The organism is Mesocryomonas lacus, from assembly GCF_055730135.2.
Genome location: NZ_JBUZWE020000004.1, coordinates 170,393 through 283,292, shown reverse-complemented (window position 1 = coordinate 283,292; position 112,900 = coordinate 170,393). Strand labels below are relative to the sequence as shown.

The following is a 112,900-nucleotide window of genomic DNA, read 5'->3' as shown; positions in this document are numbered from 1 at the left end:
TTCCCGGAAGGGCAGAGCTTCATCCTCTCACCTTCCGACACCTCAAAAGACGACCGGTCGCCCTCAGCATGCGTCAAGATTTCATCCGTCCCCGCCTCGTCCTCATCACCACCTTGCTGCCCGATGGCGAGGCGGGCGTGGCTGCGATGCGGGCCGCCCTCGCCGCAGGGGACGTTGCCTCTGTGATCGTCGATGCCGCCGGACGCGACGCCGACAGCTTCCAGCATTTCGCCGAGGGGCTCGTCGGCCTGATCCAGGACTTCGGCGCGGCCGCGATCATCGCCGACGACACCCGCTGCGCCGGCCGCGTCAAGGCGGATGGCCTGCACGTCTCGGGCGGCGATGCCGAGGAACTCGCCGAGACCGTCGAGCGCTTCGCGCCGCGGATGATCGTCGGCGCCTCCGGCTTCGAGGACCGGCACGACGCGCTGGAGGCCGGCGAGAAACTGCCGGACTATCTCTTCTACGGCCGCTTCGGGGGCGACACGGAAGAAGCGCCCGATCCGGAAGACCTCGACATGGCGCAGTGGTGGGCGGAGATCGTCGAGGTGCCTTGCATCGTCCTGGGCGGACGTGACGTCGAGACGCTTCCTGCCGCCATCGAGACGGGCGCCGAGTTCATCGCCTTGTCGGCGGCGGTGTTCAAGGAGCCGAGCGGCGCCGCCGCCATGGTCGAGCGCGCCAACGCCATCATCGACGCTGTCAGCGCCGACATCCTGGAGACTCTCGCGGTATGAAGCGGCTTTCCGGCATCGCTCTGGCGGTCCTGTCCCTGGCCTTGCTGGCCGATGTCGGTGGCGCCGTCGCGCAGCCGGCGCCGGGCAAGGCCGTGCCGTTGCCGACGCCATCACCGGAAGGCAGCACGCTGCCGGCCCCAACGACAGCTGCCGCAGCCGCCGATGCGGCCCTGGCGCCGTCGACCTCGCGCCCCTCCGAGGGTAGCATCCGCGCCTATGGCGCCTATCAGCGCGGCCTCTACCTCACCGCGCTCGCTTTGGCCGAGCCGCTTGCCAATCTCGGCGATCCCGCGGCCCAGACCTTGCTCGGCGAGATCTATTCCCGCGGCCTCGGCGTCAAGCGCGACGAGAAGGAGGCCGCCCGCTGGTACGAGGCGGCCGCCAAGGCCGGCAGTGCCGAGGGCCAGTTCCGCTACGCCTTGCTGCTGCTCGATGGAAAGAGCGTGCCGCAGGATCTCGCCAAGGCGCGTGACCTGATGAAGCTTGCGGCCGATGCCGGCATCCCGCTGGCGGCGTATAATTTCGGGCAGATGCTGATCCAGGCCTCGCCCACCGGCGGCTTTGCCGAGGCGCGTCCCTATTTCGAGATGTCGGCCAAGGCGGGCGTCGCCGACTCGCAATATGCGATGTCCCAGCTCTACGCCTATGGGCGCGGCATCGCGTCGCCCGATCTGCCGACGGCCCGCCGCTGGCTGCTGGCGGCCGCGACGAACGGCCATGATACAGCGCAGATCGAGCTCGGCATCTGGCTGATCAACGGCAAGGGCGGGCCGAGCAGCGCCGGCGACGGCGCACGGTGGCTGCGGCGCGCCGCCGGCCACGGCAATCCGATCGCCATGAACCGCATCGCCCATCTTTACAAGGACGGTATCGGCGTCGTCGCCGACAAGGCGGAGGCGGCCAAATGGTCCGTTCTCGCCAAGCGGGCGGATAACACCGACGCCGTCCTCGACGAGTTCTTCCGCAAGCTGGACGAGGCCTCGCAGCGGGCGGCCCTCGAGGCCGCCAACAAGTTCCGCGCGAGCTGACACGACCGGCGGGCAGCCATCGAGGCCGCGCGGACGGCCGATCGAGCGATTCGTCCGAGGCCCGGCCGGGCTTGAACGCCTCCCGTTTTTATGGTCTTGAGCCGGCTTAGCCCTGCTTGCGGCCCCCAATCGAGTTTTGACGATGAAGATCAACGGCAACGAAATCCGTCCCGGCGACGTGGTCGAGCATGCCGGCGGCCTGTGGGCTGCCGTTCGCACCGCGCATGTGAAGCCCGGCAAGGGCGGCGCCTTCAACCAGGTCGAGCTGAAGAACCTCATCGACGGCACCAAGCTGAACGAGCGCTTCCGCGCCGCCGAGACGGTGGAGCGTATCCGCCTCGAAATGAAGGATTTCACCTTCCTCTATGCCGAGGGCGACTCCCTGGTGTTCATGGACATCGAGAGCTACGAGCAGCTCGAACTGCAGAAGGATTTCGTCGGCGACCGCGCCGCCTTCCTGCAGGACGGCATGAAGGTCACGGTGAAGGTGCACGAGGAGCGGCCGATCGGCATCGCTCTCCCGGACCATGTGACGCTGCTGATCACCGAGGCCGATCCCGTGGTCAAGGGCCAGACGGCATCCTCGTCCTACAAGCCGGCGATCATGGAGAACGGCATCCGGGTGATGGTGCCGCCGTTCATCGATGCCGGCGAGCGCATTGTCGTCGACACCAACGAGATCACCTACGTGCGCCGCGCCGACTGATGCGCAGCTTGCGGCCGGGCGTTCGCCTGACCGTGTTTGTCGGAGGGGTTGGGTCCGCCTTGCTCCGATGGCCGCACCGACGGGGCGCTTGCCCCGTCATTATGCCCAAACTGCGGGGCGCTTGCTCCGTCTCTATGCCGAAATGATCGGGTGGTTTGCAGACGGCAGGCCGCCCATAACCGTTTGAAGGTACATCCATGGCCCGTTCGCCGCTCCTCAACGTGATGACGCAGACCGCGCTCAAGGCTGGCCGCTCGCTGACGCGCGACTTCGGCGAGGTGCAGAACCTGCAGGTCTCGATGAAGGGCCCGGCGGACTACGTCAGCAATGCCGACCGCAAGGCGGAGGAGATCGTCTTCCAGGAACTCGCCCGCGTTCGGCCGGACTGGGGCTTCCTGATGGAGGAGCGCGGGGCGATCGAGGGCAAGGACCCGCAGCACCGCTGGATCGTCGATCCGCTCGACGGCACCACCAACTTCCTGCACGGCATTCCGATGTGGGCGGTCTCGATCGCGCTCGAGCGTGACGGCGAGATCGTCGCCGGCGTCGTCTTCAACCCTGCGACCGACGAGCTGTATTCGGCCGAGAAGGGCGGCGGCGCCTTCCTCAACGACCGCCGCATCCGCGTTGCCGCGCGCAACAAGCTGAACGAGGCGGTGATCGGCACCGGCGCGCCCTTCCTCGGCAAGGGCGACCACGCGCGCTTCCTCTACGAGATCCGCCACATCATGGCCGAGACCTCGGGCATCCGCCGCATGGGCGCCGCCTCGCTCGACCTCGCCTATGTCGCCGCCGGGCGCTTCGACGGTTTCTGGGAGCGCAGCCTCGCGCCGTGGGACTGCGCGGCCGGGTCGATCCTCGTCCGCGAGGCCGGCGGTTTCATCAGCGGTCTCGATGGCGCGAAGTTCAACCACGTGCTCGGCGACATCGCGGCCGGCAACGAGACCATTCACCGGGCGCTCGTCGGCCAGCTGAAGCTTGCGGACACCGCCTATGGCAGCACCCGCAAGCCAAAGCCCGAGCCGACCCCCGAAGCCTGACGCGCATTGAGCGGCGCCTGAGACGTGGAGGGCAGTGGAGAGCCGCCGCCCTGGACCGTCAGGCGAATCTATCCTGAACGGCGGCGGCCGACCCTTCTGAAACTCCGCATCCGATCATCCGGAAGTCGTTCCGATTTTCCGGCCGATGCTGTAGCGTGCCCGCAAAGGCGCCAGGCGCCTCTCTGGAGTGTCGGAGCATCATGCAGGTCTTCAGTTCGCCGCCGGAAAATTCCACGCGGCCCGATGGTTTCGGCACCGACAGGCTCGCCAGCCCGATGGTCTTCCTTTGGTCGATGCTGGTCTTCCTGGCGCTGGTCGGCTTCGTCGCCGCCATCCTGTCGCGCCAGGTGCAGGCGGCCTTCGTCACCAATCCAGGCCTCAACGGGCTGATCGCCGGCGTCCTCGGCATCGGCATTCTGCTCGCGCTGATGCAGGTGATCCGGCTGGCGCGTGAAGTAAAGTGGGTGAACGCCTACCGCGACGGCTCGGCCGAGTTCGAGGACATGCGTGATCCCGTCCTCCTCGCGCCGATGCGGGCGCTGATCGGGCGTCGCCGCCAGATGGCGCTCTCCACCCAATCGATGCGCGCCGTGCTCGATTCGGTCGCCACCCGTCTCGACGAGACGCGCGACACCGCGCGCTACCTCATCGGCCTCCTCGTCTTCCTCGGCCTCCTCGGCACGTTCTGGGGTCTCCTCGGCACCATCGGCTCGATCGGCAACACCATCCAGACGCTCGACCCCTCCGGCGGCGACACCGCGAGCGTGCTCGACGCGCTGAAGGCGGGGCTTGCCGCACCACTGCAAGGCATGGGCACGGCGTTCTCCTCCTCGCTGTTCGGCCTGTCCGGATCGCTGGTGCTGGGTTTCCTCGACCTGCAGATCGGCCGGGCGCAGAACCGCTTCTATACCGAGTTCGAGAACTGGCTGTCGTCGATCACCGATGTCGGCTCCGACATCCTGATCCCGCCGGCGGGGCCGCTCGCCATTCCCGCGGCTGGCAGCGACGAGCTGCGCGTGCTCTCGGACAAGCTGAGCCGGCTGGTGCAGGACCAGTCGGCGAGCCCGCGCACCTCGGCGGCGATGGCAAGCCTTGCCGAGAGCATCCAGGGCCTCGTCCAGCACATGCGCTCGGAGCAGCAGATGCTGCGCGACTTCGTCGAGACCCAGGCCGGCGAGCAGCGCGAGCTGCGCGGCGTGCTCGACCGCCTGTCGAAGTCGATCGGAACCGGCCGGGACGGCCGTTAGCCATGGCGCTGTCCCGCCACCGTAAGACGCAGCGCACCGTCGACTACTGGCCGGGCTTCGTCGACGCGCTGTCGACGCTGCTCCTCGCCATCATGTTCTTGCTCTCGGTCTTCGTGCTGGCGCAATTCCTGCTCAGCCGCGAGATCTCCGGCCGCGACACGGTGCTCGACCGCCTGAACTCGCAGATCAACGAGCTGACCCAGCTGCTGTCGCTCGAGCGCACCACTGGCCAGGATTTTCAGGACCAGATCGCCAGCCTTCAGGCCTCGCTCCAGACGGCCGAAAGCGATCGTTCTCGCCTGCAGCAGGCGCTGGCCAGCGGCGGTGGCGCCGCAGCTTCCGCCAATGCGCGCGTCGAGGGCCTCGAGACCTCGCTCGGCGAGCAGCAGCAGATCTCCCAGCGCGCCCAGTCGCAGGTCGAGCTCCTGAACCAGCAGCTGGCGGCACTCCGTCAGCAGATCGGCGCGCTCGAAACCGCGCTCAACGCCTCAGAGAACCGCGACAAGGAGAGTCAGACCCGGATCGCCGATCTCGGCAGCCGGCTGAACGTCGCGCTCGCCCAGCGCGTCCAAGAGCTGTCGCGCTACCGGTCCGACTTCTTCGGCCGGTTGCGGGAAATCCTGTCGGACCGCGAGAACATCCGCATCGTCGGCGACCGCTTCGTCTTCCAGTCCGAGGTCCTGTTCCCGTCCGGTTCCGACGTGCTGCAACAGGCGGGCGAGGCGGAGATGCAGAAGCTGGCCGCGGCCGTCACCGAGCTGTCGCGCGAGATCCCGTCCGATATCAACTGGATCATCCGGGTCGACGGCCACACCGACAACATCCCGCTGTCCGGCAATGGCCGCTTCGCCGACAACTGGCAGCTCTCGACGTCGCGCGCCGCCGCCGTCGTGAAATACCTGATCAGCCAAGGCGCCCCCGCCGACCGCCTCGCCGCCGCCGGCTTCGGCGAGTTCCAGCCGCTCGACCCCGACAACACCCCCGAGGCCCGCAACCGCAACCGCCGCATCGAGCTGAAGCTGACGGAACGGTAGCGCCGGAAACCATATTTAAACTTGGCGTTCAGTTATCCCGGCTTTTTGCTCAGTCGACGTGCTTTTTGGTTGCAAGCGCATTGATGTGCCCGCCCGCGTAGTATCCGATGTCGTCATCATTCGGTATATCTGGCAGGTGTTCTCCATGGCCCGCGTTTCGCTCTCGACTGGCTGCGTGCTGGCCGTGCTGCTGACCTCCGTCCCGACAAAGGCGATGTCCATCGGCGACTTCGCCCTCGGCGTATTTCAGGAAATGGCCAAGTCGTCCGATGCCGAGCGTCCCCGCGCAAGGCAGGTTCGGGCGCAACGGGCCGAGACGCTCTGGCTGGTGATCGCAAGCCGCGAGAGCGCCTCCGAAGCGATCGATCTGGCGCAAGGATATGCCGATACGCTCGGGCCCTGTCTTGTCGTCCAGAGCCGCAACGGTCGCTATGCCGTGGTCGCGGGCACGCTGAACCGCGATCGGTCGAAGATCAACATCGCGACGTTGAAGGAGCTGCGGTTTATCCCCGCCGACTCCTTCCTGTCGGACGGCGCCAATCTGGATACTGTTGTCTGGTCGGCCTTCGAGGCCAATGCCAGCACCAACATCATGACGCAGCCGGTCCTTCGTCGTTCGGTCGGCACGCTGCAGAGGGCGATGGCGGCGCTCAATCTCTATCGGGGCCCGGTCGACGGTCTCGTCGGAATTTCGACGGTCGATGCCTTCGATGCCTACCGCGCGAAATACGGCGTCGTGGCCGAGGTGCTCGATCGCTACGCCCTGTCGTCCCTGGCGCAGGCCGCCGCGGACGGTTTTCCCAACGACAGTGAACGCCGATACGCGCAGAGCCTCGGCTTTGAAAACGCCACAGCCTACACCGAGGCGACCCAAGGCGGCTTCTCCTCGGCGGCCGTCTTCAACCAGGCGCGTTCCCTGGGTTTTCGAACCAATGGGGATTGGCAGGCGGCAAGGAACGGGGGTTTTCAGGACGGCGACGAGTTCATGCGCGCCAAGGCAGGAGGCTTCGAGAACGCGGTGTCCTACCGCCGAGGACAGGAGAAGGGGTTCGCGACCAGCCGTGAGATGGCTGACTATGAGGCATCCGGCTTTCAGGATGCCGATGCCTACAGGGCAGCCAAGCGCGCAGGATTTTCCAGCAAGAGCGCGTTCGATAAGGCGCAGGCCGAGGATCTGAAAGCTGCCCGGGGAGAGGCCACCATCCTCCTTGCCGATGCCGACGCATTTCTGCGGCTCAACCGGAATGCCGAGGGCATCCTGGCAATCGCCGCGGAGGCGGCGACGCTGAACGGATTGGTCGTCAGCGGGTCGGCCGACACGATACGCTCGTCGGCCCGACGTCTCGATGGGGCGCTGGGCGGCATACCGGGTTTCGGTGCCTTCAAGGAGGCGCGCGCAAAGGAGCGGGCGGACGACCGGCTGCGGCGCCTGGCAGGGCTGAGACGGGACCTTGACAAGATCAATGGCGATCTGACGGGATGGGTCGCCGTCAATCTGACGTCGCCGAAGACAAGCGAGATCGTCGCGGAGCTCACGCTCCTGACGGCGGCCCTGAAGAAGGACGATCCGGAAGACCTGGAAGAGGCCAAGCGCCGGGTCGTGGCATTGATCGAGCGCCAGGGCATTGCCGCGGGTCTGGAACAGGCAGCGTCCGAGAGTTCGGCCGTGGCCGTCCAGCCCAGCGCTGCTCCGCTCGCGAGCGTTACGCCGGCCAACGCGTTCCTGCTGCAGGGCAATCCCGATGACGTCGTCATCGCCTATAATTCCGGGACGCGTTCGCCTTCCATCACGCGGACCTTGCTCGGCAGCTATTCGTTTACGACCGGCAAGGCCTCCGTTTGCATGCTCGGCATTGACCGGAACCCGGCGCTTGGCCGTGCTCTCGCTCTCAATTTGGCGCGTTTCGGCGTCGTCGATGTGCGAATGGAGCCCGGAAATTGTGCCGCCAAGGATGTCGGCCGATCGGACCTTGTCCTGCTCCAACGCAAGCAATTTCTCGAAGCTGCGCCCGCAACGGCCATCGGCGTTCTTGATGCCGTAGAAAAGGGCGACCTCAGGGTCTTCGAGGAGTTGACCTATGACCAGTTGAAGACCGCGCAAGCTTCTGAAGCCAGCCTTGCGGCAAGGATCGCCGCAGATGTCGCGCAGGATGCGAGAAACGGTTTCGGCGCCTTGATCCCTGTCAACGGCGCCGGTCCCATCTGTGTTGTCCTCGGCGCCGAAGACGAAGCCCATACCGAAATGCTGAAGCGGCTTTCGGCATTCGCCCAAAGTGAATTCGGGCGCAGTCCGGCTGTCTCATTCGTTAGCCTGGATGACGCCTTCCAGTCCGTTCGCAAAGACCGCTGTACGATGGTCTATGCCGAACAGCCTTCACTGAAGCTGATGAGTGCAGCGCTTGAGAGGGACGGGCGAAGGGCTTCCTTCGCACCCCTCTGGTTCGAGACGAAGGACATCGAGGCCGCGACGGCCGCGTTGAAAGAGAAGCGCGACAGCGAGACCGCGGATGCGGAAGCCCGCCGATTGGCTGCGGCTGCAGAGCGCGAGCGGGCGGAGAAGAAGTCGGCAGAGGTGGCGGCGCAACGCCAGGTCATCGAGAGCGGGCTGCGCCGGCAGTACGCGGCAGAGGCCTCTGCGGTTCAGAACGCCCTGACGGCCGGCTTGAAGGCCGGGGTTTTGGGGCAGCCCTCGGTCGTGCTCGAGGGGCGTGAAAAGGAGCTTGCCGAGGAAGTCCGCACGCATTTCCCGGCCTTCACGACCTGGGCAGGGTCGCTGGCTGGCGATGCCTGGAAGCCCATCGGGATCGATACCAGCATCGTCGATTACGGCACTGTCGACTGGAAGCAGCGGCAACTCGAGGCGCTTGTCCTGCGGGCGGAGGTCCAGGTCGTCAGCGCGGAACGGGGTGAGTATCGCGAGCACTGCTTCCTGCTCGGTTGGATCTCAGACGACGAATTCCAGACCTACCGCGACCCCATCGAGACGGATTGCGACGGCCCGGACTCTTCCATTGCGGACTGGAAGACGGGGCATCATCTCCAGAGCCGCTGGGTAGCACCGTAGGTTGCGTGCCTGCCTGACGGGAAAACCGTCAGTCAGGACGGTCCTGCGACCACCTCCCCACCGCCCTTTCGAGCGTCTCCATGCGGCCGATTGACAGTCTTGGGGCGCAGTGAGAGCCTTCCCCCGCGTCAGACGAACAGCTGACGGGAACGACGCCGAAACGGCGCGGGGGAGGAAACAGATGATGTCGAGAAAGGACCTGCTGACACGGAAGGGGGCTCTGTCCGCTTCGGTGTTGGCCATGATGCTGGCAGCAGCCGCGCCGGCGGTGGCCAAGGACAATCTGCAGAAGCTGCAGGGAATGCAGTCGACGGGCACGTCGATGGCGTTCCAGACCGTCGAGCAGACCGGGGAATATGCCGACCAGATCCGCGAGAACCTGAAAGGAATCAAGCTTCCGGCGGGTTTCGAGATCGCGCTCTATGCGGTCGTTCCCGATGCCCGGCACATCGCCATCGGGCCGCAGGGCGTGGCGACCTTCGTGGGTACGCGCAAGCAGGACGTCTGGGTGTTGACCGATCGGGACAAGAACCGCGTCGCCGACGAGGTGAAGCGCTTCGCGCCGTCGATCGATTTCGCCATTCCGAACGGCGTCTGCTTCTCCAAGGACGGCTTCCTGTTCATCGCCGAGCAGAACCGGGTGATGGTCTTCCCGGCCGCCGAGTTCTTCTATGAAAGCCCGGATGTCGCGACCGGCGAAGTCGTGCCGGCGGGTGCGCTGATTCCCGAGAGCGAGGTGTCGTTCAACCATACCGCGCGCGTCTGCCGGATCGGGCCGGACAACAAGCTCTACGTCTCGCTGGGGCAGCCCCACAACGTACCGCCGGCCGACAAGCTCGATCTCTACCGCGAGAAGGGGATCGGCGGCATCATCCGGATGGACCGCGACGGCAAGAACCGCGAGGTCTTCGCCACCGGAATTCGCAATTCCGTCGGCATGCAGTTCAATCCGGCGAATGGCGACCTCTGGTTCACCGACAACCAGGTCGACGGCATGGGCGACGACATCCCGACCGGCGAGCTGAACCGCGCCACGAAGGCCGGCGAGAATTTCGGCTTTCCCTGGTACGGCGGCGGGTCGACCCGCACCGTCGAATACAAGGATTCTGAACCGCCGGCGGATGCGGTTATGCCGCAGCGGGACATGCAGGCGCATGCGGCCGACCTTGGAATGGACTTCTACGCCGGGAAGAGCTTTCCCGCGAAGTACCAAGGCGGAATTTTCTCGGCCCAGCACGGTTCGTGGAATCGCACCGAGCCGGTCGGCGCCCGCGTGATGTTTACGCCGGTTAACGCCGACGGGACCGCAGGTGAGACCGAGGTGTTCGCCGATGGCTGGCTGGCGTCTGACGGCACCTATACCGGCCGTCCCGTCGACGTCGAGGTCATGAAGGACGGCTCGCTGCTCGTCTCGGATGACCTTGCCGGTGCGGTCTACCGCATCTCGTACAAGAAATAGTAGGGCCGCTGCCGGTTGGCCTCGGCCAGCCGGCACGCCCACTCGCCGGGATATACTGCATGAAGAATTCATCGATATGGGCGATGTCGCTTGGCCTCGCCGCGCTTATCTGCAGCGGCACCGCCCAGGCCGCCGACAAGGCCGCGGGGCGTGAGTCGGCCGGCCTTTGCGCCACTTGCCACGGCAAGAACGGGCTGGCGACGGCGCCCGATGCGCCCAACCTTGCCGGCAACAGTGCCGTCTACATCGCCGAACAGTTGAAGGCCTATCGCTCCGGGGCCCGCCAGCATCCGCAGATGTCGATCATCGCCTCGGGCCTCAGCGATGCCGACATCGCCAATCTCGCGGCGTGGTTCTCCTCGATCAAGTTGACCGCCACCTTGCCGCCGTGACCGCGGCGCTGATGCCGTGACCGCGACGAGCCGAGCCTCTTATTCCGCGGCGCCCAGCAAGGCGCCGGTCTCGAACTGTAGCCGCGCCAGGCGGGCGTAGAGTCCGTTGCGGGCGATCAGGCTGGCATGCGTCCCTTCTTCGACGATGCGGCCGCCGTCGAGCACGAGGATGCGGTCGGCCTTGAGGACGGTCGCCAGCCGGTGCGCGATGACCAGCGTCGTGCGGCCCTCCATCAGCCGTTCCAGCGCGGTCTGCACCAGAACCTCGCTCTCCGCGTCGAGCGCCGAGGTCGCCTCGTCCAGGAGCAGGATCGGCGCGTCGCGCAGAATTGCCCGCGCGATGGCGATGCGCTGGCGCTGGCCGCCGGACAGCGTGATGCCGCGCTCACCGATTATCGTGTCGTAGCCTTCCGACATTTGGCCGATGAACTCCTCCGCCAGGGCATCGCGGGCGGCCGCGACGACGTCGGGGCGGGCGGCGGATGGCGTGCCGAAGGCGATGTTGTCGGCGACGGTCGCGGCGAAGACCGTGACATCCTGCGGGACGAGGGCGATGCGCCGGCGCAGTTCGGTGAGATCCGCCTTTCGGATGTCCACCCCGTCGACGAGGATGCGACCGAAAGCCGGATCGTAGTAGCGCTCCAGCAGCGAAAAGATCGTCGACTTGCCGGCGCCCGAGGGGCCGACGATCGCCACCGTCTCGCCGGGCCGGACCTCGAAGGAGAGGTCGTGCATCGTTGTCCGGTGGCTTTGCGTCGGATAGGCGAAGGAGACGCCCTCGAAGCGCACGCTGCCGATGGCGGGCGTGGGGAGCGCCAGCGGCGTTGCGGAGACGACGACGGCCGGCTCTTCCGCCAGAAGCTCGCTGAGACGCTCGGCGGCGCCTGCAGCCTGCGAGAGCTCGCCCCACACCTCCGACAGCGAGCCGAGGGCGCCGGCGGCGAACACCGAGTAGAGCAGGAACTGGCCAAGCGTGCCGCCGGACATCGTGCCGTCGATCACCCGCTGCGAGCCGACCCAGAGCACCGCGACGATCGACGCGAAGATCAGGAAGATGGCGAAAGCTGTGAGCAGCGCGCGCGCCACCACGGAGGCGCGTGCGGCCTCGAAGGCGCCATCGACGGCGCGGGCGAAGCGGCCGGCCGTCGCAGTCTCGCTGGTGAAGGCCTGGACAGTGCGCACGGCGCCGATCGCCTCACTCGCATAGGCGCTCGCCTCTGCCAGCGTATCCTGCGCGAGTCGCGACCGCCGGCGGACGGAGCGGCCGAAGGCGACGAGCGGAATGACGATGATCGGGATGGCGCCGATGACGATGGAGGAGAGGCTCGGGCTGGTGACCGCCATCATCGTCACGGCGCCGATGAAGAGGATGAGGTTGCGCAAAGCCACGGAGGCCGTGGCGCCGACGGCGGACTTGATCTGCGTTGTATCCGCCGTCAGGCGCGAGACGATCTCGCCGGACTGCGTGCGGTCGTAGAAGGCCGGCGAAAGTCGCATGACGTGGGCGAAGACGTCCTTGCGCAGATCCGTCACCACCTGCTCGCCGAGCGTAATGACGAAATAGTAGCGGCCGGCGCTGGCGACGGCGAGGACGCCGGCGAGCACCAGCAGCATCATGAAATAGGTGTCGATGAAGGCCGTGTCGGCGGTCGAGAAACCCTTATCGATGACCCGGCGCACGGCAACGGGCAGCGACAGCGTGGTGACGGCGGCCAGCGCCAGGAAGACGATGGCGCCGACGGCGCGGGCTTTCTGGCGCTTCAGATAGGGGGCAAGGCGGCCAAGGGGGCGAAGGCTCGCCCGTCGCTTCTTTTCGGCCGCTGCCTGCGTCACGTCAGTCAAATGCGCCTCCTGGCTTTACTCGTCCCGGGGAGTTGCCTATGCCCCAGCCTCATGAGCGGCCATCGGGCCCGTGGCAGAATCAAGCTGCGGACCAGTTGCGCTGCGATGCCGCAGCCCTTGTGCCACGTTGGGGGCTGATGTATATGCTCACCCTCTAATTTGAAAGCGACCGCGCCATTTTGCCCCGCACATTCGAGCCTCCGGGAATTCCTCCGAAGGCCGAAAACCGGATGCCGAGGGCGGAAGCGCAACAGGGAAAACCGATGAGAGAGAAGATTCATCCGAACTACCACGCCATCACGATCGTGATGACGAACGGTACGGAATACCAGACCCGCTCGACCTGGGGCAAAGAGGGCGACAAGATGAACCTCGACATCGACCCGACCAGCCACCCGGCCTGGACCGGCGGCAACCAGCAGCTGATGGACCGCGGCGGCCGCGTTTCCCGGTTCAAGAAGCGGTTCGAAGGCCTCGGCCTCTAGGCTTCAACGCTATCAGACGACGAAAGAGCCTGGCGAAAGCCGGGCTTTTTTGTGCGCGCTGTCCGTTTGACCGGGCTCGGTGACCGGTGGCGGAGTTGATTGGCTGCTGCGGGAGTGGGAGGCTAGAAGGGGAGGGGGCGGTCCGTCTCAACGGCATCGCTGGTTGCCGCCAGCCGTGATTCTAACGTCCGGTCCTGAAAGGGCTCTGCCCCGTCGCGACAGGCGACCTACGGGTCGAGCGTCGTCAGGCTTTTCATCGCCGCGTGCTGCTCGACGAGCAGGTCGCGCTGCGGCTTCACGTATTCCGGCACGATGTGGCACAGGAGCTCGATGGCGCGCTGCGGCTGTCCCTGCGCCACCGCCTGCTGGATCGCATCGAGGTTGCGCTTGAGCATTGCGGGATCGCTGACGCGCGTGTGCGCCACCAGGAGGCCCGGGCGGCCGGTCTTCTCGATCTTCTCGCCGTCGCTGAACAGCTCCTCGTAGAGCTTTTCGCCCTTCCTGAGGCCGATGTAGTCGATCTTGATGTCGACATGGGGCCTGAGGCCCGCGAGCTGGATGAGGCGTTCGGCAAGCTCTGTGATGCGAATCGGCTCGCCCATGTCCAGGACAAAGATCTGGCCCTGCGCGGTATGGGCCGACATGCCGTGGCCGGCGGCGTGCAGGATCAGCCGCGACGCTTCGGGGATGGTCATGAAATAGCGGGTGATGTTGGGGTGGGTCACCGTCAGCGGCCCGCCGCGCTGCAGCTGCGCCTTGAACAGCGGAATGACCGAGCCGGTCGAGCCGAGCACGTTGCCGAAGCGGACGGTCATGAAGCGCGTGCCGGTCTGGGCGAGGTCGAGGGCCTGGCAGTAGGCTTCCGCCGCACGCTTGGTCGCGCCCATGATGCTGGTCGGGCTGACGGCCTTGTCGGTCGATACCATCACCATAGCGCTGGCGCCGCAGGCCAGCGCCGCATTGGCGACATTGCGGGTACCGATGAGGTTGGTCTCGATACCCTCTATCGGGTTTTCCTCGACGATCGGAACATGCTTCAGCGCGGCGGCGTGGAAGATGATCTCCGGCTCGAACTGGCTGAACAGGGCGCCGATCCGGTCGCTCTGCCGGACGTCGGCAATACGCGCGAAGGTCCGCACGGAGGGGTATTCCTGCGCGATCTGGCGATCGATCGAGTAGAGGTTAAACTCGTTGTTATCGAGGAGGACCAGGCGGCTCGGCTGGAACTGGGCGATCTGGCGCACGAGTTCGGAGCCGATCGAACCGCCCGCGCCGGTGACAACGACGCAGCGGTCGTTGATCAGCTTGGCGACCTCGCGGATGTCGAGCTTGACCTCCATCCGGCCGAGCAGATCCTCAAGCAGGATCGGCAGCGGCTCGATCGGGATGCTGTCGTCGATCTTGCCGGTGCGTGAAATGTCCGGCAGGCGCTTCACCGCGATCTTGAACGGGGCCGCCCGCTCGACCACGGCGGCGAGCTCGTTCGCCGAGGCGTCGGTGGCGGTGACGATGATCTGCGTGATCGGCCGCGCCGCAAGCGCCGCCCGCTGGATGATCGCGGGCAAGTCGCGCAGCGAGCCGAGGACACTGGTGCCATGCAGGCGGCGGCGCTGATTCTTCGGTCGCTCGTCGACGATCCCGACGATGCGCGACTGCAGATGGCTGCGCCGCTCGTTGCGGATGAAGAGGTCTGCCTGATCGTTGAAGCCGAACAGCAGGAGGTTGTCGACGGTGGCCGGCAGCTTGGTCGGGTCAACGCGCAGCGAGGATCCGCGCTCACGGTAGAGACGATAGGCGAGGCGCGGGCCGCCGAGGGCGACGACCATGACGAACCAGGTGATGACCATGGTCGAGCGCGGCAAATACTCGCCGCGGAACAGAAGGAAGTTGCCGAGCAGGAACACCACGCAGACGATGCTGACGACCTTGACGATCGACAGGACGTCGAGCAGCGACGCATAGCGCCAAGCGCCGCGGTTCAGCGAGAACAGCGGGAACATCGCGGCGCTGAGGCAGGTGAAGGCGGCGATCATCGCCCAGAGCTGCCACATCGTGAACAACGGGGTCAGCCCCCAGGCGAGCCCGAGCGACAGGGTGATCGAGAAGCCAGCGGCGACGACGTCGTGCACCACGCCGAGGGACCGCAAGGAACCGCGCGGGAGCTTTGAAAACCTCGCCATTAACGTAGCGAACATAGACGAGGCCTCTCGCTTGCCTGCGCTCATTTTCCGCAGCATCGATAGGGACCAAGCTATCATCGATGTTGCGAATGCGTAAAGGATACTGCGCCGGCCACGAAAACTCGTAGCCGAGGTGTCACGCGGCGAACACGCTCGCGCCTTCGCTGGCCGCACCCACCGAGTTCCGGAACGGCGCAAACAATTCGCGTCCCAGGCCGAAATCATTTCCGGAAAGGTCTGCCTCGGCCGTCTGGCGCGACGCCAGTTCCGTTGCCGGTACGAGGATTTCGAGCGTCCCAGCCTCGGCGTCGAGCCGAATGAGGTCGCCTTCGCAGATCTTGCCGATCATGCCGCCCGCCTTCGCTTCGGGCGTCACATGGATCGCCGCAGGCACCTTGCCCGATGCGCCCGACATGCGGCCGTCGGTCACCAGCGCGACCTTCTGTCCGCGATCCAGCAAGACGCCGAGCAAGGGGGTCAGGTTGTGCAGTTCCGGCATGCCGTTGGACTGCGGCCCCTGGAAGCGCATAACCGCAATGAAATCCCCGGTGAGCGTGCCGGCGTTGAAGGCGGCAAGAAGCTCGTGCTGGTCGTGGAAGATTTTAGCCGGCGCTTCGACCGTCCGGCGTTCCGGCTTCACCGCAGAAACCTTGATCACCGCCTGGCCCATGTTGCCCTGCAGCATCTTCAGCCCACCATTCCCGGAGAACGGCTTGTCGCCGGTCGTCAGCACCTTCGGGTCGCCGCTCTCGGCCGGGGCGGGATGACGTGCGACGGCGCCGTCGGCTCCCAGCCTTGCTTCGACCGTATAGGCGCGAAGGCCGGTGCCGAACGACGTGCGGACGTCGTCGTGCAGCAGTCCGTGGTCCAGCAGTTCGCGGATCAGGAAGCCCATGCCGCCAGCCGCTTGGAAGTGGTTCACGTCGGCAAGACCGTTCGGATAGACCCGCGCGAGGAGCGGCGTGACGTCGGAAAGGTCGGAGATGTCCTGCCAGGTCAGCTTGATGCCGGCGGCCGCCGCCATCGCCACCAGGTGCAAGGTGTGGTTGGTCGAGCCGCCGGTGGCATGGAGGCCGACGACGCCGTTGACCACAGCCCGCTCGTCGACGACGAGGCCGGCGGGCGTGTACTCGTTGCCGAGGGCGGTGATCGCCAGCGCCCGACGCGTCGCCTCGCGGGTCAGCGCGTCCCGCAGCGGGGTGCCGGGGTTGATGAAGGAGGCGCCCGGCATGTGGAGGCCCATGATCTCCATCAGCATCTGGTTGGAATTGGCGGTGCCGTAGAAGGTGCAGGTGCCCGGCCCGTGATAGGACTTCGACTCCGCCTCCAAAAGGGCGTCGCGCCCGACCTTGCCCTCGGCGTAGAGCTGCCGGATGCGGCTCTTCTCGTCGTTCGGCAAGCCGGTGGTCATCGGGCCGGCAGGGACGAAGATCGCGGGCAGATGGCCGAAAGTCAAAGCGGCGATGGTGAGGCCCGGCACGATCTTGTCGCAGACGCCGAGATAGACGACGGAATCGAACATGTCGTGGCTGAGGCCGACGGCCGCCGACATGGCGATGACGTCGCGCGAGAACAGGCTGAGCTCCATGCCAGCCTTGCCTTGGGTGACGCCGTCGCACATTGCCGGCACCCCGCCGGCGACCTGCGCGGTCGCGCCAACCTCGCGCGCCGTCTGGCGGATCATCTCGGGGTAGTGCTCGAATGGCTGATGCGCCGACAGCATGTCGTTATAGGCGGTGATGATGCCGAGATTGGGGGTCTGGCTGTCCGACAGGCGTTGCTTGTCGGTCGGTCCGCAGGCGGCGAAGCCATGCGCAAGGTTGCCGCAGGACAGCGTCGAGCGCTTCGGCCCCTCGGCGCCCTTCGCCGTGATGCGGCTGAGATAGAGGTCGCGGCTGCGGTGCGAACGCTCGCGGATGCGGTCGGTGATCTCGTCGATGCGGCGGTCCACGGTCATGGCGCTCAAGCCTCGTCTTGGGGAAGGGGGGCCCAGAAGATCTGGAGCGGGTGTTCGCGCGGGGCCCGAAGGACTGCGCGGATGGGAAGGTCCAGCTCGGAGCCGGCCTGCTGCGCGCTGGACAGGACGCGTGCCTTCTCCGTTCCCTCGATGTGCAAGGCGAGGAAGCGGGCCTCAACCAGCCGCGGCAAGGTCAAGGTGACGCGCGGCTCGCCGGCGCCCTCGGCCCGGATCACCGACACCGCCCGCGGGTTCTGCGGATCGAGCGCGGCGACGAGGTTGTCGCCGTTCGGGAAGAACGATGCGGTGTGGCCGTCCGTGCCCATGCCGAGCACCACCGCATCGAGCGGCCGAGCGAGGCCGCCGAGCCGCGACTGGAGCTCGGGCAGCACATCCTCCGGCGTGTCGGCTTCCTCGTAGAGCGGCTCGAAATGCGCTGCGGCCGCCGGGCCTTTCAGGAAATGCCGCTTCAGGAAGGCGGTGTTCGAACGGGAATGGGAGTCGGGGACCCAGCGTTCGTCGACCAAGGTCACCGTAACGGCCTTCCAGTCGAGTTCGGTCGCCGCAAGGGTTTCGAGGAACAGCAGCGGCGTCGAGCCGCCGGAAACGGCAAAGCTTGCCGAGCCGCGGGTCGCGATGCCCCCGGCGAGCACGGCGGCGACGCCCGTCGCCAAAGCTTCCGCCAGCATCTGGCGGGAAGGATATCGGTGAAGCACTTCGCGTCCTTTCAGATGGGCCCTGACGGTATCGACAAGTTCAGGCTGACAGCCGTCGCGGCGGCGCGAGACGGCGGACGTCGCGCCATGCCGGCGGCGGACCGGAGCGCCCGTCAGTCCGGCTCGTGCCAGGTCCGACCATCGCGCTCGATCAGCGCGATGGAGGAGGACGGGCCCCAGGTTCCAGCCGTGTAGCCTTGCGGCTTCACGGACTTCTCTTCCCAGGCCTTGAGGATCGGATCGACCCATTCCCAGGCCGCCTCGACCTCGTCGCGCCGCATGAACAGCGTCTGGTTGCCACGGATCACGTCCATCAGCAGCCGCTCATAGGCGTCCGGGTTTCGCGTATGGAACGACTCGGCAAAGCTCATGTCCAGCGGAACATGGCGCAGGCGCATGCCGCCGGGGCCAGGATCCTTGATCATCAGCCACTGCTTGACGCCCTCGTCGGGCTGCAGGCGCATGACGAGCTGGTTCTGCACCACGTTGCCGGCGCTGGAATCGAAGATCGAATGCGGGATCGGGCGGAAGGTGACGACGATCTCCGACATCCGGTTCGACAGGCGCTTGCCGGTGCGGAGGTAGAAGGGCACGCCGGCCCAGCGCCAGTTGCCGATCTCGACCTTCAGCGCGACGAAGGTCTCGGTGTCGCTCTCGCCGTTCGCCAAATCCTCGATGTAGCCCTTCACCGCGGCACCGCCGGAAGCGCCTGCCTTGTATTGGCCGCGCACGGTCCGCTGCTCGACATTGGCGGCGGTGATTGGGCGCAGCGCCCGCAGCACCTTCAGCTTCTCGTCGCGCAGCGCGTCGGCGTTCATGGCCGAGGGCGGCTCGAGCGCGACGAGGCAGAGCAGCTGCAGGATGTGGTTCTGCACCATGTCGCGCAGCGCGCCAGCCTTGTCGTAATAGCTGGTCCGGCCCTCGAGGCCGACTTCCTCGGCCACCGTGATCTGCACGTGGTCGATGTAGCCGGACTTCCACACCGGCTCGTAGAGCATGTTGGCAAAGCGGAGCGCCATCAGATTCTGCACCGTCTCCTTGCCGAGATAGTGATCGATGCGGAAGACCTGCTCTTCGCTGAAGTGCCGGCCGATGGTGTCGTTGAGGGCCCGCGCCGAATCGAGGTCGCGGCCGACCGGCTTCTCGACCACCAGCCGCGTATTGGCGCTTGACAGGCCCTTTTCCGCGATGCGGCTGGCGAACTCGCCGAACAAAGCGGGCCCGACGGCGAGGTAGAAGGCACGGATCCGGCCAGGCTCGGCCTCGTCGAGCAGCGCCTTCAGCTCGTCCCAGCCCTTGTCCGAGCGCGCATCGACCTCGCGGTAGTGCAGGCGCGAAACGAAGCGCTCGATCGCCTCCGGGCTCTGATGGGCCGGCTTGACATGGGCGGTGATCGCTGCGCGGGCGAAGGCCCGGTAGTCATCGTCGGAAATGTAGGTCCGCGAGGCGCCGATGATGCGGGCCTGCGGGGGAAGCTGACCGTCATGGTCGCGGTGATACAGCGCCGGCAGCAGCTTGCGCTCGGCGAGATCGCCGTTGCCGCCGAAAACGATGTAGTCGAACGCATCGACCGGAATGATCTGGCTGGTCATCGACGCCTTTCCTGGGCGCATGCTGCGCCGCATTAAACCCCCGTGGGAACGAGGTAGTCTAATCGATTGAAACTTTCCAGTGCCGCCCATGCATCATGCCAGGGGCACCTGTCTGCAGGCTTTCTGCCGAGGTAGGCGCATAACGTGTTCTCGTCATGACGCCGGGCTCAGAAGCGATCGCGCAGCGAGAACCAGGTCATGGCGAGAAACAGCAGCGGCTGGCGCAGCGCCGTCCCGCCGGGGAAGGCCGGGATGTCGAGTGCCTCCAGCACCGCCAACCGATCTTCGTTGCCGGCGACGCGCTCGGCATAGAGCCGGCCGGTGAAGTTCGACAGCATCACGCCATGGCCGGAAAACCCGCCGATAGCAGTGATGCCGGGCTCGACGGTGCGCACGAACGGCATGCGCGGCAGAGTGATGCCGACCGAGCCGCCCCAGCTGTGGGTGATCTCGACATCTTTCAGGTGCGGATAGATCTCGGCGATCTGCCGGCGGATGTGCACCGAGATGTCGCTCGCCGCCGAGGTATAAGCCTCGCGGCCCCCGAACAGCAGGCGCCCGTCGCGCGACTTGCGGAAATAGCGGACGACAAACCGCGAGTCGTCCACCGCTTCGTTGCCGGGCAGGACGCGATCGGGCTCGGCGAGCGGGGCGGTGGCGCCGATGAAAGAGCGGATCGGCATGATGTGCCGGGCCATTTCGCCGTTCAGTTTGCCGCCATGGGCATTGGTGGCGACGAGGGCCCGCTCGGCCCGGATCCTGCCCCGCGCCGTGGTGGCGAGGACCCCGCCGACGCCGGTCAGCGAGACCACCGGCGTTTCCTCGAACAGCAGGGCGCCGGCCTTGGCGGCCGCGCGCGCGGTTCCGACCAGCAGTTTCAGCGGATGGATGTGGCCGGTGCCGGTATCGCGGATCCCGCCGAAATAGGCCGAGGACCCCAGTCGCTCCGCGGTCTCGGCCCGGTCCATGACGGTGATGTGCTGATAGCCGTAGCGTGTCGCGAGATCGTCGGCATAGGCGGCATAGTCTTTGACGAAACGCTGCCGGTGGGCGACCGACATCTGCCCGGGGGCGTAGTCGATATCGATCGCATGGGTCTCGGCGAAATCCAGAAGATGCGCCTTCGCCTCTTCCGCAAGGTCGAACAGCGCCTTAGTGCGCTCGAAGCCGTATTGCGGCTCGAGTTCCGAGGTCCAGAGCCGCTGGCCGGTGTTCATTTGCCCGCCATTGCGGCCGGATGCGCCATCACCGAAGCGATGCGCCTCCAGCACGGCGACGCGCACGCCGCGGGCAGCCAGGTGCGTTGCGGCGGACAGGCCGGTGAAGCCGCCGCCGACGATCAGCACGTCAACGGTGAGGCTCTCCTCGAGCTTGGGATAGCGCGGGCGCTCAACCGAGTCCTCGTACCAGGAACGGCCGGGCGAGATCGGCGACTGATACGGCGACATCAGACGCTCAAAAGGAGGAACTCGCGCTCCCACGGGCTGATGACCTGCATGAAGGTCTCGAACTCACCGCGCTTGATGCCGGCATAGGTGCCGACGAACTCGCGCGAGAACACCTCGTGGAAGGCCGCTTCGCCCTCGAAAACCGCGACCGCCTCGAGCAGGCCGCGCGGCAAGGAGATCTCGCCGTCCTCGTTCGCGGTCCGGTCGGTCGGCTGGCCCGGCTGCAATTCGCCGGCCATGCCGAGATAGCCGCAGGCGAGAGATGCGGCGAGCGCGAGATAGGGGTTGGCGTCGGACGACGGCAGGCGGTTCTCGACGCGCCGGGCAACGGCATCCGACGTCGGCACCCGGAAGGCGGTGGTGCGGTTGTCGTAGCCCCAGGCGTTGTTGGTAGGCGCCGACATGCCGTAGGTCAGGCGGCGGTAAGAGTTGACGTAGGGCGCCATCATGATCAGTGCTGCCGGCACGTAGCGCTGCATGCCGCCGATGAAGTTGTAGAACAGCGGCGAGGGCGTGCCGTCCTCGAGGCTGAAGATGTTGCGCCCGGTGCGCTGGTCGATCACCGACTGGTGGATGTGCATCGCCGAACCCGGCTGGCCCTGGATCGGCTTCGCCATGAAGGTCGCGTAGATATCGTGCTTCAGCGCCGCCTCGCGGATGGTGCGCTTGAACATGAAGACCTGGTCGGCGAGCTCGATCGGCGCGCCGTGGCGCAGGTTGATCTCGAGCTGGGCCGCGCCGTCCTCGTGGATCAGCGTGTCGATCTCGAGGCCCTGCGCCTCCGAGAAATGGTAGATGTCGTCGATCAGCTCGTCGAACTCGTTCACGCCGCCGATGGAGTAGGCCTGCCCGCTCTGGATCTGGCGGCCGGACCGGCCGATCGGCGGGGTCAGGGGATAGTCGGGGTCGACGTTCTTGGAAACGAGATAGAACTCGATCTCCGGCGCGACGATCGGCTGCCAGCCGCGGTTTTCATAGAGAGCCAGCACCCGTTTCAGGACGTTGCGCGGCGTGTAGCCGACGGCAGCGCCCGTGGTGTCGACCAGGTCGCAGATCACCTGCGCCGTCGGATCGCTCTCCCAGGGCACCAGCGAGAGCGTCGATAGGTCCGGCACCAGCTTCAGATCGCCGTCGTTCGGCGAGTAGCGGAACTCGCCGGTCTCCTCGGGGTATTCGCCGGAAATCGTGTGCATGAACAGCGCCGAGGGCAACGCCAGCGAGGTGTCGCCGGTGAACTTTTTGGCCGGCATCATCTTGCCGCGGGCAACGCCGGCAAGATCGGGCGTGATGCACTCGATGTCGTCGATGCCGCGTGCCTTCAGCCACTCGACGGCCTCTTCCTTCGATCCGACGCCGCGCTTCGAGTCGAGAAAGGCCGGCCGCTCGCCCTCGGCCAGCTTGAAGCGACCAAGGTCGCGGCGCGGGGCCGCTGGCACAGACGGCTGCGCGCTGCCGGTATCGCTCGACCGGCGCTTCAGCTTGTCGCGCTTGATCTTCGGTCGGGTGCTCAGTTCAGGGCGCGTCGGCCTGGGGCGGTCTGCCATGCGATCTTTCTGCGGCTGCTCGAATGCCGGACAGCATAGACGCCCGGGGCGGGACGGGGAAGGCGCGGCGGTTGGTCGGGCATCAATCCAAGCCTCTTTTGCCGCTACAATAGCGTTGCCGCTCTTTGTTATCATCGCTAGCGTGATGGAAAAAGAGTAACCTTCGACCCTGCAAAGCGGGAAACAGCCCTTCGCGAGCGCGGGCTCGATTTCGCGGACGCGGGATTGGTTTTCGGAGGACGTGTTCTGACACTTGAAGACACGCGCAGGGACTATGGTGAGGCGCGGTTCAAGACCTATGGCTTGTTCGGCGGCCGCGTCGTCATGGTGGTCTGGACCCCTCGCGACGATGCGCGCCACTTCATCTCCACGAGGTATTGCCATGAACGTGAAGCCAACCGAGCCCGGCAGCGAATGGATTGATCCGGACGACGCGCCGGAGTGGACCGACGAGATGTTCGACCGGGCCGATCTCTATCACGGCGAGGTGCTGATCCGGCGCGGGCTCCCGCCGCAGGCGCATTCCAAGTGGCAGGTAACCTTGCGGTTGAGCGCCGAAGTCATCGAGCACTTCAAGGCGGGTGGGCCCGGCTGGCAGACGCGCATTGATGATACGTTGAGGCGGGCTATTGTATCGAAGTAGAACGGCAGCGGATGCAAAGGCCGGCGAGGCCTTCGCATCCGTTCATTCTTACGACGTGGAAGATCGCTGCCGTCCCAAGCGCCGATGCCGGCAGTGTAACGAAATCAGTCCGCCGTCTTGACGATGACCGGGATCAGAAGGTCGCCCCACTTGCCGTTGCCGGAATGGTGGCGGGCGGAGCGGACGAGCTCGACCGAGACGCCGGCTTCCACCGCCTTCATGACGGACTGGTTGAGGCGGTGGAGGTCATTCGCCAGCATGCGGATGGCGCTTTGCTGCGCCTCGTCCATCGACGAGGACTGCTCCTCGGCGCGTTCTTTGACGCGAGTGCGGGGGCGGATGTCGGCCTGGATGACGCTGCTCATGGTCTTTCTCCCAAAAGATGAATGTGGCTGTTCTGAAAGTTGCGGTCGGGCGGTGGCCTATTCGGCGGCAGCGAGGTGCGGCGTCTCTTCGCGAAACTGCGCCTGCTCGGTGGAGTCGGACATCGCCGTCGTCGAGGATGTGCCACCGGAAATGGCCATCGACACGGCATCGAAGTAGCCGGTGCCGACCTCCCGCTGGTGCTTGGTGGCGGTGTAGCCGTCGGCCTCCGCCGCGAACTCGGCCTGCTGCAGTTCCGAATAGGCTGACATCTGCCGATCCCGGTAGCCGCGGGCGAGCTCGAACATGCCGAAGTTCAGCTGGTGGAAGCCGGCGAGGGTGATGAACTGGAACTTGTAGCCCATCGCGCCAAGCTCGCGTTGGAACTTGGCGATGGTCGCGTCGTCGAGATGCTTCTTCCAGTTGAACGAGGGCGAGCAGTTGTAGGCGAGCATCTGGTCGGGGTGCTCGCGCTTCACCGCCTCGGCAAATCGCCGGGCCTGGTCGAGATCAGGCTTCGAGGTCTCGCACCAGATGAGATCGGCATAGGGCGCATAGGCGATCGCCCGGGCGATGCAGGGCTCGAGACCGTTGCGGATGTGGAAGAAGCCCTCCGCCGTGCGCCCCGCCGCGTGATCGACGAAGGGCTGGTCGCGCTCGTCGATGTCGGAGGTGAGGAGCTTGGCCGCTTCCGCGTCGGTGCGGGCGATGACCAGCGAGGGCACGCCCATCACGTCGGCGGCGAGCCGCGCGGCGGTGAGGTTGCGGATATGCGCCTGGGTCGGGATCAGCACCTTGCCGCCGAGATGGCCGCACTTCTTCTCCGAGGCCAGCTGGTCCTCATAGTGGACGCCGGCTGCGCCCGCCTCGATGAAGGCCTTCATGATCTCGAAGGCGTTAAGCGGACCGCCGAAGCCGGCCTCGGCATCGGCGACGATCGGCGCGAACCAGGTGTCGACTGAGTGATGGCCTTCGGCCTGCTCGATCTGGTCGGCGCGCTGGAGGGTGCGGTTAATGCGGCGGCAGAGTTCCGGCGCAGCGTTGGCAGGGTAAAGCGACTGGTCCGGATACATCGCGCCGGCCGTGTTGGAATCGGCCGCGACCTGCCAGCCCGAGAGGTAGATCGCCTTCAGCCCGGCGCGCACCTGCTGCATCGCCTGGTTGCCGGTCATCGCGCCCAGCGAATTGACGTAATCCTCCGAGTGCAGCAGCTGCCACAGGCGGTTGGCGCCGTTCTCGGCCAGCGTATGGCGGATCTGGACGGAGCCGCGCAGCCGCTTCACCACATCGGCCGAATAGGGGCGGGTGACATGGTCGAAACGCCCTGCAGGGGCGCTGGGGACAAGGCTGTCAAATTCGGTCATGGCCAATCCTCACAATCAACGTGCTCCGACGGTGTCGGACAGGAAGGGTGTGACAGATTGCGCTCCGCGTCCCAAGGAAACACCTACAGGAAAGGGGCGGGAAACGTGTCAGCCTGTACCGGCTTTGACAATCACCGGCTGTCACGTTGTAAATGCTGTCAATGGATCGGGGCCGCTCTGGTCCGACAAGACTGTCACAGCGAGGGCATCATGGCCGAGAACAAGATCTTCGCGGGCCCCCGGATCCGGCGGATGCGCAACGGCCTCTCCCTGACGCAGACGGCCATGGCCGAGCGGCTCGGCATCTCGCCGTCCTATCTCAACCTCATCGAGCGCGATCAGCGGCCGCTCACCGTGCAACTGCTGCTGAAACTCTCCGAGGTGTTCGCGATCGATCTCAGCGACCTCCAGGGGGGCGAGCGCGCCGGGCTGATGGCGGATCTGCGCGAGGTGTTCGCAGACCCGCTGCTGGCCGGCGAACTGCCGGGACCGCAGGAACTCGTCGAGATCGCCGAGGCGGCGCCGAATGCCGCCGCGGGCATCGCCAAGCTCTACCGGGCCTACAAGGAGCAGCTCGGCCGGCTGACCGACCTTTCCGATCTCCTCGCCCGCGACGGCTTGCAGCCGGGTCTTGCCGGCGCGCGGCTGCCGATCGACGAGGTGCAGGAAATGTTCGAGACCCGCCCGAACCACATCGCGGCGCTCGAGACCGCGGCCGAGGCCTTCCACCGCCAGCTTTCCCCTGGCGACGATCTGATGGCGGCTTTGAAGGCATGGCTGCGCGCCGAGCACGACATCTCGGTGCGCATCCTGCCCGTGCAGACCATGCCCAACTGGCGCCGCCGCTTCGACCGCCACTCGCGCCGCCTCTTCCTGTCGGAACGCCTCGTCTCCGCCGACCGGCTGCGGGAGGTGGCGATGGAGGCGGTGCTGCTGGCGCTTGGACCGGTCATCGCGGCGGAGAATGCAAGTTTTGGCTTCTCCAGCGCCGAGGCGATGCGGCTCGCGCGCTACGAACTCGTGCGCTACGCCGCCTTGGCGCTGATGATGCCGTATGCGGCTTTCCAGGCGGAGGCGGAGCGCTCGGGCTACGACATTGACGTCCTGCGCGGCCGCTTCCAGGCCTCGTTCGATCAGGTGGCGAGCCGGCTGACCACGCTGCAGCGCCAGAGCGCGCCGGGCATCCCGTTCTTCATGCTGGAGGTCGACCACGCCGGCAACCGCTTTCGGCGGGCCGGGGCGCGGGGCTTTCCGGTGCAGCGCTTCGGCGGCGGCTGCCCCAAGCTCGGCCTCCACGCCGCCTTTTCCCAGCCGGGGCAGATCCTGGTCGAAACCGTCGAGATGCCGGACGGGGCGACCTTCCTCACCGTCTCGCGCACGGTCGACGGGCTCGTCGCCGGTTTTCAAGAGCGGCCCCGCCGCACGGCGATCCTTCTCGGCTGCGACATCGCCCATGCCAAGGACACGATCTACGGCCGGTCACTCGGCGGGGAGCGGGCGCCGGTGAAGATCGGGCCGGCCTGCCGGCTGTGCGAGCGGCAGGCCTGTCTCTCCCGCGCTGAACCTCCGCTGACGCGCCCGCTGGGGCTCGATGAGATGGTGACGGGCCTCAGCGCATTCGATTTTCAGTAGCGGCCTGCTATGTACCGCCATCGACAGGGCGCGCCGCCATTTCAGCATTATTTCGTGATGCTGCAGACGACACGCGCAAGGTCCGCCACAACCGCGCGGATCTCAAACAGCGCAGAAGGTAGACAGCATGGATCAACGCGTGCAGCAGAAGGCGAAGACCGAGGGCATCGAGGACACGATGTCCGGCAACGGGTTCGTCGCAAAGGCCGTCCAGAAGCTGGTCGACGGCGCCGAGAAGCTCAATCTCAAGCATTCGGCCGTCGGCAATCCCGCGGTCTATCCGACCGACGATTTCCCCTGGGCGCGGGAAGTCGAGGCGGAGTGGCATCTGATTCGGGCCGAGCTCGACAAGATCCTGGTGCGCAAGGGCGACCTCCCGGCGTTCCACGAGATCTCCTCGGAGGTCCGGTCGATCTCGTCCGACCAGAACTGGAAGACCTTCTTCCTCTGCGGCTATGGCATCAAGTCGCCCGAGGCGATCGCCCAGTGCCCGGAGACCTGGCGCATCCTGCAGAAGATCCCCGGCATGAAGTCGGCGATGTTCTCGATCTTCGAGCCCGGCAAGCATCTGCCGCCGCACCGCGGGCCGTATAACGGCGTGCTGCGCTTCCACCTCGGCCTCGTCGTGCCCGACCAGCCGGACAAGATCGGCATCCGCATCGACAAGGAGGTCTGCCACTGGAAGGAAGGCGAGGCGCTGATCTTCGACGACGCCTACGAGCACGAGGCCTGGAACCACTCCGACTCGGTGCGGGTCGTACTCTTCGTCGATTTCGAGAAGCCGCTGACTTTCCCCGCCAACCTCACCAACAAGGCGGTCCTGAACCTTGCCGTCTTCACACCCTTCATCCGCGAGGGCTACAAGGCGCAGAAGGCCTGGGAGAAGCTGTTCTACGGCGAAGGCCAGAAGCACCGCTGACCGGGGCCCGCCGATGACAGGCTTTTCGTGGGAGAGGATGCTCCCGGCGCACCTGGCCAGCGTCAAGGCGCTGGCCGACCGGGTGCATCCCGAGCTTCCCGAGCGGATCGAGGTCTTCGCGGACCGGCTGGCCGCCTATCCCGCCGGCAGCCGCGTGCTGATCGGGTCGGGGAGCGTCCTGGGGTATGCCGTATCGCATCCGGCCAAGCTCTTCGAGCCGTCGCCGCTCGATCATCTCCTCGGGACGATCGGGCCTGACGCCGACAGCTATTACATCCACGACGTTGTGGTTGCGCCCGAACTGCGCGGGCAGGGACATGCCCGGCTCGGCGTCGAGGCTCTATTGGCCGACGTGCCTTATCCCGTGACGGCTTTGGTGTCGGTGTACGGGACGATGCCGTTCTGGGCCGGCTTCGGCTTTACCGACGAAACCGCCGCCTTGCCGGAAGGAAAGCTCGCACCCTATGGCGCCGACGCCCGCTACATGCTGCGCCGCCATATGATGGCCGGGGATATTGACGCGTGTCATGCGGTTGTTCTGCAAAAGCACTAGGCACGTGGCAGTCGATGCTGAATAGTGAGGCTTGTCGCCATTTCGGCCCGCGCCGAGACGCCCGTCCGCCCTTTCGTCACACACCCAAACATCTATGCTTCCAGCGAGGTTGTCCTTTATGAAACAGCGTCTTGCAACGGTCGGAGCGCTTGCGCTCGTGCTCGTCTCGGCCTTCTCTGCCGCCGCGCAGGAAAAGATCGTCCGGGTCTACAACTGGTCCGACTATATCGACGATTCGATCCTCAAGGATTTCACGGCCGAGACCGGCATCCGGGTCGTCTACGACGTGTTCGACTCCAACGAGATTCTCGAGACCAAGCTGCTCGCGGGCGGCACAGGCTACGACGTCGTCGTGCCCTCGGCGGAATATCTCGGCCGGCAGATCCAGGCAGGCGTGTTCCAGAAGCTCGACAAGTCGAAGCTGCCGAACCTCACCAATATGTGGGATGTGATCACCAAGCAGACCGCGACCTATGATCCCGACAATGCCTACTCCGTGAATTACATGTGGGGCACGACCGGCATCGGCTACAACAAGAAGAAGGTGGAGGAGCTCCTGCCGAACGCGCCGGTGGACTCCTGGTCTCTGGTGTTCGACCCGAAGAACGCGGAAGTCCTGTCGAAGTGCGGTATCGACATGCTCGACTCGGGCGCCGAGATGATCACGGCCGCACTGAACTATCTCGGGCTGAGCCCGGATACCCAGGATCCGGCCGAGATCGACAAGGCGAAGGATCTCCTGCTCTCCGTTCGCCCCTATGTTCGGAAGTTCCATTCCTCGGAATACGTCAACGGTCTCGCCAATGGCGACATCTGCGTGGCCGTCGGCTTCTCGGGCGATGTGTTCCAGGCGCGGGACCGCGCCAAGGAAGCGGCGCAGGGCGTCGAGATCGGCTATTCCATCCCGAAGGAGGGGGCCCTCTTGTTCTTCGACCAGTTGGCGATCCCGTCGGATGCGCCGGACCTCGACAACGCCCATGCCTTCATCAACTACATGATGAAACCCGAGGTCATCGCGAAGGCGACCAACTTCGTCGTCTACGCCAATGGCAACCTGGCGTCGCAGAAGCTGATCGAGCCGGCGATCCTGGCTGACAAGGCGGTCTACCCGGACGAGGCGACGCTCGCCAAGCTGTTCACTAAGAAGCCCTATGACGCGAAGATCCAGCGTCTGATCACCCGCGCCTTCACCACGGTGAAGACCGGTCAGTAGCACTCCCGCCCGGTCGCCATCGGCGGCCGGGCCCTTTCCAGTCTGGCGCGGGCACCTCAGCATGGCAGTGACGACGAAGTCCCTTGGAAACATCCGCCGCAGCTTCGAGCCGTGGAACGACCCCTCGCAGAAGCCGCTGATCGAGGTGGACGGGGTGACCAAGCGCTTCGGCACGTTCACCGCGGTCGACGACCTGACCATCGGCATCCATCGCCGCGAATTCTTCGCGCTGCTCGGCCCTTCCGGCTGCGGCAAGTCGACACTGCTGCGCATGCTCGCAGGCTTCGAGGCACCTACCTCGGGCGATATCCGGCTCGAGGGCGAGAGCCTCGTCGGCGTGCCGCCGCACAAGCGGCCGGTGAACATGATGTTCCAGTCCTACGCGCTCTTCCCGCACATGACGGTCGAGAAGAACATTGCTTTCGGCCTGAAGCAGGACGGCATGGCGAAGTCCGAGATCGACGCGCGGGTTGCCGAGATGCTGAAGCTCGTCAAGCTCGAGCCCTTCGCCCGGCGCAAGCCGCAGCAGCTGTCCGGCGGCCAGCAACAGCGTGTGGCGCTCGCCCGTTCGCTGGCCAAGCGCCCGAAAGTGCTGCTGCTGGACGAGCCGCTCGGCGCGCTCGACAAGAAGCTGCGCGAGGAGACCCAGTTCGAGCTGATGGACCTGCAGCAGGAGCTTGGCCTCACCTTCATCGTCGTCACGCACGACCAGGAGGAGGCGATGGTGATGGCCGACCGCATCGCGCTGATGCGGGAGGGCAAGATCGCCCAGGTCGCGACGCCGGCGATCATCTACGAGGCGCCGAGCAACCGCTACGTCGCCGACTTCATCGGCAATGTGAATCTCCTCGATGGCCGCATCGAGAGCCGCCGCGACGGAAGGGTGCGGCTCGCCGCTGCCGGCACCATCGTCGAGACCGAGACCGCTGTCGACCTCAAGCCGGGCGACACCGCCTTCTTCGCGATCCGCCCGGAAAAGGTGAAGATCGGGCGCCAGGCCCCGGCCGACCCGTCGGTCAACGCCCTGAAGGGCGAGGTGTGGGACATCGCCTATCTCGGCGACGTGACCCTTTTCAACGTCAAGCTGCCGACCGGCGAGATCGTCCGTGCCACCACGATCAACGCCGCGCGCGGCATCGAACGGCCGCTGGCTTGGGACGACGAGGTGTGGATCACCTTCGCCGCCGATGCCGGCATCGTCCTGACGCAGTAGGGGCGAGGGACATGGCTTCCGACTACACCCCCTCGCAGCATGTCAGCCGGCTCTACCGCTCGGTGGTGATCGGCGTGCCCTATCTCTGGCTTGCGGTCTTCTTCCTGCTGCCCTTCCTGATCGTCGTGAAGATCTCGCTGTCCGAGACGGCGATCGCCCAGCCGCCCTACCTGCCGGTCTTCGTGCTCGATAGCGTCTCCGGCTTCATGGATGCTTTCCGCCAGCTGGACTTCGGCAGCTATGGCTGGATCTGGGAAGATCCGCTTTACCTCAACTCCTACCTTTCGAGCCTGCGGATCGCCGGCATCTCGACGGCGCTGGCGCTGCTGATCGGCTATCCCTTCGCCTACGGCATGGCCAAGGCACCATCCAGCATTCGCCCGATCCTGGTGATGCTGACGATCCTGCCGTTTTGGACGAGCTTCCTGATCCGCGTTTACGCTTGGATCGGCATCCTCAAGAACGAGGGGCTGCTGAACCAGTTTCTGCTGTGGACCGGGCTGATTTCCGAGCCGCTGCAGATCATGAACACCGAACTCGCGATCCATATCGGCATCGTCTATTCCTACCTGCCGTTCATGGTGCTGCCGATCTATGCAGCGCTCGAGCGCATGGACGGGCGGCTGATCGAGGCCGCCAACGATCTCGGCTGCCCGCCGGTAAAGGCGTTCTGGGCGATTACCTTCCCGCTGTCGCTGCCGGGCGTTCTGGCCGGCGTCTTCCTCGTCTTCATTCCCGCCGTCGGCGAGTTCGTCATTCCCGATCTCCTCGGTGGCTCCTCGACGCTGATGATCGGCAAGACGCTGTGGGATGAGTTTTTCAACAACCGGGACTGGCCGGTCTCCTCCGCGGTCGCGGTGATCCTGCTTCTCCTGCTGGTGATTCCGATCATGATCTTCCAGCGCATGCAGGCGAGAACCGCGTCGTGAAGAACAACTGGTCCGCGTTCAACATCTTCTGCCTCGTCATCGGCTTCGCCTTCCTCTACGTGCCGATCGCGCTGCTGGTGCTCTACTCCTTCAACGCTTCGCGGCTGGTGACGGTCTGGGGCGGCTTCTCGACCCACTGGTACGGCACGCTATTCCAGAACCGGCAGATGCTCGACGCCGCCTGGGTGACGATCCGCGTCGCGCTGCTGTCGGCGACGGTCGCGACCATTCTCGGGACGCTGGCGGCGATGGCGCTGGTGCGCTTTGCCCGCTTCCGCGGCCGGCTGCTGTTCTCTGGCCTCGTCTATGCGCCGCTGGTGATGCCCGAGGTGATCACCGGCCTGTCGCTCCTGCTGCTCTTCGTCGCCATCGGTTTCGACCGCGGCTTCTGGACGCTGACCATCGCCCACGTCACCTTCACCATGTGCTTCGTCGCCGTTGTCGTGCAGTCCCGGCTCGTCGCCATCGACAGGAGCCTCGAGGAGGCGGCGCAGGATCTCGGTTGCCCGCCCGGCAAGACCTTCTTTGTCATCACGTTGCCGGTGATCTGGACGGCGGTCGCGGCCGGCTGGATGCTCGCCTTCACGCTGTCGCTCGATGACCTCGTGATCTCGAGCTTCGCCACCGGCCCGGGCGCCACTACCTTGCCGATGCGGATCTACAGCCAGGTGCGGCTCGGCGTGACCCCGGAGATCAACGCCATCTGCACCATCCTGATCGGGCTGGTCTCGGTCGGCGTCATCATATCCGGCATCCTCACCAAGCGCGATCTCGTCCGGCGCGAACGGGACGAGCGTCTGGCCGCCGGCGGCTGATCGCGCCGCGCATCCGCGCTGTGCGGTTCAGCTTGGACCGTTCAAATAGGACGGTCGGGGAAGCTGTCGGAGATCACGGGGCTCGGCCAGATCCCTTCCGCGCGGAAACGCGGCGGCGCCAAAGCGGGCGGCGTCGTGCCCAAGGGAGCCGCGGGAGTCACACTGCCGGACAGGTCGAGACGGCCGGTCGCGGCTGAGAGCGAGCCGGAGGCCGACAGGAGCCCAAAGCTGCCGGTCAGGTTGATCTCGCTGAGATCGATTAGCGGTCCGTTCGACTGCAGCCGGGCCCGCAGGCTCTGGAAGGGCAGGGCGCCATCCGCCAAGGCAAGGTTCAGCGGACTGACGGCCTTTCCGGTCAGCATCTGCGGGTCGAACCCGCTCATCGTGCCGTTGCGGGTGGCGATCGACAGCGTCATCCTGCTGCGCCGGGCAAGGTCCGCCCAGCTGCCGAGCGGCAGGCTGTAGTCCGCTTGAACATCCGACGCACCGGTCACCAGCAGCCCCTTGATGCCGAGGGCGTCGGACAGCCGGGCGGCATCGACGCCGCTGACGCTGGCCACGCCAGTGGCGACGGCCGGGCGCAGCGTGCTGTCGACCGTCATCCGCGCCTGCGCTTGGCCGCCGAGGATCGCGATGTCGCCGACATCGAACGTCGCCACGCCGTCCTTGAACTTCACCGTTGCGGCCAGATCGGCGAAGGTGAGATCGCCGATCGCGCCATCGCTGGCCGAGAGCCTGAGGTCGAGATCCAGTCCCTCGACGAAGTCGACGGGGATCCGGCGCTGCATGTCGAGCGGCGTCTGCGGCAGCGGGGCGACAGCCTCGGTGAACCCTGTGAGATCGAGCCGATCGAAGGCCAGCGTTCCGCCGATGAACGGGCGCTTGCCCTCTGGCAGCGTCATCTCGAGCGCGCCGAGCCCGTCGAACCCGCCGACCGACACCTTGGCATCGCGCAGGCTCAACCGCTCGTCGCTGCCTTGGAGGGTCGCGATCAGCGAGAGCGGGCCAATGTCCGGCTGGAGGGTTCCGGCATCGCCGAGCCAGCGGACCGACCGCGTCAGCGAGGGGGTCGACAGAGCGAGCTTGCCACTGAAGCTGCCGGCCTCTGCAATCGAGGCCTCGCCATCGAAACTGGCGGTCAAGGGAGGGGAAGCGAGCGTGAAATCCAAAGCGCTGGCAGCGCCGGCAAGGAAGTCGACGGGAGACGCGATCTTCAGCCCGATCTCGGTCGGCTGCCCGTTCCAGACGTAGGAGCCGGACATTCGTGCGGAAGAGGTCTTCGACGGCCAAGCGACGGTGATGTTGGCATTGCTGATGCCGAGCGAACCGGGTCCCGGCGCCATCCGGAAGACGCCATCGCGGATTTCAAGGGTGCGCAACTCGCCGAAGCGCGAGAGGAAGGCGCCGATATACCGCGACAGCGGCCGCAGGGCCGGGTCGGCGGGGCCGCTTCCGCTGGAGTTCTCCGCCGCGATCGTCGTTTCGCTCTGCCCGATGAAGCCGGCGGTCGACAAGAGTTCCGGCCGAACCAGTGTCAGGCGCTCGATGCGGGTGCGCCCCCGGAGCGCCTCCCAAAGATCGAGATCGGCGATAATGCCGTCGATCTCCATCACCGCGTCGGCGTCACCGGTGCGCGGCCCGACCTTGATCCTGTCGAGGACGATCTGGGTGCGGGGCAGGAGGGTGAAGTTGACCGATCCGGCGACGAACACGGGAAGGCCGGTCAGCCGGGACAGCTGTGCCTCGATTTCGCTGCGCGCCGTCGCAGGTTTCAGGGCGAGCGTCGAATAGGCGAGGAACCCGGCCAGCACCGCCGCCACCAGAACGGCCACCGAAACGACCACGCCCGACCAGCGGCGCAGCGAGCGCCGTTCGGAGCGGCTGGATGGGGCGGCGCGTCCTGTCATGATTCCTCGTGGTGACGTCGATGGCCCGAGAGGGCATGGACGCTGAAATGTCCGGGCGGTGCCGTCGCCTGCCCGCCGCGAATCGGCCATTCTTGCGGCGCCAAGGCCGGATGCAGCCGGAGTTCTAACGGGAGTCCATGCCGGTGGCAAAGTGATGGCCTGGCGAGCGCCTTGGCGGCCCGCGAGGCAGGATTTGCGTACCGCCCTGCGTCATGGCACGAGCGATGGGTGGGATGACGGGAGGCAGCGACATGACCGGTAGAATTCTGTGGACGCCGTCTGCCGATCGACGGGCAGCGCAGCCGCTGACCCACTTCGCTGACAGGGCCGCGCCGCATATCGGCGGCGCCTCCGCCGGCTATCCCGCGTTGCATGCCTGGTCGATCGACGAGCCAGAGGCATTCTGGTCCGCCGTCTGGGACTTCTGCGGCGTGATCGGCGACCGCGGCAGCAAGGCCGTTGCCGAGGGTCCCGACATGCTGTCGACGCGATTTTTTCCTGAGGCCCGGCTCAACTTCGCCGAGAACCTTCTTGGCGCCGCCGTCGATGGTGAGGCGATCGTGTTCCGGGGCGAGGACAAGGTCGAGACGCGCCTGTCGCATGCCGAGCTTCGCGCGCTCGTGTCGCGTCTGGCGCAGGCGATGCGCGCCGAGGGCGTCGGCGTCGGCGACCGGGTGGCGGCGATGATGCCGAACATGGCCGAGACCGTGGCGCTGATGCTGGCAACGGCCTCGCTTGGCGCGGTCTGGTCGTCCTGCTCGCCGGATTTCGGCGAGCGCGGGGTGCTCGACCGTTTCGGGCAGATCGAGCCGGTGCTGTTCGTCGCCTGCGACGGTTATTTCTACGCCGGCAAGACAATCCGCATCGGCGACAAGGTTGCCACCATCGCTGCCGCCTTGCGTCCGCGCAAGACCATCCTGGTGCCGTATATTGGCGAGGCCGAGACCATCGCCGCCGCCGTGCCGGACGCGGTGACCTTGGCCGCCTTCACGCAGGCCTTCGCGCCGGCGCCGCTCGTCTATGAGCGGCTGCCCTTCGCCCATCCGCTCTACATCCTGTTCTCGTCGGGGACGACGGGGGTGCCGAAATGCATCGTGCACTCGGCCGGCGGCACGCTGATCCAGCATCTCAAGGAACACGTGCTGCATGCGGGCGCCAAGCCGGGCGACCGGATCTTCTACTTCACCACCTGCGGCTGGATGATGTGGAACTGGCTGGTCTCGTCGCTCGCCGTCGGCGCGACGCTGCTGCTGTACGACGGCTCGCCCTTCCATCCCAATGGCAACGCGCTGTTCGACTTCGTGTCCGCCGAGCGCGCGAGCTTCTTCGGGACGTCGGCGAAGTTCATCGACGCGGTGCGCAAGGAGGGGCTCCGGCCGATTGAGACGCACGACCTGTCGAGCGTCGAGGTCATCGCCTCGACCGGCTCACCGCTGTCCCCCGAAAGCTTCGAGTTCGTCTACGCCGGCATCAAGTCGGACGTGCAACTCGCCTCGATCTCCGGCGGCACCGACATCGTCTCCTGTTTCGTCCTCGGCGTGCCCTGGCTGCCGGTGCGCGAGGGGGAGATCCAAGGCGCGGGCCTCGGCATGGCCGTCGACGTGTGGAGCGATGAGGGCCTGCCGTTGCGGGGAGAGAAGGGCGATCTCGTCTGCAGCAGAGCCTTCCCGGCCATGCCCGTCGGCTTCTGGAACGACCCGTCCGGCGAGCGCTATCGCGCCGCCTATTTCGAGCGTTTCCCGGGCGTCTGGTGCCACGGGGATTTTGCGGAATGGACGCAGAGCGGCGGCATCGTCATCCACGGGCGCTCGGACGCGACGCTGAACCCGCAGGGCGTCCGGATCGGGACGGCGGAGATCTACAACATCGTCGAACACCTGGAGGAGGTCGCAGAAGCGATCTGCATCGGACAGGACTTTGACGGCGATGTTCGGGTCGTTCTCTTCGTCCGCTTGAGGCCCGGTGCGGTGCTGGACGAGGCTCTGGAGCGAAAGATCCGCAACGCCGTGCGCCAAGGCGCTTCGCCCCGCCATGTGCCGGCACGGATCCTTGAGGTCGCCGACATTCCGCGCACCAAGTCGGGCAAGATCGTCGAACTGGCGGTGCGCGAAATCGTGCACGGCCGCGCGGTCAGGAACCAGGAAGCGCTGGCGAATCCGGAAGCGCTGGCCTTGTTCGCTGAGCGGCCCGAGCTGCTGCTTTAGAGGAATCAGACGGAAAGCGGGCAGCGGCACAACCGGCGCCACTTTCACCGGGGAGCCGTGCCTAAGGGGAGGGCTTAAAGTCGGGGAAAGCTTAAGAAAGAAACGCCGTCCGCAGCAGGCTGAGCTGCTCGCCCACGGGGTTGGAACTCCCCTCGAACTGGTCGCCCAAATTGCCGTAGATTTCGCGATCGAGCATGGCGATACGCCGCTCCAGCTTCAAAGCGCGGTCGACGAGGGAGCAGAACGCCTCCGGCAGTTCAGCGAACAGCGGCGAATCGCGGCCGGTGCCGACGCCCTCGAGCCGGACCTTCATCTTCTCGGTCTCGACCTGGGCGCGCGACATGTCACCTTGGTTCGCCGCGCGCTGCAGCAGGAGCCACGAGGCGACCTGCATGAGGCGGGTGGTCAGCCGCATCGATTCGGCGGCGTAGAGCGTCGCGACAGACCTCGAAAGCGCTTTGGCATCGGCCCGGCCCTGACCGTCGAGATAGACCGCCGTCGCGTCGACCAGCGCCATGCCCTCGTTGAAGAGCGGCTGGAACGACCGGGAGAAGGCCAGATGCTCCGCCAGGCGGATGGTCCGGTCCTCGTCGCGGTGGTCTAGGCTGTTGCTCGTCATCAGAATGTACCGGCTTCGTGTTCCAGGAATGCGGTGCTCACGGAAGACTCGGCAAACTAAGCCGGTGAAACCGTTTTTGGAAATTGCTCGGGATGGGCGTGAATGGCAAGGCGCGTTCAGCAAACTGGTTAATGCGCCTTAAGCAATTTTGCTCCAACGGGACCTTGCCGCGCAACACAAAAAAAAGAGCCGCGCTGACGGCTCTTGGAATTGGCAAACAGGGAGGCATCAGACGGGATGGCAGACCATCATGTCTTCCCGAGGAGAGGGATACGGGAAATTAAAGGCTATAAACCTTGATGATCCGTTGATCGGGCGGGACATCGATGGCGCTTGCGCTACCTCTCGGCGAAAGCTCCAGAGGATTTTCAGATGAACCTGCCCGAGGAAATGACAGTTGCCGCCCTTGATGGCTTCGGCGGACCAGAGGTCCTGAAGCCGGCGGAGCGCGCGCTTCCGGTCCCCGGCGATGGCGAAATCTTGATCGAGGTGCATGCCGCCGGCGTCAACCGGCCCGACGTCTTGCAGCGCCTCGGCGCCTACCATCCGCCGAAGGGCGCGCCGGATTGGCCCGGTCTCGAGGTTGCCGGCCTCGTCGCCGCCGTTGGCGAGGGGGCGTCGCGCTTTGCCGTCGGCGACCGCGTCATGGCGCTGCTGCCGGGCGGCGGCTATGCCGAATATGCAACGGTTGCCGAGAGCAATGCCTTGCCGATCCCATCCGGCATGGGCTTCGTCGCCGCGGCGGCCGTGCCGGAGACGTTCTTCACCGTCTGGCACAACGTCTTCCAGCGCGGCCGGTTGGTCGCGGGAGAGCGCTTCCTCGTTCATGGCGGCACGTCCGGCATCGGCACGACGGCGATTCAGCTCGCCCGCAGCTTCGGCGCTGACGTCTTCGTCACGGTGGGCAGTGCCGACAAGTGCGAGGCCGCCAAAACCCTCGGTGCGCAGCATGCGATCAACTACCGTGACACGGATTTTGTCGAGGTGATCCGGAAAGCGACGGAAGGGCACGGCGCCGATCTGATCCTCGATATGGTGGGAGGCGACTACACGCCGCGCAATCTGCAGGTGGCCGCCGAAGACGGTCGCATCGTCCAGATCGCCTATCTTCGCGGGCAGACGGTCTCGATCGATCTGTCGCCGATCATGTTGAAGCGGCTGACGCTGACCGGCTCCACGCTCCGATCGCGTCCCGTCGGCTTCAAAGCGACGATCGCCCGTGAGATCGAGGAATTCGTGTTTCCGTTGTTCGAGGATGGCAGTGTCGCGCCGCTGATCGATACGGTTTATTCGCTGGAGCGGGCGGCCGACGCGCACCGGCACATGGACGACGACCATATCGGCAAGATCGTCCTCACCACGCGCCACCACGCCGCCGCAGCGTAGGGTATCGCGGCGCAAGGCCTGCGGTCGGGGCGGGCGGCCGGAAATGCACGGGCATTTCATCTGCACCCGCCTGATTTCCTTGCAGGGACCGGCGACGATCCGTATAAGATACGTCAATTCCAGAAATTGTGGTGCGATCCACTGCCTTTCCAGCGCAAGCAGGACTGGCGACCAGAAGGACTGTATGCATGGCCCAACTCCTGATGCCGAAGGCGACGGCTGTCTGGCTCGTCGACAACACCTCCCTCTCGTTCGAGCAGGTTGGCGATTTCTGCACGATGCATCCGCTCGAGATCAAGGCGATCGCCGACGGCGAGTCGGCGCAAGGCATCAAGGGCATGGATCCGATCATGACGGGCCAGCTGACCCGCGAGGAGATCACCAAGGGCGAGTTGGACGAGAAGTACCGCCTGAAGCTGTCGCTGCCGAAGGTTCGCGTGCCGGAAGCCAAGCGCAAGGGCCCGCGCTATACCCCGGTGTCCAAGCGCCATGACCGCCCGAACGCCATTCTCTGGCTGGTGCGCAATCATCCCGAGCTCAAGGATCCGGCGGTGTCGCGTCTTGTCGGAACGACCAAGAACACCATCGAACAGATCCGCGACCGCTCGCACTGGAATTCGGCCAACCTGACGCCGATGGATCCGGTGACGCTCGGCCTTTGCTCGCAGATCGATCTCGACCTGGAGATCGAGAAGGCGACCCGCGGCATGCCGCGGCTGGAGGAAGTCGCCGAGGAAGAGCGTCTGCTGTCGGCTGCCCAGACCCAGAACTATCGCGGCCGCGAGAAGGCTGACGACGGCGAGTTGGACGCTGCCGCCGTGTTCGCCAAGCTGACCTCGATGAAGCGGACGCAGGCCGAAGTCGACGAGGACGACGACCAACGCTAACGAAGCTTCGGAGGGCCTGTCTCGACAGGTCCTCCGTCGTGCTGCCAAGCCTGTCGAAAATCTGGCCTATCCGTTGCCCTTAAAGCCGGGGTAGAGCGTCATTCCGCCGTCGACGAACAGCGTCTGCCCGGTGATGTAGTCCGCGGCATCCGAGACCAGGAAGGCCACGGCACGGCCAATATCGGCCGGCTCGCCGATGCGGCCGTAGGGGATGAGTTTCAGCATCTCCGTTTCGCCATCCCGACGCTCGTTGGCATTGATCGGCGTCGCGATGGCGCCCGGGCCCACGGCGTTCACGCGGATCCCTTCGGACGCCACCTCCTGCGCGATCGATCGCATCAACAGATCAAGCCCGCCCTTCGATGCCGCGTAATTCGCATGGAAGGCCCAGGGGATCTGTTGGTGTACTGAGGAATCGAACACCAGCTTGCCCAGCGCGCGGCTGACGTCTCGCCGTCCCTTGCGACGGAACCGCCTGATCGCCTCGCGGCCGATCAGGAAGCCGCCGGTGAGGTTGACCGCGATGACGGCGTTCCACGCCTCAAGGCTCATCTCGCCGATCGCCGCATCTTTTTGCAGGCCCGAGTTCGACACCACGATGTCGATCGGCCCGAGCTTCGTCTCGGCCTCGTCGAACAGCGCGGCGACGGCCGCCTCGTCGGACACGTCCGCCTGGATGGCGAAGGCCTTCTGGCCCAGCTTCTCGATCTCGGCGACCGTCTCGGCTGCCCCTTCCGGAGAACTGCGAAAATTGACGGCGACATTGGCGCCCGCGCGCGCCAGTTCGATCGCCGTCGCCTGGCCGATGCCGGAAGAGCCGCCGGTAACGACGGCAGCCTGTCCGACGAGGCTGTTCAGTTCAAAAGATGCCATCTGGATCCTCCACGATCTGGAACTGGGCATTGGAAGGGTCGCTCTTGTCGCCATTCAGCGAACGGTCGAGCCAGATTGCCGCCGAGATCAGCGACAGGTGCGTCAAGCCCTGCGGAAAATTGCCGAGGTGCTCGCCTGTCGAGGAAAGTTCTTCCGCATAAAGCCCGAGGTGGTTCGCATAGCTGTGTAGCTTGTCGAACAGGAAGCGCGCCTCGGCAGCGTAGCCGCTCCGGGCCAGCGCCTCGACGTACCAGAACGAGCAGATGGTGAAGGCGCCCTCGCTGCCCTCCAGCCCGTCCTCGCCTTCTCCCTCGCTGATGTAGCGCTTGACCAGGCAGTCGTGCACCAGGTGCTTGCGCACCGCTTGCAGGGTCGAGACCCAGAGCGGGTCGCGCGGATTGATGAACTTGACGAGCGGCATCAGCAGCACGACGGCATCGAGCGTCTTGCCGCCCTTGAACTGGGTGAAGGCGCCGATCTCCGGGTTCCAAAACTCCTCGAGGATCGACGCCTGGATCTCGCCGCGCTCGTACCGCCAGCGCTCGACGTCGGCCGGCAGCGAGTGACGGTCGGCGATCCGCAAGGCGCGGTCGAAGGCAACCCAGCTCATCAGCCGGCCCGATAGGAATTCCTTTGGCTCGCCGCGGCTTTCCCAGATGCCATGATCGGGCTTTCGCCAGTTGCTGGCCAGCCAGTCGGTGAGCCGCGCGATCTTCTTCCAGATGCCGTAGGACGGCTTTCCGCGCGCCTTCGTCGCGATGTAGAGCGCATCCATGAACTCGCCGTAGATGTCCATCTGCACCTGATCGGCGGCACCGTTGCCGATCCGCACGGGGCGCGAATTCTCGTAGCCCGAGAGGTGATCGAGGCTGGACTCGGCGATCTCGTCGCTGCCGTCCATCCGGTACATGATGCCAAGATGCGGTTCCCCGTCCTCGGCAATGCGGTCCATCATGAAGCGGATGAAGGATTCGGCCTCCTCGAAATAGCCGAGGCGCGAAAAAGCGTAGAGCGTGAAGGCGGAGTCGCGCACCCAGCAGTAGCGGTAGTCCCAGTTCCGCTCGCCACCGAGCACCTCGGGCAGACCGAAGGTCCCCGCCGCCGCGATGGAGCCGTATTGCGCAGAGGTGAGCAGCTTCAGCGTCAAGGCCGAACGCACCACCAGTTCGCGGGCGAAGACGGGATAGGTGCCGGAGCGAACCCATCCGTGCCAGAAGGACCGCGTGGCAATGAAAGCCGACCGGACATACTCATCGTCGACCGTCGGCTGGTCCTTGCGGCCGGGGCAGAAGACGACGTGGCAGGTCTCGCCCTCGCGCAAGAGGATGTCGCCGCCGGCGCGGTCACCATCGATCTCGATCGGCATCGTCGCGTAGAAGTAGACAACCTCCGCCCCGTCGCCCCAGCTGACGCTGAAGCCGCCGTCGATGGCCGCAATGACGGGCGTCTGGCGGGCATAATCGGGACGCGGCGCAACCGACAGGCGGAAGCGCACGTCGCCCATCACCGCCTTCGCCCGGCGGACGATGCGGCCCGACCCGTCGACGGGCATGAAGTCGGACACTTCGCCAATCCCGGCATGACCGAGGAAGCGGGTCATCAGGATATTGGTGTCCGGCAAGTAGATCTGGCGGTTCTTCATTTCCCCGTCGACCGCCTCGAGGCGGAAGTATCCCCCCTTCTCGGCGTCGAGAAGCCCGGTGAAAAGGGATGGGGATCCGAAATCGCTGTGGCAGAAAAAGTCGATGGTGCCGTCGGTCGCTACCAGAGCGAGGGTGCGCATGTCGCCGATGACGCCATGTTCGGAAATCGCGTGCGGCACGGTGTCGTGTTGGGGAAGGGCCAAGGCTGCTCCGGGCGGAACCTGTTCCGCATGATATGGGCGGGGGCGAGACGTCTGGGTGACAGGGCGGCCTGTCGAGGCGGCGCCGTCGGGAACAACCGTGGTCGGCGGTGCGCCGTTTCACCGAGGCGCCGTTTTTTGATGCCGCAACCCAATGAACGAGCTGTGGTAATCGTTCCGCCGCAACGCAGCATGAGGGGGCTTAGGGCCACCAACAATAGCTTGGGGGTTCTCTTCCCAATCAGTTACTGTCATCCGGAACATGGTGTAGATTCGATGGCGAGAGCGACTTGGAGAGCACACCGACTTGGAGAACAGCATGAGCGCGATGGAAAAAAGCCTGCGGCGCGCGCTCGAAGCCGGTGATTCCAGTAATCCGGCGTTTCGCGACACGATCTACACGGCCTCTGAGCGCGCGCTCGAGCGCATGCTGGCAAACTCCGACGATGCGGACGCCGCGCATGCGCAGCGCGTTCGGCTCGCCGAGACGATCAACCGCATCGAGGAAGACTATTTTATCGCCGAGGCCGCGACGTTCGAGGGCGCCGCGGACCCGGATGCCGAGCACGCGGCCGATCCCAACTTTGCGCCGCATCTGAATGACCCCGACGCGGATCCGGCGGTCGAGCGCAACCATGGGCTCGACGATGACGCCGACCCGTCCGCAGCGGCGACGCCAGAGGACGACGCGGCATCGCCCTTGGCAGGCAGGCCTGCCGCCGTCCCCGGTCGCGACGCTCCAACCCATGCCGCGGAGACCTGGTCTCCCGGCGAGGCCAGGCGATCGACGGCCGGCCGCCGGTCGCAGCGTTCCCTGAAGCCGCTCTTCCTGGCGCTCGCGGTTCTCCTCGCTGTGCTGTTTGCGGGGGTGTATTTCTTCAAGAATACCATTCTCGGTGGTTCGGACGCGGACGCTGCGCAAAGCGGTGCAGCCGACGGCGCTTCGGTCGACACAGCCAGCTGGATCAACCTCTTCGACGGGACCCAGCTGGAGCTGATCTCGACGCCGACCGGCGGCGACGTCGCGGCCGTCACCGGCAGCGGCGATCGGCCCGCAGTGCGGCTGGCTGCGGCAGGGGAGGGCGGCGAAGTCGGCGTCATCATCGGGCCGGGCGTCGTCAACACCATCAAGGGCCGGAAGGTTCGGGTCGAGATCACCGCGGGTTCCGCGGATGGGGCAAGCCGGGAGTTCTCCGTCCGCTGCCTGTTCGGCGGCGATACGGTCTGCGACCGCCAGCGTTTCACCACCGCGCAGGATAGTCAGCCGTTCGTCTTCGACATGACCGTCCCCGACAATCCCGCCGCCTCCGGATCCATTGCCATCGATCCGAGCTTTGGCGGACCCAAAAGCAATCTCGACCTTTACGCCGTCCGGATGCGTGATCTCGGCAAGGCCTGACATACGCCTGAAGCACGCAAGGGCTAATCCGTCTCCTTATCTGCGAGACGCAGCCTGGCGCCCTTGCGACGGGCGGCCGACGCTTTCCAAAACCGTGTCGAATTTGGATCGATGAGCCAGAGCACCAAGCCATCGACCGATCCTGCGCCGATGCAGCCCCGCCGACGGGTGTCTTTCGTGCGGATCGTGGTCGCGACCGTTCTGGTTTTCGGCGGGCTTGCGGCGATCTATCCGCTGGCCTGGGAAGGCCTGCTCACCGCCGCCGCCATGATGGTGCTGCTCTGCCTCCTGCCGCAGCGCGGCGAGCGGCGCTCGCGCATCCGCGAGGATCTGCGCCGGCGTCAGTCGCCACTCTGGCCCGATGCCGGCACCAAGGCGGTGGTCGAGGCGATGCGGGAACCCGCACTGCTGATCGATCGCAACCTGCTGCTGCGCTACCGCAATGGCATGTCCGACCAGGCCTTCGGCAACCTGCCGCTGGGTGACGCCATATCGCTGCGCTTCCGCTCGCCCGAACTCTTGGCCGAGATCGAGGCCTCGATCACCGGTCAACACGCCGGCAATGCCGACTTCATCGAGGGTCGGGCCTCCGACCGTTTCTGGTCGGTCGATATCCTGCCGATCCTCGCGCCCCAGAGCGAGCGCCCGGCTTTCTTCCTACTGCTGTTCCGCGACCGCACCGGCGAGCGGCGGATCGAGCGCATGCGGACGGACTTCGTCGCTAATGCCAGCCACGAACTGCGCACGCCGCTGGCCTCGCTGATCGGCTTCGTCGAGACGCTGCAAGGTCCGGCCAAGGACGACGCCGGCGCCCGGGAGCGTTTCCTCGACATCATGCGGGACCAGGCGGCGCGCATGTCGCGGCTGATCGACGATCTGCTGTCGCTCTCGCGGATTGAAATGAAGCGCCACGTGGCCGTGACCGATCCGATCGACCTTGCCGAACTCCTTGGCGAGGTGCGCGAGGCCCTGGCGCCACTGGCGTCCGAGGCGGGGCTTGCGATCGAGACGTCTTTCGGCACTGGCCCGTTCGTCGTCGCGGGGGAGCGGGACGAACTTCTGCAGGTCTTCTCGAACCTCGTCGAAAACGCCTGCAAGTATGGCGACCAAGGTGACCGGGTAATTATTTCGCTGCAGCGGACCAAGGCGCGCGATGCGATCTTCATCGATGCCGGGGTCGAGGATTTCGGAAGGGGCATCCCGGCCGAGCATGTGCCGCGGCTGACCGAGCGCTTCTACCGCGTCGATGCCGGAACGTCCCGGTCGAAGCGCGGGACCGGTCTCGGCCTGTCGATCGTGCGCAACATCCTCGTCCGCCACCGGGCGCGGCTGCTGGTGACCTCGGTGGTCGGCAAGGGCTCGACCTTCACGGCGCGGTTTCCAGAGCCCGAGAAGCGCTGACGGGGGTTCCGCTCCGCCGCGGCGGTCATGCCTGCCTCAGATACCCGTGTCGCAACACAAAAAAAGCGCGCCTCTCTTTGCAAGAGGCGCGCCCAGCAGGTCAGCCGCTGCGCGAGGCAGCGCCGATCGTGATGGAAGATCAGCGGGCGCGGCGGCGCTCGGAAACCGGCTGGAAGGCGATCCGCGCGTGATACTGGCAGTAAGGCGAAGCGTCGTTCGAGCCGTTGCCGCAGAAGCGGAACTCGGCCGACAGCGGATCGCCCAGCGGCCACTTGCAGGTCCGATCGCTCAGTTGGATCAACGTCAGGTTCCGCGAAATCGGCACCACTTCGCCGGAAACCCGCTCCGGTGGCTCTTCGACCACGACCTCGATCTCCGGATCCATCCGCAGTGCCGTGGCGCCGTGCATGCCAGAGCCATTGCCCCCGACCGAACGCAGCATGCTGCGGCCCGCCGACTGGGCGACCGCGGCGTAGCGGACAGCGGGAACCTCGATGTCGACCTCAGTCTCGACCAGCGTCTGCTCGGCAATGGTCGGCTTCGGCTTGACGGCGACCACGACCTCGGGGACGGCCGCCTGGGTCTTGGTCCGGCCCTCGAGCTTCAACCGGTGAACCTTGCCGATGACCGCATTGCGCGTGACGCCGCCCAACTGTCCGGCGATCTGACTGGCACTGAGACCATCGCTCCAGAGCTTGATCAGCAGATTCACGCGTTCTTCTGTCCAACCCATGCCCAGGCTCCTATTTCCGAAACAGTACGGCGGACGGAATCCCTCATGGGTTCCCGGCACAGGAGTACCGGGATGGCTCACAACATCTATTGTGAAACTAGGTCCGCCGCACGAAATCTAGTGTGTCTCAGGGAAATTTAACCCACCGCTCGACTCCGTGACAAGAGTCGGCGCAACCGCGCAGAATCGATTTGTCGCTTTTCAACAGATACCGCGGCGCAACACCGCCGAAATTCCCTCTGAATTGTCCCGTAACCGCCCGGAAGGCGCTGTTCTTGCGTCGCATTGACAGCCGCCGCGTCCCGCATGGTATAGCTTTGAGCTCACGCAACGCACACTAGACGTCGACCGAAGCCTGTCCCGGTGGCAGGCTTTCCGCATTTCCGGGCCAGGTCCGGGTCACATTCATCATCTTGTATCGCCCGTCTCCGGGCGAAGAACGAGTATATTGCCATGTCGACTGCATCCGCCGCCGCTTCGCCGCTCTACTCGACCTATGCACGAGCCGACCTGCGTTTCGAGCGAGGCGAGGGCGTCTGGCTGGTGACGGAGACAGGCGAGCGCTATCTCGACCTTGCGGCCGGCGTCGCGGTGAACTCGCTCGGGCATGCGCATCCGCACCTCGTGGCGACGATGAAGCACCAGGCCGAGAAGCTCTGGCACGTCTCCAACCTCTACGAGATCCCCGGGCAGCGCCGCCTCGCCGAGAGGCTGGAGGCCGCGACCTTTGCCGACCGTGCCTTCTTCACCAATTCCGGTGCCGAGGCGCTGGAATGTGCGATCAAGACCGCGCGCCGCTATCACTTTGTCAACGGCAACCCGGAGCGCTTCCGGATCATCACCTTCACCGGGGCTTTCCATGGCCGGACGCTGGCGACCATCGCCGCGGGTGGCCAGGCAAAGTATCTCGAGGGTTTCGGGCCGAAGGTCGAGGGTTTCGATCAGGTGCCTTTCGGTGACGAGGTAGCGCTCCGGGCGGCGATCACGCCGGAAACCGCGGCGATCCTGATCGAGCCCATCCAGGGCGAGGGCGGCATCCGCACGGTCCCGGCCGATGAATTGCGCATGCTGCGCGCGCTCTGCGACGCCGAGGGCCTGCTGCTGATCTTCGACGAGGTGCAGTGCGGCGTCGGCCGGACGGGCCGCTTCTTCGCCCATGAGGCGTCGGGCGCGCTGCCGGATATCATGGCGGTGGCCAAGGGCATTGGCGGCGGCTTTCCGCTGGGCGTCTGCCTCGCCACCGAAGAGGCCGCCCGCGGCATGACCGCCGGCACGCACGGCAGCACCTATGGCGGCAATCCGTTGGCCATGGCGATTGGCAATGCGGTGCTCGACGTGGTGCTCGCCGACGGCTTCTTCGAGCATGTCGCCGACATGTCGCTGCGCTTCAAGCAGTCGCTGGCCTCGCTGCAGGACCGCTATCCCGACGTAATCGAGGATATTCGCGGCGAGGGCTTGTTGCTCGGCATCAAGACGAAGATCGCCAACACCCAGCTGATCGCCGAGCTGCGCGCGCACGGCGTGCTGACCGTGCCGGCGGGCGACAACGTCGTGCGTCTCCTGCCGCCGCTGATCATTTCGGCCGAGGAAGTGCGCGAGGCGGTCACGCGCATCGAGGCGGCGGTTGCCGGCCTGTCGCTGACCTCAGCAAAGCTGCCGGCATGAGCGCGCAGCAGGACGGCATCATGGCATCCCCCAAGCACTTTCTCGATCTGTCCTCGGTGGCCAAGACCGATCTTCGCGACATCATCGGCGACGCCATGGCCCGCAAGGGCCTCGGGCGGTCCGGTCCGCGTCCGCTCGAGGGCAAGGTCCTCGCGATGATCTTCGACAAGCCGTCGACCCGCACGCGCGTCTCCTTCGACGTCGCGATGCGCCAGCTCGGCGGCGAGACGCTGTTCCTGTCGGGCACCGAGATGCAGCTCGGGCGCTCCGAGACCATCGCCGACACGGCGCGCGTGCTGTCGCGCTACGTCGACGCCATCATGATCCGCACCACCTCGCACGACCGGCTGATCGAAATGGCCGAGAATGCCACGGTGCCGGTGATCAACGGCCTGACCGACGACACCCATCCCTGTCAGATCATGGCCGACCTCCTGACCTACGAGGAGAAGCGCGGGCCGGTCGCCGGGCGAACCTTCGCCTGGACCGGCGACGGCAACAATGTCCTGAACTCGCTGATCGAGGCCTCCAGCCGCTTCGACTTCAATCTGCGGATCGCGACCCCCGAAGGCTCCGAGCCGGACGCGGGGCGTATCGCCTGGGCGCGAGGGCAAGGCAGCTCGATCCTCCTGACCACCGATCCGGTCGAGGCCGTGACCGGCGCCGACTGCGTGGTGACCGATACCTGGGTGTCGATGGGGCGCGAGGATTTTGCCCGCGGCCACAACGTGTTTGCGCCTTATCAGGTGAACGAGCAGCTGATGGCGCAGGCGAAGGGCGATGCGCTGTTCATGCACTGCCTGCCAGCGCACCGCGGCGAGGAGGTGACCGACGGCGTCATCGACGGGCCGCAATCGGTCGTGTTCGACGAGGCCGAGAACCGCTTGCACGCGCAGAAATCCATCTTGGCTTGGTGTTTTGGTGAAGTGAGCAAACATGTCTGAGTCCGGTACGTCTTCCGGTCTGGGTCAGTCGGACCTCGGCCAGCACCTCGGCGAGTTCGGCTTTGCGGGCGACGATGCCGTGGTCCCCTTCGCCGTCGAGGCACTGGATGCGCGCGGCCGTGCAGTGCAGCTCGGCACCATGCTGGACGAGATCCTGGCGCGGCACGACTATCCCGAGCCGGTGGCCCGCCTTCTCGCCGAGATGATCGTCCTGACCGTGCTGCTCGGCACCTCGCTGAAGTTCGACGGCAAGTTCATCGCCCAGACCCAGACCGACGGGCCGGTTGATCTCCTCGTCGTCGATTTCACCACGCCCTCCAGCGTCCGCGCCTATGCCCGTTTCGATGCAGAACGGGTGACCGCGGCGGAGGCCGAGGGCAAGACCGATCCGGAAACCTTGCTGGGCGCCGGCACGATGGCGCTGACCGTCGACCAGGGCGGACACAGCCAGCGCTACCAGGGCATCGTCGCGCTCGACGGCGCGTCACTGGAGGAGGTCGCCGAAGGCTATTTCCGTCAATCGGAGCAGATCCCGACGACCGTCCGTCTGGCGGTGGCCCGTATTGCCCGGCGGGTAGAGGGCGGCGGTTTCCAGGAATCCTGGCGGGCTGGCGGCTTGCTGGCGCAGTTCCTGCCGAGCGCGCCCGAGCGCATGCGCCTGCCGGACCTGCCGGGCGGCGATGCGCCCGAAGGCGCAGATGTCGCGCCGTTCGAGCCGGACGATGCCTGGACCGAGGTCAAGGCGCTGGTCGAGACGGTGCATGCCTCGGAACTCACCGACCCCGCCGTCGGCGTCGAGCGCCTGCTGTTCCGGCTGTTCCATGAGCGGGGCGTGCGGGTCTACCCGCCGACGCAGGTGCTCGACGACTGTTCCTGTTCGCGCGAGCGGATCAAGGAAGTGCTGTCCAACTTTTCCGCGGTGGAGATCGAGGAGAGCATCGAGGACGGCCAGATTGCCGTGACCTGCGAGTTCTGCGGCGAGCACTACACCTTCTCACCGGACGAATTCGACAAGAGCTGAGGCCGCGGGAGCGCGAGCATCACGCGGCGCCCGCCTGGCCGGGCGCCTCGCTAGTTAAGGACCCGCTTGCCCTGGGGCGCATCCAGCGAAAACGCCGGGATGGTCACCTCGAAGGTTCGACCGTCCGGCACTTCCATCGAGTAGTGCCCGCGCATGATGCCCGAGGGCGTCGGCAGCGGGCAGCCCGACGTGTAGGTGAAGCTATCGCCGGGCGTCAGGATCGGCTCCTCGCCGACGACACCGGGGCCGCGAACTTCCTCGACATGCCCGCGCGCATCGGTGATCTGCCAGAAGCGGGAGCGCAGCTGCACCGTATCCCGACCCCCGTTCTCGATCTCGACGGTGTAGGCGAACACCCAGCGGCCGCACTCCGGCTCCGACTGGCTTTCCAGGTAGTTCGGCGTCACCGTCACGGTGATATGGCGGGTCGTCGCCTTGTACATGTTGGCCATCGTGCTTGCGGGTTCTTGAGCTTGGTTATCGCGTCGGCACGCCATGAGGTCAATGCGCTCGGCGCATGTCGTGCGGGAGAGAGACGATGTTCGACGGAATGCTGAAACGCCGGATCGATCCAGCCCTCCAGAGACTGGCGGGCGCGCTGCACCGCACCGGGCTCAGTGCCGATGGCGTCACGGCGGCCGGCCTCGCGCTCGGCCTCGGCGCCGCGCTCGCGATCGGCCTCGGATCTTACACGACGGGCCTTGCGCTGATCCTTGTCTCGCGCCTCTGCGATGGCCTCGACGGGACGCTGGCGCGGCTGCGCCAGCCGACCGACCTCGGCGGTTATCTCGACATCGTCTTCGACTACATCTTCTACGGCGCGATCCCGCTCGGCTTTGCCGTCGCCGACCCCGCCACCAACGGTCTGCCGGCGGCGGTCCTGCTGATGAGCTTCTATGCCAATGGCGCGAGTTTCCTCGGCTTTGCCATCATTGCCGCCAAGCGGGGGCTTTCGACCGAGGCGAGGGGGCAGAAGTCGCTCTACTTCACGACGGGGTTGGCGGAGGCCAGCGAGACGCTTTTGGTGTTCGCGTTCGCTTGCCTCTTTCCATCGGCCTTCCCCTGGCTCGCCTATGGCTTTGCCGCGCTCTGCGGCGTCACCTGCATCAGCCGCATTCTCCTGGCGACCCGTCAGTTCAGATAGCCGCGAGCGCGCCGGCGATGTCTTCCTGGAGATCGTCGATGTCCTCGAGCCCGAGCGACAGGCGCAGCAGTCCGTCGGATATGCCGAGCTCGGCACGGTTCTCCGGCGAAAGGTTCTTGTGCGTCGTTGTCGCCGGGTGGGTGATGAGGCTCTTGGCATCGCCGAGATTGTTCGAGATCTTGATGATCTCGAGCGCGTTGGAGAAGCGGAAGGCCGCCTCCTTGCCGCCAGCGAGCTCGAACGCCACGAGTGTCGAGCCGCCCGTCATCTGCTTGGCGATGACCGCGGCGTCCGGATGATCGGCGCGGCCGGGATAGAGCACCTTCGAAACCAGGCCGGAGGCGGCGAACTGGTCGGCGACCGCGCCGGCGCTTTGCGTCTGCTGGCGAACCCGCAGGGGCAGCGTCTCGAGACCTTTCAGCAGCGTCCAGGCGTTGAACGGCGACAGCGACGGACCGGTGTGGCGGAAATAGTCCTGCAGGTTCTTGTCGATCCATTCCTGGTTCGAGAGGATCACGCCGCCGAGGCAGCGGCCCTGGCCGTCGATGTGCTTAGTGGCGGAGTAGATGACGACGTCGGCCCCGAGCTCCAGCGGCTTCTGCTGCATCGGTGTCGCGAACACGTTGTCGACCACGACGACGGCGCCTGCGGCATGCGCGATCTCGGCGACGGCGGCGATGTCGACGATCTCCAGCGTCGGATTGGTCGGCGTCTCCATGAAGAACACCTTCGTCTCCGGCCGAACCGCGTCGCGCCAGGCGTCGAGATCGCGGCCGTCGACGAAGGTTGAGGCGACGCCGGCCCGGCCAAGGACGGTCTCGACGACATAGCGACAGGAGCCGAAGAGCGCGCGCGAGGAGACGATGTGGTCGCCGGCCTGCACCTGGCACTGCAAGGCGGCGGCGACCGCTGCCATTCCCGAAGCCGTGGCGCGGGCATCCTCGGCGCCTTCCAGCGCCATCATCCGCTCCTCGAACATGCGGGTGGTCGGGTTGCCGTAGCGCGAATAGATGAAGCCGGGCTCGTCACCCTTGAAGCGGGCCTCGGCGGCCTCGGCGCTGGGGTAGACGAAGCCCTGCGTCAGGAACAGCGCCTCGGAAGTCTCGCCGAAACCGGAGCGGACGGTTCCGCCATGCACCATCTGCGTCGCCGGCCGAAGCTTGCGCGGGGTCTTGTCGGACATGTCTGTTCTCCGTTCATGCGCGTCGGGCGCGGCCAGGAGCCAGCGCCAAAGAAAAACCGGCGTCTGCGTCGCCGCAAAGCCGGTCCTGGAGCGTCGCCGTCCTGATCGGCCCTTTAGCGAGTTGTTTAACGTGGCTGCAAGCCGGCCGGCCAAATCACCACGAATTATCGAGGCGAAGAATAGGCCCCGGGTGGAAAGAGGTCAATTCTCTGCTATGGCCATTTCGGCGGCCTGCGGCCGGGTGCCGCGCGTCTGCGGCGGAACGGGATAGTGGTATGACAGGCGGAATTTTGCCGGATCGGGCGATCGCGGCGCTCTTCGACAGCGGAGCGATCCAGACGGCGCGTCCGCGCGATGCCGACCAGATCCAGCCGGCGAGCCTTGACCTGCGTCTCGGCACCAAGGCCTACCGCGCCCGCGCCAGCTTCCTGCCCGGCCGCGGCAGGACGGTTTCGGAGAAGCTCGAGCGCTTCTCGCTGCATGAGATCGACCTGACCCCCGGCGCCGTGCTGGAGACCGGCTGCGTCTACCTTGTGCCGCTGATGGAGAGCCTGAAGCTGCCCGCCGGCATGACGGCCGCTGCCAATCCGAAATCCTCCACCGGCCGGCTCGACATTTTTACCCGCGTCATCACCGATGGTGCGCAGGAGTTCGACAAGGTGGCGGAGGGCTATGAGGGGCCGCTGTTCATCGAGATCTCGCCGCGCACCTTTCCGATCGTCGTGCGGCCGGGCTCGCGCCTCAGTCAGATCCGCTTCCGCGCCGGCGGTCTGGCGCTCGGCGAAGCGGAACTCGCCGATCTGCACGCCGCCGAGCGGCTGGTGACCTCGCAGGAGCCGAACATCTCGAATGGTGGCATTGCGCTGTCGATCGACCTCGTCGGTGACGCCGAAGGTCTCGTCGGCTACCGCGGCAAGCGCCATACCGGCGTCATCGACGTCGATCGTCGAGGCTATCCGCTGCGCGAGTTCTGGGAGCCGATCCACCGCTCGGATGCCGGCGAACTCGTGCTCGACCCCGACGAGTTCTATATCCTAGCCTCCAGCGAGGCGGTGCACGTTCCGCCGGCCTATGCCGCCGAGATGACGCCGTACGATCCGCTGGTCGGCGAGTTCCGCGTTCACTATGCCGGCTTCTTCGACCCCGGTTTCGGCCATTCCGGTGCCGGTGGCACGGGCAGCCGCGCAGTTCTCGAAGTGCGCAGCCACGAGGTGCCGTTCATCCTGGAACACGGGCAGGTCGTCGGCCGGCTGGTCTACGAGCATATGGCGGCGCTGCCCGAGCGGCTTTACGGCCGCGACCTCGCATCCAACTATCAGGCGCAGGGCCTGAAGCTTTCGAAGCACTTCGCCTGACGATCTAACCGGTGCCAAAGATGGCGCCGGTTAGATTGTTTCAGGTCAAATGATTGCTTCCCGCTGGCTTACTCAGCCGGCGAGGGTGCGCTTCCCGCCGCCGTATCGACCGTCTCCAGCGAGCCGGTATGTTTCCAGCGGAACAGCCAGCGGACTAGGACGAAGAACAGCGGCACGAAGAAGATCGCCAGCACCGTCGCCGTCAGCATGCCGCCGATGACGGCGGTGCCGATGGCAATCCGGCTCTGCGCGCCGGCACCCGACGAGATGGCGAGCGGCAGAACGCCGAAGATGAAGGCAAGGCTGGTCATCAAGATCGGCCGCAGCCGCAGCCGCGCTGCCTCGACCGCCGCATCGAAGGGCTTCTTGCCCTGCCGCTCGGCGAGCTCGGCGAATTCGACGATCAGGATCGCGTTCTTTGCCGACAGACCCATCGTCGTCAGAAGGCCGATCTGGAAGTAGACGTCGTTCTCCAGCCCCCGCAAGGTAACGGCCGCCACCGCGCCGATGAGGCCGAGCGGGATCACGAGCATCACCGAGAACGGGATCGACCAGCTCTCGTAAAGCGCGGCGAGGCATAGGAAGATCACCAGCAGCGACAGCCCGTAGAGCAGCGGCGCCTGTCCCGCCGACAGGCGCTCCTGGTAGGAGAGGCCGCTCCAGGCAACCGAGACGCCGGGGAGGTCGGCCGCCAGCTGCGCCATCTTCTCCATGGCCTGCCCCGAGCTGAAGCCCGGACCCGGCTGGCCCTGGATCTCGTAGGACGGCAAGCCGCTGAAGCGTGTCAGGGTCGTCGGCGCCTGCGCCCAGCTGACCGAGGCAAACGACGAGAACGGCGCCATCAGGCCGCTCGACGTCCGCACATACCACCCGTCGAGGCTCTCGACCGCGCCACGCGAACCGGCATCGCCCTGGACGTAGACCCGCTTGACCCGGCCACGATCGACGAAGTCGTTGACGTAGGAGCCGCCCCAGGCCGTGCTAAGCGTCTGGTCGACATCCGCCTGGCTGATGCCGAGCGCGCCGACCTTCTCGTCGTCGATCTTGATCTGCACCGTCGGCACATCCTCGAGCCCGCTCGGGCGCACGCGGGCCAGCGACGTATCGCCCGCCGCGGCCGCCAGCAGCTGGTCGCGCCGCGCCTTGAACTCGTCCCGGCTGAGCTCCCCGCTGTTCAGGAGCTGCATCGTAAAGCCATTGGACTGGCCGAGACCCTGGACCGAGGGGGGTGTCAGCGCGAAGAACTGCGCATCGCGCAGGCCACTGCCGAGCTGGCCACTGGCACGGCCGACGATCGCCGTCGCGCCGTTCTCCTCGCCCTTGCGGTCGTCCCAAGGCTTGAACTGGACGAAGCCCTGTCCGACGTTCTGCCCCGAGCCGCTGAAGCGGAAGCCCGAAATGGTGAACAGGCCGGCGATATTCGCGCCTTCCGTCTCCAGGAAGTGATCCTCGATGGCCGCCGCTGTGTCGATGGTGCGCGGCAGCGTCGCCCCGGGCGGCAGCGTGTACTGGACGATGCCGTAGCCTTGATCCTCGACCGGCAGGAACCCGCCCGGAAGCTGCAGGAAGAGGAAGACCAGACCGGCGACGATCCCCGCAAAGACGATCAGCGACAGCCAGGCCCGGTGGATCGCCCCTTTGACGCCGGCGACGTAACGGCCGAGCAACCGGTCATAACCTCGGTTGAAGCCGTCGCCGAGACGACCGACGACGGCTGCGATGCCACGCCGCTTCGTCGCTTCCGTCCGCCGCTTCAGCATGCTGGCGGTCAGCGCCGGCGTCAGCACCAGCGCGACGACCACCGACAGCACCATCGCCGAGATGATGGTCACCGAGAACTGGCGGTAGATCACGCCCGTCGACCCGCCGAAGAAGGCCATTGGCAGGAACACGGCCGACAGCACGAGGGCAATGGCGATCAGCGCCGTCTGGATCTCACCCATCGACTGGAGCGTCGCATCGCGCGGCGAAATGTCAGGGTCTTCCTCCATGACGCGCTCGACGTTCTCGACGACGACGATCGCGTCGTCGACGAGAAGGCCGATGGACAGGATCATGCCGAAGAGGGTCAGCGTGTTGATCGAATAGCCGAAGAGCGCGAGGACGCCGAAGGTGCCGAGCACCACGACGGGCACGGCGATGGTCGGGATCAACGTCGCGCGCCAATTCTGCAGGAACACGAACATCACGACGACAACGAGAACGATCGCCTCGACCAGGGTTTTCACCACCTCGTCGATGGAGAGGCGGATGAAGTCGGTGCTGTCGCGGGGAAATGTTACGCGGTAGCCGTCCGGCATGCTCTCGGACTGCTGCTCGACGAGGTTCTTCACGAGCTCGGCCGTCTCCAGTGCGTCGGCGCCCGGCGCCAGCTGGACGGCGATACCCGATGCCGGATGGCGGTTGAAACGGGTGAAGCGGGTATAGTTCTCCTTGCCGAGCTCGACGCGGGCGACGTCGCCGAGCACGACGCGGGCCCCACTGCTCTCGGTCCGCACCACGATCTTCTCGAAAGCCTCGGGCGTCGTCAGGCGCGACCGTGCGGTCACGATGGCGTTCAGCATCTGGTCGGCGGGCGAGGGCTGGGCGCCGATCTGTCCGGCCGCGACCTGCGTGTTCTGGGCCTCGATCGCGGAAATGACGTCGGCGGGCATCAGGCCGTAAGAGTACAGGCGTCCCGGGTCGAGCCAGATCCGCATCGCATACTGCGAGCCGAAGAGGTTCGTGTCGCCGACGCCCGGCAAACGGCCGATCCGCTCCTGCAGGTTCGACGCGAGATAATCGGAAATGTCCGCATCCGTGGCGCGGTCGGTTTCGTCGTAAACCGCTGCGACCAGAAGGAAGTCACTGTTCGACTTCGTCACCGTCAGGCCTTGCTGCTGCACCTGCTGCGGCAGCCGGGAGACCGATTGCTGGACCTTGTTCTGGACCTGCACCTGCGCAATGTCGGGATCGGTTCCCTTGTCGAAGGTCACCGCGATCGTCACCGTGCCTTCGGCCGAGGAGGTCGAGGTGAAGTAGATGAGACCGTCGAGGCCGGTCAGCTGCTGCTCGATGACCTGCGTCACGCTCGATTCAAGAGTTGCCGCCGAAGCGCCGGGATAGGTGGCGCGGATATTGACCTGCGGGGGCGCGACATCCGGATACTGTTCGATCGGCAGCAACCAGATCGATCCGGCACCGCCCAGCATGATGACGATCGCGATCACCCAGGCGAAGATCGGGCGATCGACGAAGACCTTGCTGATCATAGCGAAGCGACCGGCTTTTCGGCCGTCTTCCTGTTCTCCTCGTCGAGCTTTGCTTCCACCGGACGAACAACGGCACCCGGCTTTACCTTCGAGACGCCCTCGACGATCACACGATCGCCGGTGGCTAGGCCGCCGGTGACCAGCCAGCGATCGCCGATCGCCCGCCCAACCTCGATCCTGCGCAGTTCAACCTTGTCTCCGTCCCCGACAATCATCGCCGTCGCCTCGCCGCGCGGATTGCGGGTGACGCCCTGCTGGGGAACCAGGATCGCGTCCTGGGCCTGCGCCTGCGAGAACACAGCGCGCACATACATGCCGGGAAGGAGGAGCCCGTCCGGGTTGGGAAACTCCGCCCGCAAGGTCACCGAGCCGGTATCGGGGCTCACCGTCACCTCGGTGAATTTCAACATGCCTTTCAGGGGGTAGTCGCTGCCGTCCTCGAGCTTCAGCCGAACCTCGGCGGTGTTGGCCGCGACCTTGCTCGACGCGAGCGCGCCGCGGAGTTTCAGGAGCGAGGTCGACGACTGCTGGATGTCGACGAAGATCGGGTCAAGCCGCTGGATGGTGGTGAGCGGATCGGTCTGCGCAGCCGAGACCAGCGCGCCGGTCGTCGATACCGACCGTCCGATGCGGCCACTGATCGGCGCGGAGACACGGCTGAAGCGGAGGTTGATCTCGGCGGTCTGAAGCTGCGCCTCGGTCTGCGCCACGGCGGCGAGCGCCGCGTTCGATGTCGCGGCGGCATCCGTGAAGGACTGCTCGCTGACCACGCCCTTCTGCACCAGCGGCCGCAGCCGGTCCGCCTGACCGCTGGCATTCTCCGCGGTCGCTCTGGCGCTGGCGACATTGGCCCTCGCCTCGGCGACGGCGGCTTCGAACAGGCTCGGATCGATCTGGTAGAGGATGTCGCCCTTCTGGACCGTCGCACCCTCGGTAAACAGCCGCTCCTGCAGCAGACCCGAGACCTGCGGGCGAACCTCCGAAGTCTCGAAGGCGGCAGTCCGACCTGCAAGTTCGGTGATCAGCGAAACGTCTTCCGTCTTCGTCGTAACGAACCCGACCTCCGTCGGCGGTTTCTCCGGCGCCTTAGCCTCATCTGCTTCGGAGTTGCAGCCTGCCAGCAGCCAGCAAGCGCCAAGGATCGCCGGAAGGGCGAGGGGACGGCGAAAGAACAAGGCACGTCGTGTGGTCATGGGTCCCGCCGGTCGACTGTAGAAAATCAGCCATCAACGCGATCGATGAGGAAGCCGTTGCGCATCAAGCGCCTCCGCTTCCAGATCAGGTCGAGTTCTGACGCATGGTGGATCTAACTCCTCCGCTAAGTAACCGCGGGGAGCAGACTGACTAGGACGCGGACATCACGATAGTTCGGCGCACAATATGCTTTGCGTGACCGGACAGCTCGCTGCCATCACGCCGGCGTGATGCCTGTTCCGACTGCGCTTGGCGGGAGAGGAGATCGGCTGGGCGAGCATCCATACCCGCGTACTGTGCGTTGAACGAAACGCTGGAGTTTTCGGCACTCAGAGGTGTGGAATACGCGCCAAGTGCTGATCGCCACATCGCGATCGACGGCGCCGAGCCCGGAGATCTCAAGGCTTTCGTTCGTATCCAAGATGTCGTCAATGCCGTCCAATACGTGTCCAACCGAGGTTGGGACGGCCGATACATATCCTGAAACCCTGGAAAGTATGGAGCGGGCGATGGGGATCGAACCCACGACATCCAGCTTGGGAAGCTGGCGTTCTACCACTGAACTACGCCCGCGCTCGCCCAATTTTCATAAAGGGTCAGGCGTTCCTGCGCAAGGGTTTCGGCGCGCTCGCGGCCTAGGCCGCAACCGCCCGTAAGCGTTGGCAGAGCCGCTGCGCTCATTGGGCTCAGGGAAGGCGCTCGGCCGGCCCGTCCTCGCGCGCCTCGTCGAAGAGCCATTCGGCCGGCACCGAGAGAACCCTCGCAAGAGCCAGCATCTCGTCGAGACGCGGGGGAGACCCGCTTTCGATCCGCTCCAGCCGCTCGATCGACAGGTTGGCGCGCGCCGCGAGGTGCGCGAGGGGAAGTCCGGCTTCCAGCCGAAACACCCGTGTCGGTGAAGTCCCCGCCGCCAGGGCTGCCGCCGCTCGTTGCGAATTCCTGTCCTCGTCTGCCGCCATCATGCTGCTCTGCTGTGTCATGACGGCAGCTACGGGATCCGGCGGCGGGGGATGCAGCCGGCCATCGACAAATCCGGTCTTGTACGGTCTCGATCGAAGTGTCGGCACGCAGGCGGCTGCGGCGATGCGTTGACCCCCGCGTTGGGCGCGCGCTACGCCATACGGGCTAGATCGTCACCGGAAGGGAACAGCCATGGCCAACGCGCTGAAGTTCTATATCGACGGAGAATGGGTCGACCCGATCGTCCCGGCAACGCTCGCCGTGATCGACCCGTCGAGCGAGGAGGCCTTTGCCGAGATTTCCATCGGCACCGCTGCCGACCTCGACAAGGCGGTTGCAGCCGCGCGCCGTGCCTTTGCGACATTTTCGCTGACCAGCCGGGAAGAGCGCCTGGCGCTGATGCGCCAGCTGCTGGCGGTCTACAAGGCGCGCTATGGCGAGATGGCGTCGGCGATCAGCCAGGAGATGGGCGCGCCGCTGGCGATGGCCAATTCTTCCCAGGCGGCCATGGGTTCGCTGCACCTTGAGAAGATGATCGAGACGCTCGAGACCTACCAGTTCGAGGAAGTTCGAGGCACCACGCTGATCGCCAAGGAGCCGATCGGCGTCGTCGGCATGATCACGCCGTGGAACTGGCCGATGAACCAGATCATGTGCAAGGTCGCGCCAGCGCTCGCGGCTGGCTGCACCATGGTGCTGAAGCCGAGCGAGATCGCGCCGATGAGCGGTCTCCTGTTCGCCGAGATGATGCACGAGGCCGGTGTGCCGAATGGCGTTTTCAATCTCGTCAACGGCGATGGCCCCGGCGTTGGCGAGGCGATCTCGAAGCACCCCGGCATCGACATGGTCTCCTTCACCGGCTCGACGCGGGCCGGCATCCTGATCGCCAAGGCCGCCGCCGATACGATCAAGCGTGTTCACCAGGAGCTCGGCGGCAAGTCGGCCAACATCCTCCTCGACGACGTCGATCTTGATACTGCGGTGAGCAAAGGGGTTGCCGGTTGTTTCGGCAATTCCGGTCAGTCCTGCAATGCGCCGACGCGCATGTTCGTCCCCGCGGCACGCGCCGACGAGGCGGCGGCGATCGCAGCGAAGGCAGCGGCAGGTTTCAAGGTGGGGCCGGCCGATGCCGACAGTTCGACGCTCGGCCCGGTCGTCAGCCAGGTGCAGTACGACAAGATCCAGAAGCTGATCCAAAGCGGCATTTCCGAAGGCGCCAACCTCGTCGCCGGCGGTCTCGGCCGTCCCGACGGGCTGAACCGCGGCTATTTCGTCAAGCCGACGGTGTTCAGCGGCGTCACGCCGGACATGACCATCGCCCGAGAGGAGATCTTCGGTCCCGTCCTGTCGATCCTGACCTATGACAGCGAGGACGAAGTGGCCGAGCTCGCCAACGACACCGTCTATGGTCTTGCAGCCTATGTTCAGACGGCGGACCTCGCCCGCGGACGCAGGATGGCGGCCAAGATGCGCGCCGGCAACGTCTACATCAACTACCCCGCCTGGGACGCCGGTGCCCCGTTTGGTGGCTACAAGCAATCCGGCAACGGCCGGGAATATGCCGATTTTGGCCTCGACGAGTTTCTGGAGATCAAGGGCGTCGTCGGCTACGGCGCGGCCTGAAGTTCCGCCCAGCCTCGGCGGCCTGCCGTCGGGGTTGGGCACCCGCTTGACCTTACAGCGAATGGGGCATGCCTGGCGGTCTGCTTAGCTTCGGCAGCCTTCGACTGAGAAAACGCACACGCGCGCAGATCAACGGCATCCGACATTCAGCCATTTTATCGGAGAGTTTCTCTGGGGCCGGCGCTTCCGGTTCCATCCGGACCGATGATCTGAGATAGCGACGCCGCTAAGCTGCCCTCCGGTAATTAAGGCAATGCCGGGACGGTCAATCGATCGTCATGCTTGTTTTTTCTGCCGATTGCCCCATCTCTTACTCTTGAACACACGAGATCGGCACCTATGGGATCTCGGTGTGCAGGCCACGCTGCGAGCGACGGTCGCCTTGGACCCCTGATCGGCGGGTTTTCCGGGTTGTGTTGGGTTCGTCGATCAAGGAGCATGCGGTGGCTTTGGCTAGCGAATTCTATCTGGCACGCGCGGCCGAATGTGCCCGCGAGGCGTCCGAGACAAAGCTCGAGAACGTCAGGGACCGCAGCAAGCGCGCCGAGGCTGCCTGGCTGTTGATGGCTGACCAGTCGTCCGCGCGCGAAGTCGAGCGCGATGCGGTTGCGGCCGAAAAGGCGGCCAAGGTTGAAGCTTCGAAGAGCGAAGAGATGGAAGACGAGGAAGTCTCTTCTTAACCGAGGCCTTTTCCAGGCGATGACATCCGGGGGCTGAGGCCCCCGTTTTCATATCCAGCTGGTCCAGGAGTGAAATTCGCCGGACACGTTTCAGAAGAGCGTCATCGCACGTGGAAGGTTAGGTTCGCTACCCCCGGACTTTGACGTGCAACCTCGGAAACACGTTCTCGTGACAGCGCATCTGTTGCTGCCTATCATCCGTATCCCCCGTGAGGACAGACAGACGCTCAATGGTTCGAGGCGTCCTTTGTCACACTATGGCTGGGGAGAGAGGCCTTGCGCTTGCAGCCGGTAAAGGTCGCGACGACCAGCACGGATGAGAACGGCCTTCTGGTCTACGCGGGCGACCACCTCGTGGCGGTGATCGTGCGTTTGGAGGAACACGTCCATGGCGTTCGTTATGCCGGCAAGTGGAACCTTGAGGCGACCTTCGGGACCTTGCCCTATCCGCCGGACCAGGTCTTCGATGATATCGATCACGCGCAGGAGTGGATTTCAGCGCGGCTGAACGAGCCCATGTGGCAGCAGGAATAACGGAGATAGCGGTCGACTAAATTTGCGCGGCGATGCCGGGGGCGGACATGAAGCGCCGTCATTCGCAAACGGGAGCGCACGAAGGTTGATATTTTGGACGCGGCCATTCGGCTTGACGCGGGGATGCCGCCGCTCAACGATCGCCCGGTGCTATTGCTGAAGATCATCCAGCTTCCTCTCCGACCGGTCGTCGTTGGCGGGCCACTCGGACAGTAAAGCCTCCAGCGTATCGGCGGCATCGACCATCAACCCGGCGGCAAGGCAGAGCTGCAGGCCGTCATCATCATAGTCGTCAACGCGTTGCTGACCTTCCTCGGCGGACCTTCGCAGCCGCGAGATCAGGTGGAGGATCTGTAAAGGGTTGAGCCGAGGCGTCATGTCGATCATTCTCGTTGTCGAATAATCAGGTACGTTCATTCTCGTCGCCGGATGCATGCTGTCGCCAACAGCGCGCGGAAATTGCATTTTGCTGGGTCGTTTTTGAAGCCCGTTGCGACACCAACGGGCAGCGAGCCCTGTCTCGCTGGAGGATCGATAAGGTCGAATAAGCTCAGGCGACAGTTGAAGGATAACACGCGTCTGCCGCCGCAGCAGATCCCTCCCGAACGCCGCCCGTGCAATTCTTTCCGTCCGCGCGTGCGGGGCATCAAGAGATCATCTGGCCTCCCCCAATCGAGGTAGAACGTTCACCCGAATGCCCATCTCGACATGCGCCGTTCTGGAGCATCAAGCGTGGATGCGACGGGCGAGGCAAGCGCTTCGGGCGTTCAGCCGGCGTTTGGCCGGGCGAAAATGGCGGAACGCGGCGGTTCAGTCTGCTGCAGGAGCGGCCAACCTTGGAGCTGACGGGAGCCCGGCCTTTGCCTTGGCGGCCATGCCGTGCGGCGTCTTCTCCCAACGATGCGGGGCGGCCACCAGTTGGACCATGGCGCGCAGCACGGCAAGACTGACGAGCATCCAGTAGAAATAGACCGACACGAACAGTGGCCGAAACAGGTTTCTTTCCTTCGGGGAGAGCGATTTGAGGAGCAGCACGCCGTAGGCAAGATATCCGAGGACCAGGATGACGGAGTCCGCCACGACCAGCGCCTTCAAAAGCGGAGTTGAACCAACGGCCGAGCTTAAGGAATAGAGGATGAACACGAGGGAGAGCGGATGGGCGAGCCCGGACCCCACCATGCCGAAGAACAGGACCTGAAAAGCGAGGAACCCACCGGGACCGAGTTCGCGCCATAGCCGGATGGGTTGGCGCATGTGGACCAGCCAGGTCTGCATCCAGCCTTTCATCCACCGGGTCCGCTGGCGCAGCCAGATACTCCAGCGCTCCGGTGCATCCTCGCCGGTCGGCACGTCGATCGTTCCAACCACCAGCCCGCGGCGGGCGAGGCGGATGCCAAGGTCGGCATCCTCGGTGACGTTGTGGCTGTCCCAGGCGCCGACCGCGACCAGCGCCTCCCGACGGAAATGGTTGGAGGTGCCGCCGAGCGGCAGTGGAAGGCCTTGTCGGGCGAGCCAAGGCAGAAAGCCCCGGAAGAGGGCGGCATATTCCAGCGCGAAATGCCCCGACAACCAGCTGCAGCTGCCGTTGCCGATGACCAGCGGCGCCTGAACGCAGGCAAGGCGCGGGCCGCCCTGCCGGAACGCCTGCCAGGCGGCGTGCAGCTGTTCGGGATGGGGCCGGTCTTCGGCATCATAGAGAACCAGGAATTCGCCGGTGGCGAGCGGCAGCGCGACGTTCAATGCCTTGGGCTTGGTGCGGGGCAAGGAGGGCGGAACCAGGACGATCTGGAAACCCGGTTGCCCGCGAATGGCTGCCTCGACGGCCGAGATGGTCTCCGGGTCGTCGGCCTCACATACCAGCAACACCTCGAGGCGCGAGCGCGGCCAGCGCAGCGCCGCCAGGCCGGCAACCAGCCTTGGTACCATCTCCGCTTCCCGGCGAAGGGCGACGAGGACGGAGTAGACGGGATGCCGCGGGGGCGGGCTGTGATCGTCGCGGTCGGCGGCGATCGGGCGACCGCGGAAAATGTCGGCCGCCGCCCTCAACCGCCAGAGGCTGCCGACGAGGAACAGCGGCACGATCAGCAGGTGAACGGCAAGGATCACCGCGCCGGTAGCAAACCAAAGGGCGGCGATGAGAAGCGCCAGTGCGCCCGCGCAGGCCAGCCCCTGTGGTCCGGTGAGCACCTCGCGCGCGGACAGCGCCGGTGACCAAGCGGCAAGGCTAAGGCGGGCAGCGTCGCTGCGGGACTTTGCCGATGCTTCCGCGAAATGGCGGGCGATTGCCGTCGGCGTCGTGACGCGCAACGAGGACCGGCGTGCGGGATGGCGGCTGAGGATTCCGCGCAAGGTGCCGATGTCCTCGAGGCGCGGCGCAACGAAAAGTTTCCCGCCGAGATCCGCGTCGCAGGTCCGCAGCGATCTCGGGCAGGCGGCAGTTTCGGGGGAGGGCCATCTCGGTTTTCCGACGATGGCATCGCCCGAGGTGATCGACGCGACCGGGATCGACAGCGCTCTGGCGATGACCTCGGCAAGGTCCTCCTCGCTTGCCTTGCCGGCGCAGATCAACTCCAGCCCGACGTCCGAGCCGTTCAGCCGGGCCGCAAGGCGTGCATTGGCGAGATCGGCGGGGGAAATGCCGAGCTGTCCGAGAAGGCTCGGCAAGCGGCTGGCGGAAAGACCTGATGCGCCGTCGGCCTGGTCGGGCGCCTCTCCTGCCGCCAGCGTGGCAGATCTTGCAGGGGACGGATCGTCGAGAGATCGCAAGGAGGGCCTTGTGAGGGTCCCCTCGTCACGCATATCAGCGTATCCTGCTGAAAACGGCATGGTGTGCCACCGCTCGTTGACGCAACCCTACGGCGGTGATCCTCCACTGAAGCGCGGATGGCGTGAACAAACCGCTGAGGGAATGATTGGTGTCTCGACTTCTATTCAAGGTTGCTTGTGCGGGAATGCTTCTGCTAACGGCGGTTGTTGCCGGCGCGCAGGAAGCCGCCACGCCGAACTTTTGGGATCAGCGCCAGCGTCTCGCCAAACCGGCCCTGCCGGCGCTGGAGCGGGTGCGGTTCCTGACCAGCGTGGACTATCCCCCCTTCAACTTCCTCGATGCGCGCGGCAGGCTCGGTGGCTTCAACGTCGATCTCGTCCGCGCCGCCTGCGAGGAATTGGGCCTGATCGATCGGTGCCAGATCGAGGCGCGGCCGTTCGCTGACCTTCTTCCGGCGCTGCGGCGGGGCGAGGCCGAAGCGGTGATCGCCGGCGTCGCGGTCACGCCTGAAAACCGCGGCACACTCGCCTTCACCGAGAGCTATTTTCGTTTCGCTGCACGTTTCGTCACGCGCAACGATCGGCCGCTGGCCGCACCGTTCGCCACGACGCTTGCGCAAAAGCGCATCGGCGTCGTTGCCGGCAGCGGCCATGAGGCCATGCTGAAGGCTTATTTCCCGGTGGCAGAACCGGTGCCGTTCGACAGCCGCGACCTGGCCTTCGCCGCCCTCCGAGGCGGGACAGTCGATGCCGTTTTCGGCGATGGCGTCGGCTTTGCGTTCTGGTTGGAGAGCGATGCGGCCGAGAACTGCTGCAGCTTTTCCGGCGGGCCGTATTTCTCCGAGCGTTTCCTCGGCGAGGGGCTGGCCATCGCCGTCGACAAGAAGAACGCCGATCTTGCCAAGGCGCTCGACTATGCCATCGGTCAGGTTGTCGCCAAGCGGCGGTTCTCGGAGCTGATGCTGCGCTATTTCCCGCTCAGCGCGTTCTGACGGCGATCGATCTCCGGATTTGTTGACGGCGCGCCCGCCCCGCCATAGACGATCCCAGCGGCTGGAGCGCTGCGGCCCCGCCGGGGTTCGCATCGGTGCCGTTCACCGACCGACAAGACCGAGGATCTCATGGCCGCTGCCCGGCACGAATTTCTGACTGTCACCGACGAGCTGGTCACGCAGGCTCAGACCTCGAACGCCTGGCCGTTCGAGGAGGCCCGCAAGCTGGTCGAGCGGCGGGAGAAGACCGGCAAGACGGGTCCAGTTCTGTTCGAGACCGGCTATGGTCCGTCCGGCCTGCCGCATATCGGGACTTTCGGCGAAGTCGCTCGAACCTCAATGGTCCGCACCGCCTTCCGGGCGCTGACCGCCGACGCCGTGCCGACGCGGCTCCTCTGCTTCTCCGACGACATGGACGGCCTGCGCAAGGTGCCGGAGAACGTGCCGAACCGAGAGATGATGCTGACGCATCTCGGCAAGCCGCTGAGCCGCATTCCGGACCCGTTCTCCAACGAGTACCCGTCTTTCGGCGCGGCGAACAACGCCCGGCTGCGCGCCTTCCTCGACCGTTTCGGCTTCGACTACGAGTTCGCCTCGGCCACCGACTACTACGCCGCCGGCCGCTTCGACGAGACGCTGCTGACCATGCTGCGCTGCTATGACGAGGTGATGGAGGTGATCCTGCCCTCGCTCGGGGCCGAGCGCCGTGCCACCTATTCGCCCTTCCTGCCGATCCATCCGCGCACCGGCATCGTGCTGCAGGTGCCGATGATCGACCGCGACGCCGACCGCGGCACCATCACCTATGCCGATCCCGACACCGGCGAGCGGATCGAGACGTCAGTCACCGGCGGCGCCGTGAAGTGCCAGTGGAAGGCCGACTGGGCCCTGCGCTGGACAGCGCTCGGCGTCGACTACGAGATGGCCGGCAAGGACCTGATCGACAGCGTCACGCTGTCCTCGAAGATCTGCCGGGCGCTCGGCGGGCTGCCGCCGGACGGGTTCAACTACGAGCTCTTTCTCGACGAGAAGGGCCAGAAGATCTCGAAGTCGAAGGGCAATGGCCTGACGATCGAGGACTGGCTCGCCTACGCCTCGCCGGAGAGCCTTTCCTTCTACATGTTCGGCAAGCCGCGCGCCGCCAAGCGCCTGCATTTCGACGTGATCCCGAAGGCGGTCGACGAGTACTATTCCTTCCTCGACGCCTTCGGCCGGCAGACGCTCCAGCAGCAGCTGCAGAACCCGGTCTGGCACATCCACAGCGGCGTGCCGCCGACGGAGGGCATCGCGGTGCCTTTCGCCATGCTGCTGAACCTCGTCTCGGCATCGAACGCCGGCGACGCAGGCACGCTCTGGGGCTACATCACCCGCTACGCCCCGGGCGTCACGGCCGAGACGGCGCCGGAACTCGACCGCATGGTCGGCTATGCCTTGCGCTACTTCACCGACTTCGTCGCGCCGTCGAAGGTGTTCCGTGCCCCCGACGAGGTCGAGCGCGCTGCCCTCGAGACCCTCGACAAGAAGCTTGGCGTTCTGCAGGAAGAGGCCGTCGGCGGGACGGTCGACAGCGACACGATCCAGGATGCGATCCTCGACGTCGCCCGCCCGATCGAGCGCTACCAGGACCTGAAGAAGACCGGTCCGAACGGCGGCCCGGGCGTTTCCGGCATCTGGTTCCAGGCGCTCTACCAGACGCTGATCGGCCAGGAGCGGGGACCGCGTTTTGGCTCCTTCGTCTCGCTCTACGGCATTCCGGAAACGCGCCGGCTGATCCGCGACGCGCTGGACGGCAAGCTGGCCGCCGGCTGAAGCCACCCTTTAATCAAGGTGCGGCGGGGCCGCCCGTCCGCCACATGCCGCGACTGGCCTTGCGCGAATTGTCCTCGACGATCGTATAGCGGCTGGTGTCCCGCGCGCGGGCCCAGCCGTTCTCGACCAGCCATTGCGCGATATCCGCGTCGCCGAGCTGGCAGCGGGCGGCGATGGTCTCGTCGCGCCGGCCGAAACCATCTGGGACGCTGCAGAGGATCGAACGCGAGCGCAGCCAGCCGCGCAAGGCGGTGCGGGCCTGCATGCCACAGGGCCAGGCGCTCCCACCCTCGCCACAGACCGCCGACGTCGCCAGCGGTTCGATGCCGATTAGGCGGAGCCTGCCGCTGCCGATCTGGAAGGTCGCGCTGTCGACGGCGATCGGCCGCGGCAGGAGCCGCAGGCGCGGCGCCGGTGGCCCCATCATTTCGGCCTGTGCGGTGACGCTGGTCGGACGCGGGCCGCCAAGGCGGTTGGAGGAGGGCGCTGGCGTTGCAACAGGGGGCGGCGGCAGGACGCGGCCGGCGGGAGCTTCCGCCAGCGAGGCCGGTGGTGCCGACCATGCCTTGGGGGCTGTTGATACGGGTGGCCTGCGGGTGTCGGTATCCGGAGGCCGGCTTTCTGCTGCTGCCTGCGCCTCCGCAGTGGCTTGCGCCCGCCGGCCCTCTGGACCGACCAGCGAAAACACCAGGATCACAAGAACGGCCAGGGCCAGTGCGATCTTCAGGCCGCGCTCGACGTCCGCGCGCGAAGAGGCGCTGCCGGCATCCAGAGACATCAGGCCTTGGGGTCCGTCTGCGCCCGCCTGTGGGCGAGGAGAGAACTGCCAGCGATCACTGGCTGGCCCAGACGATGCGGGCAACCCATTCGATCTCGTCGACCCCGAACTGCAGGTCCGGGAAGTCAGGGTTGACGGAGGCGAGTTCGATCGTTCGCGCGGTCTGGCGCTGCAGGATCTTCGCCATCACCTCACCGGACTTGGTGCGCACCACCACGCGGTCACCCCGGCGCACGGACGTGCCGGGCGAAACGATGACGATGTCGCCCTCGCGGTAGAGCGGCGTCATCGACTGGCCCGCGACCTCCAGGGCATAGACAGGCTCCGTCCCGCCCGCCTGCGGCAGCACGATCTCGTCCCAGCCCTGGCCGACGGGAAAGCCGCTATCGTCGAAGAAGCCGCCGGCACCGGCCTGGGCGAAGCCCAGCAGCGGCACTGAGGAGGGCGCGCGCGACCCGCTCGAGCCCACGCCAGGACCCGGCATGGCCGTCAGGAACTCCTCGATCGTCGAACTGGTGGCCGCCATGATCTTGGAGATCGACTCGGTCGAGGGCCAGCGCGGACGACCATCGACGCTGTTCCGCTTCGACTTGTTGAACGTCGTCGGGTCGAGGCCGGCCTTTTTGGCCAAGCCGGACGGCGACAGCCGGTGCCGCTTGGCAAGGGTATCTATCGCTGCCCAGATGCGCTCATGCGATAACATCGTGACCGTCCGTCGTTACAAGGATGGAGGAATATATACCTCCGAGACCCCTTGTGTAGTGGCCGCAACTCAGCTTGTCCAGTGGCGGGATTCGTTGCCAACCACGTTTCGGCGCGGCCGCTACTCGCCGATGCGCAATGGCCGGCGTCCGCTGTCCAGCGCATGCTCCAGGTCGTCGATGCGGTCCTGGCCGAAGAAGGGCTCGCCGGAGAGCACATAGCCCGGAACGCCCGGAATGCCGGCCGCGACCGCGGCGTCCGCATTCGCCTTGCGGGTAGCGGCCGACTCCGGGGCCTGGGCCTTCGCCATGACCGTCGCGGCGTCGAAGCCGAGCTCTTTCAGATAGGCCTCGATCTGCACGCGGTCGGCGATGTCCTCGTTGCGGACCCAGACGCCGGTGAACACCTTCTCGACGAAGTCGATCGGGTTCTCGCCCAGCGCGATCAGCGCGACAGCGCAGAGGTCGGCGAAGGAGGCATCGACCGGGAAGAACCTGGGCTCGATATTCAAGGGCAACTCGCGGCGCTGTGCCACCCGCTGCAGATCGATTCGTCGGTAGTCCTGGCGGATTTTCGGCCGCTTGGCGAGCGGGACCTGGCCGGATACCGCCCAGATCGCCGCGAGATCGACCGGGATGAGATTGAGCTTGGCATTGTGCCGGCCGGCGACGGAGCGGATTTCCTCGTGCCCGAGATACGCATAGGGGGAGGAGGAGCTGTAATAGTAGTCGATCGTCATCGGTCGCTCCTCGTTGCCGGTCAATCCGCTCGCCTTATCCCTCTCGGGGCCGTGACAGCAAGCGTTTCCTCCAGGAACCTCGGCCGAATTATGGCATTGTTGTGGAGCGTTCTGCGCTGTGCTCTGTGGGCAATGAGCTGCAGGCCTTTGCGCGAAAGAAGCGCCGAAACAGGACAGTAACAGATCATGAGCCTCCGTTTCGGCACCAGTACCAGCGAGGAAATGCGCCGGCGGGCGAGCGAGCCCGGACGGGGGAGGGATGCTGCACATCCGACGGCAATTCCTTGGAAGGGCTGGAAGGACGTTTTTGTCCGGCTCTATGTCTCGTTCTTCGAAGACCGCGTGCTGCTGATCGCGGCCGGCGCCACCTTCTATCTGCTGCTGGCGCTGTTCCCGGCCTTCGCGGTCTTCGTCTCCGCTTACGGCTTCGTCGCCGATCCCTCGACCATTTCCGATCACATCGCCTTCATCGGGCAGTTCCTGCCGCAGGCGGGAACCGAGCTCCTGCAGAATCAGCTGGAGACGCTGGTCAGCCAGGACCCGGCCTCGCTGTCGCGTGGCTTCATCATTGGTCTCGCCGTCGCGCTGTGGAGCGCGAACAACGGCATCAAGACCTTGTTCGAGGCCATGAACGTCGCCTATGGCGAACAGGAGCAACGCAGCTTTATCAAACTGAACCTCGTCGCCTTCTGCTTCACCCTCGGCGCCGTGTTCATCGGCATCATGCTGATCGTCACCGTCGGCGTGGTGCCCGTGATCATGAAGATCTTCGGCCTGTCGAGCTTCAGCGACGTGCTGATCGCCTCGCTGCGCTGGCCCGTGGTGTTCGCGCTGATTGTCGGCTCCATTGCCATGATCTACCGCTATGGTCCCAGCCGAAACCGCGCCCGCTGGAGCTGGGTGTTTCTCGGGGCGCTGCTGACCGCCGTGGTCTGGCTGGCGGCGTCGATCGCCTTCTCCTGGTATCTCCAGAATTTTGCCAATTACGGCGCGACTTACGGCTCGCTCGGCGCGGTCATCGGCTTCATGATGTGGGTCTGGGTGTCGTCGACGATCTTCATCATCGGCGCCGAGATCAATGCCGAACTCGAGCACCAGACGGCGCTCGATACCACGGACCTACCGGCAAAGCCGCTGGGCGAGCGCGGGGCGCGGGTCGCCGATACCATCGGCAAGAGCGCCTCTCGGGGAAAGCCGGCGACCAGCGAGAAGCGCGGCCTCTTCCGCCGTGTGCGCAAGACGCAGAGCGTCTAGGACCGCGGGATTGTTCAATGAAAAGGGGCGAGCCGGCTGGCTCGCCCCTTTTGATTTGTGGCTGCGGGTTGCGTCTGCGTTCAGGCGGCCTGCGCTTCCGCCGGCGCAAAGCGGCCGTAGAAGCTGTCGCCCTTGTCCGCCATGTCGCGCAGCAGCGGCGTCGGGGCAAAATGCGTGCCGTACTTCGCCGCCAGCCGCTCGCAGATGGCTACGAAGTTCTTCACCCCCATGCCGTCGATGTAGGAGATCATGCCGCCGGTATAGGGCGCAAAGCCGAGGCCGAGGATGGAGCCGACATCGGCCTCGCGTGGATCGGTCACGACGCCTTCCTCCATGGTCCGTGCGGCTTCCAGCGCCATGGTGACGAGGAAGCGCTGCTTCAGTTCGGGGAAGTCGACGTCCTCTGCCTTCTTCTGCGGGTAGAGCGCCTTCAGGCCGGGCCAGAGGCTCTTCTTGGCGGGCTTGGCGGGGTAGTCGTAGAACCCCTTGCCGTTCTTGCGCCCCAGCCGTCCCTCGTCGTCGACGAGCTTGTTGATCAGCGCGAAGTGCGCCGGGTTGACCGCGCCTTCGCCCTCGTCGCGGATCGTCGCCTTCATGATCTTCTGCGCGAGGTCGACGGCCGTCTCGTCGTTCAGGGCGAGCGGGCCGACCGGCATGCCTGCGAACTTCGCTGCGTTCTCGATCATCGTCGCCGGCACGCCCTCGATCAGCATGTCGTAGGCTTCAGAGATGTAGCGCAGGAAGCAGCGGTTGACGAAGAAGCCGCGGGTATCGTTGACGACGATCGGGGTCTTTTTGATCACCCGGACGAAGTCGAGCGCAACCGCCAGAGCGGTATCGCCCGTCTTCTCGCCCATGATCACCTCGGTCAGCATCATCTTGTCGACCGGCGAGAAGAAGTGGATGCCGATGAACCGTTCGGCGTCTGGGAAGGCTTCGGCAAGCGAGGTAATCGGAATGGTCGAGGTGTTGGACGCGAAGATCGCACCCGGCTTCAGCACGGCGGCGATTTTGCGCGTGACGTCGGCCTTCACCTCGCGGTCTTCGAACACCGCCTCGACGACGAGATCGGCCTCGCCAAGCGCGGCATAGTCCGGCGTCGGGGTGATGAGCGCGAGCAGAGCCGCCGCGTCGTCCTTGCTGGCGCGCCCCTGGCCGACCAGCTTCTCGATCAGGCCCTGGCTGTGCGCCTTGCCCCTGTCGGCCGCTTCCTGGTCGCGGTCGACGAGGATGACTTTCAAGCCGGCTTTGGCGGTGACATAGGCGATGCTGGCGCCCATGAAGCCGGCGCCGACCACGCCAATGGTCTTGAGGGTGTGCGGGGCAACGGTCTTCGGCCGCCGGGCGCCCTTGTTCAGCTCCTGCAGCGAGACGAAGAGCGAGCGGATCATCATCGCCGCCTCGGTGGTCTGCAGGACGTTGGTGAACCAGCGCTGCTCGACCTTCAGTGCGAGGTCGATCGGCAGCAGCAGGCCTTCATAGACGCATTTCACGATGGCGCGCGCGCCGGGATAGTTGTCCGAGGTCTCCCTGCGGTAGAGCGAGGAAACGGCGGGCCAGAGCTGCGCCCCTTGCGCCGAGTAGACCATGCCGTTCGGCAGCTTGAAGCCCTTCTGATCCCAGGCCTTCACCGGCGAGAGGCCGGCCTTCAGCATCTCCTTGGCCTTGGCGACGAGGTCGGCTTGCGGCACGACCTCGTCGATCAGCTTCATCGCCTTGGCCTTCGACGCCGAGAGCGTCTCGCCCTTCAGGAGCATCTGCAGAGCCGACTGCGTGTCGGTCATGCGCGGCACGCGCTGGGTGCCGCCGGCCCCTGGAAAGAGTCCGACCTTCACCTCGGGCAGACCCATCTTGGCGGTGGCTGCGGCGACGCGGCCGTGGCAGGCCAGGGCCAGTTCGAAGCCGCCGCCCATGCAGGTGCCGTTGATCGCCGCGACCCACGGCTTTCCCGCGGTCTCGAGCTTGCGGTAGATCCAGGACATGCGGCCCGCACGCTCGAAGAGTTCGGCGATGGCACCGTCGGGATCGGCCGCCTTCTTTTCCTCGAACTGGTCGAACATGCCGCGCAGCATTTTCAAGTCCGCGCCGCCGGTGAAGCTGCCTTCCTTGCCCGACGTGATCACCACGCCCTTGACGGCGGCGTCGCCGGCGAAACGGTCGATCAGCGCGTCGAGCTCGCCCATCACCTCCTCGGTGAAGACGTTCATCGAGCGGTCCGGCATGTCCCAGGTGACGAGGGCGATGCCGTCGGCGTCGGTGTCGATGGTGAAGTTCGTCATGGCGATCTCCTGGCCGTCAGGCGACGGCGGTGTCTGTCGAATGTTTTTGCGATGCGTCGGCCTGCCGGCGGCAGGATGCCGGCATCCGATCTCGGACTTTATGCATCCATCGTCAGGTGCGCCCGCTGCGAGCCGAGACTGCGCGTCCTGTCGCTAACCGTATCGCCGGTATGCTTGGTTTCCGCAGGCTCGAAAAGCAGGATCCAGCATTCCGACGGGGCCAGCGGGTGGTGCTCGATGCCCCGCGGCACGACATGGAAATCGCCCTCCCGCAAGTGGACGTCGGGCCGGTCGCGGTAGCGGATGGTGACCTCACCCTTCCAGACCAGGAAGAGCTCATCTTCTTCCGCGTGCGCATGCCAGACGAGTTCACCCTCGATCTTGGCGACCTTGACGCTCTGACCGTTGAGGTCGGCGATGACCCGCGGCGACCAGTGGTCGGTGACCGCGCCGAACTCTTCGGAGATGGATCCTGTGCCGGCCATCAGATGCGCTCGATGATGGTCGCGGTGCCCATGCCGGCACCGATGCACAGGGTCACGAGCGCGGTCGTCTTGTTCGTGCGCTCCAGCTCGTCGAGCACCGTGCCGAGGATCATCGCGCCGGTCGCGCCCAAGGGGTGGCCCATGGCGATGGCGCCGCCGTTGACGTTCATCCGGGCGTGGTCGATGTCGAAGGCCTGCATATAGCGGAGCACCACGGCGGCGAAGGCCTCGTTCAGTTCGAACAGGTCGATGTCGGCCAGCGTCATGCCGGAGCGCGCAAGCAGCTTGTTGGTGACGTCGACCGGGCCGGTCAGCATCAGCGCGGGATCGGAGCCGATGTTGGCGAAGGAATGGATGCGGGCGCGTGGCTTGGCGCCGAGGATGGCGCCGCCCTCCTTCGAGCCGAGGAGTACGCCGGCGGCGCCATCGACGATGCCCGAGGAATTGCCGGCATGGTGGACATGGTGGATCGCCTCGATCTCCGGATGCGCCTGGATGCCGACGGCGTTATAGCCGCCCATCTCGCCCGGCATGGCGAAGGAGGGGTTCAGCGCACCCAGCGACTGCATGTCGGTGGTGGGGCGCATGTGCTCGTCCTTGGCGAGGATCACGAGACCGTTCTGGTCCTTCACCGGAACGACGGACTTGCCGAAGCGGCCTTCCGACCAGGCGGTCGCCGCCCGCTTCTGGCTCTCGACGGCATAGGCGTCGACATCGTCACGGCTGAAACCGTATTTGGTGGCGATGAGGTCGGCCGAGACGCCCTGCGGCATGAAGTAGGAGGGGATGCCGACGGACGGGTCCATGAACCAGGCGCCGCCCGCCATGCCCATGCCGATGCGCGACATGGACTCGACGCCGCCGGCGATGACGAGGTCGTGCGCGCCCTGGACGATGCCGCCGGCGGCGATGTTCACCGCGTCCAGACCCGAAGCGCAGAAGCGCGAAATCTGCATGCCCGGCGCCTTGACGTCGTAGCCGGCCTCGAAGGCGGACGCGCGCGGGATCACAGCACCAGCCTCGCCGACCGGATCGACGCAGCCATAGACGATGTCGTCGACCTTCGACGTGTCCATGCCGTTGCGGTCGCGCAGCGCCTCCAGCACCTTGGCGCCGAGCCGCACGGCCGGCACCTCGTGCAGCGCCCCGTCCTTCTTGCCGCGGCCGCGGGGGGTGCGGACGTGATCGTAGATGTAAGCTTCGGCCATGTTGGAGCCTCCCTTTTCTTTTGGCTTGATCGACCGTGGCGGATGCCCTCGCGCTGGGCGGCAGTTCCGTTTCCCTGGTCGAGGCGATTTAATTCGGGCAGCGTCTACTCGGTGCTGGGCTGAACCGTCCGGTCGAACTTATCGGACAGCCGGCACCATGCCCGCCATCAGAACCAGGCGATCATGGCGGAGAGAAAACCGACCGCCGCTACCAGCATCGACCCGGTCGAGAGCAGCATGCGGCGTTCGAGGGCCGACAGTTCGAGCCGCAGCGTCTCCCGCGTCACCACTTCCTGCATGACGACGTCGCGCATGACCGCGGCATGCGCCTCGGCCACTTTGCGCTCCACGCCGGCGCGTTCCAGCGTCTGCACGTAGGAAAGTTTGTCGAAACTTACCATCGAGGCACCCCGTCACCGCAGCGGTTCCCAAATTCTAGAACGCCTCCGCGTCCAGCGCCATCATCGTGTCCGCGCCGGACGAAATCCGGGCGAGGTGCGCCGCGGTTTCAGGCATCAGGCGTTCCATGTAGAAGCGGGCGGTGACGAGCTTCTTTTCCATGAACGCAGCATCGCCGTCGCCACTTGCGAGCTTGTCCTGCGCGACCTTCGCCATCCGGCCCCACATGTAGCCGAGCGAAACGAGGCCGAAGAGGTGCATGTAGTCGGTCGAGGCGGCGCCGGCATTGTCGGGCTTCATCATGGCGTTCTGCATCAGCCACATCGTTGCCTGTTGCAGGTCCTTCGATCCCTTGTGGATGCCCTTGGTGAAGGGTGCCATCTTCTCGTCGGCGCGGTGTTCCTCGCAGAAGGCGCCGACCTCGGCGAAGAAGGCCTGGATCGCCCGGCCGCCGTTCAGCGCCAGCTTGCGGCCGACGAGGTCGAGCGCCTGGATGCCGTTGGCGCCCTCGTAAATCTGGGCGATGCGGGCATCGCGGACGAACTGCTCCATGCCCCATTCCTGGATGTAGCCGTGCCCGCCATAGACCTGCTGCGCCATTACGGCGTTGTCGAAGCCCTTGTCGGTGAGGACGCCCTTGATGACCGGGGTCATCAGGCCCATCCAGTCGTCGGCGGCCTGGCGCTCCTTCTCGTCTGCCGCGCGGTGTGACAGGTCACCCTTCAGCGCCGTCCACAGCACCAGCGCCCGGCCGGCCTCGTTGACGGCGCGGATGCTCATCAAGATGCGGCGGATGTCGGGGTGGACGATGATCGGGTCGGCCTGTCTTTCCGGCGCCTTTGCGCCCGAAAGCGAGCGGCCCTGGATGCGGTCCCGGGCATAGACGACGGCGTTCTGGTAGGCGATCTCGGAGATGGCGAGGCCCTGGATGCCGACGCCGAGCCGCGCCTCGTTCATCATCGTGAACATGGCCCGCAGGCCCTTGTCGGCCTCGCCGATGAGATAGCCAGTGGCGCCGTCGTAGTTCATCACGCAGGTCGCGTTGCCGTGGATGCCCATCTTCTCCTCGATGGATCCGCAGGAGACGCCGTTCCGTACCCCGGGCTTGCCGTCGGCATCGAGCACGAACTTCGGCACGATGAACAGCGAGATGCCCTTGGTGCCGGCGGGCGATCCCTCGATGCGCGCGAGAACGAGGTGGATGATGTTCTCCGACAGATCGTGCTCGCCGGCCGAGATGAAGATCTTCTGCCCGGAGAGCGCGTAGCTGCCGTCGCCGTTCGGAACGGCCTTGGTTCGGAGCATGCCGAGATCGGTGCCGCAATGCGGCTCCGTCAGGTTCATCGTGCCGGTCCAGATGCCGTCGATCATGCTGGGCAGGTAGGCGTGCTTCTGCGCGTCCGTGCCGTGGATGGTGATGGCCGCGATAGCGCCGGCGGTGAGGCCGGGATACATCGCGAAGGCCATGTTGGCCGAGGACATGAACTCGTTGACGGCCGCCGACAGGGTGTGCGGCAGTCCCTGGCCGCCGTACTCCGCTTCAGCCGACAGGCCGCCCCAGCCACCTTCCCGGAAGGTGGCATAGGCCTGCTTGAAGCCCGCAGGCGTCGTCACGGAGCCGTCGGCATGCCGGGTGCAGCCCTCGCGGTCGCCGACCTGGTTCAGCGGGTGAAAGACCTCGGAGGCGACGCGTCCGGCCTCGCCGAGAATGGCCTCGACGATATCAGGGGAGGCATCGGCAAAGCCCGGAAGGTTCGAATGGCGATCGATGCCAAGAACGTCGTACAGCACGAAGAGCGTATCGGCGACGGGGGCCTGGTAGACCGGCATGCTTGTCCTCCTCCAAGGCGCAAACTTTGACGTTTACGTCAACGTGCAAGACATACCGTTTCGGGCCGGCGCTTTCAAGGGCGGCTTGGAAATGCAACCAGACAGGGTCTGGCAGGAACGGGCGCAAGCGGGGAGGAGTGCTTCCCGTAGAGTTGCTGTTGGGCGGGGCAAGCGCCGCGGATGCTTGATCCCTCACGTGACCCGGAATGATGAACCCGGCGAGGATCAAAAGACGAAACGACGGGCAGCCCCGCATGCCTGATGCGCGTCTGTGCGCGGTGCGGCTGGAGGGATGACCGACTTGTGCTTTCATCACCCGTGACAGCGCCTGCTGCAGCCTCTATCGACGCTGCAAGCCTTTCGGTCGCACTTGCTTTGAAAAGCAAAGCGGATTCGACTGTGCCGCGACGAATCAACGGATATGCGACAGCGGATGAATGCGATCCTGCGCCGGATGCGGCAAGCGGAGTGCGAGGGCATAGAGACATCGCTGAACGGCGGTGCGCTGGTGTGCGACCCCTCCGGCGTTCTCTTTGCGTCAGCGGAGAGCCTGCTCATCGTGTCAGACCTGCACCTCGAAAAGGGGGCAGCCTTCGCGCGCCGCGGCATGATGCTGCCGCCCTATGACACGGCGGCAACGCTTGAGCTGCTGGGTCTGGCGCTGGAGCGCTACCAGCCGAAACGCGTCGTCTGCCTCGGCGACAGTTTTCACGACCGGCACGGCGCGGCCTTCATGCCCGCTAGGTATCGCGAGGTGCTGGTGAGCCTGATGGCTGGACGTGAATGGATCTGGATCTCGGGAAACCACGATCCCGAGCCGCCGGCCTTTGTCGGTGGCGAGACGCTGGAATGCGTTACCATCGGTCCCTGGACCTTCCGGCACGAGCCGAGCGCCGGCCATGTGCCGGGCGAGATCGCAGGCCATCTCCATCCCGTCGCCCGCGTCGGCGGCGGCGGTCGCAGCGTTCGGGGGGCGTGCTTCGCCTCTGACGGCGAGCGGATGATTATGCCGTCCTTCGGCGTCACCACCGGCGGCCTGAACGTCCTGGACCGGGCGTTTCACGGCCTGTTCCGGGCCGGCTGCGCAAAGGCCTACGTAATCGGCATCCGCAGCATCTATCCCATCGCCTTCTCGAGCCTCTGCCGCTGACGCGTCAGTAGGTCGAGAAGAACGCGACGATCATGCAGAGGACGACGACGGCCGTCAGCACGATCCGCAAGGTGCGGAAGGCGAGCGGCAGCTTGCCGCGCTGGATTGCCGTGACGTCCCATGCGCCTTGCGCCAGGAAGCCGACGGCAAGGGCCGCAAACAACCAAGGCGCGGGCAGGAACAGGCAGATCCAGGCGAACAGCGAGGGCAGGACCGACAGCCCGAGCGTCAGCCGCCCGCGGCTCGCCCGCATCAGCGAGGCGCCCCAGCGGATGCCGCCGAGGAAGGACAGGATCACCGCCCCGTAACCCGACAGCGCCTTGATCAGCATGTCGAAGGCGATGAACGCGGTCCCGGCATAGGCGAGCAGCCCCGTCATCACGATGAACGGGATCAGGCCACCCAGCCCAAGAATCCAGAGCATCCGGCTCTGGGCCGGCGCGGCGTCGTCGGCAGTCAAGGTCATGGCATCAGTCCCGTTTGAAGATCAGCCGGCCGAGCCAGCCGGTCACCATGGCCAGCGCCACGGCAAACACGCCGTAGAGAACGCCGTAACGCTCCGCAAGGTTCGATACCGTCGTCTCAAAACCGGATTTCACCACCCAGAGCTTCTCGTCGCGCTCGCGCAGAAAGACCCCGTTGCGGAACAGGAAGGCGCGCGCCGTGTGCAGGCCGACGGGCAGATCGGCAGGCAGCGCCAAGTCGGCGCGGAAGAGCGTCGGGCTGACGAACTCGACGGCGCCGAAGGATTGCGCGTAGAGGCCGCGGCTGATCCGGATGCGGCGCAGGGCCGTCGCGTACTCGTCGCGGTTGGGCGAGTTGACCAGCGGGTCGCGGCCGATATCGGTGCGCAGGTTGTCGATGCCGATGGACAGTTGCTCCAGCGTCTTCTGCGGGGCGACGTCGTTCAGTTGCCGGGTCGATGCAAGCGTGTAGGAGGCCGGGGCGCTGGAGAAGCTCTCCGAGCCGCGGTTGATCCAGAGGCCAAGCACGCGTTCCTTCTCGCGCACCACCAGCGGCGTCTTCGGGCCCTCCAGCGCGACGACGATGTCGTAGCCGCCCTGTCGCAGCACCCGCCCGTCAGCATTGTCGAGCGCGCCGAAGACCACAAGACGGGCGCCGCTGAAGTTGGAGGCGATGACGATCTGCTCGGTCGAGAGGCCGATCTCGAAGGTCTCGGGAAGGCCTGCCGCTGCTGCCGACTTGCCGGGTTCGGGCAGTGACTGCGGAACAAATTTCGGCGTGGTGCGAATGGTGACCTCGGGCGACGAGGGGCTGCTGACCGGCGGCGCGCCCGGCGCCCGCGCGGCTGGCGGCGGCGGCGTCGACGGGGCCGGCGTCTCAGCATCCGCAAGGGTCGAAGGCAGCAGCAGGACCGCGAGGGTTAAAAGCGCCTTGCCGACCACCGGACGCATCACTTCACCTCGCCGCTCGGCAGGCTGATCGAGTAGATGTCGCCGGGACCGACGATGAGTTCGCCGCCGAGGCGCGCGCAGACGGCAAGGACCAGGATCGCGAGGAGCGCCCGCAGCTGCTCGCCGCGCAGCTTGCGGCCGGCCTGCGCGCCGAACTGCGCGCCGACGACGCCGCCGACCATCAGGAGGAAAGCCAGCACCACGTCGACCGTCGTGTTGGTCGCCGCCTGCAGCACGGTCGAGATGGCCGCCGTGAAGATGATCTGGAACAGCGAGGTGCCGATGACGACGCTCGTCGGCACGCGCAGGAGATAGATCATCGCCGGCACCATGATGAAGCCGCCACCAACGCCCATCACCGCGCCGAGAATGCCGATGGCGAAGCCGAGGCCGAGCACGGGAATGATCGACACGTAGAGCTTGGAGCGCTGGAAGCGCATCTTCAGCGGCAGCTTGTTGACCCAGTTGTTGCGGCCATGCCCCGCCACCTCGCCGGAGCCGCCGGCGCCGACCCGGCGCATGGCGTTAATGCTTTCAACCAGCATCAGCCCGCCGACGGTGCCGAGCATCACGACGTAGAGGATGGACACGACGAGATCGAGCTGGCCGATCCGGCGCAGAAGGGTGAAGATCGCAACGCCGACGACCGAGCCGAGCGCACCGCCGATCAGCAGCATGCTGCCGAGCTTGAGGTCGATCGTGCCGCGCTTGTAGTGCGCGAGCGCCCCCGAGAAGGATGCGGCGATCACCTGGTTGCCGCCGGTGGCGACAGCGACCGCAGGGGGGATGTTGTAGAAGATCAGGAGCGGGGTAATCAGGAAGCCGCCGCCCACCCCGAACATGCCCGACAAAAAGCCGACGGCCGCTCCCATGCCGATAATGACCAGCATGTTCACGGAGATCTCGGCAATCGGCAGGTAAAGGTTCAAGGGCACAGTCTCGGTGCTTTGCCGCAATGCGACAAAGGGGCCAGACCGTCTTGGCCTGACCCCTTCCACATGTCAATTTCCAGCGGGTCTCCGGTGTGCCCCAAGGGTTAACCGGGAGGGCCCGAGCCTTAACCGTTCTTGCGGGCGAGCAGCGCGCGGATCAGCGGCTCGTCGATCTTGCCGGTGGCGTCGAGGCCGGCTTCCTTCTGGAACTTGGAGATCGCGCTGACGGTCTTGCCGCCGAGCACGCCGTCGGGTGTTCCGGCATCGTAGCCGAGCTTGGAAAGGATCGCCTGGATGTTGCGCACGGCGCGCTTCATGTCGACGGAGGCGGTCTTCTCCGCCTTCAGTTCGGTCCATTCCTGCGGCACTTCCACCGTGTTGGCACGCTCGTTGCGCTCCATCGGCGTCCAGGCGACGACCGCGGCGTCAGCCGCCTTGCGCTCGTCCGCCGACAGCGATGCCCCAATCTCGTTCTGCTTGGACTCGGCATCCTTGTCGCCGGCCGCGGCCACGATGGCGAACCACTTGTAGGACTGGACGAGGCTCTGCTCGACGCCCGAGCCGCGGGCGTAGAGGATGCCGAGGTTGTACTGGCTGTCACGCATGCCGTAGTCGGCGGCCTTCTCGAACCAGGTGGCCGCGGTTTCGGGATCCGACTTGCCCTCGATGCCGGTGGCGTAGAGGACGGCGAGGTTGTGCATGGCGCGAATGTTGCCTTGCTTGGCAGCGAGGAGATACCAGTCGCGGGCGGCGCCGGTGTCGCGGGTGACGCCGTTGCCCTTCTCGAACAGCGTGCCGAGGCTGTACTGCGCCGGCGCAAAGCCGTTGCGGGCACCTTGCGCGAACCAGTTCAGCGCGGCGGGCGCGTCCGGCTCGGCACCGCGGCCTTCGAGCAGCCGCAGCCCGATCTCGAACTGCGCCATCGGATCGGCCTTCCCGGCAGCTTCGATCAGCGCGGGCGCGGTAATGCTTGCCGGCAAGGCAGGGGCGGCGCCGCTCGCCGAGGCCGGCAGCTTGGCCACCGCCGAGGCGAGGATGATCTGGGGATCGCTGTTGCCGGTCATTTCGGTCTTGGCGGATGCAAGCACCGTTGCTCCTGTGTCTGCCGCTCCCTCTGGGGCCACGGTGGCGGCAGCGGGATAGCTGACCGTCGCCGCGCTGCGGGCGGAAGGGGAAGCGGAGCCGCGGGCGCTGACGGTCGGTGCCAGCGGTCCAGCTATCGCCTGAGGCGGTGCCGCGACCGACGCGGTTTCGATCGTGTCGGAAGCAGCCACGGTCGGGACGCTAACCGAAGAGGGTGTCTCGACGATGGCGGTCTGCATCGACGTCGGCGTCGGCGCGGCATTGCTTTCGACGCGGACGCCTTCGCCCGATCCATAATTGTCCATCAGCGTCTTTCCGACAGGCAGCGCTGCCAGCGCGGCCAGCACCGCGACGACACCGGTGAGGATGGTCTTGCGGCGGCGGGCAATGCGCTGCACCAGCGAGAGCTTGCCGCTGGCAGCGCCGATGCCGCCTGCCGGCGACCGCAGCAACTCGGCCTCGGCGACCGCGGCCTGCGCCGCGCGCCGGGCGGCGGCACGGGTCTCGGCCTCGCCCGTCGGCTCGTTGGTGCCTTCGAGCTTGCTGCGCTGCTGCAGGCGCACGCGCTCCAAGAGGGCGCCGATGTCGGGGGCGCCCGAGCCCGGCTCCAGCGGCCGGTTGACCTCGCTCCGGTCGATCATGTCGGACGCGTCGATCGATGGCGCGGAAACCTGTTCCAGCGAACGGTCGTCGGTGGTACCGGCCGAAAGGCCGACCGTGCGCTCGGCGATGATCGTCTCGGAAGCTTCCTGGGGACGCGTCCGCATCGGCTGCATCGGGGGGCTGCGCAAGCCGGCGGGCTCGCGGCTCTCGGCCGCAAGGTCGAGACTTGCCGCCGCCTTGTGCGCTGCGACGCGGTCATGCCGGGCGTCCTCGAGGTCGTCTTCGCTTTCGGCCTTGCCGCTGATGTCGGTCTCGATCTGCTCCAGCCGGTCGACGATCTTCAGGAGCGTGGCGTGGACCGCCTCGAACACCTTGTTGGAGCGGTCGTCGGTCTCGCGCGACAGGGCTTCGAGCGACCGCAGGTTCTCCGACAGCCGGGCGACGTGCTCACCCTGGCGGCGGTCGCCGGCGGCCTGCATGCGCAAGGCGGTCTCGTCGGCGGCCTCGCGGGCGGCGATGATCAGAGCCTCGCGGTTTTCCTCCATCCGCTGCTCGACGGCGGCAAGCCGGCGATCGAACTCGATCTCGAACTCGTCCGACAGGCCAGCCGAGTTGCCGAGATGCTCCGACAGGCGGACGATCTGGGCCTCGAGCGAGCGCATCATCTCGTTGTCGGCGCGCGGCTGCACCGCATCTTCGAGGCGCAGCGCGAGGGCCGAGAGGCGCTGCTCGATGGCCTCGGTGTCGATCCGCGGCTGCTCCATCTCGGTGAAGGCGATCTCCAGCCGGTCGGCAAGATCCGTCATCCGCTGCGCCAACGCATCGGCGGCAGGGTTGATGGCGAGTTCCTCGACGCGGTCGGACAGCTCGGCGATGCGCAGCGACAGGACCTCGGCATCGCCCTCGTCGGCAATCCGGTCGACCCGCGAGGTCAGCGTCGCGATGCGGGCCTCGATCCGCTCGATCGGGGCCATGTCCAGCATGGGCGCTGGCTGCAGCGAGGTCGCAACGATCGCCCGCGAGATCTCGTCGAGCCTCTCCTCCAGTGACACGAAGTTCTCGAGGTCGGCTTCGTTGCTGCGGCGGGCCAGCGCGTCGACGCCGACGGTCAGGGAGTGGATCCGCTCCTCCAGAGGCCCGATGCCAAGGCTCTGGGGCAGACGGGCAAGGACGGTCTCGATGTCGGCCATGCGGTCGGCGAGGCGTTGGATGCTGAGCTCGACATCCTTGGAGTCAAGATGCTTCTCGATCGCGCCCCAGCGGTCGGGATCGCCGTAGACGGCGGCGGCATCGCTCATGCCCTCGAGCTTCTCGCGAAGGCCCTCGAGTTCATCGCGCAGGTGCTGCGAGATCGCCGGATCCTGCGGTGCCGAAAGGGTCGCGCCGAGGTAGCGGTCCTCGAACTCGTCCCAGCGCTTCTCGACGGCGCGGACCTGATCCTCGCTGGCAAGCGAGCGCAGCGACTCGCGCAGCCGCTCGAGTTCGTTCTTCAGATCGCTGCGGGACTCGGTCTCGCGCTCGGCCTGCACCGAGAAGCGGTTCTCGAAGGCGTCCCAGCGCCGGCCGACGGCGGCCAGCGTGCGCTCCTTGGCGAGCTCGCCGAAAAGGCCGCGCAATTCCTCGAGCTCGGCGCGCAACGTGTTCAGCGTCGAGCGGTCGGCGCCTTCCTCGGTCATGCGGGCGAGCGACTCGGAAATCTCGCTCATGCCGCCGTCGATCGCTTCCGGGCTCTGCCGGGTCTCGATCATCTGGCGCAGCGCGTCGAAGGCCTCGCGCATCGCATCGAAGCGCGGGTCGCTGCGCGGCGTGGCCTCGGCCTTCATCTCCTGGCGAAGGCGCTGCAGTTCCTCGGCGACCTCGGCCATCAGCGAATAATTGCTGCCTTCGCGGCGCAGTGCCTCGACATCACCGGCAAGCGCCTCGAAGCGCTGGCCGATGCCGGCACCGGTTGCCGGTGCTGCGACGCTGGCCTGGGCGCGCTGCTCAGGCTGGCGCACAGGCGCTGCCAGATGCGGCGCCTGGTCCAGCATCTGCCGGCGCATGACGATCTCGGAAACGGCGTCCGCCAGCGTCGAGCGGCGCTTCTCGCCGGCGGCGGGCGCAGGCGCAGGCTGGCCGGCCGGAGCGGCATCGACCGTCGGCGCGAAGGACGGCGCGACCGAGCCGGTCTCCGTTCTCGTCTTGGCAGGGGTGATCTTGGCGAGCCGGATCTCGAGCGCTTCGAGGGTCCGGCTGAGCGATGCCAGGGGCGAATGGTCGTCGTCTCTCTGTGGCAGTTTCAAAGGTGTATTCGACTTGACCATCGTCAGATCCCTTGAGGCTCTCGAGCCCGTTGACTCTCGCCACAGACATTTTTTTGCATCGATACCCGCCGAAACCAGAAATCTTCGAACAGGGTAAACAGTCGGTTAATGACCATTACATTCTGCGGGTTTAGGACGCGAGGAAGGAGCGAAGCTGGATTGCCGTAGACGGCAACCTGTCTTGTAAGCGCCGCAATTGCTGCAATAGTCCCGGGGACTGCCTGATTTCCCGCCCCTATCGCTCACAGGTTCTCCCGACTCCTGTCAGTGCTGCGTTCTGGACTGCTGATGAAAAAACTGACCGAAAATGAGATGAGCGACGCTCAAGCTGTCCCTCTCGACATCGACTTTCTCCTCGGGCGCAATCTCGAGGAGCAGCCCCAGAAAAGTGTTTTCAAGATCGGCGACCTCGCGCGCGAGTTCGACGTGACGCTGCGGACGCTGCGCTTCTACGAGGATCGCGGGCTGCTCAATCCCGAGCGTCGCGGGACCACGCGTCTGTATTCACGCCGTGACAGGGCGCGCTTGCGCTTGATATTATTGGCTAAAACACTCGGCTTCTCGCTGACGGAAGCCAAGCAGCTGATCGAAATCTACCACGAGGCCAATGGCAAGCGCCGTCAGATGGAGACGGCGCTGAGCCGGTTCGAGGAGCAGCAGGAGGTGCTTCTCGAACAGAAGGAAGAGATCGATCGTTCGCTTAAAGCAATGGACGTGGCGATCGCCTTCGTGCGCGAACAGCTCCAGGCCGGCAAGGCCTGATCCGGCGCGCCGGTCATCGGCGCGCCCCATAATACGGCGACAACCAGAAGCCTATTAACGATTCCCGAAAGTCTCAATCGCAGCCGAAAGAGACGCGCTTTTCGTCCGGAAACATCCTTCGATCTGCCTTTCAGTGGCGGAATTCGGGTAACGGGCCGAGGCGAATTGTAACGCTGTATCTCAGCTCAACGCGCGTTCGATCATCGCTGCCTCCGCCGCGACCGACAGAAGCTCGTCCTGCGCCTCGCCGACGATGCTTTCACGCCCGGCCTCCAGCATGATCGGCACCGCCAGCGGGGAAATTTCCGCAAGATCCTGATGGACGATGTGGTGCTTGATGCGCGCCAGGAGGTCCGAGACCCGCGCGACATCGAGAAGCCCGCTCGCCGCATCCGCCCATGTCGCCCGCATCAAAATATGGTCCGGCTCGTGCTGGCGCAGCACGTCGTAGACGAGGTCGGCCGAGACGGTCACCTGCCGCCCGGTCTTCTCCTGTCCGGGATGCCGGCGGTCGATCAGCCCGGCGATCACCGCGCACTGACGGAAGGTCCGCTTCAGCAGGTAGGAGTCGGCCATCCAGGCATCGAGATCGTCGCCCATCATGTCCTCGTCGAAGAGCTCGTCGAGCGAGATCGCGCCTCTCGAGATCATCCCGCCGATGTCGCCGAGCCCCCAGATCGAGATGGCATAGTCGGTGGCGACGAAGCCGAGGGGTTTGGCCCGCGCGCGCTCCAGACGGCGCGTCAGCAGCATGCCGAGCGTCTGGTGCGCCAGCCGGCCCTCGAACGGGTAGGCGACCATGAAGAACCGCCGCCCGACCGGAAAGGTCTCGATCAGCAGCTGGTCGGCGCGCGGGATGATGGACTTGCGCTTCTGGATCTTCAGCCAGTCGCCCACCTGTTCGGGCAAGGCACCCCAGCGCTCGGGATCGGCGAGGATCTGCCGGACCTTCGCCGCCAGGAAGGTAGTGAGCGGAAACTTCGAGCCGGCATAGGACGGGACCTTCGCGTCGTCGGCGACGGTCTTGGTGACCAGGCAGACGTTCTCGAGAATGCCCTCGTAGCGCAGCACCTTGCCGGCGAACAGGAAGGTATCCCCGATCGACAGCGTCTCGAGAAAACCCTCTTCGATCTTGCCGAGCACCATGCCGCCGCGGCTGTTGGTGGCGCGCGTTTTCTTGCCGATCAGCCGGACATTCAGCGACTCGGCCTCGATGATGGTACCCGAATTCATTCGGTACTGCTGAGCGACGCGCGGGTGTGCGATGCGCCAGGTGCCGTCTTCGGCGAGCTTTATCTTGGCGTAGCGCTCGTAGACCTTCAGCGCGTAGCCACCGGTCGCGACGAAGTCGATGACACGCTCGAAGGTCTCCGGGTCGAGATCCCGGTAGGGCGCGGCCGACGTAACCTCGCGGTAGAGGTCCTCGGTCCGGAAAGGCTCGGCGCAGGCCATGCCGAGCACGTGCTGTGCGAGCACGTCGAGGCCGCCGATGCGGATCGGCGGCGTGTCCTGGTGGCCGAGATAGTTGGCGTCGAGCGCCGCCTGACACTCCATCACCTCGAAACGGTTGGCGGGAACGAGGATCGCCTTCGATGGCTCGTCCATCCGGTGGTTGGAGCGGCCGATGCGCTGCGCGAGTCGCGAGGCGCCCTTCGGCGCGCCGATGTGCACGACGAGATCGACATCGCCCCAGTCGATGCCAAGGTCCAGCGTTGAGGTCGCGACCACGGCGCGCAGCTTGTTCGCCGCCATCGCCGCCTCGACGCGTCGGCGCTGCGCGACATCGAGCGAGCCGTGGTGCAGCGCGATCGGCAGCGTCTCTTCGTTGATCCGCCAGAGTTCCTGGAAGAGGTTCTCCGCCTGGTTGCGGGTGTTGACGAACAGCAGCGTCGTCCGGTGCGCCTTGATGGCCTCGTAGACCTCGGGCATCGCGTAGCGCGAGGTATGCCCCTGCCAGGGAACGCGCTCCTTCGATTTGAGGATCGTGATCTCCGGCCGCGCGCCGCCTTCGACGGTGATGAGGTCGGACAGCGGCGAGGTGCCCGGCGCCTGCGCGACCAGCCAGGCCCTCAGATCGTCCGGTTCGGCAACGGTGGCAGACAGGCCAATCGTCTGGAGCGCCGGCTGCAGCATGCGAAGGCGTGCCAGACCGAGGGAGAGAAGCTCGCCGCGCTTCGAGGTGACGAGTGAATGCAGCTCGTCGAAGATCACGTAGCGCAGGTCCGAGAAGAAGCTGCGCGCGTCCTTCGAGGCGATCAGCAGCGCAAGCTGCTCGGGCGTCGTCAAAAGGATGTCCGGCGGTTTCAGCTTCTGGCGCTGCCGCTTCGACTGGCTGGTGTCGCCAGTGCGGGTCTCCAGCGTGACCGCGATGCCGATCTCGGCCACTGGCTTCTGCAGGTTGCGCTCGATGTCGGTGGCGAGCGCCTTCAGCGGCGAGATGTAGAGCGTATGGATGCCGCGTGAGCGCGTGCCGGGCTTCGGTTTGCCGCGCCGGGTGATGTCGACGAGCGCCGGCAGGAAGCCTGCGAGCGTCTTGCCGGCGCCCGTCGGGGCGATCAGCAGCACGGAGGCGCCGGCCTCGGCCCGCTGCAAGAGGTCCAGCTGGTGCGGCCGCGGCGTCCAGCCTTTCGCCGTGAACCAGGCTTGAAAAGCTTCCGGAAAGTCTGCGGCGAGGGGGAGGGGGGAAAGGCTGCTCACCCGGGGAGAGGTAAGCCGGCCGCTGCGCCGCGCAAGGCGCCTACATCGCGATATAGCGGTCGGCGCGGTGATTGATGGCTAGAAAGAGGTTCAGCACGATGACGCCGAGGATGGAGAAGGCGATCGCGACCGGGTCGGCGACGGTGAAGGAGAGCGCCAGCACCAGAAGGTCGATCGACAGCTGCGTCAGCCCGGCACGCCATTTGAAGCGGTCCTGCAGGTAGATCGCAAGAATCCCGACACCGCCAAGGCTCGCCCGGTGGCGGAACAGCGCGAGCAGGCCAAAGCCCATCAGGAGACCGCCGAGAACGGCGCCGGTCGTGCGGTCGATCGGGCCGAAGGCGAGAAGCGCGGGCTGCAGCGCCGTCATCAGCGAGAGCATCGCGACGCCGATGAAGGTCTTGGCGGTGAAGGCCCAGCCCATGCGCTGGATGGCGAGGATGTAGAAAGGAAGGTTGATCAGGAAGAAGAGCAGGCCAAAATTCCAGCCGGTGGCATAGTGCAGGATGAAGGCGAGGCCCGCGGTGCCGCCGGTCAGAAAGCCGAGATGGGCGAGGATGGCGATGCCGAGGGCGGTGAGCACCGTGCCGGTGAAGATCGCCTGCGCGTCCTCGAGCGGCGTGTGCCGCGTCGCTGTCGCTTGCCAGTTGCCGAACAGGCCGCGCCGGCGATCAGCCTTCTCGGCGATGGGGTTCGTCGGCATGGAAGGCTCCCGGCTTGCTGCAGCGCGACAGTGACGGTCGGGCCCATCCACCGTCAATCCTGCGGACGGAATGCGGGGCTCCCGTCCACCGATCAACTGCTATGGCACCGCGCACGGGTCGGGAGACGAGCGGCCTTAAGGCTCACTCGCGGTGGCCGGCCCGCCTGTTCAAGGGCGGCCCCGCACCCGGTTGAAGGGAGACGCGCAGTATTAGCAAATGTGGTCAATATAGCTCACTCTTTCATGCCAACTTCATTTTAATCCTTCGAGCATGCCGCGTAATATCAAATAACACGGAAGCTTCATTTGAACTAAAACGCCAATTAATGCTTAAGATAACGGCGGGCGAGCTGAAGTTCTGGTTTTCAGAAAAAGCAAGAAAGCCTCGCGCCAGTACCTCACACTTAATTGCTAATAATAATTATTATCATTTAGGGATAAATTACATGACGTTTCCGAACATCTTCGGTGCGATCAGCACCGCTTTGCCCAGCCCTTTCCGCTTTGCGCTGGCCGCCATCGGTATGGGTGGCCTGGCGCTTGCCGCCACCGCTCCTAGCCAGGCCGCCGAGAGTATCGGCATCAACCAGAGCGTGGCGCTGCGCGTGATCAACGACTTCCGCGCCGAGAACGGTCTCGGCGCCCTCAGCATCAGCGCCGGGCTGATGCAGGTCGCTGGCGATCATTCCGACGCGATGGCCAACAGCGCCAGCACCAGCCATACCGTCGGCGGCTCGCTCGCCAGCCGCGTTCGTGCCGGCGGCGTTCGCTATTCTGCGATCGCCGAGAATGTCAGCAGCGGCCAGCGCAGCTATGCCTCGGCGATGGATGCCTGGGTCCGCTCCCCCGGCCACCGCCATAACCTCTTGCGCGCGAACCTTACCAGCATTGGCTTTGCCGGTTCGAGCGAGGGTGGCCGCAACTACTTCACCCAAGTGTTCGCCGCCGCGCCGCGCGGCTTCCTGTCGGCCCTGTAGAGCCGGTTTTCCGTCGCGACGAGGTCGAGGCCGACATCGTGGGCCTCGACCGGCACCGACGCGACTTCCTGCACGGCGAAGGCGAGGCCTGCGAGCAAGGGCGTCATGCCCTTGGCCCGCAGCGACTCGATCGCCCGGTCATAGTAGCCGCGGCCGTAGCCCATGCGGTGGCACTGTGCATCGAAGGCTGCCATCGGCACCAGCATGATCACGGGGTCGAGGACGGCCGCCTCCGGTCCCGGCGCGAGCGTGCCGAAACCCTGTGCGACGAGGGGCGAGTCCGGCCGGAGCTCGCGGAATTCCAGCTGGCCGTCGACGATCGCGGGCACGCATATCCGGGCGCCGCGTTCAGCCAATTGCCGCATCAGCGGCTGCGGATCGAGTTCGGAGCGGATCGGCAGGAAACCGGAAACGATCGTGCCCGGCGGAAACTCCAGCGCAGCGGCGATGGCCTCAGCGATGGCAAGCGATGCGGCAAGCCGGGCAGCCGGATCCAGCGCGTCGCGACGCGCCAGCACCTCGCGCCGCAGCGCCGCCTTTGCCTGCCTGATCCCGTCCATGCGCTCTACCCCGTCCGAGACTGGTTCAGCCCGGTTGATACGGCGGTAGATCGGAGAGGGAAAGGTCGACGAGCCACATCGGCCGATGAGATGATCGATCCCGGGAACCTACAATGTAGGTGGGCGCCATATACTCCAGCCCACGGGCCGGAACAGGGACAGCTCCCTAGGGGATGCGTAAGGCCCCGAGGAAATGTTACCCCTGTCGGACCGCGCAGCTCGCCGGCCCCTGATATAGGCGGGATCGTGGAACCCCGCCAGAGCACAGAGCCCGATTTGGCGAATATCCTTGGTCGGCAAGCTGCCCCTTGTTCCCGGGCGCTTTCGACCGACTTGTAGCGTTCGACCAAAGGCCGGCGACGGCCTCTCCGAAGGATACCCCCGTGTCAGCCATATCTCCCCAGATCAATCCCCCGCCAGCGCCGGCGGGCGCGCCGCCCATCATCATAATTTCGGGGCTGGCGAAGACCTACAAGTCCGGCTTCCAGGCACTGAAGAACGTCGATCTCGAAATCCGCCGCGGCGAAATCTTCGCGCTGCTCGGACCGAATGGCGCGGGCAAGACGACGCTGATCAGCATCATCTGCGGGATCGTCACCGCGAGCCAAGGCACCGTGACCGCCGATGGCCATGACATCGTCCGCGACTACCGGGCCGCCCGCGCGACCATCGGCCTCGTGCCGCAGGAACTGACCACCGACGCGTTCGAGACGGTGTTCGATACCGTCAGCTTCAGCCGTGGCCTGTTCGGCCGGCCGTCGAACCCCGCCTATATCGAGAAGGTGCTGCGCGAACTGTCGCTCTGGGACAAGCGCGATGCCAAGATCATGACGCTGTCGGGCGGCATGAAGCGGCGCGTGCTGATCGCGAAGGCGTTAAGCCACGAGCCGCGGATCCTCTTCCTCGACGAGCCATCGGCCGGCGTCGACGTCCAGCTGCGCCAGGAGATGTGGCAGGTGGTGCGCGGCCTGCGCGACAGCGGCGTCACCGTGATCCTGACGACGCACTACATCGAGGAAGCCGAGGAGATGGCCGACCGCATCGGCGTCATCTCGCATGGCGAGATCATCCTCGTCGAGGAGACCGCCGAACTGATGCGCAAGCTCGGCCGCAAGCAGCTGATCCTCAGCCTCCACAAGCCGCTTACCGCGGTGCCGCAGGAACTCGCCGGCTTCGACCTGTCGCTCGCCGAGAACGGCAGCGAACTCGTCTACACCTATGATACCCAAGGCGAGCGCACCGGCATTACGGCGCTTCTGAAGGCGCTGGCCGATGTTTCCATCAGCTTCCGCGATCTTCGGACCAAGCAGAGTTCGCTCGAGGAAATCTTCGTCAGCCTCGTCAAGGAAGAGCGGCCATGAACGTCCACGCGATCAAAGCCATCTACCTCTTCGAGATGGCACGCGCCCGCCGGACCGTGTTCCAGAGCGTCGTCGCCCCGGTCATCTCGACCTCGCTCTACTTCGTCGTGTTCGGCGCGGCGATCGGCTCGCGGATGACCGAGATCGACGGCATCAGCTACGGCGCCTTCATCGTGCCCGGCCTGATGATGCTGTCGCTCCTGACCCAGAGCATCTCCAATGCCTCGTTTGGCATCTATTTCCCGCGCTTCTCCGGCACGATCTACGAGCTTTTGTCGGCGCCGATCTCGGCGATGGAGATCACCATCGCCTATGTCGGGGCGGCGGCGACGAAGTCGATCATCCTCGGCCTGATCATTCTCGCGACCGCGACGCTGTTCGTGCCCCTGCGGATCGAGCACCCCGTCTTCATGCTGCTCTTCCTGGTGCTGACGGCGGTCACGTTCAGCCTGTTCGGCTTCATCATCGGCATCTGGGCGGATGGTTTCGAGCAGCTGCAGATCGTGCCGCTGCTGGTGATCACGCCGCTGACCTTTCTCGGCGGCAGCTTCTACTCGATCTCGATGCTGCCGCCGTTCTGGCAGGACGTGACGATGTTCAACCCGGTCGTCTACCTCATCTCCGGCTTCCGCTGGAGCTTCTACGGCGTCTCGGACGTCGCCATCGGGGTCAGCCTCGGCATGACCGTGCTGTTCATGGCGGTCTGTCTTGCCGGCATCTTCTGGATCTTCAAGACCGGCTACCGCTTCAAGTCGTAACCGGCGGATCGCGAAGGCGGCCGGGCTCAGGCCCGGCCGTCGATCTTCGCTGCGACGCTCTCGATCGCTGCCGCGACCTCGTTCATGTGGGCGACAAAGCGCGTCTCACCGGCGTTGAGGCCGTTGATCGCGTCGGCGCGGTCGTTGGCGGCATCGGCCAGCGCCTGCTCGAGGGAGGCGACCTTGCGGCGCTGTTCGGCCAGCTCGTCCGTCGCCATAATCGCCGCCATCACGACGAGGCGCTGGTCGCCGATCTCGCCGAAGCTTTTGCGCAGCTCGTTGACGCGGTCGTCTACCTCGGCGGCAAGGCCGGTCAGGTGGTCTTCCTCACCCTCGGCGCAGGCCATGCGGAAGGTCTTTCCATCGATCGTCACCACGACTTGCGGCATGTCAGGCCTCCTTGCGGCGTTCGAGCACGCTGCGGATCGTCTCCATTGCCGCGACGAGGCGGCGCGACACCTCGCGGTTGGCGTGTTCCAGACGCTCGGCGCGGGAGAGGCAGGTGTCGAGCTCGCCGGCGAGGCGGCTGCGGTCGGCGGTCATGCGCTGCACTTCGGCCTCGGCCTCGCGCACCAGATGCTCACGCGCCAGCTGGCCGTCCACGGCATGGCCGAGCCGCTGCAACGCCTTGTCGAGACGGCGGGACGCGGCATCGAGCGGGCTTTCTTCGGGCATGGTGTCGGCAACTCCTCAACGCCTCACGATCCGGTCCAGCGGACGATCGTAAGTGCGGTGATTCCTGCGGCATTCGGCCCCGGCTTGCAACTGTCAAAACGGCGGCCCGGCAGATCGCGGTGGAAACCAGCCGGTCCAAAAGACGCTCGGTGGAGGCGCAAAGGCGCAGGCGAGGCGCTCCCTTAGACCGGTGCCGAAGCCCATGGGATTTCGCCGTTTCGTGGCATTATCTTGCCGTGCGGGTCCCCTGCGGGTTTACCTCGGGGGGAATATCGCTAAGAACACCGCGTGTCCGCATGCGGCCATCGCAGACGGCGCGCTCTTTGGGGCACCCCCCTGAACGCGCCGAAAACCGGCCCGCGGATGCCCCGACACCATGGCTGGGCAGATCCTTCTGGAGGAATGACAATGGCAGTTCGCGTCGCAATCAACGGTTTTGGCCGCATCGGCCGCAACGTCCTCCGGGCCATCATCGAGTCCGGTCGCACCGACATCGAGGTCGTCGGCATCAACGACCTCGGACCGGTCGAGACCAACGCCCACCTGATCCGCTTCGATTCGGTCCATGGCCGCTTCCCTGGCACGGTGACGGTCTCGGGCGACACGATCGACGTCGGCCGCGGCCCGATCCGCGTCTCCGCCGAGCGCGACCCGAAGAACCTGCCGTGGAAGGAGCTCGGCGTCGACATCGCGCTGGAGTGCACCGGCATTTTCACCGACGCCGCCAAGGCTGCCGCCCATATCGAGGCAGGCGCCAAGAAGGTGGTCATCTCCGGCCCGCTCTCGGCCTCGCCGAACGGCGAGAAGACGATCGTCTACGGCGTCAACCACGACACGCTGGTCGCCGGCGACACCATCATCTCCAACGCCTCCTGCACGACGAACTGCCTTGCCCCCGTCGCCATGGTGCTGAACGATGCGATCGGCATCGAGACCGGCTTCATGACGACCATCCATTCCTACACCGGCGACCAGCCGACGCTGGATACGATGCACAAGGATCTCTACCGCGCCCGTGCCGCGGCGCTCTCGATGATCCCGACCTCGACCGGTGCCGCCAAGGCGATCGGCCTCGTCCTGCCCGCCCTCAAGGGCAAGCTCGACGGCTCGTCGATCCGCGTGCCGACGCCGAACGTCTCGGTCGTCGACTTCAAGTTCGTCGCCAAGCGCTCGACCACCGTCGAGGAGATCCAGGGCCTCATCCGCGCCGCCGCCGACGGCCCGCTGAAGGGCATCCTCGGCTACACCGACGCGCCGAACGTCAGCCATGACTTCAACCACGACCCGCATTCCTCGGTCTTCCACATGGACCAGACCAAGGTCATGGACGGCACCTTCGTGCGCATCCTGTCCTGGTACGACAATGAGTGGGGCTTCTCGAACCGCATGTCCGACACCGCGGTCGCCTTCGCCAAGGTCTGACCTCGGTGGGCGCGTGGCGCCCGGCGGACCGTCGTGAAATCTAGAACGCCCGGGGCCATGCTCCGGGCGTTGTGCGTTCGTCAGCCGAAGCGTCTGCCTCATCCTGCACGTTCACCCGAAATGCCTTGCTTCGACCACCCGGCCTTGCTGCAATGCGCAGACCGCTTCGACACCACTGATCGGGGATTCGCCCGGCACGTCGACCCGACATCCTGAAGCTTGCCCTTCGAATCCCATCCGGGTTCCAGGGAACGACGATCGCCGTGGCCAAGTCGGGAGCCGCTGCCGACGAGAAGCCAACGCCATGCACGAAACCATGTATCTCGTGATCCTGGTCGGCACGATCCTCGTGCTCGTCGCGGCGTTCTCCAGCTTGCTCGCCTTGCGCTTCGGCGCACCCCTGCTGCTGCTCTTCCTGTCGATCGGCCTGTTCACCGGCGTCGATGGGCTCGGGCTGGAGTTCGACAATGCGCAGCTCGCCTATTTCGTTGGCTCGATCGCGCTGTCGATCATCCTCTTCGATTCAGGCTTCGGCACCGAGCTATCCTCCTTCAAGCACGCTGCGGCACCGGCACTGACGCTTGCAACGCTTGGCGTGCCCCTGACGGCGGCGATCTTCGGCACGGCCGCGTCCTACGTGCTTGATGTTCCCTGGCTGGAAGGCGTGCTGCTCGGCTCGATCGTCGGCTCGACGGACGCGGCGGCGGTGTTCTTCCTCCTGCGCATCGGTGGCATCAACATTCGCGACCGCGTGCGCTCCACGCTGGAGGTGGAGTCCGGCACCAATGACCCGATGGCGATCTTCCTCACCATTGCGCTGGTCGAGATCGTCGCCAAGGGTGGGGGCGCTGAGGAGATCGGCATAGAGCTGCTGGTGCTGTTCGCCCAGCAGATGGGACTTGGCCTTGTGCTCGGTCTCGTCGGCGGGTGGATGATCCGCTTTCTCGTCAACCGACTGAAGCTCGAGCGCGGGCTGACGCCAATCTTCACCCTCGCTTTGTCCTTCCTGGTCTTTTCCGTCACCGGGGCGCTCGACGGCTCGGGGTTCCTCGCGGTCTATGTCGCCGGCCTCTACGCCGGCAACAGCAACATCCGCTCGCACGCCTCGCTGAAGCAGTTCCAGGACGGCATGACCTGGCTCGCGCAGATCATCATGTTCCTGGTGCTGGGCCTCCTCGCCACGCCGTCGCAGTTTCCTTCGATCGCGCTGCCGGCCATCGCGCTCGCCGCCTTCCTGATCTTCGTCGCGCGGCCGGTCGCGGTCTGGTTCTCGATGCTGCCGTTCGATTTCAACAGCCGCGAGACCGCCTTCATCTCCTGGGTCGGCCTGCGCGGCTCGGTCTCGATCCTTCTCGCCATCCTGCCGCTCTTGGGCGGCATCGACGAGAACAGGGTCCTTTTCAACGTCGGCTTCATCATCGTCCTCGCCTCGCTGCTGGTGCAGGGCTGGACCATCGGCTTCGTCGCAACCAGGCTCGGCCTTATCGTGCCGCCCCGCATCGGCCCGGTCGAGAAGGTCGAGCTGGAGCTGCCTGGCACTGCGCACCACGAGCTCCTGTCCTACAAGGTCGTCGCCGGCAGTCCTGTCGCCCGCGGCGAGCGGGTGCCGCGCTGGGCGCGGCCGTCGCTGGTGATCCGCGACGGCAAGTCGATGCGCTACCAGTATGCCGGGCGGCTGCGCGAGGGCGACTACGTCTACCTCTTCATCTCGCCGCGCTATCCTCGCCTGCTCGACCGGCTATTCGCCCACTCGCTGGCGGTCGGCGAGGACGATGCCGAGTTCTTCGGCGAGTTCACCGTCGACCCCGCCAAGCCCGCGAGATTCCTCGATGCCGCCTACGGGATCGGGCTCCTGCCGGAGGCCGCCGAGAAGACCATTGCCGAACTGATGACCGAGCAGCTTGGCGGCCGGGCCGAATACGGCGACCGGGTGCCGATGGGCCCGGTGGAACTCATCGTCAGGGACACCGACGGCCTCGGCAACATCGTCGACGTCGGGCTGTCGCTGGAGCCGGAGGGCGGGCGCCCGCGCATCCCGATCTTCCTCAACATCCGCGACATCGTGCGGATCGCCAAGGGCGGACTGGCTGCCCGCCACGCCCGGCGCGAGGCCCGCGTGGCCGATCGCCTGGATGCGCTTGTGCTGGCCGAGCGCGAAGCCGAAGCCGAGGCTCGGATAAGTCAGGGCGTCGCGGCGGCCGAGCCGCCGGGACGCGCCTGATTGCTTACCCGCGGGCTTGCCGCGATCAGTCGCCCTCGTCCTCGTAGCCGACGAGGTGCAGCGGCTTGGCGGCGATGCCCTGCAGCGCGCACCAGCGCACCAGCGCTTCCTCGCGCCCGTGCGTCACCCAGACCTCGGAGGGGGCGATCTCGGTGATGGTCTCGGTCAGCTCGTCCCAGTCGCAATGGTCGGAGATGATCAGCGGCAACTCGACGCCGCGCTGCCGGGCGCGCTGGCGAACCCGCATCCAGCCGGAGGCGAAGCACGACACCGGATCTGGAAACCGCCGCGCCCAGCGGTCGGCAAAGGCCGAGGGTGGGCCGACGACGACCGCCCCGGCGAAGTCGCCTTTCTTCGCCGTTTCCGATGTGGCGGGAAGCAGCTCGCCAAGCGCGATGCCCTGGCTCTCGTAATAGTCGCAGAGCTTCTTCAGGGCGCCGTGAATGTAGATCGGCGCGTCGTAGCCTTCGTCGCGCAAGAGCCGGATCACCCGCTGCGCCTTGCCGAGCGCGTAGGCGCCGACGAGGTGGGCGCGTTCGGGAAACTGCCGGGTGGACTGGATCAGCTTGCGGATTTCCTCGCGGCCGGAAGGGTGGCGGAAGACAGGCAGGCCGAAGGTCGCCTCGGTGATGAAGACGTCGCAGGCGACCGGCACGAAATCCTCACAGGTCGGATCGCTCCGCCGCTTGTAGTCGCCGGAGGCGACGATCGCGAGGCCGTCCTTTTCCACCCGGATCTGCGCCGAACCGAGTACATGGCCGGCTGGATGGTAGGAGATGCCGACGCCATTGACCTCGATCCGCTCGCCGAGCTCGGCCGCCTGGCGCTCGGCGGCGAAATCCTCGCCGTAGCGGATCGCCATGATCTCCAAAGTCTGCCGGGTCGCCAACACCTTGGTGTTGCCGGGCCGGGCATGGTCGGCATGGCCGTGCGTGATCAGCGCGCGCTCCACCGGCTTCACCGGATCGATGTAGAAATCGCCGGGCGGGCAGTAGAGGCCGTTGGGGGTCGGGCGGAGAAGATCTTCGGAGCGCATCATCGCCAGGGGAGATAGCGCGGCCGGGCGCGGGAGAAAGCACCGAGCCGCACGCTAGTCTTCCCTTGCCGGGAGGCGGAAAGCGGCGCATGCAGCGCCATCGCTGCCTCCGGCAAAAAGCATTCCCATGATCCAGGATTCCAACGGTTCCGGCGAGCCTCTCGCCGACCGGCGTGCCGACTATGCCGCGGAGCTGGCGGTGGAGGGCGCGTTCGCCGCGGCTGCCGATCTGATGCGCCAGGCGCTCGACCTCGCGCCCCGGTGGGCCGCCGGCTGGGTCGTGCTCGGCGGTTTCCTGGAGAAGGCGGGCGATGTCGAGGCAGCGATCGACGCCTATCGCCTGGCGGCGTCGCTCGATGCCCTCGACGGCCACGGCGCGCGGTTGAAACTTGCCGCCCTCGGCGCTGCGCCCGTGCCGGAGACAGCGTCGCCGGCCTTCGTCCGGGGCCTGTTTGACCAGTATGCCGATCGGTTCGAGACCTCGCTGGTCGACCGGCTCGGCTATGGCGCGCCCTTGCAGCTGATGATCGCTGTCGAGGCGGTGGTCGGTTCCGACCATCGCTTTGCCGAGGTGCTCGACCTCGGCTGCGGCACGGGGCTGCTCGGCGAGCGGCTGCGGGCCTCGGCTGATCATCTGACGGGTGTCGACCTGTCCGGCGGCATGCTGGAGAAGGCGCGGCGCAAGAAGGTGTACGATGGGCTGGTGTGCGCCGACATCGTCGCCTTCGATCCCGGCGGGCGGCGCTTCGACCTCGTCACGGCGGCGGACGTGCTGATCTATATCGGCGAGCTCGCGCCGCTCTTCGTCCGCATCGCCGCCTTGCTGAAGCCCGCCGGCTTCTTCGCCTTCTCGATCGAAACCTCTGAAGGCGAACAGCCCTACGCGCTCGGCGCCTCGCTCCGCTATGCCCATTCGCCGGCATCGGTCGAAGCCTTGCTGATCGCAAACGGAATGCGGGTGCTCTGCCGGGAAACGGTGGTGCTGCGGCAGGACCGCGGGCTGCCGGTCGCCGGCATGATCTTCGTCGCCGGGCCAAGCAGCGCCTAACCGCCCTCCGGCATGTTGCCACGGGCCGCGCCCGTCTTGCTGGACCTTGTCATGCCCTGCGTGTTACCCGCCGCAGCCGGGAATGACCTGTTCCCCTCCGCCGCAGCGGCCCGCCCTCGTGGTCGCAGGCCGCCAACCCAGTACAGAAGGCCGCGCCATGCGTTTTCTCTTTCTCGGCGACATGGTCGGCCGCTCCGGCCGCACGGCGGTGTACCAGAAACTACCCGGGCTGATCGCCGACCTGAAGCTCGACTTCGTCGTCGTCAACGGCGAGAACGCGGCAGGCGGCTTCGGCATCACCGAGGAGATCTTCGAGGAAACCCGCCGCGCCGGCGCCGACGTCATGACCACCGGCAATCACGTCTGGGACCAGCGCGAGGCGCTGGAGTTCTCGACCCGGCACGACCGTTTCCTGCGGCCCGCCAACTATCCCAATGGCGCCCCCGGCAACGGCTCCGGCCTGTTCGAGGCGCGCAACGGCGCAAGGGTGCTGGTCGCCAACGTCATGGGCCGGGTCTTCATGCACCCCGAACTCGACGACCCCTTCCGCTGCGCCGGCGACATCGTCGCCGCCTGTCCGCTCGGCGAGCAGGCGGACGCCATCATCTTCGACTTCCACGCCGAGGCGACCAGCGAGAAGCAGTGCTTTGGCCATTTCCTCGACGGACGGGTCAGCCTCGTCGTCGGAACGCATACCCATGTGCCGACCGCCGATCACCAGATCCTGCCGGGCGGCACCGCCTACCAGTCGGATGCCGGAATGTGCGGCGACTACGACTCTTCGCTCGGCATGGAGAAGGAGGAGCCGCTGAACCGCTTCCTTACCAAAATCCCGCGCGGGCGTTTCGACGCGGCGCAAGGGCCTGCGACGATCGCCGGCCTTGCCGTCGAGATTTCCGACAGGACTGGCCTTGCCGAAAAGGTCGCGCCGCTGCGCATCGGTCCCCGGCTGGAAGAGACGATCCCCAGCTTCTGGTGACGGTATTGCCTGCCGCGGTGTCGAGCTCACAAGTCCCTGGTGACGAGATCACCAGCTTCTGATGACAGGTTCATCCGTTGCTGGTGACGAAATGTCGCATCGGCGGCTTGCGGCACATTGCGCTTCCCGAATCCATCGCCATCTGTCGACTGCCGGGCACCATGAGGGTCCCGGTGTCGAGACATGGGAAGAGCGTTATCCGCCGGCAGCAGCCTTGCCGCCGGTCGACAACACCCTCCGTCGTCTCGCTGAGCGCCGTGGCCCCGTGCTGCGAACGAAGAGACGCCGCGATCCGAGCGATCGGGCGCCAAGGAGAATGTGTTGGAGCAGCCGATATCGACCGCAGCGGCGGAAACCGCGCTCACCGGAATATCGCCGGATACGGTGCCCACCTGGGTGTGGCTCGCGACGGTCGGCGCCATCGCCGCCCTCTTCGTCTTCGACTTCCTGACCCATGTACGCAAACCGCATGAGCCGACCTTCAGGGAAGCGGCGCTCTGGTCGACCTTCTATGTCGCTATCGCCTTGCTGTTCGGTTGGGGCGTCTGGGTCTACTGGGACCGCCAGCACGGCATCGAGTATTTCGCGGGCTTCGTGACCGAGAAGTCGCTGTCGGTCGACAACCTCTTTGTCTTCGTCATCATCATGAAGAGTTTTGCCGTTCCGGCCGCCTACCAGCAAAAGGCGCTGCTGATCGGCATCGTCATCGCCCTCGTCATGCGCGGCATTTTCATTGCGCTGGGCGCCGCGGCGATCGAGCAGTTCTCCTGGGTGTTCTACATCTTCGGCATCTTCCTGATCTGGACGGCGTGGAAGCTCGCCTCCGAGAGCCTGAAGCATGGCGCAAAGTCGACGGACGAGGAGTACGAGCCGAACGCCATCGTCAAATACGTCCAGCGCCATCTGCCGACCGTGCCTGACTTTCGCGGCAATGCGCTGACCGTCATCGAGAACGGCAAGCGCTTCTTCACACCGATGTTCATCGTGATACTGGCGCTCGGCATGACCGATCTCCTATTTGCGCTGGACTCGATCCCGGCGATCTACGGACTGACCGACGCGCCCTACATCGTCTTTACGGCGAACGCCTTCGCGCTGCTCGGCCTGCTGCAGCTCTACTTCCTGCTCGGCGGCCTTCTCGACCGGCTGGTTTATCTCGGCATCGGCCTGTCGCTGATCCTCGCCTTCATCGGCGTCAAGCTGATCATCCATGCCATGGAGGCGAACACGCTGCCCTTCATCAACGGTGGACAGTCGATCGAGGGCCTGCCGTACATCTCGACGAGCTTCTCGCTCTCGGTGATCGTCGGCATCCTGGTGGTCACGACGGTGGCGAGCCTCCTCAAGAGCCGCTCGGATGCCCGCAAGGGCAGCTAACTCGCCCGAGCGCAGGCGACAGATATAAAGGGAGCCGGCGCGAGCCGGCTTCTTTCGTTTGTACCAAGCCGGCAAGCGGCGAACGGCACGCGCTTTCCCAGCGGGCTAAGGCGCGCACAGCAATGCCCCGCATTGCAGTGCGGCATGCCGGCCACGCGAAGCGTTCTGGACCTTTGGCGCGCGATTTTTTATAGCTTCGCGATCAACCGACGACACGACGAGACAGGTGCCCCATGGCAGGTCATTCCCAGTTCAAGAACATCATGCACCGCAAGGGGCGTCAGGACGGCATCAAGTCGAAGCTGTTCTCCAAGCTCGCCCGCGAGATCGTCGTCGCCGCCAAGGCCGGTCTGCCCGACCCCGACATGAACTCGCGCCTGCGCCTGGCGGTCAACAACGCCAAGGCGCAGTCGATGCCGAAGGACAACATCGAGCGGGCGATCAAGAAGGGCTCGGGCGCCGACGCCGAGAACTACGACGAGGTCCGCTACGAGGGTTTCGGGCCGGGCGGCGTCGCCGTCATCGTCGAGGCGCTGACCGACAACCGCAACCGGACCGCTTCGAACGTCCGCTCCTACTTCACCAAGTCCGGCGGCGCGCTCGGCGCCACCGGCTCGGTCTCCTTCATGTTCGACAAGGTCGGCGAGATCGTCTTCGCGCCGAAGGCCGGCGGCGACGATGCGGTGATGGAGGCGGCGATCGAGGCCGGGGCGGATGACGTTGTCTCCGACGAGGAAGGTCATACCGTCACCACCAGCTTCGAGAGCCTCAACGAGGTATCGAGCGCGCTCGAGGCGGCGCTCGGCCCCAGCGAGAGCGTCAAGATCGTCTGGCGCCCGCAGAACGGCGTGCCGGTCGACGAGGAGAAGGCGGAAAGCGTGATGCGCCTGATCGCCAATCTCGAGGACGACGACGACGTGCAGAGCGTCTATGCGAACTTCGAGGTCGACGACGCCGTGATGGCGAAGCTGTCGGCGGCCTGATCTCGGCAACCCGCCCCGGCGGAAGGCGGCAACAACGGGAAAATGTATGATCGGTTCTTCCGATCTCCCCAACGTTGGCGATTTGTTCCACTTCGTTCACTCTTTGTCTGCTATCTCCGGATGATTCGAGGTGGCAAGGGGAGAGTAAAGTGTTGCAGCGCGCGGTCATCCGCATCATCGGCATCGACCCCGGCCTGCGCCGGACCGGCTGGGGCGTCGTCGAGAGCATCGGCAATTCCCTGAGCTTCGTTGCGGCCGGTACCGTGACCTCCGACGCGACGCTCGATCTCGCCTCGCGTCTCTGCCAGCTCTACGAGGGCCTCAGCACCATCGTGCACGGCTACAAGCCGGACGAGGCGGCGGTGGAGCAGACCTTCGTCAACAAGGACGCCGTCGCCACGCTGAAGCTCGGCCAGGCCCGCGGCATCGCCATGGTCGTGCCGGCGCTGGCTGGTCTCAAGGTCGCGGAATACGCGCCGAACGCCGTCAAGAAGGCGGTGATCGGGGTCGGTCACGGCGACAAGAAGCAGATCCACATGATGGTCAAGGTGCTGATGCCGCGCGCCACCTTCGACACCGAAGACGCCGCCGACGCGCTGGCCATCGCCATCTGCCACACCCACCACCGCCAGTCCGCCGCCGCCCGCGCGGCCTTCGAGAAGCTTTGATGTTCTTGACTTGTTCTCAATTTGTGGCTAGGTAATACCGCAGCGGTATTACTTCGGGTGGGTGCGATCATGCGGGTGACGGAAAAGGGCCAGGTGACCATTCCCAAGGCCATACGCGACCGTCTGGGCGTCGGGCCGGGCAGCGAGGTGGACTTCGTCGAGCGGGCGGACGCCGTCGAGATCGTCAAGAGCGAGCCGTCCGGGGATCGCGCGGCACTGCGCCAGCAACTGACTTATCATATCGAGCGGATGCGCGGCACGGTCGACACCCGGGGCCTCGACGGAAAAGCCTATGTCGATCGGCTGAGAGGTGGGCGCGATGACCTCGACGCTGATTGATACCAACGTCTTTATCGACATGCTGGGCGATGGGCCGATGTTCTCAGGCTCGGTCGATGCTGCCATCGAAGGCTTCAGAGGCGGTGCGGTCATCCTCAGCGCGATCGTCTGGTCGGAACTAGCCTTCTCCGGTGTTCCGGAGGCGGACCTTCTGGAGCGCCTCGCCTGGTTGAAACCGCGACGCGAAGATTTCCCGTTTGCTGCAGCATTTCCGGCGGGAAGAGCGCATGCCCGGTATCGCGAGCGAGGTGGGCGCCGAGAGCGTACCTTGCCGGACTTCCTGATCGGCGCCCATGCGCTTGTCGGCGGGCACCGTTTGCTGACGCGTGACCCCGCTCGCTACCGCAGCGACTTCCCCGACCTCGACATCATTTCCCCGGAGACCAACCTGTGATCGGCAAGCTCAAGGGGACGATCGACGAGATCGGCGAGGACCACGTCGTCATCGACGTGCATGGCGTCGGCTACATCGCCTTCTGCGGCGCGCGCACGCTCGGCGTTCTGCCGGGTCCGGGCGAGGCGGTGGTGCTGTTCATCGAGACCTATGTGCGCGAGGACATGCTGCGGCTTTACGGCTTTGCGACCGACCTCGAGCGCGGCTGGTTCCGCCTCCTGCAGAACGTCCAGGGCGTCGGCTCCAAGGTAGCGCTGGCCATTCTCGGCACGCTGTCGACCGGCGAACTAGCGAGCGCCATCGCGCTGCAGGACAAGGCGATGGTGTCGCGCGCACCGGGTGTCGGCCCGAAGGTCGCGGCCCGCATCGTCGCCGAGCTGAAGGACAAGGCCCCGGCCTTCGCCGGCGCCCTGGATGCTCCCTCGATGGACCTGAAGCGCAATCTCGGCGACGGCCTCGCCCCGGCGCCGATCACCGACGCGGTCTCCGCGCTCGTCAATCTCGGCTATTCCCGCGAGCAGGCCGCGACGGCCGTCTCCGCGGCGCTGAAGGGGGCAGGGGAGGACCCCGGCTCGGCGACGCTGATCCGCCTCGGCCTGCGCGAACTCGCCCGCAGCTAAGGGCGAACCGAACCGCCTTCTGCCAACTTCGGTATAATGACTGGTACGACATCACGTCCGACTTTCTCGCCGCAAGGATCCCTTCCTTCATGCATTTGCTGACATGACCGAACGCCTGCTCACCCCCGAACTCAGCGGCGACGATGCCGACAGCTCCCTGCGGCCGCAGCGCCTCGACGAGTTCGTCGGGCAAGCGGCGGCGCGGGCGAACCTGAAGGTGTTCATCGAGGCGGCCAAGGGGCGGGGCGAGGCGCTGGACCACGTGCTGTTCGTCGGGCCGCCGGGCCTCGGCAAGACGACGCTCGCGCAGATCATGGCCAAGGAGCTCGGCGTCAATTTCCGCTCGACTTCCGGCCCGGTGATCGCCCGCGCCGGCGACCTCGCGGCGCTCCTTACCAATCTTGAAGACCGCGACGTCCTGTTCATCGACGAGATCCACCGCTTGAACCCCGCGGTGGAGGAAATCCTCTATCCCGCCATGGAGGATTTCCAGCTCGACCTCATCATCGGAGAGGGGCCCGCGGCGCGCTCGGTGAAGATCGACCTCGCCAAGTTCACCTTGGTCGCCGCGACCACCCGCGTCGGCTTGCTGACGACGCCGTTGCGTGACCGTTTCGGCATTCCCGTCCGGCTGAACTTCTATACGGTCGAGGAGCTGGAGCTGATCGTCAAGCGCGGTGCCCGGATCATGGGGCTGTCGCTGTCGGACGACGGCGCCCGCGAGATCGCCCGCCGCTCCCGCGGCACGCCCCGCATCGCCGGGCGTCTGCTGCGCCGGGTGCGCGACTTCGCCCATGTGGCCGAGGAGGGCATCGTCGACCGCAAGATCGCCGATGCCGCACTGACCCGGCTCGAGGTCGACAGCCTCGGCCTCGACCAGCTCGACCGGCGCTATCTCGACCTGATCTCGTTGAACTTTGGCGGAGGGCCGGTTGGCATCGAAACCATCGCCGCGGCGCTCTCCGAGCCGCGTGATGCGATCGAGGACATTGTCGAGCCCTATCTCCTGCAGCAGGGCTTCCTCCAGCGCACGCCGCGCGGCCGGGTGCTGACCGCCCACGCCTTCCGCCACATCGGCCTCGCGGTTCCGCAGGGCTGGCAAGGGGCACAGGCGACGCTGTTCGAGGACGCGCCGGACGTTGATTGATGTGAGGGTTGGAACGGGGCGGCGCCGGGGTGACGTGATCGCCACCTAGTAGCCCGTCCTTTCGGCGTTAAAGCACTTGGCTCTCCGCCCGTTTCGTCATCCCGGGCTTGACCCGGGATCCATTCCTTAGCGGTGAACGAGAACGGTCCGGTGGACCTTCCGTTCTGCACCGACTTGGCAGTGACGGCGATTTGGAATGGATCCCGGATCAAGTCCGGGATGACGGCCTTCTAGCGTGGTTGCTCTCGGTTTGAGCCCCAGCGCAAACTACGCACCATTCGTCGATTACTTCAGCGCCGCCGACTTCTCGGTCGTCTTGCCGACCTCGAAGAACAGCGTCTCGCCCGACGAGTCGTCCACGCCGTCATTGTCGGTGACGATGGTCATCATGCCGTCCGCGTCGATGGCGAGGCCCTCGACCTTGTCGACGACATAGCCGTTGGTCGCCGACGTCAACGCCGGCACCAGATCGCGCACCAGTTCCTTCGTCACTACCGGCAGCGCGCCGCCAAGGGCCGCGGGCTTGAGGTCGGCGATCGCGACGCGGGTGATCGCCTTCAGCTTGGCCGTCTGGCCGATGCCGTTGTCGCGCTCGATGAGGTAGACGTGATCGCCATGCGCGGTGATTTCCGACAGGCCGGTCCACAGGCCGTCTTCGGCCGCGTCGAGCGGGTAGAGTACGGCGCCCCAGGTCTTGGCGGCCGGGTCGTAGGAGACGAGCTTGGTCTGATTCTTCGGGTCGTTCTTCCACGGCCGCTGGATGGCGAGCCAGATCTTGCCGTCGACGAGGGTCACGCCCTCCGTGCCGAAGCGGGTCTCGCCTTCAAGCAGTTCCTTCGGGAAGGCGATCTCCTCGGTGATGGCGCCCTTGGCGTCGACGTGCAGCAGCGCGTGCGGCACTTCCTTCTCGGTGTTGCCCTCGCTGCCGAGCCAGAAGCCGCCCTTTCCGTCGAGCGCGATGCCCTCGAGGTCGAGCTTCTTGGCCGGCTTGCCGTCCCGCGTGACGATGGTGGTCGCGGTGATCTTCGCCGGCTTCTGCGAAGCGTCGACCGTGAAGATGCTCGGCGCTGCCGAATAGACGGAGTCGCTGATGGCGTAGAACTGGTTCGGCGTGCCCGCCGCGACGAGGCCGGACAGCGCGCCAAAACCCTGGATCTTGCCGTCGACGTCCTGGCTGACGATCTGCGGATAGGCGGCCGTGCCCTCGGCGCGCTCGTAGAGCATGATGTGCGAGCGGGCGGCGCCGTCCTCGACGAGATCGTTCTCGTTGGCGGTGACGAGAAGGTTGCGCGACGCGATGGTGGTGGCGCCTTCGGGCGCGATGCCCGACGGCAGGATCTGCGTCAGTTTCGGTTCTGCGCCGGTGTCCTCGTAGACGCCGACGACCGAGCCGCGCTCGGAGAGGACGAAGAGGAAGTCCTTGCCGTCGAAGGTGCCGGTGGCGAGGCCCTCCGGCTCGATGCCCTTCTTGTCGGCGCGCTTGTCGGGGAAGTGGCCGAGGCGGGCGACGGCCTGCTCGAAGGACGGGCCGGACTCGTAGGAGACGCTGCCGTCGCGGTTGTAGATGGTGAACGAGCGCGTGCCGCCCTTCCAGTCGCCCTCGTTGGCGGCGGCGATGCGGTCGCCTTTCAGCCATTTGACGGTGTCGGGCTCGCGGGGGCGTGCCTCGACCGATCCGGAGAAGTCGAGCTTGCCGTCCTTGGCGGTGTCGACGCCCTCGACCGCGAGGCTTCCAGCGGAGAAGTGCGAGGTCACCGTGCCGGTCTTGCCGTCGACGATGACGATGTGGTTGTTTTCCTGCAGCGAGACGACGATCTCGCCCTTGGAATTGATGTCGACGAATTCCGGCTCCGGATCCTCGGGCGAGACGTCGGCAAGGCCTGTCATCTCGATCTTTTTCAGACCGGCGCAGTCCGGCGTGCCGTCGGCGGCGAGCGGAACGGTGACGAGGAAGCCTGCGGGCATCTGCGGCAAGGCGCCGTCGTTGACCTCTTCGTCGCGCTCGTTCTCGATGGCGATCGCGGCAAAGCTGCCGTCCGGCGCAACGGCGACCGAATCCGGCTGGCCGCCGAGCTCGCAGACCGGGCTCTGCGCCTTGGTAGCGATGTCGACGGCGCCGAGCTCTCCCGACGGATTGGCCTTGGTCTCCGACGTCCGGAAACCGACGAGGGCCTTGCTGCCGGCGAAGGCGACCGAGGTCGGCTCACCGTCGAACTTGACGTAGCCGGCGCCCTTCGGCGCCTTGGGGTCAGTGATGTCGACGAAGCCGATGCCGCCATGCGGGCTGTCTGAATAGACGAGCGTCATGCCGTCCTTGGAGGCCGAGACGATCTCCGAAGAGGTCGGAGTCTTCGGGTCGGTGCCTTCCGGAAGGTTGCTGGCGACGGGAAACGAGGCGATCCGGTTGAACACGGGTTCGGCCGCAGCCGCGAGCGCGGTGGACGCGAGCAGCAAAGCGGCGAGGGAGGCAGTCTTCGGGAAGGTCATCGGTTCTCTCGGATAGCGGAACGGTTGTGGTCCCTAAGCAGCTCCGCGTGACAGGCAGATGACACCACCGCCCGGCATGACAAATCCACCGCGATCTCCTATTCCGGCGGCATGACCGATCATCTTTCCGGACGGCTGACCGATTACGGCCATGCGCTCGACGTGCGCGTCTACTTCGAGGACACGGACTTTTCCGGCGTCGTCTACCACGCACGCTACCTGCACTTCCTGGAACGCGGACGGACCGACTTCCTGCGTCTGAAGGGCATCGGCCACCGCGCGCTGGCGGAGGGCGCTTTCGGCGAGCCGATGGCCTTCGCCGTCCGCCATATGGATATCGACTTTCTGCGGCCCGCCCGGATCGACGACGTGCTGACCGTCGAGACGCGCACGGTTCTGCTCGGCGGCGCGCGGATCATTCTAGACCAGCGGATTTTCGCCGGCGATACGATGCTGGTCGAAGCAAAAGTGAAGGTCGCCGTGATCTCGCCCGAGGGCAAACCGCGCCGCATGCCCGAGGCGGTTTCGGCCATTCTGGAGCGGCCGATGCCGCTGCCGTGACGGCACCGCAACAATTCGCAACGATTGCTTAACGTTAATGCTGTTTGAATAGCCGGGCTCAAAGCGCTGATGTCGCTTGCCATTCTTTCGCTTGATTCAAATTGTTAGAGCATGGCGGGTCTTCTGAAGCACTGAGCCTAACAGCGGAACGGACAGGTGGTCCGGGACGACGATGGTGCATCGCGGTCCACACGGCCGCACGGCTGCTTCAGCGGCATCGATTCGAGGGTCAATCGCATGAACGAGATCGCGCAGAGCGCTTTGGCAGCTCCGGAGCACGGCGTGGGACTGTGGGATCTGTTCTGGCAGGCCGGCTTCATCGTGAAGATGGTCATGCTCGGGCTGCTGATGGCCTCGGTCTGGACCTGGGCGATCATCGTCGACAAGACCATGCGTTTCGGTGCTTTCCGTCGCCAGCTCAACACTTTCGAGAACAATTTCTGGTCCGGCCAGTCGCTGGAGGAGCTCTACCAGACCCTTTCCGAGCGCAAGACCACGGGCATGGGCGCGCTGTTCGTCGCCGCCATGCGCGAGTGGAAGAAGTCGTTCGAGAAGGGCGCGCGCTCGCCGATCGGCCTCCACAACCGCATCGAGAAGGCGATGGACGTCACCCTGGCGCGGGAGATGGACAGCCTGGAGTCGCGGCTCGGCTTCCTCGCCACCGTCGGTTCGGCCGGACCTTTCGTGGGCCTGTTCGGCACGGTGATCGGCATCATGACCTCGTTCCAGGCGATCGCTGCCTCCAAGCAGACGAACCTTGCCGTCGTCGCACCCGGCATCGCCGAGGCGCTGCTCGCCACCGCCATTGGCCTCGTCGCGGCTATCCCCGCGGTTATCGCCTACAACAAGCTGTCGGCCGATGCCGGCAAGCTCGGCATGCGCCTCGAGGCCTTCGCCGACGAGTTCTCGGCCATCCTGTCGCGTCAGATCGACGAGAAGACCCCGGCGCGCTGAACGCCCGACGACACGCGAGCGCCACCGTGGCGCTCTCAAGCTGACATGATCGGAGCGTAGAGCTTCGAGGGCGAAGGAGCCGACGATATGGGCATGTCCACAGGCGGAGCGGCATCGGGCGGTTCCCGTCGGCGCAGACGCCGCGGGCGGGGGCCGATGAGCGAGATCAACGTGACGCCGATGGTCGACGTCATGCTGGTGCTCTTGATCATCTTCATGGTCGCCGCACCGATGCTGACGGTCGGCGTTCCGCTGGAGCTGCCGAAGACGGCCGCGAAGGCGCTCAACGCCGAGACCCAGCCCATCAGCGTCTCCGTGCGTGGGGATGGCATGGTGTTCATTCAGGAGACCGAGATCGCCGAGGCCGAAGTCGTTTCCAAGCTCACCGAGATCGCCAAGACCGGCTACCAGGAGCGCATCTTCGTGCGCGCCGCCAAGGACGTCGACTATGGCAGCGTCATCCGCGTCATGGCGCTGATCTCGGCCGCAGGCTTCACCAATATTGGTCTCGTCACCGATACCGAAACCACGAGCTGATCGAACGGCTATGAAGTCCGGCCTCGTCACATCCTCTGTCCTGCACGTCGCACTCCTCAGCTGGGGTCTCTGGTCGATCTCCGGCCCGAAGCCGCTTGACGCGAGCTATGCCGAGGCGCTGCCGGTCGAGATCATCCTGTCGGACCAGTTCGAGGGCGTGAAGGGCGAGAAGAAGGCGCCGGTCTCCGAGAAGCCGGCCCCGACCCCGACGACGCGCCCGGCCACGCTGCCGATGCCGGCGGAGAACACCGGCGACAACGAGGCGGATCTTGACACGCCGCCGACGCCCGACAAGACGCGCAACGTGACCCCGCAGACCGGTGGCGCAAAGCCCGTCGCGCAGCCGAAGGTCGAGCCGGAGCCCGAGGCGCCGAAGGTCGCCGAGGCGCCGCCGCCGCCGCCGAAGCCGCCTGAGCCGAAGCCCGAGCCGGTGAAGGAAGCGGCAAAGCCGACGCCACCGAAGGAAGTCACGCCCGAGATCGACCCGCTCGCCGAGATGATCGCCGAGGATAAGACCGAGCCGACGCCGGAAGAGCAGCAAAAGCCCGAGCCGGCGCTCGAGAAAGTGCCGGTGCCGGCTGCCAAGCCGCGTCCGCCGGCCCCGGTGAAGGTCGCCGACGCCAAGCCAGCGGAGACCAAGACCGAGACTCCGAAGCCTGCCAAGCAGAACAAGTCCGACTCCAAGAAACCGAGCGAAGCCGACAGCGATTCCGACTTCGAGGCGATGGCGGCCGCCGTGATCAACAAGCAGAAGGCCGCCGGTGGCGGTGCCAAGCGCTCGACCGAACAGGCCTCGCTCGGCAGCGAGCGCACGACCGGCACCAAGCTTTCGCGCAGCCAGCTCGGCGAGATCCAGGGTCTTTTGAACGAGCAGATGCGGCGCTGCTACTCGGTCCCCGCCGGCGGCGCGGAACCGGATTCGCTGAAGGTCTCGATCAAGATCCAGTTCGATCCGTCCGGCGGTCTCGTCGGCGCGCCGGAGATCGTCCGCGGCGGAGGCGGCTCGGGTGCCGAGCGGATTGCGGCGGAAGCGGCAGTGCGTGCGATCCGTCGCTGCGCCCCGTTCAATCTCCCGGCCGAGATGTATGCCGGCGGCTGGGAAGAGACGACGCTGAATTTCGACCCGAGCGCGATGTATTGAGAACCTGAGGCCTTGTCGCGGCGCGGCAAGGCACGAGATCGAGGCGCATGTCGACCCGCTCGGCTGCTGTCCTCTACCCGAGTTGATGAAGGTCTGACATGAAAAGAGAACTCAAGCTGCTGTTCGCCGCGCTGGCGCTGTTCGTCGGTACGGCTGCGACGCTGACGCCGGCGTCCGCCGCCATCGAGATCGACATCACCAGCGGCAACGTCGATCCGCTGCCGATCGCGATCAACAGCTTCCAGGCGAGCGGCAAGGTCGGCCAGCAGATCAGCCAGGTCGTCACCGCCGATCTGAAGCGTACGGGCCTGTTCGCGCCCATCGATCCCTCCGCCTTCATCCAGAAGGATCTCGGTCCGGATGCAGCGCCGCGTTTCGCCGACTGGACGGTGATCAACGCCCAGGCGATCGTTACCGGCAAGGTGACGCCCGAGGCGGATGGCCGATTGCGCGTCGAGTTCCGGCTGTGGGACACGTTCGCCGGCACCCAACTCGACGGGCAGCAGTTCTACACCACCCCCGACAACTGGCGCCGTGTCGCCCACATCATCGCCGATGCGATCTACGAGCGGCTGACCGGTGAGAAGGGCTATTTCGACACCCGCATCGTCTTCGTCTCGGAGAGCGGATCGAAGACCGCCCGCGTCAAGCGTCTGGCGATCATGGACCAGGACGGCGCCAACGTGAACTATCTGTCCGATGGTTCCGACCTCGTGCTGACCCCACGCTTCTCGCCGAACCGCCAGGAAATCACCTACATGTCCTTCGGCAAGTCGGAGCCGCGGGTCTACCTCCTGCAGCTCGAGACCGGCCAGCGCGAGGCGGTCGGCAACTTCCCCGGCATGACCTTCGCGCCGCGCTTCTCGCCGGATGGCCAGAAGGTGATCATGAGCCTGCAGCAGGACGGCAATGCCAACATCTACGCGATGGACCTGCGCTCGCGTGCCACGACGCGGCTGACCTCGACCACCGCCATCGATACGGCGCCGTCCTACGCGCCGGACGGCTCGCGGATCGTGTTCGAGAGCGACCGCGGCGGCCGCCCGCAGCTCTACATGATGGGAACAGACGGCTCCGGCCAGCAGCGCATCTCGTTCGGCGACGGCTCCTATTCGACCCCCGTCTGGTCGCCCCGCGGCGATCTCATCGCCTTCACCAAGCAGACCGGCGGTCAGTTCCAGATCGGCGTCATGCGGCCCGACGGCTCGGGCGAGCGTATCCTGACCTCGGGCTTCCACAACGAAGGGCCGACCTGGGCGCCGAATGGCCGTGTCCTGATGTTCTTCCGCGATCCGCAGGGCGGCGCTGGCCCGCAGCTCTACTCGATCGACCTTACGGGGCGGAACGAGCAGAAGATCGGAACGCCGGGCTACGCCTCGGACCCGGCCTGGTCGCCGTCGCGGGAATAGACTGCGCGCTTTCGCGCAAGAGAAACGACCGCTTGTTACGAAGATGACGCCCGCGCAGTGATGCGCGGGCGTCACTGTTTGCGGCAGATCGAACGCCGTTAAGCGGTGCGACGGCGGTTCTCGGCCGCCTGCCTTCATGCGGACTCAAAAGGCTGTGCAGGCAAGGGAATCGTCAATTCGATTCACTGTTTCATTCCCGGCGTTTACTCGGTCTTAAGTCTGTTCAGCGTAAACGTCTGGTAACGACAACATATCAAATACGAAGGAGCTGGCCATGAGCCGGATCGCTGTTTTGGCCCATAGCCGCATTGCCCTTGCCCTCATGGCCGCCCTGGCCGTCGCCGGTTGCGCGAAGAAGAACGGCGGCCTGCCGGACAATGCCTCGGGTCTCGGTTTGGACGGCGCCGGTGGCGCCGGCGGCCTGAACGGCCGCGGCGGCAATGCCGCGCCGGGCACCAGCCAGGACTTCACCGTCAACGTCGGCGACCGCATCTTCTTCGACACCGACTCCTCGGTCGTCCGCGCCGATGCCCAGCAGATCCTGACCGCCCAGGCGCGCTGGCTGAACCAGTATTCGCAGTACTCGATCACCGTCGAAGGCCATGCCGACGAGCGCGGCACCCGCGAGTACAACCTCGCGCTCGGCGCCCGCCGCGCCGCCGCCACCCGCGAGTACCTGGCTCGCCAGGGCGTCTCCAGCAACCGGATGCGTACCATCTCCTACGGCAAGGAACGTCCGGTCGCGGTTTGCGACGACATTTCCTGCTGGTCGCAGAACCGTCGCGCGGTCACCGTGCTGAACGGCGCCGGCAGCTGATCGCTCGCCGACCGTCTACCCAAATGAAATGACGTGGCGGCCCTTCGGGGCCGCTTTCGTTTGTGCCCGATCTTGGTAAAGATGCCACGCGATATGTCGGCAGGCAGGGGCGTGCCGGCCCAACTTTGGCCAAGTCGATCTGCCCAGAATGGCATCGCTGCCGTCCGGAATGCCGGGGTGGCCTGCTTCTGGGCGGCTCAAGGAGAATATGCGGGAATGAAGATGTTGAAGCTGGCCCGCTGGGCGACGACGCTTCTGTTGCTCGGCACAGCCCTGCCGGCCCAGGCGCTGACCTTGCCTTTCGGGCTCGGCAAGGATGACCAGGCGGCGGAACGACGGACCCCTGCGGTGCAGACCGAGGCACCGGTCCGCTACGCCCAGGCGAGCGACCCGATCCAGCGGATCAACCAGCTGGAAGAGGATAACCGCAGGCTGAACGGCAAGCTCGAAGAACTGTCCTTCCAGGTGCTGCAGCTGCAGGAGCAGCTGCGCAAGACTCAGGAAGACAACGAGTTCCGTTTCCAGGAGATCGAAGGCAAGGGCAGTCCCGCGCCTGGCAAGCGCAGCGAGGCTGCACCGCCGGCCGCTACCACGGCGCCTACCGCGACCGCGCAGCTCC

At 65.9% G+C, this 112,900-nt stretch carries 99 protein-coding genes, 1 tRNA gene, 1 other RNA gene, 1 pseudogene and 1 riboswitch (1 of these 103 only partly in view); of the genes and pseudogenes, 58 read left to right on the top strand and 44 right to left on the bottom strand.

The window, feature by feature from the left end; all coding sequences use genetic code 11:
* Window positions 1-68 precede the first annotated feature (68 nt).
* From ACZLZY_RS08600 to ACZLZY_RS08575, 6 genes are all read left to right on the top strand, one after another.
* Entirely contained in the window at window positions 69-737 is a 669-nt protein-coding gene (locus ACZLZY_RS08600) for a thiamine phosphate synthase (RefSeq protein WP_472933814.1), read from the top strand.
* Window positions 734-1,765 carry a tetratricopeptide repeat protein gene (locus ACZLZY_RS08595; protein WP_472933813.1) on the top strand — a complete coding sequence of 344 codons (1,032 nt, stop codon included), beginning with the start codon at window positions 734-736 and terminating at the stop codon, window positions 1,763-1,765. Before ACZLZY_RS08600 ends, ACZLZY_RS08595 begins: the two co-directional genes overlap by 4 nt.
* Window positions 1,766-1,907: 142 nt before the next feature.
* Window positions 1,908-2,471 carry an elongation factor P gene (efp, locus tag ACZLZY_RS08590; RefSeq protein WP_472933812.1) on the top strand — a complete coding sequence of 188 codons (564 nt, stop codon included), beginning with the start codon at window positions 1,908-1,910 and terminating at the stop codon, window positions 2,469-2,471.
* Between the two features lie 197 nt (window positions 2,472-2,668).
* Window positions 2,669-3,511, top strand: a complete 843-nt coding sequence (locus tag ACZLZY_RS08585) for an inositol monophosphatase family protein (RefSeq protein ID WP_472933811.1) — start codon at window positions 2,669-2,671, stop codon at window positions 3,509-3,511.
* Window positions 3,512-3,711: 200 nt separating this feature from the next.
* A complete protein-coding gene (locus tag ACZLZY_RS08580) occupies window positions 3,712-4,758 on the top strand; it encodes a MotA/TolQ/ExbB proton channel family protein (RefSeq protein WP_472933810.1) in 1,047 nt (348 codons plus the stop codon).
* 2 nt (window positions 4,759-4,760) lie between these two features.
* The gene (locus tag ACZLZY_RS08575) at window positions 4,761-5,792 is read left to right on the top strand and encodes a peptidoglycan -binding protein (RefSeq protein WP_472933809.1); all 1,032 of its coding nucleotides are present in this window, start codon (window positions 4,761-4,763) and stop codon (window positions 5,790-5,792) included.
* A 49-nt stretch (window positions 5,793-5,841) separates the two neighbouring features.
* Here the strand turns inward: ACZLZY_RS08575 and ACZLZY_RS08570 are convergent, their stop codons facing one another.
* Together ACZLZY_RS08570 and ACZLZY_RS08565 are read right to left on the bottom strand one after the other, a co-directional pair.
* Window positions 5,842-6,168, bottom strand: a complete 327-nt coding sequence (locus tag ACZLZY_RS08570) for a hypothetical protein (protein WP_472933808.1) — start codon at window positions 6,166-6,168, stop codon at window positions 5,842-5,844.
* Window positions 6,169-6,221: 53 nt separating this feature from the next.
* Window positions 6,222-6,446, bottom strand: a complete 225-nt coding sequence (locus tag ACZLZY_RS08565) for a hypothetical protein (protein ID WP_472933807.1) — start codon at window positions 6,444-6,446, stop codon at window positions 6,222-6,224.
* Between the two features lie 82 nt (window positions 6,447-6,528).
* On the opposite strand from ACZLZY_RS08565, the gene ACZLZY_RS08560 reads away from it, so the two are divergent.
* From ACZLZY_RS08560 to ACZLZY_RS08550, 3 genes are all read left to right on the top strand, one after another.
* Complete coding sequence (locus ACZLZY_RS08560) at window positions 6,529-8,856, top strand: hypothetical protein (RefSeq protein ID WP_472933806.1); 2,328 nt, start codon at window positions 6,529-6,531, stop codon at window positions 8,854-8,856.
* Between the two features lie 241 nt (window positions 8,857-9,097).
* Complete coding sequence (locus tag ACZLZY_RS08555) at window positions 9,098-10,315, top strand: PQQ-dependent sugar dehydrogenase (RefSeq protein ID WP_472933910.1); 1,218 nt, start codon at window positions 9,098-9,100, stop codon at window positions 10,313-10,315.
* A 59-nt stretch (window positions 10,316-10,374) separates the two neighbouring features.
* Window positions 10,375-10,707, top strand: a complete 333-nt coding sequence (locus tag ACZLZY_RS08550; RefSeq protein ID WP_472933805.1) for a c-type cytochrome — start codon at window positions 10,375-10,377, stop codon at window positions 10,705-10,707.
* Between the two features lie 39 nt (window positions 10,708-10,746).
* Here ACZLZY_RS08550 and ACZLZY_RS08545 read toward each other — a convergent pair whose 3' ends face one another.
* Window positions 10,747-12,549: an ABC transporter transmembrane domain-containing protein gene (locus tag ACZLZY_RS08545; RefSeq protein ID WP_472933804.1), complete on the bottom strand. Its 1,803-nt coding sequence runs from the start codon at window positions 12,547-12,549 to the stop codon at window positions 10,747-10,749.
* Between the two features lie 263 nt (window positions 12,550-12,812).
* On the opposite strand from ACZLZY_RS08545, the gene rpmE reads away from it, so the two are divergent.
* Window positions 12,813-13,034 carry a 50S ribosomal protein L31 gene (gene rpmE / locus ACZLZY_RS08540; RefSeq protein ID WP_472933803.1) on the top strand — a complete coding sequence of 74 codons (222 nt, stop codon included), beginning with the start codon at window positions 12,813-12,815 and terminating at the stop codon, window positions 13,032-13,034.
* Between the two features lie 227 nt (window positions 13,035-13,261).
* Here the strand turns inward: rpmE and ACZLZY_RS08535 are convergent, their stop codons facing one another.
* The 6 genes from ACZLZY_RS08535 to ACZLZY_RS08510 form a co-directional block, all read right to left on the bottom strand.
* A complete protein-coding gene (locus ACZLZY_RS08535; RefSeq protein WP_472933802.1) occupies window positions 13,262-15,181 on the bottom strand; it encodes a polysaccharide biosynthesis protein in 1,920 nt (639 codons plus the stop codon).
* 169 nt (window positions 15,182-15,350) lie between these two features.
* Complete coding sequence (edd, locus tag ACZLZY_RS08530; protein ID WP_472933801.1) at window positions 15,351-17,171, bottom strand: phosphogluconate dehydratase; 1,821 nt, start codon at window positions 17,169-17,171, stop codon at window positions 15,351-15,353.
* A 5-nt stretch (window positions 17,172-17,176) separates the two neighbouring features.
* Complete coding sequence (gene pgl / locus ACZLZY_RS08525) at window positions 17,177-17,887, bottom strand: 6-phosphogluconolactonase (RefSeq protein WP_472933800.1); 711 nt, start codon at window positions 17,885-17,887, stop codon at window positions 17,177-17,179.
* A gap of 113 nt (window positions 17,888-18,000) precedes the next feature.
* Window positions 18,001-19,479 (bottom strand): glucose-6-phosphate dehydrogenase, encoded by a 1,479-nt coding sequence (zwf, locus tag ACZLZY_RS08520; protein ID WP_472933799.1) that lies wholly within the window; start codon window positions 19,477-19,479, stop codon window positions 18,001-18,003.
* 167 nt (window positions 19,480-19,646) lie between these two features.
* Entirely contained in the window at window positions 19,647-20,927 is a 1,281-nt protein-coding gene (locus ACZLZY_RS08515) for an NAD(P)/FAD-dependent oxidoreductase (RefSeq protein WP_472933798.1), read from the bottom strand.
* Window positions 20,927-22,471 (bottom strand): glutamine synthetase family protein, encoded by a 1,545-nt coding sequence (locus ACZLZY_RS08510; RefSeq protein WP_472933797.1) that lies wholly within the window; start codon window positions 22,469-22,471, stop codon window positions 20,927-20,929. The genes ACZLZY_RS08515 and ACZLZY_RS08510 overlap by 1 nt, the downstream gene beginning before the upstream one ends.
* Window positions 22,472-22,693: 222 nt before the next feature.
* On the opposite strand from ACZLZY_RS08510, the pseudogene ACZLZY_RS08505 reads away from it, so the two are divergent.
* Together ACZLZY_RS08505 and ACZLZY_RS08500 are read left to right on the top strand one after the other, a co-directional pair.
* A pseudogene (locus tag ACZLZY_RS08505) lies at window positions 22,694-22,894 on the top strand (BrnT family toxin); the annotation flags it as partial.
* The gene (locus ACZLZY_RS08500) at window positions 22,854-23,114 is read left to right on the top strand and encodes a BrnA antitoxin family protein (protein WP_472933796.1); all 261 of its coding nucleotides are present in this window, start codon (window positions 22,854-22,856) and stop codon (window positions 23,112-23,114) included. The pseudogene ACZLZY_RS08505 and the gene ACZLZY_RS08500, both read left to right, overlap by 41 nt.
* A 104-nt stretch (window positions 23,115-23,218) precedes the next feature.
* On the opposite strand, the gene ACZLZY_RS08495 is transcribed toward ACZLZY_RS08500, so the two are convergent.
* Window positions 23,219-23,479 carry an SMc00767 family acetate metabolism repressor gene (locus tag ACZLZY_RS08495; RefSeq protein WP_472933795.1) on the bottom strand — a complete coding sequence of 87 codons (261 nt, stop codon included), beginning with the start codon at window positions 23,477-23,479 and terminating at the stop codon, window positions 23,219-23,221.
* Between the two features lie 57 nt (window positions 23,480-23,536).
* Window positions 23,537-24,841 carry an isocitrate lyase gene (aceA, locus tag ACZLZY_RS08490; protein ID WP_472933794.1) on the bottom strand — a complete coding sequence of 435 codons (1,305 nt, stop codon included), beginning with the start codon at window positions 24,839-24,841 and terminating at the stop codon, window positions 23,537-23,539.
* Window positions 24,842-25,051: 210 nt separating this feature from the next.
* Here aceA and ACZLZY_RS08485 point away from each other — a divergent pair, with 210 nt between their 5' ends.
* The 7 genes from ACZLZY_RS08485 to ACZLZY_RS08455 all read left to right on the top strand — a co-directional run bounded on the left by ACZLZY_RS08485 (window position 25,052) and on the right by ACZLZY_RS08455 (window position 32,115).
* Window positions 25,052-26,473, top strand: a complete 1,422-nt coding sequence (locus ACZLZY_RS08485) for a helix-turn-helix domain-containing protein (RefSeq protein WP_472933793.1) — start codon at window positions 25,052-25,054, stop codon at window positions 26,471-26,473.
* Window positions 26,474-26,600: 127 nt separating this feature from the next.
* On the top strand, window positions 26,601-27,392 hold the full coding sequence (locus ACZLZY_RS08480; RefSeq protein ID WP_472933792.1) for an aspartyl/asparaginyl beta-hydroxylase domain-containing protein: 792 nt from the start codon (window positions 26,601-26,603) through the stop codon (window positions 27,390-27,392).
* Window positions 27,393-27,429: 37 nt separating this feature from the next.
* Window positions 27,430-27,945 (top strand): GNAT family N-acetyltransferase, encoded by a 516-nt coding sequence (locus ACZLZY_RS08475; RefSeq protein WP_472933791.1) that lies wholly within the window; start codon window positions 27,430-27,432, stop codon window positions 27,943-27,945.
* 118 nt (window positions 27,946-28,063) lie between these two features.
* Window positions 28,064-29,158, top strand: a complete 1,095-nt coding sequence (locus tag ACZLZY_RS08470; protein ID WP_472933790.1) for a polyamine ABC transporter substrate-binding protein — start codon at window positions 28,064-28,066, stop codon at window positions 29,156-29,158.
* Between the two features lie 61 nt (window positions 29,159-29,219).
* Entirely contained in the window at window positions 29,220-30,371 is a 1,152-nt protein-coding gene (locus ACZLZY_RS08465; RefSeq protein ID WP_472933789.1) for an ABC transporter ATP-binding protein, read from the top strand.
* Between the two features lie 11 nt (window positions 30,372-30,382).
* Window positions 30,383-31,300, top strand: coding sequence for an ABC transporter permease subunit (locus tag ACZLZY_RS08460; RefSeq protein WP_472933788.1), 918 nt, complete (start codon window positions 30,383-30,385; stop codon window positions 31,298-31,300).
* A complete protein-coding gene (locus ACZLZY_RS08455) occupies window positions 31,297-32,115 on the top strand; it encodes an ABC transporter permease (protein ID WP_472933787.1) in 819 nt (272 codons plus the stop codon). Before ACZLZY_RS08460 ends, ACZLZY_RS08455 begins: the two co-directional genes overlap by 4 nt.
* A 41-nt stretch (window positions 32,116-32,156) precedes the next feature.
* Here ACZLZY_RS08455 and ACZLZY_RS08450 read toward each other — a convergent pair whose 3' ends face one another.
* A complete protein-coding gene (locus ACZLZY_RS08450; RefSeq protein WP_472933786.1) occupies window positions 32,157-34,022 on the bottom strand; it encodes an AsmA family protein in 1,866 nt (621 codons plus the stop codon).
* 251 nt (window positions 34,023-34,273) lie between these two features.
* Between ACZLZY_RS08450 and ACZLZY_RS08445 the strand changes: the two genes are divergently transcribed.
* Window positions 34,274-36,226 (top strand): acetoacetate--CoA ligase, encoded by a 1,953-nt coding sequence (locus ACZLZY_RS08445; protein ID WP_472933785.1) that lies wholly within the window; start codon window positions 34,274-34,276, stop codon window positions 36,224-36,226.
* A 91-nt stretch (window positions 36,227-36,317) separates the two neighbouring features.
* Here the strand turns inward: ACZLZY_RS08445 and rcdA are convergent, their stop codons facing one another.
* Window positions 36,318-36,845 (bottom strand): protease adaptor protein RcdA, encoded by a 528-nt coding sequence (rcdA, locus tag ACZLZY_RS08440; protein ID WP_472933784.1) that lies wholly within the window; start codon window positions 36,843-36,845, stop codon window positions 36,318-36,320.
* A 372-nt stretch (window positions 36,846-37,217) separates the two neighbouring features.
* On the opposite strand from rcdA, the gene ACZLZY_RS08435 reads away from it, so the two are divergent.
* On the top strand, window positions 37,218-38,231 hold the full coding sequence (locus tag ACZLZY_RS08435) for an NAD(P)H-quinone oxidoreductase (protein WP_472933783.1): 1,014 nt from the start codon (window positions 37,218-37,220) through the stop codon (window positions 38,229-38,231).
* Between the two features lie 188 nt (window positions 38,232-38,419).
* The gene (locus ACZLZY_RS08430; protein WP_472933782.1) at window positions 38,420-39,118 is read left to right on the top strand and encodes a DUF1013 domain-containing protein; all 699 of its coding nucleotides are present in this window, start codon (window positions 38,420-38,422) and stop codon (window positions 39,116-39,118) included.
* A gap of 66 nt (window positions 39,119-39,184) precedes the next feature.
* On the opposite strand, the gene ACZLZY_RS08425 is transcribed toward ACZLZY_RS08430, so the two are convergent.
* Both ACZLZY_RS08425 and ACZLZY_RS08420 read right to left on the bottom strand, forming a co-directional pair.
* The gene (locus tag ACZLZY_RS08425) at window positions 39,185-39,991 is read right to left on the bottom strand and encodes an SDR family oxidoreductase (protein ID WP_472933781.1); all 807 of its coding nucleotides are present in this window, start codon (window positions 39,989-39,991) and stop codon (window positions 39,185-39,187) included.
* Complete coding sequence (locus tag ACZLZY_RS08420; RefSeq protein ID WP_472933780.1) at window positions 39,978-41,837, bottom strand: glycoside hydrolase family 15 protein; 1,860 nt, start codon at window positions 41,835-41,837, stop codon at window positions 39,978-39,980. The genes ACZLZY_RS08425 and ACZLZY_RS08420 overlap by 14 nt, the downstream gene beginning before the upstream one ends.
* A 316-nt stretch (window positions 41,838-42,153) precedes the next feature.
* Here ACZLZY_RS08420 and ACZLZY_RS08415 point away from each other — a divergent pair, with 316 nt between their 5' ends.
* Complete coding sequence (locus ACZLZY_RS08415) at window positions 42,154-43,233, top strand: hypothetical protein (RefSeq protein ID WP_472933779.1); 1,080 nt, start codon at window positions 42,154-42,156, stop codon at window positions 43,231-43,233.
* A gap of 111 nt (window positions 43,234-43,344) precedes the next feature.
* The gene (locus tag ACZLZY_RS08410) at window positions 43,345-44,634 is read left to right on the top strand and encodes an ATP-binding protein (protein ID WP_472933778.1); all 1,290 of its coding nucleotides are present in this window, start codon (window positions 43,345-43,347) and stop codon (window positions 44,632-44,634) included.
* 139 nt (window positions 44,635-44,773) lie between these two features.
* On the opposite strand, the gene ACZLZY_RS08405 is transcribed toward ACZLZY_RS08410, so the two are convergent.
* Entirely contained in the window at window positions 44,774-45,367 is a 594-nt protein-coding gene (locus ACZLZY_RS08405; RefSeq protein ID WP_472933777.1) for a GcrA family cell cycle regulator, read from the bottom strand.
* A gap of 453 nt (window positions 45,368-45,820) precedes the next feature.
* Here ACZLZY_RS08405 and ACZLZY_RS08400 point away from each other — a divergent pair, with 453 nt between their 5' ends.
* Genes ACZLZY_RS08400 through ACZLZY_RS08390 form a run of 3 tightly spaced genes read left to right on the top strand, consistent with a single transcriptional unit; the run spans window position 45,821 to window position 48,997 of the window.
* A complete protein-coding gene (locus ACZLZY_RS08400; protein WP_472933776.1) occupies window positions 45,821-47,032 on the top strand; it encodes an aspartate aminotransferase family protein in 1,212 nt (403 codons plus the stop codon).
* Between the two features lie 20 nt (window positions 47,033-47,052).
* Window positions 47,053-47,976 carry an ornithine carbamoyltransferase gene (argF, locus tag ACZLZY_RS08395; protein WP_472933775.1) on the top strand — a complete coding sequence of 308 codons (924 nt, stop codon included), beginning with the start codon at window positions 47,053-47,055 and terminating at the stop codon, window positions 47,974-47,976.
* Window positions 47,969-48,997: an Hsp33 family molecular chaperone gene (locus ACZLZY_RS08390; RefSeq protein WP_472933774.1), complete on the top strand. Its 1,029-nt coding sequence runs from the start codon at window positions 47,969-47,971 to the stop codon at window positions 48,995-48,997. Before argF ends, ACZLZY_RS08390 begins: the two co-directional genes overlap by 8 nt.
* A gap of 50 nt (window positions 48,998-49,047) precedes the next feature.
* Here the strand turns inward: ACZLZY_RS08390 and apaG are convergent, their stop codons facing one another.
* Window positions 49,048-49,440, bottom strand: coding sequence for a Co2+/Mg2+ efflux facilitator ApaG/CorD (apaG, locus tag ACZLZY_RS08385; protein WP_472933909.1), 393 nt, complete (start codon window positions 49,438-49,440; stop codon window positions 49,048-49,050).
* 95 nt (window positions 49,441-49,535) lie between these two features.
* On the opposite strand from apaG, the gene ACZLZY_RS08380 reads away from it, so the two are divergent.
* The gene (locus ACZLZY_RS08380; protein ID WP_472933773.1) at window positions 49,536-50,141 is read left to right on the top strand and encodes a CDP-alcohol phosphatidyltransferase family protein; all 606 of its coding nucleotides are present in this window, start codon (window positions 49,536-49,538) and stop codon (window positions 50,139-50,141) included.
* Here ACZLZY_RS08380 and ACZLZY_RS08375 read toward each other — a convergent pair.
* The gene (locus tag ACZLZY_RS08375) at window positions 50,134-51,324 is read right to left on the bottom strand and encodes an O-succinylhomoserine sulfhydrylase (RefSeq protein ID WP_472933772.1); all 1,191 of its coding nucleotides are present in this window, start codon (window positions 51,322-51,324) and stop codon (window positions 50,134-50,136) included. The genes ACZLZY_RS08380 and ACZLZY_RS08375 overlap by 8 nt on opposite strands.
* A 93-nt stretch (window positions 51,325-51,417) precedes the next feature.
* Window positions 51,418-51,495: riboswitch (SAM riboswitch) on the bottom strand.
* Window positions 51,496-51,599: 104 nt separating this feature from the next.
* Here ACZLZY_RS08375 and ACZLZY_RS08370 point away from each other — a divergent pair.
* Window positions 51,600-52,679 carry a 2'-deoxycytidine 5'-triphosphate deaminase gene (locus ACZLZY_RS08370; protein WP_472933771.1) on the top strand — a complete coding sequence of 360 codons (1,080 nt, stop codon included), beginning with the start codon at window positions 51,600-51,602 and terminating at the stop codon, window positions 52,677-52,679.
* A 68-nt stretch (window positions 52,680-52,747) separates the two neighbouring features.
* On the opposite strand, the gene ACZLZY_RS08365 is transcribed toward ACZLZY_RS08370, so the two are convergent.
* The 4 genes from ACZLZY_RS08365 to ACZLZY_RS08350 all read right to left on the bottom strand — a co-directional run bounded on the left by ACZLZY_RS08365 (window position 52,748) and on the right by ACZLZY_RS08350 (window position 58,086).
* Window positions 52,748-55,927: an efflux RND transporter permease subunit gene (locus ACZLZY_RS08365; protein ID WP_472933908.1), complete on the bottom strand. Its 3,180-nt coding sequence runs from the start codon at window positions 55,925-55,927 to the stop codon at window positions 52,748-52,750.
* Window positions 55,927-57,123, bottom strand: a complete 1,197-nt coding sequence (locus ACZLZY_RS08360) for an efflux RND transporter periplasmic adaptor subunit (RefSeq protein ID WP_472933770.1) — start codon at window positions 57,121-57,123, stop codon at window positions 55,927-55,929. The genes ACZLZY_RS08365 and ACZLZY_RS08360 overlap by 1 nt, the downstream gene beginning before the upstream one ends.
* Window positions 57,124-57,622: 499 nt before the next feature.
* Window positions 57,623-57,697 (bottom strand) — tRNA-Gly (locus tag ACZLZY_RS08355).
* A 113-nt stretch (window positions 57,698-57,810) separates the two neighbouring features.
* Window positions 57,811-58,086 carry a helix-turn-helix domain-containing protein gene (locus tag ACZLZY_RS08350; protein ID WP_472933769.1) on the bottom strand — a complete coding sequence of 92 codons (276 nt, stop codon included), beginning with the start codon at window positions 58,084-58,086 and terminating at the stop codon, window positions 57,811-57,813.
* Between the two features lie 190 nt (window positions 58,087-58,276).
* On the opposite strand from ACZLZY_RS08350, the gene ACZLZY_RS08345 reads away from it, so the two are divergent.
* From ACZLZY_RS08345 to ACZLZY_RS08335, 3 genes are all read left to right on the top strand, one after another.
* A complete protein-coding gene (locus ACZLZY_RS08345) occupies window positions 58,277-59,707 on the top strand; it encodes an aldehyde dehydrogenase family protein (RefSeq protein WP_472933768.1) in 1,431 nt (476 codons plus the stop codon).
* Between the two features lie 416 nt (window positions 59,708-60,123).
* Window positions 60,124-60,387, top strand: coding sequence for a hypothetical protein (locus ACZLZY_RS08340; RefSeq protein ID WP_472933767.1), 264 nt, complete (start codon window positions 60,124-60,126; stop codon window positions 60,385-60,387).
* A gap of 276 nt (window positions 60,388-60,663) precedes the next feature.
* Entirely contained in the window at window positions 60,664-60,921 is a 258-nt protein-coding gene (locus ACZLZY_RS08335) for a hypothetical protein (protein ID WP_472933766.1), read from the top strand.
* Between the two features lie 150 nt (window positions 60,922-61,071).
* Here ACZLZY_RS08335 and ACZLZY_RS08330 read toward each other — a convergent pair whose 3' ends face one another.
* Both ACZLZY_RS08330 and ACZLZY_RS08325 read right to left on the bottom strand, forming a co-directional pair.
* On the bottom strand, window positions 61,072-61,308 hold the full coding sequence (locus ACZLZY_RS08330) for a hypothetical protein (protein WP_472933765.1): 237 nt from the start codon (window positions 61,306-61,308) through the stop codon (window positions 61,072-61,074).
* A 423-nt stretch (window positions 61,309-61,731) separates the two neighbouring features.
* Complete coding sequence (locus tag ACZLZY_RS08325; RefSeq protein WP_472933764.1) at window positions 61,732-63,720, bottom strand: glycosyltransferase family 2 protein; 1,989 nt, start codon at window positions 63,718-63,720, stop codon at window positions 61,732-61,734.
* 152 nt (window positions 63,721-63,872) lie between these two features.
* Here ACZLZY_RS08325 and ACZLZY_RS08320 point away from each other — a divergent pair, with 152 nt between their 5' ends.
* Window positions 63,873-64,679: a transporter substrate-binding domain-containing protein gene (locus ACZLZY_RS08320; protein ID WP_472933763.1), complete on the top strand. Its 807-nt coding sequence runs from the start codon at window positions 63,873-63,875 to the stop codon at window positions 64,677-64,679.
* A gap of 129 nt (window positions 64,680-64,808) precedes the next feature.
* A complete protein-coding gene (locus tag ACZLZY_RS08315) occupies window positions 64,809-66,488 on the top strand; it encodes a lysine--tRNA ligase (RefSeq protein ID WP_472933762.1) in 1,680 nt (559 codons plus the stop codon).
* A 13-nt stretch (window positions 66,489-66,501) separates the two neighbouring features.
* Here the strand turns inward: ACZLZY_RS08315 and ACZLZY_RS08310 are convergent, their stop codons facing one another.
* The 3 genes from ACZLZY_RS08310 to ACZLZY_RS08300 all read right to left on the bottom strand — a co-directional run bounded on the left by ACZLZY_RS08310 (window position 66,502) and on the right by ACZLZY_RS08300 (window position 68,707).
* A complete protein-coding gene (locus ACZLZY_RS08310; protein ID WP_472933761.1) occupies window positions 66,502-67,266 on the bottom strand; it encodes a thermonuclease family protein in 765 nt (254 codons plus the stop codon).
* Window positions 67,267-67,321: 55 nt separating this feature from the next.
* Window positions 67,322-67,969: a S24 family peptidase gene (locus ACZLZY_RS08305; RefSeq protein WP_472933760.1), complete on the bottom strand. Its 648-nt coding sequence runs from the start codon at window positions 67,967-67,969 to the stop codon at window positions 67,322-67,324.
* Between the two features lie 120 nt (window positions 67,970-68,089).
* Window positions 68,090-68,707 carry a 2-hydroxychromene-2-carboxylate isomerase gene (locus ACZLZY_RS08300; RefSeq protein ID WP_472933759.1) on the bottom strand — a complete coding sequence of 206 codons (618 nt, stop codon included), beginning with the start codon at window positions 68,705-68,707 and terminating at the stop codon, window positions 68,090-68,092.
* 186 nt (window positions 68,708-68,893) lie between these two features.
* Between ACZLZY_RS08300 and ACZLZY_RS08295 the strand changes: the two genes are divergently transcribed.
* The gene (locus ACZLZY_RS08295; RefSeq protein WP_472933758.1) at window positions 68,894-69,961 is read left to right on the top strand and encodes a YihY/virulence factor BrkB family protein; all 1,068 of its coding nucleotides are present in this window, start codon (window positions 68,894-68,896) and stop codon (window positions 69,959-69,961) included.
* Window positions 69,962-70,041: 80 nt separating this feature from the next.
* On the opposite strand, the gene ACZLZY_RS08290 is transcribed toward ACZLZY_RS08295, so the two are convergent.
* From ACZLZY_RS08290 to ACZLZY_RS08270, 5 genes are all read right to left on the bottom strand, one after another.
* Window positions 70,042-72,240 (bottom strand): FAD-dependent oxidoreductase, encoded by a 2,199-nt coding sequence (locus ACZLZY_RS08290; protein ID WP_472933757.1) that lies wholly within the window; start codon window positions 72,238-72,240, stop codon window positions 70,042-70,044.
* Between the two features lie 98 nt (window positions 72,241-72,338).
* Entirely contained in the window at window positions 72,339-72,725 is a 387-nt protein-coding gene (locus ACZLZY_RS08285) for a cupin domain-containing protein (RefSeq protein ID WP_472933756.1), read from the bottom strand.
* On the bottom strand, window positions 72,725-73,933 hold the full coding sequence (locus tag ACZLZY_RS08280) for an acetyl-CoA C-acetyltransferase (protein WP_472933755.1): 1,209 nt from the start codon (window positions 73,931-73,933) through the stop codon (window positions 72,725-72,727). The genes ACZLZY_RS08285 and ACZLZY_RS08280 overlap by 1 nt, the downstream gene beginning before the upstream one ends.
* A gap of 167 nt (window positions 73,934-74,100) precedes the next feature.
* Window positions 74,101-74,334, bottom strand: a complete 234-nt coding sequence (locus tag ACZLZY_RS08275) for a hypothetical protein (RefSeq protein ID WP_472933754.1) — start codon at window positions 74,332-74,334, stop codon at window positions 74,101-74,103.
* Window positions 74,335-74,368: 34 nt separating this feature from the next.
* Window positions 74,369-76,162 carry an acyl-CoA dehydrogenase C-terminal domain-containing protein gene (locus tag ACZLZY_RS08270; protein WP_472933753.1) on the bottom strand — a complete coding sequence of 598 codons (1,794 nt, stop codon included), beginning with the start codon at window positions 76,160-76,162 and terminating at the stop codon, window positions 74,369-74,371.
* Between the two features lie 433 nt (window positions 76,163-76,595).
* Between ACZLZY_RS08270 and pdeM the strand changes: the two genes are divergently transcribed.
* On the top strand, window positions 76,596-77,312 hold the full coding sequence (gene pdeM / locus ACZLZY_RS08265; protein ID WP_472933752.1) for a ligase-associated DNA damage response endonuclease PdeM: 717 nt from the start codon (window positions 76,596-76,598) through the stop codon (window positions 77,310-77,312).
* Between the two features lie 4 nt (window positions 77,313-77,316).
* Here the strand turns inward: pdeM and ACZLZY_RS08260 are convergent, their stop codons facing one another.
* From ACZLZY_RS08260 to ACZLZY_RS08245, 4 genes are all read right to left on the bottom strand, one after another.
* Window positions 77,317-77,778, bottom strand: a complete 462-nt coding sequence (locus tag ACZLZY_RS08260) for a DUF3429 domain-containing protein (protein WP_472933751.1) — start codon at window positions 77,776-77,778, stop codon at window positions 77,317-77,319.
* Between the two features lie 4 nt (window positions 77,779-77,782).
* On the bottom strand, window positions 77,783-78,727 hold the full coding sequence (locus tag ACZLZY_RS08255) for a TIGR02186 family protein (RefSeq protein ID WP_472933750.1): 945 nt from the start codon (window positions 78,725-78,727) through the stop codon (window positions 77,783-77,785).
* Window positions 78,727-79,656 (bottom strand): sulfite exporter TauE/SafE family protein, encoded by a 930-nt coding sequence (locus ACZLZY_RS08250; RefSeq protein WP_472933749.1) that lies wholly within the window; start codon window positions 79,654-79,656, stop codon window positions 78,727-78,729. Before ACZLZY_RS08250 ends, ACZLZY_RS08255 begins: the two co-directional genes overlap by 1 nt.
* A 128-nt stretch (window positions 79,657-79,784) precedes the next feature.
* A complete protein-coding gene (locus ACZLZY_RS08245; RefSeq protein WP_472933748.1) occupies window positions 79,785-83,648 on the bottom strand; it encodes a peptidoglycan-binding protein in 3,864 nt (1,287 codons plus the stop codon).
* Window positions 83,649-83,936: 288 nt separating this feature from the next.
* Here ACZLZY_RS08245 and ACZLZY_RS08240 point away from each other — a divergent pair, with 288 nt between their 5' ends.
* Window positions 83,937-84,410, top strand: a complete 474-nt coding sequence (locus ACZLZY_RS08240) for a MerR family transcriptional regulator (protein WP_472933747.1) — start codon at window positions 83,937-83,939, stop codon at window positions 84,408-84,410.
* A gap of 180 nt (window positions 84,411-84,590) precedes the next feature.
* Here ACZLZY_RS08240 and ACZLZY_RS08235 read toward each other — a convergent pair whose 3' ends face one another.
* Together ACZLZY_RS08235 and ACZLZY_RS08230 are read right to left on the bottom strand one after the other, a co-directional pair.
* Window positions 84,591-87,107, bottom strand: a complete 2,517-nt coding sequence (locus ACZLZY_RS08235) for a ligase-associated DNA damage response DEXH box helicase (RefSeq protein WP_472933746.1) — start codon at window positions 87,105-87,107, stop codon at window positions 84,591-84,593.
* A gap of 40 nt (window positions 87,108-87,147) precedes the next feature.
* Window positions 87,148-87,810, bottom strand: coding sequence for a YitT family protein (locus ACZLZY_RS08230; RefSeq protein WP_472933745.1), 663 nt, complete (start codon window positions 87,808-87,810; stop codon window positions 87,148-87,150).
* 446 nt (window positions 87,811-88,256) lie between these two features.
* Between ACZLZY_RS08230 and ACZLZY_RS08225 the strand changes: the two genes are divergently transcribed.
* Window positions 88,257-88,787, top strand: coding sequence for a CAP domain-containing protein (locus ACZLZY_RS08225; protein ID WP_472933744.1), 531 nt, complete (start codon window positions 88,257-88,259; stop codon window positions 88,785-88,787).
* Here the strand turns inward: ACZLZY_RS08225 and ACZLZY_RS08220 are convergent.
* Both ACZLZY_RS08220 and ssrS read right to left on the bottom strand, forming a co-directional pair.
* On the bottom strand, window positions 88,733-89,347 hold the full coding sequence (locus tag ACZLZY_RS08220) for a 5-formyltetrahydrofolate cyclo-ligase (protein WP_472933743.1): 615 nt from the start codon (window positions 89,345-89,347) through the stop codon (window positions 88,733-88,735). The two genes, ACZLZY_RS08225 and ACZLZY_RS08220, sit on opposite strands and share 55 nt — an antisense overlap.
* Window positions 89,348-89,413: 66 nt before the next feature.
* Window positions 89,414-89,571, bottom strand: a non-coding RNA gene (ssrS, locus tag ACZLZY_RS08215) — 6S RNA.
* Window positions 89,572-89,730: 159 nt separating this feature from the next.
* Between ssrS and ACZLZY_RS08210 the strand changes: the two genes are divergently transcribed.
* Window positions 89,731-90,708: an ABC transporter ATP-binding protein gene (locus tag ACZLZY_RS08210; RefSeq protein WP_472933742.1), complete on the top strand. Its 978-nt coding sequence runs from the start codon at window positions 89,731-89,733 to the stop codon at window positions 90,706-90,708.
* Window positions 90,705-91,466, top strand: a complete 762-nt coding sequence (locus ACZLZY_RS08205; protein WP_472933741.1) for an ABC transporter permease — start codon at window positions 90,705-90,707, stop codon at window positions 91,464-91,466. Before ACZLZY_RS08210 ends, ACZLZY_RS08205 begins: the two co-directional genes overlap by 4 nt.
* A 26-nt stretch (window positions 91,467-91,492) precedes the next feature.
* Here the strand turns inward: ACZLZY_RS08205 and ACZLZY_RS08200 are convergent, their stop codons facing one another.
* Both ACZLZY_RS08200 and ACZLZY_RS08195 read right to left on the bottom strand, forming a co-directional pair.
* Window positions 91,493-91,855 carry a cell division protein ZapA gene (locus ACZLZY_RS08200; protein ID WP_472933740.1) on the bottom strand — a complete coding sequence of 121 codons (363 nt, stop codon included), beginning with the start codon at window positions 91,853-91,855 and terminating at the stop codon, window positions 91,493-91,495.
* A gap of 1 nt (window position 91,856) precedes the next feature.
* Window positions 91,857-92,141, bottom strand: a complete 285-nt coding sequence (locus tag ACZLZY_RS08195; RefSeq protein WP_472933739.1) for a DUF4164 domain-containing protein — start codon at window positions 92,139-92,141, stop codon at window positions 91,857-91,859.
* A 408-nt stretch (window positions 92,142-92,549) separates the two neighbouring features.
* Here ACZLZY_RS08195 and gap point away from each other — a divergent pair, with 408 nt between their 5' ends.
* Entirely contained in the window at window positions 92,550-93,563 is a 1,014-nt protein-coding gene (gene gap / locus ACZLZY_RS08190) for a type I glyceraldehyde-3-phosphate dehydrogenase (protein WP_472933738.1), read from the top strand.
* Window positions 93,564-93,867: 304 nt separating this feature from the next.
* The gene (locus tag ACZLZY_RS08185) at window positions 93,868-95,784 is read left to right on the top strand and encodes a potassium/proton antiporter (protein WP_472933737.1); all 1,917 of its coding nucleotides are present in this window, start codon (window positions 93,868-93,870) and stop codon (window positions 95,782-95,784) included.
* 25 nt (window positions 95,785-95,809) lie between these two features.
* Here the strand turns inward: ACZLZY_RS08185 and ACZLZY_RS08180 are convergent, their stop codons facing one another.
* Window positions 95,810-96,820 (bottom strand): ligase-associated DNA damage response exonuclease, encoded by a 1,011-nt coding sequence (locus ACZLZY_RS08180; protein ID WP_472933736.1) that lies wholly within the window; start codon window positions 96,818-96,820, stop codon window positions 95,810-95,812.
* Window positions 96,821-96,947: 127 nt separating this feature from the next.
* On the opposite strand from ACZLZY_RS08180, the gene ACZLZY_RS08175 reads away from it, so the two are divergent.
* The 9 genes from ACZLZY_RS08175 (at window position 96,948) to ruvB (ending at window position 104,375) form a co-directional block, all read left to right on the top strand.
* On the top strand, window positions 96,948-97,868 hold the full coding sequence (locus tag ACZLZY_RS08175) for a class I SAM-dependent DNA methyltransferase (RefSeq protein ID WP_472933735.1): 921 nt from the start codon (window positions 96,948-96,950) through the stop codon (window positions 97,866-97,868).
* A 157-nt stretch (window positions 97,869-98,025) separates the two neighbouring features.
* Complete coding sequence (locus tag ACZLZY_RS08170) at window positions 98,026-98,847, top strand: TIGR00282 family metallophosphoesterase (protein WP_472933734.1); 822 nt, start codon at window positions 98,026-98,028, stop codon at window positions 98,845-98,847.
* Between the two features lie 321 nt (window positions 98,848-99,168).
* Window positions 99,169-100,224, top strand: coding sequence for a TerC family protein (locus tag ACZLZY_RS08165; RefSeq protein ID WP_472933733.1), 1,056 nt, complete (start codon window positions 99,169-99,171; stop codon window positions 100,222-100,224).
* A 233-nt stretch (window positions 100,225-100,457) separates the two neighbouring features.
* Window positions 100,458-101,207 carry a YebC/PmpR family DNA-binding transcriptional regulator gene (locus ACZLZY_RS08160; RefSeq protein ID WP_472933732.1) on the top strand — a complete coding sequence of 250 codons (750 nt, stop codon included), beginning with the start codon at window positions 100,458-100,460 and terminating at the stop codon, window positions 101,205-101,207.
* Window positions 101,208-101,356: 149 nt separating this feature from the next.
* Window positions 101,357-101,875 carry a crossover junction endodeoxyribonuclease RuvC gene (gene ruvC, locus ACZLZY_RS08155; RefSeq protein WP_472933731.1) on the top strand — a complete coding sequence of 173 codons (519 nt, stop codon included), beginning with the start codon at window positions 101,357-101,359 and terminating at the stop codon, window positions 101,873-101,875.
* Window positions 101,876-101,944: 69 nt separating this feature from the next.
* Window positions 101,945-102,214: an AbrB/MazE/SpoVT family DNA-binding domain-containing protein gene (locus ACZLZY_RS08150; protein ID WP_472933730.1), complete on the top strand. Its 270-nt coding sequence runs from the start codon at window positions 101,945-101,947 to the stop codon at window positions 102,212-102,214.
* Window positions 102,195-102,608: a type II toxin-antitoxin system VapC family toxin gene (locus ACZLZY_RS08145; protein WP_472933729.1), complete on the top strand. Its 414-nt coding sequence runs from the start codon at window positions 102,195-102,197 to the stop codon at window positions 102,606-102,608. Before ACZLZY_RS08150 ends, ACZLZY_RS08145 begins: the two co-directional genes overlap by 20 nt.
* A complete protein-coding gene (gene ruvA / locus ACZLZY_RS08140) occupies window positions 102,605-103,228 on the top strand; it encodes a Holliday junction branch migration protein RuvA (RefSeq protein WP_472933728.1) in 624 nt (207 codons plus the stop codon). Before ACZLZY_RS08145 ends, ruvA begins: the two co-directional genes overlap by 4 nt.
* 103 nt (window positions 103,229-103,331) lie before the next feature.
* A complete protein-coding gene (gene ruvB / locus ACZLZY_RS08135; protein ID WP_472933727.1) occupies window positions 103,332-104,375 on the top strand; it encodes a Holliday junction branch migration DNA helicase RuvB in 1,044 nt (347 codons plus the stop codon).
* Window positions 104,376-104,660: 285 nt separating this feature from the next.
* Here the strand turns inward: ruvB and ACZLZY_RS08130 are convergent, their stop codons facing one another.
* A complete protein-coding gene (locus ACZLZY_RS08130) occupies window positions 104,661-106,862 on the bottom strand; it encodes an esterase-like activity of phytase family protein (RefSeq protein ID WP_472933726.1) in 2,202 nt (733 codons plus the stop codon).
* Window positions 106,863-106,973: 111 nt separating this feature from the next.
* Between ACZLZY_RS08130 and ybgC the strand changes: the two genes are divergently transcribed.
* The 7 genes from ybgC to ybgF form a co-directional block, all read left to right on the top strand.
* Window positions 106,974-107,423, top strand: coding sequence for a tol-pal system-associated acyl-CoA thioesterase (gene ybgC / locus ACZLZY_RS08125; protein WP_472933725.1), 450 nt, complete (start codon window positions 106,974-106,976; stop codon window positions 107,421-107,423).
* Window positions 107,424-107,669: 246 nt separating this feature from the next.
* Complete coding sequence (gene tolQ, locus ACZLZY_RS08120) at window positions 107,670-108,377, top strand: protein TolQ (protein ID WP_472933907.1); 708 nt, start codon at window positions 107,670-107,672, stop codon at window positions 108,375-108,377.
* An 87-nt stretch (window positions 108,378-108,464) separates the two neighbouring features.
* Window positions 108,465-108,914, top strand: a complete 450-nt coding sequence (gene tolR / locus ACZLZY_RS08115; RefSeq protein WP_472933724.1) for a protein TolR — start codon at window positions 108,465-108,467, stop codon at window positions 108,912-108,914.
* Window positions 108,915-108,924: 10 nt separating this feature from the next.
* Window positions 108,925-110,055: a cell envelope integrity protein TolA gene (gene tolA / locus ACZLZY_RS08110; RefSeq protein WP_472933723.1), complete on the top strand. Its 1,131-nt coding sequence runs from the start codon at window positions 108,925-108,927 to the stop codon at window positions 110,053-110,055.
* 98 nt (window positions 110,056-110,153) lie between these two features.
* The gene (gene tolB, locus ACZLZY_RS08105) at window positions 110,154-111,464 is read left to right on the top strand and encodes a Tol-Pal system beta propeller repeat protein TolB (protein ID WP_472933722.1); all 1,311 of its coding nucleotides are present in this window, start codon (window positions 110,154-110,156) and stop codon (window positions 111,462-111,464) included.
* A 274-nt stretch (window positions 111,465-111,738) separates the two neighbouring features.
* The gene (pal, locus tag ACZLZY_RS08100; protein WP_472933721.1) at window positions 111,739-112,281 is read left to right on the top strand and encodes a peptidoglycan-associated lipoprotein Pal; all 543 of its coding nucleotides are present in this window, start codon (window positions 111,739-111,741) and stop codon (window positions 112,279-112,281) included.
* A gap of 216 nt (window positions 112,282-112,497) precedes the next feature.
* On the top strand, window positions 112,498-112,900 hold the 5' portion of the coding sequence (gene ybgF, locus ACZLZY_RS08095; RefSeq protein WP_472933720.1) for a tol-pal system protein YbgF. 584 nt of this gene lie beyond the right edge of the window; the window shows 403 of its 987 coding nt (coding positions 1-403); it begins with the start codon at window positions 112,498-112,500; the stop codon falls past the right edge of the window.

Coding starts and splice junctions, on each gene's coding strand:
- ACZLZY_RS08600 (WP_472933814.1), top strand. CDS start 69: ATGCGTCAAGATTTCATCCGTCCCCGCCTCGTCCTCATCACCACCTTG.
- ACZLZY_RS08595 (WP_472933813.1), top strand. CDS start 734: ATGAAGCGGCTTTCCGGCATCGCTCTGGCGGTCCTGTCCCTGGCCTTG.
- efp (WP_472933812.1), top strand. CDS start 1,908: ATGAAGATCAACGGCAACGAAATCCGTCCCGGCGACGTGGTCGAGCAT.
- ACZLZY_RS08585 (WP_472933811.1), top strand. CDS start 2,669: ATGGCCCGTTCGCCGCTCCTCAACGTGATGACGCAGACCGCGCTCAAG.
- ACZLZY_RS08580 (WP_472933810.1), top strand. CDS start 3,712: ATGCAGGTCTTCAGTTCGCCGCCGGAAAATTCCACGCGGCCCGATGGT.
- ACZLZY_RS08575 (WP_472933809.1), top strand. CDS start 4,761: ATGGCGCTGTCCCGCCACCGTAAGACGCAGCGCACCGTCGACTACTGG.
- ACZLZY_RS08555 (WP_472933910.1), top strand. CDS start 9,098: ATGATGCTGGCAGCAGCCGCGCCGGCGGTGGCCAAGGACAATCTGCAG.
- ACZLZY_RS08550 (WP_472933805.1), top strand. CDS start 10,375: ATGAAGAATTCATCGATATGGGCGATGTCGCTTGGCCTCGCCGCGCTT.
- rpmE (WP_472933803.1), top strand. CDS start 12,813: ATGAGAGAGAAGATTCATCCGAACTACCACGCCATCACGATCGTGATG.
- edd (WP_472933801.1), bottom strand. CDS start 17,171: ATGACCGTGGACCGCCGCATCGACGAGATCACCGACCGCATCCGCGAG.
- zwf (WP_472933799.1), bottom strand. CDS start 19,479: ATGACCAGCCAGATCATTCCGGTCGATGCGTTCGACTACATCGTTTTC.
- ACZLZY_RS08515 (WP_472933798.1), bottom strand. CDS start 20,927: ATGTCGCCGTATCAGTCGCCGATCTCGCCCGGCCGTTCCTGGTACGAG.
- ACZLZY_RS08510 (WP_472933797.1), bottom strand. CDS start 22,471: ATGGCAGACCGCCCCAGGCCGACGCGCCCTGAACTGAGCACCCGACCG.
- ACZLZY_RS08500 (WP_472933796.1), top strand. CDS start 22,854: ATGAACGTGAAGCCAACCGAGCCCGGCAGCGAATGGATTGATCCGGAC.
- ACZLZY_RS08495 (WP_472933795.1), bottom strand. CDS start 23,479: ATGAGCAGCGTCATCCAGGCCGACATCCGCCCCCGCACTCGCGTCAAA.
- aceA (WP_472933794.1), bottom strand. CDS start 24,841: ATGACCGAATTTGACAGCCTTGTCCCCAGCGCCCCTGCAGGGCGTTTC.
- ACZLZY_RS08485 (WP_472933793.1), top strand. CDS start 25,052: ATGGCCGAGAACAAGATCTTCGCGGGCCCCCGGATCCGGCGGATGCGC.
- ACZLZY_RS08480 (WP_472933792.1), top strand. CDS start 26,601: ATGGATCAACGCGTGCAGCAGAAGGCGAAGACCGAGGGCATCGAGGAC.
- ACZLZY_RS08475 (WP_472933791.1), top strand. CDS start 27,430: ATGCTCCCGGCGCACCTGGCCAGCGTCAAGGCGCTGGCCGACCGGGTG.
- ACZLZY_RS08470 (WP_472933790.1), top strand. CDS start 28,064: ATGAAACAGCGTCTTGCAACGGTCGGAGCGCTTGCGCTCGTGCTCGTC.
- ACZLZY_RS08465 (WP_472933789.1), top strand. CDS start 29,220: ATGGCAGTGACGACGAAGTCCCTTGGAAACATCCGCCGCAGCTTCGAG.
- ACZLZY_RS08460 (WP_472933788.1), top strand. CDS start 30,383: ATGGCTTCCGACTACACCCCCTCGCAGCATGTCAGCCGGCTCTACCGC.
- ACZLZY_RS08450 (WP_472933786.1), bottom strand. CDS start 34,022: ATGACAGGACGCGCCGCCCCATCCAGCCGCTCCGAACGGCGCTCGCTG.
- ACZLZY_RS08445 (WP_472933785.1), top strand. CDS start 34,274: ATGACCGGTAGAATTCTGTGGACGCCGTCTGCCGATCGACGGGCAGCG.
- rcdA (WP_472933784.1), bottom strand. CDS start 36,845: ATGACGAGCAACAGCCTAGACCACCGCGACGAGGACCGGACCATCCGC.
- ACZLZY_RS08435 (WP_472933783.1), top strand. CDS start 37,218: ATGAACCTGCCCGAGGAAATGACAGTTGCCGCCCTTGATGGCTTCGGC.
- ACZLZY_RS08430 (WP_472933782.1), top strand. CDS start 38,420: ATGGCCCAACTCCTGATGCCGAAGGCGACGGCTGTCTGGCTCGTCGAC.
- ACZLZY_RS08425 (WP_472933781.1), bottom strand. CDS start 39,991: ATGGCATCTTTTGAACTGAACAGCCTCGTCGGACAGGCTGCCGTCGTT.
- ACZLZY_RS08415 (WP_472933779.1), top strand. CDS start 42,154: ATGAGCGCGATGGAAAAAAGCCTGCGGCGCGCGCTCGAAGCCGGTGAT.
- ACZLZY_RS08410 (WP_472933778.1), top strand. CDS start 43,345: ATGAGCCAGAGCACCAAGCCATCGACCGATCCTGCGCCGATGCAGCCC.
- ACZLZY_RS08405 (WP_472933777.1), bottom strand. CDS start 45,367: ATGGGTTGGACAGAAGAACGCGTGAATCTGCTGATCAAGCTCTGGAGC.
- ACZLZY_RS08400 (WP_472933776.1), top strand. CDS start 45,821: ATGTCGACTGCATCCGCCGCCGCTTCGCCGCTCTACTCGACCTATGCA.
- argF (WP_472933775.1), top strand. CDS start 47,053: ATGGCATCCCCCAAGCACTTTCTCGATCTGTCCTCGGTGGCCAAGACC.
- ACZLZY_RS08390 (WP_472933774.1), top strand. CDS start 47,969: ATGTCTGAGTCCGGTACGTCTTCCGGTCTGGGTCAGTCGGACCTCGGC.
- apaG (WP_472933909.1), bottom strand. CDS start 49,440: ATGTACAAGGCGACGACCCGCCATATCACCGTGACGGTGACGCCGAAC.
- ACZLZY_RS08380 (WP_472933773.1), top strand. CDS start 49,536: ATGTTCGACGGAATGCTGAAACGCCGGATCGATCCAGCCCTCCAGAGA.
- ACZLZY_RS08375 (WP_472933772.1), bottom strand. CDS start 51,324: ATGTCCGACAAGACCCCGCGCAAGCTTCGGCCGGCGACGCAGATGGTG.
- ACZLZY_RS08370 (WP_472933771.1), top strand. CDS start 51,600: ATGACAGGCGGAATTTTGCCGGATCGGGCGATCGCGGCGCTCTTCGAC.
- ACZLZY_RS08360 (WP_472933770.1), bottom strand. CDS start 57,123: ATGACCACACGACGTGCCTTGTTCTTTCGCCGTCCCCTCGCCCTTCCG.
- ACZLZY_RS08350 (WP_472933769.1), bottom strand. CDS start 58,086: ATGATGGCGGCAGACGAGGACAGGAATTCGCAACGAGCGGCGGCAGCC.
- ACZLZY_RS08345 (WP_472933768.1), top strand. CDS start 58,277: ATGGCCAACGCGCTGAAGTTCTATATCGACGGAGAATGGGTCGACCCG.
- ACZLZY_RS08330 (WP_472933765.1), bottom strand. CDS start 61,308: ATGATCGACATGACGCCTCGGCTCAACCCTTTACAGATCCTCCACCTG.
- ACZLZY_RS08325 (WP_472933764.1), bottom strand. CDS start 63,720: ATGCGTGACGAGGGGACCCTCACAAGGCCCTCCTTGCGATCTCTCGAC.
- ACZLZY_RS08320 (WP_472933763.1), top strand. CDS start 63,873: ATGCTTCTGCTAACGGCGGTTGTTGCCGGCGCGCAGGAAGCCGCCACG.
- ACZLZY_RS08315 (WP_472933762.1), top strand. CDS start 64,809: ATGGCCGCTGCCCGGCACGAATTTCTGACTGTCACCGACGAGCTGGTC.
- ACZLZY_RS08310 (WP_472933761.1), bottom strand. CDS start 67,266: ATGTCTCTGGATGCCGGCAGCGCCTCTTCGCGCGCGGACGTCGAGCGC.
- ACZLZY_RS08305 (WP_472933760.1), bottom strand. CDS start 67,969: ATGTTATCGCATGAGCGCATCTGGGCAGCGATAGATACCCTTGCCAAG.
- ACZLZY_RS08300 (WP_472933759.1), bottom strand. CDS start 68,707: ATGACGATCGACTACTATTACAGCTCCTCCTCCCCCTATGCGTATCTC.
- ACZLZY_RS08295 (WP_472933758.1), top strand. CDS start 68,894: ATGAGCCTCCGTTTCGGCACCAGTACCAGCGAGGAAATGCGCCGGCGG.
- ACZLZY_RS08290 (WP_472933757.1), bottom strand. CDS start 72,240: ATGACGAACTTCACCATCGACACCGACGCCGACGGCATCGCCCTCGTC.
- ACZLZY_RS08285 (WP_472933756.1), bottom strand. CDS start 72,725: ATGGCCGGCACAGGATCCATCTCCGAAGAGTTCGGCGCGGTCACCGAC.
- ACZLZY_RS08280 (WP_472933755.1), bottom strand. CDS start 73,933: ATGGCCGAAGCTTACATCTACGATCACGTCCGCACCCCCCGCGGCCGC.
- ACZLZY_RS08275 (WP_472933754.1), bottom strand. CDS start 74,334: ATGGTAAGTTTCGACAAACTTTCCTACGTGCAGACGCTGGAACGCGCC.
- ACZLZY_RS08270 (WP_472933753.1), bottom strand. CDS start 76,162: ATGCCGGTCTACCAGGCCCCCGTCGCCGATACGCTCTTCGTGCTGTAC.
- pdeM (WP_472933752.1), top strand. CDS start 76,596: ATGAATGCGATCCTGCGCCGGATGCGGCAAGCGGAGTGCGAGGGCATA.
- ACZLZY_RS08260 (WP_472933751.1), bottom strand. CDS start 77,778: ATGACCTTGACTGCCGACGACGCCGCGCCGGCCCAGAGCCGGATGCTC.
- ACZLZY_RS08255 (WP_472933750.1), bottom strand. CDS start 78,727: ATGCGTCCGGTGGTCGGCAAGGCGCTTTTAACCCTCGCGGTCCTGCTG.
- ACZLZY_RS08245 (WP_472933748.1), bottom strand. CDS start 83,648: ATGGTCAAGTCGAATACACCTTTGAAACTGCCACAGAGAGACGACGAC.
- ACZLZY_RS08240 (WP_472933747.1), top strand. CDS start 83,937: ATGAAAAAACTGACCGAAAATGAGATGAGCGACGCTCAAGCTGTCCCT.
- ACZLZY_RS08230 (WP_472933745.1), bottom strand. CDS start 87,810: ATGCCGACGAACCCCATCGCCGAGAAGGCTGATCGCCGGCGCGGCCTG.
- ACZLZY_RS08225 (WP_472933744.1), top strand. CDS start 88,257: ATGACGTTTCCGAACATCTTCGGTGCGATCAGCACCGCTTTGCCCAGC.
- ACZLZY_RS08220 (WP_472933743.1), bottom strand. CDS start 89,347: ATGGACGGGATCAGGCAGGCAAAGGCGGCGCTGCGGCGCGAGGTGCTG.
- ACZLZY_RS08205 (WP_472933741.1), top strand. CDS start 90,705: ATGAACGTCCACGCGATCAAAGCCATCTACCTCTTCGAGATGGCACGC.
- ACZLZY_RS08200 (WP_472933740.1), bottom strand. CDS start 91,855: ATGCCGCAAGTCGTGGTGACGATCGATGGAAAGACCTTCCGCATGGCC.
- ACZLZY_RS08195 (WP_472933739.1), bottom strand. CDS start 92,141: ATGCCCGAAGAAAGCCCGCTCGATGCCGCGTCCCGCCGTCTCGACAAG.
- gap (WP_472933738.1), top strand. CDS start 92,550: ATGGCAGTTCGCGTCGCAATCAACGGTTTTGGCCGCATCGGCCGCAAC.
- ACZLZY_RS08185 (WP_472933737.1), top strand. CDS start 93,868: ATGCACGAAACCATGTATCTCGTGATCCTGGTCGGCACGATCCTCGTG.
- ACZLZY_RS08180 (WP_472933736.1), bottom strand. CDS start 96,820: ATGCGCTCCGAAGATCTTCTCCGCCCGACCCCCAACGGCCTCTACTGC.
- ACZLZY_RS08175 (WP_472933735.1), top strand. CDS start 96,948: ATGATCCAGGATTCCAACGGTTCCGGCGAGCCTCTCGCCGACCGGCGT.
- ACZLZY_RS08170 (WP_472933734.1), top strand. CDS start 98,026: ATGCGTTTTCTCTTTCTCGGCGACATGGTCGGCCGCTCCGGCCGCACG.
- ACZLZY_RS08160 (WP_472933732.1), top strand. CDS start 100,458: ATGGCAGGTCATTCCCAGTTCAAGAACATCATGCACCGCAAGGGGCGT.
- ACZLZY_RS08150 (WP_472933730.1), top strand. CDS start 101,945: ATGCGGGTGACGGAAAAGGGCCAGGTGACCATTCCCAAGGCCATACGC.
- ACZLZY_RS08145 (WP_472933729.1), top strand. CDS start 102,195: ATGACCTCGACGCTGATTGATACCAACGTCTTTATCGACATGCTGGGC.
- ruvB (WP_472933727.1), top strand. CDS start 103,332: ATGACCGAACGCCTGCTCACCCCCGAACTCAGCGGCGACGATGCCGAC.
- ACZLZY_RS08130 (WP_472933726.1), bottom strand. CDS start 106,862: ATGACCTTCCCGAAGACTGCCTCCCTCGCCGCTTTGCTGCTCGCGTCC.
- ybgC (WP_472933725.1), top strand. CDS start 106,974: ATGACCGATCATCTTTCCGGACGGCTGACCGATTACGGCCATGCGCTC.
- tolR (WP_472933724.1), top strand. CDS start 108,465: ATGGGCATGTCCACAGGCGGAGCGGCATCGGGCGGTTCCCGTCGGCGC.
- tolA (WP_472933723.1), top strand. CDS start 108,925: ATGAAGTCCGGCCTCGTCACATCCTCTGTCCTGCACGTCGCACTCCTC.
- tolB (WP_472933722.1), top strand. CDS start 110,154: ATGAAAAGAGAACTCAAGCTGCTGTTCGCCGCGCTGGCGCTGTTCGTC.
- pal (WP_472933721.1), top strand. CDS start 111,739: ATGAGCCGGATCGCTGTTTTGGCCCATAGCCGCATTGCCCTTGCCCTC.